108 protein-coding genes and 4 tRNA genes (2 of these 112 running past the window's edge) are annotated in these 111,879 nt (G+C 70.8%); 50 read left to right on the top strand and 62 right to left on the bottom strand.

The features are described from left to right. From STRCI_RS20570 to STRCI_RS20555, 4 genes are all read right to left on the bottom strand, one after another. Positions 1-514, bottom strand: partial view of a LysR family transcriptional regulator gene (locus tag STRCI_RS20570; protein ID WP_269660418.1) — the 5' portion only. Its footprint begins 392 nt before the window's first position; 514 of the gene's 906 nt are visible here — the first part of the coding sequence; the start codon lies at positions 512-514; the stop codon falls past the left edge of the window. Between the two features lie 225 nt (positions 515-739). Further along, positions 740-1,903 (bottom strand): cystathionine gamma-lyase, encoded by a 1,164-nt coding sequence (locus STRCI_RS20565; protein ID WP_269660417.1) that lies wholly within the window; start codon positions 1,901-1,903, stop codon positions 740-742. Beyond that, on the bottom strand, positions 1,900-2,391 hold the full coding sequence (locus STRCI_RS20560) for a low molecular weight protein-tyrosine-phosphatase (RefSeq protein WP_269660416.1): 492 nt from the start codon (positions 2,389-2,391) through the stop codon (positions 1,900-1,902). The genes STRCI_RS20565 and STRCI_RS20560 overlap by 4 nt, the downstream gene beginning before the upstream one ends. Positions 2,392-2,396: 5 nt before the next feature. Further along, the gene (locus STRCI_RS20555) at positions 2,397-2,774 is read right to left on the bottom strand and encodes a phage holin family protein (RefSeq protein ID WP_269660415.1); all 378 of its coding nucleotides are present in this window, start codon (positions 2,772-2,774) and stop codon (positions 2,397-2,399) included. Between the two features lie 60 nt (positions 2,775-2,834). Between STRCI_RS20555 and STRCI_RS20550 the strand changes: the two genes are divergently transcribed. The 4 genes from STRCI_RS20550 to STRCI_RS20535 all read left to right on the top strand — a co-directional run bounded on the left by STRCI_RS20550 (position 2,835) and on the right by STRCI_RS20535 (position 5,190). Next, positions 2,835-3,152: a cupin domain-containing protein gene (locus STRCI_RS20550; RefSeq protein ID WP_269660414.1), complete on the top strand. Its 318-nt coding sequence runs from the start codon at positions 2,835-2,837 to the stop codon at positions 3,150-3,152. Between the two features lie 185 nt (positions 3,153-3,337). Beyond that, on the top strand, positions 3,338-3,550 hold the full coding sequence (locus tag STRCI_RS20545; protein ID WP_269660413.1) for a DUF5326 family protein: 213 nt from the start codon (positions 3,338-3,340) through the stop codon (positions 3,548-3,550). A gap of 211 nt (positions 3,551-3,761) precedes the next feature. Further along, positions 3,762-4,652, top strand: coding sequence for an IclR family transcriptional regulator (locus STRCI_RS20540; RefSeq protein WP_418953364.1), 891 nt, complete (start codon positions 3,762-3,764; stop codon positions 4,650-4,652). 100 nt (positions 4,653-4,752) lie between these two features. Next, positions 4,753-5,190, top strand: a complete 438-nt coding sequence (locus STRCI_RS20535) for an SsgA family sporulation/cell division regulator (RefSeq protein ID WP_269660412.1) — start codon at positions 4,753-4,755, stop codon at positions 5,188-5,190. Between the two features lie 106 nt (positions 5,191-5,296). Here the strand turns inward: STRCI_RS20535 and STRCI_RS20530 are convergent, their stop codons facing one another. After that, positions 5,297-6,655 (bottom strand): YibE/F family protein, encoded by a 1,359-nt coding sequence (locus tag STRCI_RS20530; RefSeq protein WP_269660411.1) that lies wholly within the window; start codon positions 6,653-6,655, stop codon positions 5,297-5,299. A gap of 250 nt (positions 6,656-6,905) precedes the next feature. Here STRCI_RS20530 and thiC point away from each other — a divergent pair, with 250 nt between their 5' ends. Continuing rightward, a complete protein-coding gene (gene thiC / locus STRCI_RS20525; protein WP_269660410.1) occupies positions 6,906-8,693 on the top strand; it encodes a phosphomethylpyrimidine synthase ThiC in 1,788 nt (595 codons plus the stop codon). A 61-nt stretch (positions 8,694-8,754) separates the two neighbouring features. Here the strand turns inward: thiC and STRCI_RS20520 are convergent, their stop codons facing one another. Then, complete coding sequence (locus tag STRCI_RS20520) at positions 8,755-9,177, bottom strand: YybH family protein (protein ID WP_269660409.1); 423 nt, start codon at positions 9,175-9,177, stop codon at positions 8,755-8,757. Between STRCI_RS20520 and STRCI_RS20515 the strand changes: the two genes are divergently transcribed. Then, positions 9,169-9,621, top strand: coding sequence for a winged helix-turn-helix transcriptional regulator (locus STRCI_RS20515; RefSeq protein ID WP_418953363.1), 453 nt, complete (start codon positions 9,169-9,171; stop codon positions 9,619-9,621). The genes STRCI_RS20520 and STRCI_RS20515 overlap by 9 nt on opposite strands. 4 nt (positions 9,622-9,625) lie before the next feature. Beyond that, positions 9,626-11,062 (top strand): VWA domain-containing protein, encoded by a 1,437-nt coding sequence (locus tag STRCI_RS20510; protein ID WP_269660407.1) that lies wholly within the window; start codon positions 9,626-9,628, stop codon positions 11,060-11,062. A gap of 72 nt (positions 11,063-11,134) precedes the next feature. Here the strand turns inward: STRCI_RS20510 and STRCI_RS20505 are convergent, their stop codons facing one another. The 3 genes from STRCI_RS20505 to STRCI_RS20495 form a co-directional block, all read right to left on the bottom strand. Beyond that, the gene (locus STRCI_RS20505) at positions 11,135-12,007 is read right to left on the bottom strand and encodes a hypothetical protein (RefSeq protein WP_269660406.1); all 873 of its coding nucleotides are present in this window, start codon (positions 12,005-12,007) and stop codon (positions 11,135-11,137) included. A 194-nt stretch (positions 12,008-12,201) separates the two neighbouring features. Beyond that, the gene (locus STRCI_RS20500; protein WP_269660405.1) at positions 12,202-13,326 is read right to left on the bottom strand and encodes a metallophosphoesterase; all 1,125 of its coding nucleotides are present in this window, start codon (positions 13,324-13,326) and stop codon (positions 12,202-12,204) included. Between the two features lie 201 nt (positions 13,327-13,527). Beyond that, on the bottom strand, positions 13,528-14,640 hold the full coding sequence (locus STRCI_RS20495; protein WP_269660404.1) for a LacI family DNA-binding transcriptional regulator: 1,113 nt from the start codon (positions 14,638-14,640) through the stop codon (positions 13,528-13,530). Positions 14,641-15,058: 418 nt separating this feature from the next. On the opposite strand from STRCI_RS20495, the gene hisC reads away from it, so the two are divergent. From hisC to STRCI_RS20470, 5 genes are all read left to right on the top strand, one after another. Then, on the top strand, positions 15,059-16,138 hold the full coding sequence (hisC, locus tag STRCI_RS20490) for a histidinol-phosphate transaminase (protein WP_269660403.1): 1,080 nt from the start codon (positions 15,059-15,061) through the stop codon (positions 16,136-16,138). Positions 16,139-16,314: 176 nt separating this feature from the next. Continuing rightward, positions 16,315-17,823 carry a cytochrome ubiquinol oxidase subunit I gene (locus tag STRCI_RS20485; protein ID WP_269660402.1) on the top strand — a complete coding sequence of 503 codons (1,509 nt, stop codon included), beginning with the start codon at positions 16,315-16,317 and terminating at the stop codon, positions 17,821-17,823. Positions 17,824-17,843: 20 nt separating this feature from the next. Next, entirely contained in the window at positions 17,844-18,851 is a 1,008-nt protein-coding gene (gene cydB, locus STRCI_RS20480) for a cytochrome d ubiquinol oxidase subunit II (protein WP_269660401.1), read from the top strand. 12 nt (positions 18,852-18,863) lie between these two features. Continuing rightward, entirely contained in the window at positions 18,864-22,382 is a 3,519-nt protein-coding gene (cydD, locus tag STRCI_RS20475) for a thiol reductant ABC exporter subunit CydD (RefSeq protein WP_269660400.1), read from the top strand. An 89-nt stretch (positions 22,383-22,471) separates the two neighbouring features. Further along, positions 22,472-23,518, top strand: coding sequence for a M23 family metallopeptidase (locus STRCI_RS20470; protein WP_269660399.1), 1,047 nt, complete (start codon positions 22,472-22,474; stop codon positions 23,516-23,518). On the opposite strand, the gene STRCI_RS20465 is transcribed toward STRCI_RS20470, so the two are convergent. The 5 genes from STRCI_RS20465 to STRCI_RS20445 all read right to left on the bottom strand — a co-directional run bounded on the left by STRCI_RS20465 (position 23,519) and on the right by STRCI_RS20445 (position 28,764). Further along, positions 23,519-24,388, bottom strand: a complete 870-nt coding sequence (locus STRCI_RS20465) for a Cof-type HAD-IIB family hydrolase (protein WP_269660398.1) — start codon at positions 24,386-24,388, stop codon at positions 23,519-23,521. It abuts the gene before it with no gap. Positions 24,389-24,471: 83 nt separating this feature from the next. After that, complete coding sequence (locus STRCI_RS20460) at positions 24,472-25,374, bottom strand: LLM class flavin-dependent oxidoreductase (RefSeq protein WP_269660397.1); 903 nt, start codon at positions 25,372-25,374, stop codon at positions 24,472-24,474. A gap of 41 nt (positions 25,375-25,415) precedes the next feature. After that, positions 25,416-25,991 carry an RNA 2'-phosphotransferase gene (locus tag STRCI_RS20455; protein WP_269660396.1) on the bottom strand — a complete coding sequence of 192 codons (576 nt, stop codon included), beginning with the start codon at positions 25,989-25,991 and terminating at the stop codon, positions 25,416-25,418. 176 nt (positions 25,992-26,167) lie between these two features. Next, positions 26,168-27,925 (bottom strand): SDR family oxidoreductase, encoded by a 1,758-nt coding sequence (locus STRCI_RS20450; RefSeq protein WP_269660395.1) that lies wholly within the window; start codon positions 27,923-27,925, stop codon positions 26,168-26,170. After that, the gene (locus STRCI_RS20445) at positions 27,922-28,764 is read right to left on the bottom strand and encodes a M24 family metallopeptidase (RefSeq protein WP_269660394.1); all 843 of its coding nucleotides are present in this window, start codon (positions 28,762-28,764) and stop codon (positions 27,922-27,924) included. The genes STRCI_RS20450 and STRCI_RS20445 overlap by 4 nt, the downstream gene beginning before the upstream one ends. A gap of 226 nt (positions 28,765-28,990) precedes the next feature. Here STRCI_RS20445 and STRCI_RS20440 point away from each other — a divergent pair, with 226 nt between their 5' ends. The 6 genes from STRCI_RS20440 (at position 28,991) to STRCI_RS20415 (ending at position 33,100) form a co-directional block, all read left to right on the top strand. Beyond that, on the top strand, positions 28,991-29,953 hold the full coding sequence (locus STRCI_RS20440; protein WP_269664600.1) for an ABC transporter ATP-binding protein: 963 nt from the start codon (positions 28,991-28,993) through the stop codon (positions 29,951-29,953). Beyond that, positions 29,943-30,842 carry an ABC transporter permease gene (locus STRCI_RS20435; RefSeq protein ID WP_269660393.1) on the top strand — a complete coding sequence of 300 codons (900 nt, stop codon included), beginning with the start codon at positions 29,943-29,945 and terminating at the stop codon, positions 30,840-30,842. Before STRCI_RS20440 ends, STRCI_RS20435 begins: the two co-directional genes overlap by 11 nt. Continuing rightward, positions 30,839-31,750, top strand: coding sequence for an ABC transporter ATP-binding protein (locus STRCI_RS20430; protein ID WP_269660392.1), 912 nt, complete (start codon positions 30,839-30,841; stop codon positions 31,748-31,750). The genes STRCI_RS20435 and STRCI_RS20430 overlap by 4 nt, the downstream gene beginning before the upstream one ends. 10 nt (positions 31,751-31,760) lie before the next feature. Then, positions 31,761-32,480 (top strand): ABC transporter permease subunit, encoded by a 720-nt coding sequence (locus STRCI_RS20425; protein ID WP_269660391.1) that lies wholly within the window; start codon positions 31,761-31,763, stop codon positions 32,478-32,480. A gap of 76 nt (positions 32,481-32,556) precedes the next feature. Next, the gene (locus tag STRCI_RS20420) at positions 32,557-32,757 is read left to right on the top strand and encodes an SGM_3592 family protein (protein ID WP_269660390.1); all 201 of its coding nucleotides are present in this window, start codon (positions 32,557-32,559) and stop codon (positions 32,755-32,757) included. 258 nt (positions 32,758-33,015) lie between these two features. Then, positions 33,016-33,100 (top strand) — tRNA-Ser (locus STRCI_RS20415). A gap of 89 nt (positions 33,101-33,189) precedes the next feature. Here the strand turns inward: STRCI_RS20415 and STRCI_RS20410 are convergent. From STRCI_RS20410 to STRCI_RS20370, 9 genes are all read right to left on the bottom strand, one after another. Continuing rightward, complete coding sequence (locus STRCI_RS20410) at positions 33,190-33,993, bottom strand: HAD family hydrolase (protein ID WP_269660389.1); 804 nt, start codon at positions 33,991-33,993, stop codon at positions 33,190-33,192. Beyond that, on the bottom strand, positions 33,990-35,267 hold the full coding sequence (gene serS / locus STRCI_RS20405; RefSeq protein ID WP_269660388.1) for a serine--tRNA ligase: 1,278 nt from the start codon (positions 35,265-35,267) through the stop codon (positions 33,990-33,992). Before serS ends, STRCI_RS20410 begins: the two co-directional genes overlap by 4 nt. A 530-nt stretch (positions 35,268-35,797) precedes the next feature. Next, positions 35,798-36,730, bottom strand: coding sequence for a prephenate dehydratase (gene pheA, locus STRCI_RS20400; RefSeq protein ID WP_269660387.1), 933 nt, complete (start codon positions 36,728-36,730; stop codon positions 35,798-35,800). 68 nt (positions 36,731-36,798) lie between these two features. Further along, positions 36,799-38,079, bottom strand: a complete 1,281-nt coding sequence (efeB, locus tag STRCI_RS20395) for an iron uptake transporter deferrochelatase/peroxidase subunit (protein ID WP_269660385.1) — start codon at positions 38,077-38,079, stop codon at positions 36,799-36,801. Positions 38,080-38,085: 6 nt separating this feature from the next. After that, positions 38,086-39,981: a copper resistance CopC/CopD family protein gene (locus STRCI_RS20390; protein WP_269660384.1), complete on the bottom strand. Its 1,896-nt coding sequence runs from the start codon at positions 39,979-39,981 to the stop codon at positions 38,086-38,088. Positions 39,982-39,995: 14 nt separating this feature from the next. Then, the gene (locus tag STRCI_RS20385) at positions 39,996-40,445 is read right to left on the bottom strand and encodes a copper chaperone PCu(A)C (RefSeq protein WP_418953362.1); all 450 of its coding nucleotides are present in this window, start codon (positions 40,443-40,445) and stop codon (positions 39,996-39,998) included. Then, positions 40,442-41,092, bottom strand: coding sequence for an SCO family protein (locus STRCI_RS20380; RefSeq protein ID WP_269660383.1), 651 nt, complete (start codon positions 41,090-41,092; stop codon positions 40,442-40,444). The genes STRCI_RS20385 and STRCI_RS20380 overlap by 4 nt, the downstream gene beginning before the upstream one ends. A 78-nt stretch (positions 41,093-41,170) precedes the next feature. Beyond that, entirely contained in the window at positions 41,171-41,911 is a 741-nt protein-coding gene (locus STRCI_RS20375) for a YcnI family copper-binding membrane protein (protein WP_269660382.1), read from the bottom strand. 139 nt (positions 41,912-42,050) lie between these two features. After that, positions 42,051-42,848, bottom strand: a complete 798-nt coding sequence (locus tag STRCI_RS20370; RefSeq protein ID WP_269660381.1) for a hypothetical protein — start codon at positions 42,846-42,848, stop codon at positions 42,051-42,053. Positions 42,849-43,071: 223 nt separating this feature from the next. Here STRCI_RS20370 and STRCI_RS20365 point away from each other — a divergent pair, with 223 nt between their 5' ends. Continuing rightward, positions 43,072-43,524, top strand: a complete 453-nt coding sequence (locus tag STRCI_RS20365; RefSeq protein ID WP_269660380.1) for an ATP-binding protein — start codon at positions 43,072-43,074, stop codon at positions 43,522-43,524. Positions 43,525-43,799: 275 nt separating this feature from the next. Beyond that, a complete protein-coding gene (locus STRCI_RS20360; RefSeq protein ID WP_269660379.1) occupies positions 43,800-44,720 on the top strand; it encodes a helix-turn-helix transcriptional regulator in 921 nt (306 codons plus the stop codon). Here the strand turns inward: STRCI_RS20360 and STRCI_RS20355 are convergent. The 9 genes from STRCI_RS20355 to STRCI_RS20315 all read right to left on the bottom strand — a co-directional run bounded on the left by STRCI_RS20355 (position 44,687) and on the right by STRCI_RS20315 (position 53,748). Next, positions 44,687-45,100, bottom strand: a complete 414-nt coding sequence (locus STRCI_RS20355; RefSeq protein WP_269660378.1) for a nuclear transport factor 2 family protein — start codon at positions 45,098-45,100, stop codon at positions 44,687-44,689. The genes STRCI_RS20360 and STRCI_RS20355 overlap by 34 nt on opposite strands. Beyond that, positions 45,097-46,611: an FAD-dependent monooxygenase gene (locus STRCI_RS20350; protein WP_269660377.1), complete on the bottom strand. Its 1,515-nt coding sequence runs from the start codon at positions 46,609-46,611 to the stop codon at positions 45,097-45,099. Before STRCI_RS20350 ends, STRCI_RS20355 begins: the two co-directional genes overlap by 4 nt. Further along, positions 46,608-48,179 carry an MFS transporter gene (locus tag STRCI_RS20345; RefSeq protein WP_269660376.1) on the bottom strand — a complete coding sequence of 524 codons (1,572 nt, stop codon included), beginning with the start codon at positions 48,177-48,179 and terminating at the stop codon, positions 46,608-46,610. Before STRCI_RS20345 ends, STRCI_RS20350 begins: the two co-directional genes overlap by 4 nt. Before the next feature lie 48 nt (positions 48,180-48,227). Next, positions 48,228-49,487, bottom strand: coding sequence for an MFS transporter (locus STRCI_RS20340; protein ID WP_269660375.1), 1,260 nt, complete (start codon positions 49,485-49,487; stop codon positions 48,228-48,230). A gap of 86 nt (positions 49,488-49,573) precedes the next feature. Further along, entirely contained in the window at positions 49,574-50,539 is a 966-nt protein-coding gene (locus STRCI_RS20335) for an NADP-dependent oxidoreductase (protein WP_269660374.1), read from the bottom strand. Further along, positions 50,536-50,775, bottom strand: coding sequence for an acyl carrier protein (locus STRCI_RS20330; RefSeq protein ID WP_015659336.1), 240 nt, complete (start codon positions 50,773-50,775; stop codon positions 50,536-50,538). The genes STRCI_RS20335 and STRCI_RS20330 overlap by 4 nt, the downstream gene beginning before the upstream one ends. 108 nt (positions 50,776-50,883) lie before the next feature. Continuing rightward, on the bottom strand, positions 50,884-51,948 hold the full coding sequence (locus STRCI_RS20325; protein ID WP_269660373.1) for a beta-ketoacyl-ACP synthase III: 1,065 nt from the start codon (positions 51,946-51,948) through the stop codon (positions 50,884-50,886). After that, positions 51,945-52,658, bottom strand: a complete 714-nt coding sequence (locus STRCI_RS20320; RefSeq protein WP_015659338.1) for an AAA family ATPase — start codon at positions 52,656-52,658, stop codon at positions 51,945-51,947. Before STRCI_RS20320 ends, STRCI_RS20325 begins: the two co-directional genes overlap by 4 nt. A 70-nt stretch (positions 52,659-52,728) precedes the next feature. Continuing rightward, the gene (locus tag STRCI_RS20315) at positions 52,729-53,748 is read right to left on the bottom strand and encodes an AvrD family protein (RefSeq protein WP_269664598.1); all 1,020 of its coding nucleotides are present in this window, start codon (positions 53,746-53,748) and stop codon (positions 52,729-52,731) included. 215 nt (positions 53,749-53,963) lie between these two features. Here STRCI_RS20315 and STRCI_RS20310 point away from each other — a divergent pair, with 215 nt between their 5' ends. The 6 genes from STRCI_RS20310 to STRCI_RS20285 all read left to right on the top strand — a co-directional run bounded on the left by STRCI_RS20310 (position 53,964) and on the right by STRCI_RS20285 (position 58,131). Further along, positions 53,964-54,473, top strand: a complete 510-nt coding sequence (locus tag STRCI_RS20310; protein WP_269660372.1) for a hotdog fold thioesterase — start codon at positions 53,964-53,966, stop codon at positions 54,471-54,473. Next, complete coding sequence (locus STRCI_RS20305) at positions 54,404-55,150, top strand: dienelactone hydrolase family protein (RefSeq protein ID WP_269660371.1); 747 nt, start codon at positions 54,404-54,406, stop codon at positions 55,148-55,150. Before STRCI_RS20310 ends, STRCI_RS20305 begins: the two co-directional genes overlap by 70 nt. Next, the gene (locus STRCI_RS20300) at positions 55,147-55,617 is read left to right on the top strand and encodes a carboxymuconolactone decarboxylase family protein (RefSeq protein ID WP_269660370.1); all 471 of its coding nucleotides are present in this window, start codon (positions 55,147-55,149) and stop codon (positions 55,615-55,617) included. Before STRCI_RS20305 ends, STRCI_RS20300 begins: the two co-directional genes overlap by 4 nt. Positions 55,618-55,697: 80 nt before the next feature. Then, a complete protein-coding gene (locus tag STRCI_RS20295; RefSeq protein WP_269660369.1) occupies positions 55,698-56,408 on the top strand; it encodes an HAD family hydrolase in 711 nt (236 codons plus the stop codon). A gap of 26 nt (positions 56,409-56,434) precedes the next feature. Beyond that, on the top strand, positions 56,435-57,337 hold the full coding sequence (locus STRCI_RS20290; RefSeq protein ID WP_418953361.1) for an intradiol ring-cleavage dioxygenase: 903 nt from the start codon (positions 56,435-56,437) through the stop codon (positions 57,335-57,337). 8 nt (positions 57,338-57,345) lie between these two features. Beyond that, positions 57,346-58,131, top strand: a complete 786-nt coding sequence (locus STRCI_RS20285) for a triphosphoribosyl-dephospho-CoA synthase (RefSeq protein WP_269660367.1) — start codon at positions 57,346-57,348, stop codon at positions 58,129-58,131. Between the two features lie 36 nt (positions 58,132-58,167). Here STRCI_RS20285 and STRCI_RS20280 read toward each other — a convergent pair whose 3' ends face one another. The 4 genes from STRCI_RS20280 to STRCI_RS20265 form a co-directional block, all read right to left on the bottom strand. Then, on the bottom strand, positions 58,168-59,400 hold the full coding sequence (locus tag STRCI_RS20280; protein ID WP_269660366.1) for an MFS transporter: 1,233 nt from the start codon (positions 59,398-59,400) through the stop codon (positions 58,168-58,170). Between the two features lie 68 nt (positions 59,401-59,468). Beyond that, positions 59,469-60,821: a MocR-like pyridoxine biosynthesis transcription factor PdxR gene (gene pdxR, locus STRCI_RS20275; RefSeq protein ID WP_269660365.1), complete on the bottom strand. Its 1,353-nt coding sequence runs from the start codon at positions 60,819-60,821 to the stop codon at positions 59,469-59,471. Positions 60,822-60,884: 63 nt separating this feature from the next. After that, positions 60,885-62,342 carry an aminopeptidase P family protein gene (locus tag STRCI_RS20270; RefSeq protein ID WP_269660364.1) on the bottom strand — a complete coding sequence of 486 codons (1,458 nt, stop codon included), beginning with the start codon at positions 62,340-62,342 and terminating at the stop codon, positions 60,885-60,887. Positions 62,343-62,429: 87 nt separating this feature from the next. Continuing rightward, on the bottom strand, positions 62,430-63,959 hold the full coding sequence (locus STRCI_RS20265) for a PP2C family protein-serine/threonine phosphatase (protein ID WP_269660363.1): 1,530 nt from the start codon (positions 63,957-63,959) through the stop codon (positions 62,430-62,432). A gap of 504 nt (positions 63,960-64,463) precedes the next feature. On the opposite strand from STRCI_RS20265, the gene STRCI_RS20260 reads away from it, so the two are divergent. Next, positions 64,464-65,129, top strand: coding sequence for a bifunctional DNA primase/polymerase (locus tag STRCI_RS20260; protein WP_269660362.1), 666 nt, complete (start codon positions 64,464-64,466; stop codon positions 65,127-65,129). Positions 65,130-65,184: 55 nt separating this feature from the next. Next, positions 65,185-65,778: a hypothetical protein gene (locus STRCI_RS20255; protein ID WP_269660361.1), complete on the top strand. Its 594-nt coding sequence runs from the start codon at positions 65,185-65,187 to the stop codon at positions 65,776-65,778. 244 nt (positions 65,779-66,022) lie between these two features. Here the strand turns inward: STRCI_RS20255 and STRCI_RS20250 are convergent, their stop codons facing one another. The 3 genes from STRCI_RS20250 to STRCI_RS20240 form a co-directional block, all read right to left on the bottom strand. Continuing rightward, entirely contained in the window at positions 66,023-66,988 is a 966-nt protein-coding gene (locus tag STRCI_RS20250) for a DUF5926 family protein (protein ID WP_269660360.1), read from the bottom strand. Between the two features lie 153 nt (positions 66,989-67,141). Next, on the bottom strand, positions 67,142-67,768 hold the full coding sequence (locus STRCI_RS20245) for an ATP-binding protein (RefSeq protein ID WP_269660359.1): 627 nt from the start codon (positions 67,766-67,768) through the stop codon (positions 67,142-67,144). Between the two features lie 170 nt (positions 67,769-67,938). After that, positions 67,939-68,748 (bottom strand): glycerophosphodiester phosphodiesterase, encoded by an 810-nt coding sequence (locus tag STRCI_RS20240; protein ID WP_269660358.1) that lies wholly within the window; start codon positions 68,746-68,748, stop codon positions 67,939-67,941. 257 nt (positions 68,749-69,005) lie between these two features. On the opposite strand from STRCI_RS20240, the gene STRCI_RS20235 reads away from it, so the two are divergent. Further along, positions 69,006-70,469 (top strand): S1C family serine protease, encoded by a 1,464-nt coding sequence (locus STRCI_RS20235; protein ID WP_269660357.1) that lies wholly within the window; start codon positions 69,006-69,008, stop codon positions 70,467-70,469. Positions 70,470-70,518: 49 nt separating this feature from the next. Beyond that, positions 70,519-70,605 (top strand) — tRNA-Ser (locus STRCI_RS20230). Positions 70,606-70,743: 138 nt separating this feature from the next. Here STRCI_RS20230 and STRCI_RS20225 read toward each other — a convergent pair. Beyond that, a complete protein-coding gene (locus STRCI_RS20225; protein ID WP_269664597.1) occupies positions 70,744-71,394 on the bottom strand; it encodes a GntR family transcriptional regulator in 651 nt (216 codons plus the stop codon). A 607-nt stretch (positions 71,395-72,001) separates the two neighbouring features. Here STRCI_RS20225 and STRCI_RS20220 point away from each other — a divergent pair. Continuing rightward, on the top strand, positions 72,002-73,105 hold the full coding sequence (locus tag STRCI_RS20220) for a M23 family metallopeptidase (protein ID WP_269660356.1): 1,104 nt from the start codon (positions 72,002-72,004) through the stop codon (positions 73,103-73,105). Between the two features lie 398 nt (positions 73,106-73,503). On the opposite strand, the gene STRCI_RS20215 is transcribed toward STRCI_RS20220, so the two are convergent. The 4 genes from STRCI_RS20215 to STRCI_RS20200 all read right to left on the bottom strand — a co-directional run bounded on the left by STRCI_RS20215 (position 73,504) and on the right by STRCI_RS20200 (position 75,708). Beyond that, complete coding sequence (locus STRCI_RS20215; RefSeq protein ID WP_269660355.1) at positions 73,504-73,734, bottom strand: hypothetical protein; 231 nt, start codon at positions 73,732-73,734, stop codon at positions 73,504-73,506. Positions 73,735-73,944: 210 nt separating this feature from the next. After that, complete coding sequence (locus STRCI_RS20210; protein ID WP_269660354.1) at positions 73,945-74,433, bottom strand: RICIN domain-containing protein; 489 nt, start codon at positions 74,431-74,433, stop codon at positions 73,945-73,947. A 79-nt stretch (positions 74,434-74,512) separates the two neighbouring features. Next, positions 74,513-74,956 carry a hypothetical protein gene (locus STRCI_RS20205; protein ID WP_269660353.1) on the bottom strand — a complete coding sequence of 148 codons (444 nt, stop codon included), beginning with the start codon at positions 74,954-74,956 and terminating at the stop codon, positions 74,513-74,515. A gap of 80 nt (positions 74,957-75,036) precedes the next feature. Next, positions 75,037-75,708, bottom strand: a complete 672-nt coding sequence (locus STRCI_RS20200) for a DUF6461 domain-containing protein (protein WP_269660352.1) — start codon at positions 75,706-75,708, stop codon at positions 75,037-75,039. 274 nt (positions 75,709-75,982) lie between these two features. Here STRCI_RS20200 and STRCI_RS20195 point away from each other — a divergent pair, with 274 nt between their 5' ends. Further along, on the top strand, positions 75,983-77,344 hold the full coding sequence (locus tag STRCI_RS20195; RefSeq protein ID WP_269660350.1) for a hypothetical protein: 1,362 nt from the start codon (positions 75,983-75,985) through the stop codon (positions 77,342-77,344). Between the two features lie 47 nt (positions 77,345-77,391). On the opposite strand, the gene STRCI_RS20190 is transcribed toward STRCI_RS20195, so the two are convergent. Further along, positions 77,392-77,823, bottom strand: a complete 432-nt coding sequence (locus STRCI_RS20190) for a hypothetical protein (RefSeq protein WP_269660349.1) — start codon at positions 77,821-77,823, stop codon at positions 77,392-77,394. Positions 77,824-77,866: 43 nt separating this feature from the next. Beyond that, entirely contained in the window at positions 77,867-78,766 is a 900-nt protein-coding gene (locus STRCI_RS20185; protein WP_269660348.1) for a bifunctional DNA primase/polymerase, read from the bottom strand. A 367-nt stretch (positions 78,767-79,133) separates the two neighbouring features. Between STRCI_RS20185 and STRCI_RS20180 the strand changes: the two genes are divergently transcribed. From STRCI_RS20180 to STRCI_RS20155, 6 genes are all read left to right on the top strand, one after another. After that, positions 79,134-79,460 carry a hypothetical protein gene (locus STRCI_RS20180; RefSeq protein ID WP_269660347.1) on the top strand — a complete coding sequence of 109 codons (327 nt, stop codon included), beginning with the start codon at positions 79,134-79,136 and terminating at the stop codon, positions 79,458-79,460. A 182-nt stretch (positions 79,461-79,642) separates the two neighbouring features. Then, positions 79,643-80,536: a bifunctional MaoC family dehydratase N-terminal/OB-fold nucleic acid binding domain-containing protein gene (locus tag STRCI_RS20175; protein ID WP_269660346.1), complete on the top strand. Its 894-nt coding sequence runs from the start codon at positions 79,643-79,645 to the stop codon at positions 80,534-80,536. Continuing rightward, positions 80,533-80,922 carry a MaoC family dehydratase gene (locus tag STRCI_RS20170; protein WP_269660345.1) on the top strand — a complete coding sequence of 130 codons (390 nt, stop codon included), beginning with the start codon at positions 80,533-80,535 and terminating at the stop codon, positions 80,920-80,922. Before STRCI_RS20175 ends, STRCI_RS20170 begins: the two co-directional genes overlap by 4 nt. Beyond that, complete coding sequence (locus STRCI_RS20165; protein ID WP_269660344.1) at positions 80,919-82,064, top strand: lipid-transfer protein; 1,146 nt, start codon at positions 80,919-80,921, stop codon at positions 82,062-82,064. Before STRCI_RS20170 ends, STRCI_RS20165 begins: the two co-directional genes overlap by 4 nt. A 170-nt stretch (positions 82,065-82,234) precedes the next feature. Then, entirely contained in the window at positions 82,235-82,825 is a 591-nt protein-coding gene (locus STRCI_RS20160; protein WP_269660343.1) for a SigE family RNA polymerase sigma factor, read from the top strand. 129 nt (positions 82,826-82,954) lie between these two features. Next, positions 82,955-84,610 carry a long-chain fatty acid--CoA ligase gene (locus STRCI_RS20155; protein ID WP_418953360.1) on the top strand — a complete coding sequence of 552 codons (1,656 nt, stop codon included), beginning with the start codon at positions 82,955-82,957 and terminating at the stop codon, positions 84,608-84,610. A 95-nt stretch (positions 84,611-84,705) separates the two neighbouring features. Here the strand turns inward: STRCI_RS20155 and STRCI_RS20150 are convergent, their stop codons facing one another. Both STRCI_RS20150 and STRCI_RS20145 read right to left on the bottom strand, forming a co-directional pair. After that, the gene (locus STRCI_RS20150) at positions 84,706-88,710 is read right to left on the bottom strand and encodes a response regulator (RefSeq protein ID WP_269660342.1); all 4,005 of its coding nucleotides are present in this window, start codon (positions 88,708-88,710) and stop codon (positions 84,706-84,708) included. 221 nt (positions 88,711-88,931) lie between these two features. Then, complete coding sequence (locus STRCI_RS20145) at positions 88,932-89,372, bottom strand: SSI family serine proteinase inhibitor (protein ID WP_269664595.1); 441 nt, start codon at positions 89,370-89,372, stop codon at positions 88,932-88,934. Between the two features lie 205 nt (positions 89,373-89,577). On the opposite strand from STRCI_RS20145, the gene STRCI_RS20140 reads away from it, so the two are divergent. The 3 genes from STRCI_RS20140 (at position 89,578) to STRCI_RS20130 (ending at position 91,201) form a co-directional block, all read left to right on the top strand. Then, positions 89,578-89,671 (top strand) — tRNA-Ser (locus STRCI_RS20140). Positions 89,672-89,828: 157 nt separating this feature from the next. After that, complete coding sequence (locus tag STRCI_RS20135) at positions 89,829-90,995, top strand: RCC1 domain-containing protein (protein WP_269660341.1); 1,167 nt, start codon at positions 89,829-89,831, stop codon at positions 90,993-90,995. Positions 90,996-91,128: 133 nt separating this feature from the next. Beyond that, a tRNA-Arg gene (locus tag STRCI_RS20130) sits at positions 91,129-91,201 on the top strand. Positions 91,202-91,281: 80 nt separating this feature from the next. Here the strand turns inward: STRCI_RS20130 and STRCI_RS20125 are convergent. The 11 genes from STRCI_RS20125 to STRCI_RS20075 form a co-directional block, all read right to left on the bottom strand. Further along, a complete protein-coding gene (locus STRCI_RS20125; protein ID WP_269660340.1) occupies positions 91,282-92,565 on the bottom strand; it encodes a tyrosine-type recombinase/integrase in 1,284 nt (427 codons plus the stop codon). Continuing rightward, the gene (locus tag STRCI_RS20120; protein WP_269660339.1) at positions 92,565-92,762 is read right to left on the bottom strand and encodes a helix-turn-helix domain-containing protein; all 198 of its coding nucleotides are present in this window, start codon (positions 92,760-92,762) and stop codon (positions 92,565-92,567) included. Before STRCI_RS20120 ends, STRCI_RS20125 begins: the two co-directional genes overlap by 1 nt. Positions 92,763-93,245: 483 nt before the next feature. Beyond that, entirely contained in the window at positions 93,246-94,721 is a 1,476-nt protein-coding gene (locus STRCI_RS20115) for an ATP-binding protein (RefSeq protein WP_269664594.1), read from the bottom strand. Between the two features lie 2 nt (positions 94,722-94,723). Beyond that, on the bottom strand, positions 94,724-95,584 hold the full coding sequence (locus STRCI_RS20110) for a bifunctional DNA primase/polymerase (protein WP_269660338.1): 861 nt from the start codon (positions 95,582-95,584) through the stop codon (positions 94,724-94,726). Positions 95,585-95,675: 91 nt separating this feature from the next. Further along, entirely contained in the window at positions 95,676-97,463 is a 1,788-nt protein-coding gene (locus STRCI_RS20105) for a MarR family transcriptional regulator (protein WP_269660337.1), read from the bottom strand. A 296-nt stretch (positions 97,464-97,759) separates the two neighbouring features. Next, positions 97,760-98,071 (bottom strand): hypothetical protein, encoded by a 312-nt coding sequence (locus STRCI_RS20100; protein ID WP_269660336.1) that lies wholly within the window; start codon positions 98,069-98,071, stop codon positions 97,760-97,762. Continuing rightward, positions 98,071-98,427 carry an RRQRL motif-containing zinc-binding protein gene (locus STRCI_RS20095; protein WP_269660335.1) on the bottom strand — a complete coding sequence of 119 codons (357 nt, stop codon included), beginning with the start codon at positions 98,425-98,427 and terminating at the stop codon, positions 98,071-98,073. The genes STRCI_RS20100 and STRCI_RS20095 overlap by 1 nt, the downstream gene beginning before the upstream one ends. Further along, positions 98,424-99,404, bottom strand: a complete 981-nt coding sequence (locus STRCI_RS20090) for a DUF2637 domain-containing protein (protein ID WP_269660334.1) — start codon at positions 99,402-99,404, stop codon at positions 98,424-98,426. Before STRCI_RS20090 ends, STRCI_RS20095 begins: the two co-directional genes overlap by 4 nt. Further along, on the bottom strand, positions 99,401-99,697 hold the full coding sequence (locus STRCI_RS20085; RefSeq protein WP_269660333.1) for a DUF6303 family protein: 297 nt from the start codon (positions 99,695-99,697) through the stop codon (positions 99,401-99,403). Before STRCI_RS20085 ends, STRCI_RS20090 begins: the two co-directional genes overlap by 4 nt. Further along, on the bottom strand, positions 99,694-99,951 hold the full coding sequence (locus STRCI_RS20080; protein ID WP_269660332.1) for a DUF6284 family protein: 258 nt from the start codon (positions 99,949-99,951) through the stop codon (positions 99,694-99,696). The genes STRCI_RS20085 and STRCI_RS20080 overlap by 4 nt, the downstream gene beginning before the upstream one ends. A gap of 185 nt (positions 99,952-100,136) precedes the next feature. Then, positions 100,137-100,331 (bottom strand): hypothetical protein, encoded by a 195-nt coding sequence (locus STRCI_RS20075; RefSeq protein WP_269660331.1) that lies wholly within the window; start codon positions 100,329-100,331, stop codon positions 100,137-100,139. Between the two features lie 421 nt (positions 100,332-100,752). Here STRCI_RS20075 and STRCI_RS20070 point away from each other — a divergent pair, with 421 nt between their 5' ends. Next, positions 100,753-101,511, top strand: coding sequence for a GntR family transcriptional regulator (locus STRCI_RS20070; RefSeq protein ID WP_269660330.1), 759 nt, complete (start codon positions 100,753-100,755; stop codon positions 101,509-101,511). Beyond that, positions 101,492-102,109 carry a GNAT family N-acetyltransferase gene (locus STRCI_RS20065; protein ID WP_336298813.1) on the top strand — a complete coding sequence of 206 codons (618 nt, stop codon included), beginning with the start codon at positions 101,492-101,494 and terminating at the stop codon, positions 102,107-102,109. Before STRCI_RS20070 ends, STRCI_RS20065 begins: the two co-directional genes overlap by 20 nt. A gap of 257 nt (positions 102,110-102,366) precedes the next feature. Here the strand turns inward: STRCI_RS20065 and STRCI_RS20060 are convergent, their stop codons facing one another. Both STRCI_RS20060 and STRCI_RS20055 read right to left on the bottom strand, forming a co-directional pair. After that, positions 102,367-102,840 (bottom strand): GtrA family protein, encoded by a 474-nt coding sequence (locus STRCI_RS20060; protein WP_269660328.1) that lies wholly within the window; start codon positions 102,838-102,840, stop codon positions 102,367-102,369. Between the two features lie 152 nt (positions 102,841-102,992). Next, positions 102,993-103,823: an NAD(P)H-binding protein gene (locus STRCI_RS20055; RefSeq protein ID WP_269660327.1), complete on the bottom strand. Its 831-nt coding sequence runs from the start codon at positions 103,821-103,823 to the stop codon at positions 102,993-102,995. A gap of 114 nt (positions 103,824-103,937) precedes the next feature. On the opposite strand from STRCI_RS20055, the gene STRCI_RS20050 reads away from it, so the two are divergent. Then, complete coding sequence (locus tag STRCI_RS20050) at positions 103,938-104,330, top strand: winged helix-turn-helix transcriptional regulator (RefSeq protein WP_269664593.1); 393 nt, start codon at positions 103,938-103,940, stop codon at positions 104,328-104,330. Between the two features lie 8 nt (positions 104,331-104,338). Here the strand turns inward: STRCI_RS20050 and STRCI_RS20045 are convergent, their stop codons facing one another. Next, positions 104,339-104,818, bottom strand: a complete 480-nt coding sequence (locus STRCI_RS20045) for a MarR family winged helix-turn-helix transcriptional regulator (RefSeq protein ID WP_269660326.1) — start codon at positions 104,816-104,818, stop codon at positions 104,339-104,341. An 88-nt stretch (positions 104,819-104,906) separates the two neighbouring features. On the opposite strand from STRCI_RS20045, the gene STRCI_RS20040 reads away from it, so the two are divergent. The 6 genes from STRCI_RS20040 to STRCI_RS20015 form a co-directional block, all read left to right on the top strand. Continuing rightward, complete coding sequence (locus tag STRCI_RS20040; RefSeq protein ID WP_269660325.1) at positions 104,907-105,305, top strand: HGxxPAAW family protein; 399 nt, start codon at positions 104,907-104,909, stop codon at positions 105,303-105,305. Between the two features lie 58 nt (positions 105,306-105,363). Then, on the top strand, positions 105,364-106,239 hold the full coding sequence (locus STRCI_RS20035; RefSeq protein WP_269660324.1) for a DUF2797 domain-containing protein: 876 nt from the start codon (positions 105,364-105,366) through the stop codon (positions 106,237-106,239). A gap of 110 nt (positions 106,240-106,349) precedes the next feature. Then, complete coding sequence (locus tag STRCI_RS20030; RefSeq protein ID WP_059202906.1) at positions 106,350-107,090, top strand: response regulator transcription factor; 741 nt, start codon at positions 106,350-106,352, stop codon at positions 107,088-107,090. Continuing rightward, positions 107,087-108,694, top strand: a complete 1,608-nt coding sequence (locus STRCI_RS20025; RefSeq protein ID WP_269660323.1) for a sensor histidine kinase — start codon at positions 107,087-107,089, stop codon at positions 108,692-108,694. The genes STRCI_RS20030 and STRCI_RS20025 overlap by 4 nt, the downstream gene beginning before the upstream one ends. A gap of 14 nt (positions 108,695-108,708) precedes the next feature. Further along, on the top strand, positions 108,709-110,073 hold the full coding sequence (locus tag STRCI_RS20020) for a bifunctional glycosyltransferase family 2/GtrA family protein (RefSeq protein ID WP_269660322.1): 1,365 nt from the start codon (positions 108,709-108,711) through the stop codon (positions 110,071-110,073). Beyond that, positions 110,070-111,879, top strand: the 5' portion of a protein-coding gene (locus STRCI_RS20015) for a glycosyltransferase family 39 protein (protein ID WP_269660321.1). The gene runs 320 nt beyond the window's last position; 1,810 of the gene's 2,130 nt are visible here — the first part of the coding sequence; it begins with the start codon at positions 110,070-110,072; the stop codon falls past the right edge of the window. Before STRCI_RS20020 ends, STRCI_RS20015 begins: the two co-directional genes overlap by 4 nt.

The raw sequence follows: 111,879 nt of genomic DNA, 5'->3' as shown, positions 1-111,879 counted from the left end.
GCGGGGCGGCCAGCAGGACGTGCTCCTCGTCGCAGAGCGGAGTCGCGGTGAGCAGGGCACCGCGTGGGCGGGCCGTACAGATGGCCAGATCATGATGTCCGGCGGCCAGCCCCTCCAGCGTCTCCTCGGCATTGCCGAAGGACGCCCGCAGCGCGAAGCCCTGGCCGTCCTCACCGGTCAGCTCGGTGAGCGCGGGCAGCGCGCGCTCGGCGGTGAACTCGGGAGGCCCGGCGAGGTGCAGCGTCCGTAAGGAGGACTCGTCGTCGAGACCGGCCTCCGTGATCTCCACCAGCGCGTCCAGATGGGGCGCCGCCTTGTGCGCGAGTTCGTCGCCGATGGTCGTCGGTGTCACCCCGCGGGCCTGGCGGAGGAAGAGAGGCCGGCCCAGTTGCCGTTCGAGGGTGCGGATCTGGGAGGTCACGGCCGGCTGGGACAGCCCGAGCAGCGCGGCGGCGCGGGTGAAAGAACCGGCCCGGTGCACCGTGATGAAGGTACGCAGCAAGGCCAAGTCCATGGCGCACCCTCCCCTTCTCCGACCTCCCTCAGCCCCCCGGCCGCGCCCAACTATAAATAAGTCGATAGGTCTCTGTCGCTACTGTGATTGGACACTGACACAGAGTCAACTAGCCTTGTTCGCGCGGTTCTTCGCGCGCGGAACCGAGGACGGTCCGAGCCACGAGGGGGGAGGCTCGGACCGTCCGTTGTACGTAGTCGGCCCCTCGTCGAGCCGTAGCCGACCTCATCCGAAGGCGGTCAGCCCCGCCGACTCCTCCAGCGCACGCAGCACATCGGCCACCAGGTCCTCGGGGTCCTCGGCACCCACGGAGAGCCGCACGAAGCCCTCCGGTACCGCGTCCCCGCCCCAGCGTCCGCGCCGCTCCGCCGTGGAGCGCACCCCGCCGAAGCTGGTCGCGTCGTCCACCAGCCGCAGCGCACCGAGAAAGCGCTCGGCCCGCTCGCGGGTGGGGAGGGTGAAGGAGACCACGCACCCGTGGCGGCGCATCTGCCGTGCGGCGGTCGCGTGAGAGGGGTCGGAGGGCAGGCCCGGGTAGCGCACCCCGAGCCCCTCCGGCCAGTCCCGCAGCGCCTCGGCGACCGCGAGAGCGGTGGCGTTCTGCCGGTCCACCCGCAACTGGAGCGTGGCGAGGGAGCGATGCGCGAGCCACGCCTCCATGGGACCGGGAATCGCGCCGACGATCTTGCGCCAGCGGCGTACGGCGGCCATCGGCGCTCCGCCGCGGCCGCAGACGTAGCCGAGCAGGAGGTCGCCGTGCCCGGTGAGCTGCTTGGTGCCGCTCGCCACGGAGAAGTCCGCGCCGAGTTCCAGCGGGCGCTGCCCGAGCGGTGTGGCGAGCGTGTTGTCGACGGCCACGAGGGCGCCCCGCGCGTGCGCCGCCTCGACCAGCCGCCCGATGTCGCAGACGTCCAGACCGGGGTTGGAGGGCGTCTCGATCCACAGCAGCCGGGCGCCGTCGAGGACGTCGAGCTGGGCGTCGCCGCCGGTCGGCGCGGTCCGCACCTGGACGCCGTACGCCTCCAGCTGCTCGCGTACCAGGGGCAGTGCCTGGTAGCCGTCGCTGGGCAGGACGGCCGTGTCCCCGGTGCGCAGTTGGGAGAAGAGGACCGAGGAGATGGCGGCCATGCCCGAGGCGAAGACGAGCGTCTCGACGCCATCCTCGCCCGGGGCCTCCAACTCGCCCACGGCCCGCTCCAGATGGGTCCAGGTCGGGTTCTCGTCGCGGCCGTAGGTGTATGGGCCGACCGGGTCGCCCGGCAGATGGAAGTGAGCCGCGAACATCGGTCCGGGCAGGGTCGGTTCATGCTTGACCGGCTCGGGCAGCCCGGCCCGCACAGCGCGCGTGCCCTCCCCCAGGGCCGCCGGAGGCCGGGCCGCCCCGCTCATGCCGCTCGCCCCTGAGCCGCCTCGCGTACGGCCTCCAGCAGCCCGGTGCTCGCCGCCTCGACCATCTCCAGGCACTCCTCGAAGCCCTCCATGCCCCCGTAGTACGGATCCGGCACGTCGAGGTCGTCGCCGGCGGAGGGGTCGTAGGACCGCAGCAGCCGCACCTTCGCCGCGTCCTGCTCGGTCGGGGCGAGCCGGCGCAGCGCCTTGAGGTGGCCCTCGTCGAGCGCCACGACCAGATCGAGACGGGCGAACCAGGAGGACCGGAACTGGCGCGCGGTGTGGCCGCCGTCGTACCCGTGCTCCTCCAGGACGGAGACGGTGCGCGGGTCGGCCGGGTCGCCCTCGTGCCAGCCGCCGGTGCCGGCGCTGTCGACCTCGACCAGGCCGTCGAGACCGGCCTCGGCCACGCGCTCGCGGAAGACCGACTCGGCCATCGGGGAGCGGCAGATGTTGCCGGTGCAGACGAAGCAGACGCGGTAGGTCATCGGGCTCAGTCCCCGTCGGGCAGGACGACGTTGAGCGCCCAGGAGACGATCGAGATGATCAGGGCGCCGAGCACCGCGGTCCAGAAGCCGTCGACATGGAAGCTCAGGTCGAACTTGTCGGCGAGCCATGAGGTCAGCAACAGCATCAGCGCGTTCACGACCAGGGTGAACAGGCCGAGCGTGAGGATGAGCAGCGGCAGGCTCAGCAGGCTCACGATCGGCTTCACCAGGACATTGACCAGGCCGAAGATCAGCGCGACCAGCAGCAGCGTGCCGACCTTCTTGCCCGTGCTGTCACCGGTCAGGGTGATCTTGTCCAGCAGCCACACGGCGACCGCCAGGGCGCCCGCGTTGGCGATCGTCTTGACTACAAAATTCTTCATGTGTCTGATCGTGGCAGACGAGATCGGATACGAGCAGAGGGATGAGGGCGGACAAGGGCGATGAAGGCTTTCCGGCTGGATGAACTGGAGGCGGAGCGCGCCGCCAACGAGGGCGCCTACCTGCAGTTTCTGCGGGAGCGGAACATGTCGGTCGGTCTCTACGCGCTGAACGCGGGCGAGCACGATCCACAGCGGCCGCACAACCAGGACGAGGTCTACTTCGTGGTGAGCGGCCGCGCCGCGATCACCGTGGGCATGGAGACCACGCAGGTGGCGCGGGGCAGTGTGGTGTACGTGCCGGCCGGGGTGGCCCACAAGTTCCACCACATCAGCGAGGACCTGCGGGTGCTCGTGGTGTTCTCTCCGCCGGAGAGCTGAGGGACCGCCCCCGGATTCCCTAGGGGATCGATCAGGGGAGGACAGGGGGTGCGAGGCCCCCGCCGGACCCCTCCGCGGCCCTAGCATCGAAGGCAGACAAGGTAGATGACGGGATCCGTGGACACGACACGGGCCGTCCGACCGGACCCGGCACTGCGACGGGCGGAGAGGTAAGGACGAGGGCGATGGGTGAGATCTTCGCGGGACTGCCGTGGTGGGTGAAGTGGATCGCGGTGCCGGTCATCGCCCTGGTCGTGTTCGGCGGGCTGATAGCGAGCGTCGTCGGCTTCGTCATCGGGCTGCTGTTCAAGGTGCTGGTCTTCGTGGCCCTGGTCGGCGGACTGATCTATGTCGTACGGAAGTTCACGTCGAGCTCCTCCTCGCGGCACGACTTCTGAGCGCGGCTTCTGAGGTGCGGCTTCCGGGGCGCGTGAGCGGTAACCAGATTCATCGGTTCCCTCGGCCGGGGGAAGTTTTGCGGGCAGGCAGCTTGCGAGCGGTGACGGACGAATAGAGTCCGGAAATCGACGCGGGGACGACCCCGCGAGCGGCGTACACCCCACCCGTGTTCCCCGCACGGGCTGCCCCCTCGCGCTTCGGGAGTGACCCTTGGCCACGGCTGACACCGCCCTCTCCGAAACCCACGCAGCCCGAGCGTCCGCCCGGGCCCCCTACCCCGGTACCGGGACCTGCGTCCGGCCCCCGACACAGCCGACACCGCAGGACCCCGCGCACCCCTCCGGCGGCGCGAACAACGCGACCCTCATCGGATCCGTGCAGCGCGCCATGCGCCTGCTGGAATCCGTCGCCGAGCACGAACACGGCGCCCCCGCCAAGCAACTGGCCCGGGAGAACGGCCTCGCGCTGCCCACCGCGTACCACCTGCTGCGCACCCTCGTCCACGAGGGCTATCTACGGCGCGACAAAGGGCTGTTCTTCCTCGGCGAGGCGGCCGAACGGCTGAGCAGCAGCGGAGCGCAGGAGAAACGTCGCAGCACGGTCGCTGACGCGCTGGCGCACTGGCGGGACGCCATCGGGGTCCCCGTGTACTACGCGGTGTACCGCGAGGGCGAGATCGAGGTCATGTGCGTCTCCGACACCCCCGGCAACCCGGCGGTGGAGGAGTGGGCCGACTTCCGGGAGACCGGGCACGCGCACGCCATCGGGCAGTGTCTGCTGGCTCAGGTGGACGAGGCCACGCGCCGTGACCACCTGGAGCGCTATCCGGTGCAGCCCGTCACCCCGTACACCGTGGGTGACGGCCGCAGCCTGCTCCGGCGGCTGGACCGGATGCAGCGCATGGAGCTGGTGACCGAGCGTCAGGAGTACGCGCTGGGCACGGTGTGCGCGGCCGTCCCCATCACCGTGGGCACCACCGCGGCGACGATGGCCATCTCCCTGCCGTCCCATCAGGCCGACCGGCTGCTGGCCGCGGCACGGCAGTTGGAGACCGAGATCGGGCGACATCTCGGGTCACTGGCGATCTCTATCAGCATCTGAAAACTCACTCCTTGTGATCTCCCGTGCACGTTCAGCAAGATTCCATCAGTGTCAGGAGGATCATTCCTGGCCAATACGACGGCAGATGACGGGGTAGGCGATGCGCGAGTCCGTACAGGCAGAGGTCATGATGAGCTTTCTCGTCTCTGAGGAGCTCTCCTTCCGCATTCCGGTGGAGTTGCGGTACGAGACCTGTGATCCCTATGCCGTGCGGCTGACCTTTCATCTGCCCGGGGACGCGCCGGTGACCTGGGCGTTCGGGCGCGAGCTGCTGATCGACGGGGTGGGGCGGCCGTGCGGTGAGGGCGATGTGCGGGTCTCCCCGGCCGATCCCGAGGCCCTCGGCGATGTGCTGATCCGGCTTCAGGTCGGCGGCGATCACGCGCTGTTCCGGTCCTCCTCGGCGCCGCTGATCGCCTTCCTCGACCGCACCGACAAGCTGGTGCCGTTGGGCCAGGAGGGTGTTCTGTCCGACTTCGACGCCAGCCTCGACGAGGCTCTGGACCGCATCCTGGCGGAGGAGCAGAGCGCGGGCTGAGGCGTTACGGAAGGGTGGGGGCCGTTCTGCCGTAACGCTTCAGCGGGGAGGGGTGCAGGAACGGTTCTCCTCCGGGAGAGGGGCTCGAAGCCCTCCTCCAGGAGCGTCACCGCTTCCTACGGCGCCCCCGCCCCCCACGCCCCGGAGCCGACGGTCCTCCGGCCATGGCGGGCCGACCGCCGGCCTCCGCGAGCTGTCGCTCGGAGCGGTCGGCAGAGACGACCAGTGCGGCGAGGGCCGTGGTGAGCGGGACCGAGGCGACGAGGCCGATCGACCCGACCAGCGTCCGCACGATCTCCTCCGCCACCAGCTCACTGTTGGCGACCGTGCCCACGCTGCTCTCCGCGATCGTGAACAGCAGCAGCAGTGGCAGCGCGGCACCCGCGTAGGCGAGCACCAGGGTGTTGACGACCGAGGCGATGTGGTCGCGGCCGATGCGTATAGCGGCCCGGTAGAGCCCGCGCCAGCCCATCGTGGGGTTGGCCTCGTGCAGCTCCCACACGGCCGAGGTCTGGGTGACCGTCACATCGTCGAGGACACCCAGCGAGCCGATGATGATGCCGGCGAGCAGCAGGCCGCTCATGTCGATCTCCGGGTACAGCCCGTGGATCAGACCGGTGTTGTCGTCCGTGTTGCCGGTGAGCGCGGCCCAGTCGATGAAGACGGAGCCGAGGATGCCGATCAGCAGCAGAGAGATCAGTGTGCCGAGCACCGCCACGGATGTCCGGGCCGACAGGCCATGACACATGTAGAGGGCGATCAGCATGATGGCGCTCGACCCGACCACGGCCACGACCAGCGGGTTCGACCCCTGGAGGATGGCGGGCAGGATGAACAGGGTCAGCACCAGGAAGCTGATGGCCAGCGCGATCAGTGCCATGAGCCCGCGCAGCCGCCCCACCAGCACCACGGCGAGCGCGAAGATACCGGCGAGCACGGCCATCGGGACCCGGCGGTTGACGTCGGTGACCGCGTACTGAAGGTCCTTGGGGGCCGAGGGCTCGTACGCGACGATGACCTCCTGGCCCTCGTGCAGTTGCCGGGACTGGTCCGGCTGCACGATCTCGGTGAAGGTACGGCCCTTGTCCTTGCCGGTGTCGACCCGGATCGTCGCCTTGTCGCAGGTGTCGTCGGCCTGTTGCTTCGCCGAGGAGCCCTCGGCGGTGGAGGTGTCGCCGGTCGGCGGGACCCCGGAGGCGTTGACCGAGGCGCAGCTGACGCTCTCCACCTCGGTGACCGTCGCGTGCTGGGTCTGCCGGTCGAAGCCGACCCCCGTGCGCTCGTGCGAGGGCGCACCGCCCGGCCACAGCACCACGAGCCCGACGACCACCGCCGCGGCGAACGGGATGAGGACAGCGGCGATCACCTTGCGCAGATGCTGGGAGACCGGGGCCGCCGGACCGTGGGCGTGGCTGTGGGAATGGCCGCCGGAGGAATGGCCGGGGGGTTCATGCGTCGAGGTCACCGACCGATCATCGCAAGAACGAAAGGGGCCCCCTGTTCACCGCGCCCGAATTGACGCTAGCGTGGGGGCACCTTTGTACACGCGGGAGCTCGGAGCACCGGGCTGAGAGGGCGCTGACCTCCGTCCCAGCGATGTTTCACGTGGAACGTCACCCGAGAGTGATGTTCCCCACGGGACATCGGCAGACGGATATCGCTGCGTCGACCGCCGAACCTGTTACCGGGTAATGCCGGCGTAGGGAGTAGGTCTCATGACCATCAAGGACGCACGCACGCCTGCCTCCAGCCAGGACGAGCAGTCCCAGGAGGCCGGGAAGTCCATCGGCTGGCACAAGGCGTATGTCGAGGGCTCGCGCCCCGATCTACGGGTGCCGGTCCGTCAGGTGCATCTCACCAACGGGCAGTCAGTCACGCTGTACGACACCTCCGGTCCGTACACCGATCCGCTCGCCGACACCGACGTCCGCCGTGGTCTGGCCCCGCTGCGGGAGAACTGGATCATCTCCCGCGGTGACACCGAGGAGTACGCGGGCCGTCCGGTCCGTCCCGAGGACGACGGGATCAAGCACACCTCGCCGCGCGGTGGCAATCTGCGCAACCTCGACGCCGTCTTCCCCGGCCGGCCTCGCCTGCCGCGCCGCGGCCGGGACGGCCAGGCGGTCACCCAGCTCGCCTACGCCCGCCGCGGCGAGGTGACACCCGAGATGGAGTACGTGGCCATCCGGGAGAACGTCGCGCCCGAGGTGGTCCGTGAGGAGATCGCGGCGGGACGTGCCGTCCTGCCCGCGAACGTCAACCACCCGGAGATCGAGCCGATGATCATCGGCAAGCGGTTCCTGGTGAAGGTCAACGCCAACATCGGCAACTCCGCGGTGACGTCCTCCATCGAGGAGGAGGTGGAGAAGATGACCTGGGCGACCCGTTGGGGCGCCGACACGGTCATGGACCTCTCCACCGGCCGCAACATCCACACCACCCGCGAGTGGGTGCTGCGCAACTCCCCCGTCCCCATCGGCACGGTGCCGCTCTACCAGGCCCTCGAAAAGGTCGACGGCAAGGCCGAGGAACTGACCTGGGAGATCTACAAGGACACGGTCATCGAGCAGGCCGAGCAGGGCGTGGACTACATGACGGTCCACGCGGGCGTCCGCCTGCCGTACGTCCCGCTGACCGCCAACCGCAAGACCGGCATCGTCTCGCGCGGCGGCTCGATCATGGCCGCGTGGTGCCTCGCGCACCACAAGGAGAGCTTCCTGTACGAGCACTTCGAGGAGCTCTGCGAGATCCTCGCCGCCTATGACGTGACGTACTCGCTCGGCGACGGCCTGCGGCCCGGCTCGATCGCGGACGCCAACGACGAGGCGCAGTTCGCCGAGCTGAGGACGCTCGGCGAACTGAACGCCATCGCCAAGCGGCACAACGTGCAGACGATGATCGAGGGCCCGGGCCATGTGCCCATGCACAAGATCAAGGAGAACATCGACCTTCAGCAGGAGATCTGCGAGGAGGCGCCGTTCTACACGCTCGGCCCGCTGACGACGGATGTGGCCCCGGCCTACGACCACATCACCTCCGGCATCGGCGCCGCGATGATCGCCTGGTGGGGCACGGCCATGCTCTGCTACGTCACACCCAAGGAGCACCTGGGCCTGCCCAACCGCGACGACGTCAAGACCGGCGTCATCACCTACAAGATCGCCGCCCATGCGGCCGACCTGGCCAAGGGCCACCCCGGCGCACAGGACTGGGACGACGCGCTGTCCGACGCCCGCTTCGAGTTCCGCTGGGAGGACCAGTTCAACCTGGCCCTCGACCCGGACACGGCCCGCGAGTTCCACGACGAGACCCTCCCGGCGGAGCCCGCCAAGACCGCCCACTTCTGCTCCATGTGCGGTCCGAAGTTCTGTTCGATGAAGATCTCCCAGGACATCCGCCGTCAGCACGGTGGGACCAAGGGGGAGATCGAGGACGGGATGGCGCAGAAGTCGAAGGAGTTCGCGGCCGCGGGTAATCGCGTGTACCTGCCGATCGCGGACTGAGGCTCGGCTGCCCCTGCCCCTGCCCCTGCCCGAGGTCGATGTTTCACGTGAAACAGAGGCCTCAGGCGGGGGCGGCGGGGGTGGTCGGCTCTTCGGTCACGCCGAAGGGGTTGTCGATCGCGTAGCGCCAGTAGCCGTCCCGGCCGCGGCGGGCCACATCCGTGGCGGTGCCGGTGAGGTGGACCGGGCTGCCGTCCGGGGCGGTGCCCGCGATCACGAAGTCCACGATCAGCAGCGCGAGATCGCCTACGACGTACGTATGACGCGGGGCGACGCGGATCGGGCAGCGCAGGGCGAGGAACTCACCATTGGCGTGGAGCCGTTCCGTGCCGGTGGTCAGTCGGCCGGGGTGGGGGACGAAGCCGGCGTCGGGCTCGTAGACCTGGTCCAGGACCTCGGGGTCGAAGGTGTTGAAGGCGCGCTCGAAGACGTGCGGATGGTCCGCGGCCTCGGTCGCCAACGGCAGACTGGGGGAATGGGTCATGTGGCCAGCGAACACACCGGCGATGTAGGTCACCAAACGGAAAGCCACGCGTCCTGGGACCCCGAGCTGGTTCCCGGTCCGTGTGGCCGTACTCGGCGTCCCGAGCCCGGCTGTCCCGTCGAGGTCGCGCTCGCGGCGGTCTCGGGCCGCTGGGCGACTCTGGTGCTGCGTGAGCTGATGGGCGGCCCGCGGGGCTTCACGGAACTGCGGGGCCTGCTCCCGGAGGTGTCCGCCAAGGTGCTCAGCGAGCGCCTGCGGGCGCTGGAGGAGCGCGGGCTGGTGGCCGTGGAGCGCCGCCGGGGATTCCCCGTACGGACGGAATACACGCTGACCGGGGCGGGGCTCGCGCTGCGACCGCTGCTCGTGCAGCTCTACGCCACGGGGGAGGCGCTCCAGCGACTCACCGGAGCCCTTCCGGCGGAACGGGATCAGTCGGCACACTGATCCCATGACAGCACTGAGCAAGGGCGCCAACCTTCCCGTGGACGCGACGGCTGTGCGTGTGGAGCTGACCTGGTCCGACGGTCCGGGCGTGCCCGACGTGGACGCCTCGGCGCTGCTGCTCACGGCGGCGGGACGGGTACGGGACGACGGCGACTTCGTCTTCTACAACCAGCCGCACCACGCCTCCAAGGCCGTGAGCCACCTCGGCAAGCAGCGGGACGCGGGCACCACCACCGACACCGTCACGGTGGAGTTCGGGTCGCTGGAACCGGCCGTCGAGCGGATCGTGCTGTGCGCCTCTGCCGACGGCGGCACGTTCGGTCAGGTGCCGGGGCTGAAGCTGCGGCTGGTCGACGAGCGGACCCGGGCCGAGCTCGCGCACTTCGTCATGGAGGCCGGGACCGAGACCGCGTTCATCGGCGGGGAGCTGTATCTGCGCCAGGGCAAGTGGAAGTTCCGGGCGGTGGGGCAGGGGTACGCGTCCGGGCTTGCCGGGCTGGCGACGGACTTCGGCATCACGGTGGACGAGGAGGAGCCCGCGGCCCCGACCCCGCCGCAGGCCGCGCCCGTACAACCGGCCCCCGCCGCGCCTGTCGCACCCCCGGCGCCGATGGCACCGCCCGCCGCACCCCCCGCGCCGACGGCGCGGCCCAGCACGCCTCCGGCGGCCTCCCCCAGCCTCACCAAGGGTGAAGAGCGTCTGCCGGTGGACATGCGCAAGCGGCTCGACCTCCGTAAGAAGCAGGTCGCGGTCAGTCTCAGCAAGCACGGCGCGACCGGGATCACGGCTCGCGTCATCCTCGTCCTGGACGCCTCCGGGTCCATGTCGTTCCTGTACTCCCGGGGCGTCGTCGCGGACGTCGTGGAGCGGATGGCCGCCGTGGCCGCGCAGCTGGACGACGACGGCGAGATGCAGGCGTGGACCTTCGCCTCCAACCCGGCCCGGCTGCCCGACTTCAGCATCGGCGAGCTGCCGGAGTGGACGCGGCTGCATGTGCGCTGCGGTGAGCTGAGCCTGTTCGGCGGCAAGAAGCGGAAGAAGGGCCTGGAGGACAGCCAGGTCGACATGCGTTCGGTCGGTATCCAGAACGAGGAACAGAAGGTGATCGCCGAGGTCCGCGACTACGTCCGCCGGACGCCCGCCGCCGCGCCCACCCTCGTGCTGTTCTTCTCCGACGGCGGCATCTACCGCAACGCCCAGATCGAGAAGGAGCTCCGGGCCGCCGTCGAGGAGCCGATCTTCTGGCAGTTCGTGGGCCTCGGCAAGTCCGACTACGGCGTCCTGGAACGCTTCGACACCATGCGCGGCCGACGCGTCGACAACGTGGGCTTCTTCGCGGTGGACGACATCAGCACCGTCCCCGACCAGGAGCTGTACGACCGGCTGCTCTCGGAGTTCCCGCGGTGGACCGTCGCCGCACGCGACGCCGGGATCTTCTGAGGGATCACCGGAGGCATGCCGGACATTCGGCTTGCGCTCCCCGCTGTGGGGGCGCAAGCCGAGGGACCAGGGTCACTCCGGCTGGTGCTCCGGGCCCCCGAAATCCGGGCTGGTGTAGTCCGGACTGCTGAAGCTCGGGCGCGGACCCGTGCCGGGACCCTCGCCGGGGCTGCTGAAGCCCGGACGGTCGTAGCCGAGGTTGGGGATACGGCTGGTCGGCGCCGTGGGCGCGGTGCGGTGCAGGGCGGCGGCGGTACCGGGGTCGGCCAGCGCGTCCCGCAGGAACGGCAGTACGCCGCGCTCCAGCAGGGCTTCACGCCAGGCCTCCCTGGCCCGGGCCACCTCACCGCTCAGCTCCCCGTAAGGGCCGGAGTCGAGCGCCGGCCGGTTGCGCAGCGCGGTGAGCAGCAGTCCGACGGCGGCGACTAGGATCGCGGCCGCCGTCACGGCGCCGAACACCCAACCGGTGGTGAGCATGGTCTGGGCGAACGCCGGCTCGGGAGTCAGCATCTTCAGGATGTAACCCACGAGCAGGAAGATCGCCGCGGCGATCCCGGCGAGGACGGGAGTGAGGACGGCCGCGACGGCGACGACACCCGCGCCGGCGGTCTCGGCGGTGGCCTCTCCCATGGTGGCGGCGAGCCCCATCGCGCCGCTGCCCGACTCGCTGGAGCCGGACTCGCGGACGGACGACGGGGTGGACGGCGCCGGATGACGCAGTTCCTCGCGGACCTTCACGTAGTGCTGGTACTCGGTCGCCGCGGCCGCCGTGATGATCGCGGTGGCGTTGAGCGCCATGGTGCGCAGCTGTTCGGGGTTGAGCCGCTGTCCGACAGCGGCCAGTTCCGGGCGGGTTGGCGCGGAGCGCAGCGCCTCATCGAGGATCCGCTCGTACTCTTGGCGGTCCTCACTGTGCAGGTGCTGCGGAACGCTGTTCATGTGCATCCCCCGATGCTCCGTAGGGCTTGGGGCTCGCATGGCAACGAGCCGTCGGGCAGAAACGGAGGGGAGCCTGCTACGGATAAAGCCGATGGTAGAGCGGTGACGGCACACGGTGACAGGGGGTTTCCAGAAATTGGGCCCTGGCCTGCGCCATCTCCGGTCGTTCCGGCCCGGGGGGACGTCTGCCCAGTGAACGTTCAGTTATCCAGTGGAAGTTGCTGGACCAGCAGCTTTCCGGCCATGGTCACTCCGCCGTCCATCGCGATGGCCAGACCGTCGGCGTAGACATGCGGTCCCTCGACGACCGGGCCGCCGCTGTCCTCGCCCTCCTCGGAGCCGACCTCGCCCAGCAGATAGGGAATCGGGCTGTGGCCGTGAACGATGCGGGTGCCGCCGTACGTATCGAGCAGGGAGCGTACGGCGTCGGAGCCGCCCTCGTCGCGGAAGGAGAAGCGCTTGGTGAACTTGCGGAACAGGTCCCAGCACTCGTCCGCGTCATTGCGGATGAGGGTCTCGCGGACGGTGTCGTTGACCTGGTCGATGGAGCGGCCGTAGTCGAGGTAGGCGGTGGTGTCGGAGTGGACGAGCAGATGCCCCTCGACCTCCTCCATGGCGTCCAGCCGGGCCATCCACTGGAGGTGGTGGTCCTGGAGGCGGTCCATGTCGGTCTTCTGGCCGCCGTTGAGCAGCCAGGCCGCCTGGAAGGTGGCGGTGCCCGCGCCGGAGTTGACGGGGGTGTCGGAGAACCGCTTGGCGCCGATCAGCAGCAGCTCGTGATTGCCCATCAGGGCCTTGCAGTAGCCGCCGGCCGCGGCGGCCTCGGCGGACAGCCGCATCACGAGATCGATGACGCCGATGCCGTCGGGGCCGCGGTCGGTGAAGTCGCCGAGGAACCACAGCCGGGCGGTGCCCGCACACCAGTTGCCCGCGGCGTCGATCAGGCCCTTCTCCCGCAGCGCGGCCATCAGTTCGTCGAGGTAGCCGTGGACGTCGCCGACGACGAACAGCGGTCCCGGACCGCCGTTCTGCGGCGCGGTCGGCGCGGGCATCGGCGCGAGGGGTACCTGGAGCGTGTCACCGCGGCGGTTGATGACGGGCAGATCGCGCCGGGTGGGGGTGTACCCCTCCGGGTAGCTCTCCTCCGCCGGCGGCGCGACATCGCCCGGGTGGGCGCCGTGAGCCCGCGGGGGCGTGCCGCCGCCGGCGTCCGGATGCGAGCGCTGGGCGTACGGACCGGTCTCGTGGACATACGCGGGTACCCGGAAGTCGCGCAACGTCGCCGTCCGCTCCACCTCGGGTCCCTGACCGGCCCCCTGAGTCATCAGACCCCTCCACCATCGCGCCGCATCTGCACCGCGTCGGACTGCCTGGTCGCAGCGGCCCGCGGTGTCGTGGGCCCATCATAGGAATGCCGATCGCGCCGTGTGATGACCCAGGGGTGGTGAATCAGAGCGGCGCTCCGGTTCACCGCGGCTTTCGCCCCGGTTGGGCAGGGCTTCTGCCGCCTGCCTTCCGGTCGGGTTCTACTGCTCCTCGGGCGACCGCGGCGGGCTGACGGTCGTCCGCGGAGAACGTCGCTGGGACGAGGTACGCACGATCAACTCGGTCGGTATCACCTGCTCGACCGGTTGGTCCGATTCGACCCCCTCGATCGCGTCGATGAGGAGCTGCACCACCGCCGTGCCGATCCGGCGCGGCTTGAGCGAGAGCGTGGTGATGGGCGGCTCGGTGTTGGCGTAGACGGTGGACTCGCTGCAGCAGACCAGCAGCAGGTCGTCCGGGACCCGGAGCCCGTAGCGCCGGGCGGCGGCGAGCAGATCGGTGCCGTTGGGGTCGAACAGGCCGTAGACGGCGTCCGGTCGGTCGGGGCGGGCCAGCAGCCGGTCGGCGGCCACCGCGCCGGCGCACGGGTCGTGCGCCGGGTACGCCTCGTACACCGGGTCCTGTCCGACCCGCTCGCACCAGCGGAGGTAGGCGGTGGTGGACAGATGGGTGTACGTGTCCGTCGTCGTTCCGGTCAGCAGGCCGATCCGGCGGGCGCCGGCGTCGGCGAGGTGGTCGAGGATGCCGAGGACGGCGGCCTCGTGGTCGTTGTCGACCCAGGCCGTGACCGGCAGCGAGCCGACCGGGCGGCCGTCGGAGACGACCGGTAAACCCTGCCGGACCAATTCGCTGACGACCGGGTCCTGGTCGGACGGATCGATCACCACGGTGCCGTCCAGGGCGACGTTCGACCACACGTCGTGGCGGGAGGTCGCCGGCAGGATGACCAGGGCGTAGCCGCGGGCGAGTGCCGCGGAGGTGGCGGCACGGGCCATCTCGGCGAAGTACGCGAACTCGGTGAAGGTGAAAGGTTCATCCCCGTACGTCGTCACGGTCAGGCCGATGAGTCCTGACTTGCCGGTACGGAGGGTTCGGGCCGCTGCCGACGGGCGATAACCCAGTCGGTCGGCGACCTCGCGGACGTGGCGTCGGGTGGCGTCGGGGAGCCGGCCCTTGCCGTTGAGGGCGTCGGAGACGGTCGTGATGGAGACTCCGGCGGCGGCGGCGACGTCTCTGATGCCTGCCCGGCCCGGCCGGTTGCCCCGGCGGGCGGTTTCCGCGCGGCTCACCTGGTGCTTCCCTGCTGCTGTCATGGCGAGCCGATAGTAGGGCTCATGCGGTGGGGTAGTGCGGACGCATATGCAGCGGTTGACAGGCACGTTTCTGCATGGTCATACACCGTCAAGAGCATTGGATTACAAGGGAGTTGAGCCCTTCGATGGCGATGTGTGACTTGTCGGAGTGCGCACACCTGCCAAGCTCTCGATGTTTCGAAGAGGTCTCAACTCACCTTCACGGGTGATGCGCGCCACGGCGTGAGCCACCGGCGCGTAGATATATGTGTGACGCGCCCCCCGATTCGTACGGTTCGCGGTGTGATGCCCCTGATGCCGGTGTGACGGAGGAGGTCGGGTCCGACCTGTACGCAGCGGGGCCGAATCCTCATAAGGTGAGAAGCATTGGAAAGCCGGTGGTGACGACGGACCGCCGGTGGTCGCGAGGAGGACTGCGGTGAGCGAGACGAGCCCCAAGCTGCGCGCCGAGCTGGAGGGTATCCCCACCTACAAGCCGGGCAAGCCCGCCGCGGCCGGCGGCCCGGTCGCCTACAAGCTGTCCTCCAACGAGAACCCCTATCCGCCGCTGCCCGGGGTGATGGAGAGCGTGACGGCCGCGGCGGCCGGCTTCAACCGCTACCCGGACATGGCGTGCACGGGCCTGATGAACGAGCTCTCCGACCGCTTCGGCGTCCCGCTCTCCCATCTGGCCACCGGCACCGGCTCGGTCGGCGTCGCCCAGCAGCTGCTCCAGGCCACCTCGGGCCCCGGCGACGAGGTCATCTACGCCTGGCGGTCGTTCGAGGCGTACCCGATCATCACGCAGATCAGCGGCGCGACCTCGGTACGGGTGCCGCTGACCTCCGGTGATGTGCACGACCTGGACGCCATGGCCGACGCCATCACCGACCGGACCCGGCTGATCTTCGTCTGCAACCCCAACAACCCCACCGGTACGGTCGTGAAGCGGCCCGAGCTGGAGCGGTTCCTGGACCGGGTGCCCGGGGATGTGCTGGTGGTGCTGGACGAGGCTTACCGCGAGTTCATCCGCGACCCCGAGGTGCCGGACGGCGTGGAGATCTACCGGGACCGGCCGAACGTCTGCGTGCTGCGCACCTTCTCCAAGGCGTACGGCCTCGCCGGGCTGCGGGTCGGCTTCGCCATCGCCCATGAGCCGGTCGCGGCGGCGCTGCGCAAGACCGCGGTGCCCTTCGGCGTGAGCCAGCTCGCGCAGGACGCGGCCGTGGCCTCGCTGCGGGCGGAGGACGAACTGCTGGGCCGGGTCGGCTCGCTGGTCGGGGAGCGCCGGCGCGTGGTCGACACGCTGCGGGCCCAGGGCTGGACGGTGCCCGAGACCCAGGCCAACTTCGTGTGGCTGCGGCTGGGGGAGCGTACGGTCGACTTCGCGGCCGCCTGTGAGCAGCACGGCGTGGTGGTCCGACCGTTCGCGGGCGAGGGTGTGCGGGTGACGATCGGGGAGACCGAGGCGAACGACATCCTCCTGAAGGTGACGGAGGGGTTCCGCAAGGAGCTGTAGTGACCGCTGTCGCGTTTGCGCCGTTCAGCGGCGACTCAGGGGGGTTCCTGGAGGTAATGGGGACCCCCCTTCGCCTGTCGAAAACAGGTGCGGCATACTAGCTTGTGAATGTGAACGCTTTCACAAGCGCTCTCTGAATGTGTGTTCCACAAGCCTGTGAGGTAAGGAGCGGCGACGTGGATCTTGCTCTGGCGCCGGAGACTCTGGCGCGATGGCAGTTCGGCATCACCACCGTCTACCACTTCCTGTTCGTCCCCCTGACGATCTCGCTCGCCGCCCTCACGGCGGGGCTGCAGACCGCCTGGGTGCGCACGGAGAAGGAGAAGTACCTCAGGGCCACCAAGTTCTGGGGCAAGCTCTTCCTGATCAACATCGCGATGGGCGTGGTCACCGGGATCGTGCAGGAGTTCCAGTTCGGCATGAACTGGTCCGACTACTCGCGCTTCGTCGGTGACGTCTTCGGCGCACCGCTCGCCTTCGAGGCCCTGATCGCGTTCTTCTTCGAGTCCACCTTCATCGGTCTGTGGATCTTCGGCTGGGACAAGCTGCCGAAGAAGATCCACCTCGCCTGTATGTGGCTGGTGTCGATCGGCACGATCCTGTCGGCCTACTTCATCCTCGCGGCCAACTCATGGATGCAGCACCCGGTCGGCTACAAGATCAACGAGGCGAAGGGCCGGGCCGAACTCACCGACTTCTGGCTGGTCCTGACCCAGAACACCGCGCTGGCCCAGGCCTTCCACACGCTCTCCGCCGCCTTCCTCACCGGTGGCGCCTTCATGGTCGGCATCTCCGCCTTCCATCTGCTGCGCAAGAAGCACATCCGCGAGATGAAGACCTCGCTCCGGCTCGGCCTGGTCACGGTCGCCGTCGGCGGTCTGCTCACCGCGGTCAGCGGTGACGTCCTCGGCAAGATCATGTACGAGCAGCAGCCGATGAAGATGGCCGCCGCCGAGGCCCTGTGGGACGGCGAGGCGCCCGCGCCCTTCTCGATCTTCGCCTATGGCGACGTCGACGAGGGCCACAACAAGGTCGCCATAGAGATCCCCGGCCTGCTGTCCTTCCTGGCCAAGGACGACTTCAGCTCGTACGTCCCCGGCATCAACGACGTCCAGAAGGCTGAGGAGGAGCGGTTCGGGCCCGGCGACTACCGGCCCAACATCCCGGTCGCCTACTGGGGTTTCCGCTGGATGATCGGCTTCGGCATGACGTCCTTCGCCATCGGCCTGGCCGGACTCTGGATGACCCGCAAGAAGTTCCTGCTGCCGCAACACCTGCGGGTCGGTGACGACGAGGTGCCGCATCTGGCGCTGCTCCCGCGGAAGGCGCTCGGCCCGAAGCTCACCAAGTGGTACTGGCGCATCGCGATCTGGACCCTGGCCTTCCCGCTGCTCGCCAACTCCTGGGGCTGGATCTTCACCGAGATGGGCCGCCAGCCCTGGGTCGTCTACGGCGTGCTCAAGACCCGCGACGCGGTCTCCCCCGGTGTCTCCACGGGCGAGGTCCTCACCTCGATGATCGTCTTCACCGCGCTCTACGCCATCCTCGCCGTGATCGAGGTCAAGCTGCTCGTGAAGTACATCAAGGCCGGCCCGCCCGAGCTCACCGAGGCCGACCTCAACCCGCCCACGAAGATCGGCGGCGACTCCCGTGACGCCGACAAGCCGATGGCCTTCTCCTACTAGGCCGAGGGAGCTGCACAGTCATGGAACTGCACGACGTCTGGTTCGTCCTGATCGCCGTCCTGTGGACCGGCTACTTCTTCCTGGAGGGCTTCGACTTCGGGGTCGGCATCCTCACCCGGCTGCTGGCCCGGGACCGCACCGAGAAGCGGGTGCTGATCAACACCATCGGCCCCGTCTGGGACGGCAACGAGGTGTGGCTGCTCACCGCGGGCGGCGCGACCTTCGCCGCCTTCCCCGAGTGGTACGCCACCCTCTTCTCCGGGTTCTATCTGCCCCTGCTGGTCATCCTGGTCTCCCTGATCGTCCGGGGCGTGGCCTTCGAGTACCGGGCCAAGCGGCCGGAGGAGAAGTGGCAGCGCAACTGGGAGACCGCGATCTTCTGGTCCTCGCTGATCCCGGCGTTCCTGTGGGGCGTGGCCTTCGGCAACATCGTGCGCGGCGTGAAGATCGACCAGGACTTCGAGTACGTCGGCAACGTCTGGGATCTGCTCAACCCGTACGCCCTGCTCGGCGGTCTTGTGACGCTGACGCTGTTCACCTTCCACGGTGCGGTGTTCGTGGCGCTCAAGACCGTCGGGGACATCCGGGAGCGGGCGCGGAAGCGGGCGCTTCAGGTCGGTCTGGCCGCGGCCGTGCTCGCCCTGGTCTTCCTGCTGTGGACGCAGATCGAGAACGGCGACGGTGGAAGCCTGGTCGCGCTGGTGGTGGCCGTGGCCGCGCTGGTGGCGGCGCTGGTGGCCAATCAGGCCGGGCGTGAGGGCTGGTCGTTCGCGCTGTCCGGCGTCACCATCGTGGCCGCCGTGGCGATGCTGTTCCTGACGCTCTTCCCGAACGTCATGCCGTCCTCGCTGAACGACGAGTGGAGCCTGACGGTCACCAACGCCTCGTCCAGCCCGTACACCCTGAAGATCATGACCTGGTGCGCGGGGATCGCCACGCCGATCGTCCTGCTGTACCAGAGCTGGACCTACTGGGTGTTCCGCAAGCGCATCGGTACCCAGCACATCGCCGCCGATATCGCTCACTGAGGTGTGTTTCACGTGAAACCAATCGATCCACGGCTGCTGCGCTACGCCCGGGCCACCCGGATGTTCCTGGTGGCCGTGGTCGGCCTGGGCGTGGTGGGGGCGCTGCTGGTCGTCGCCCAGGCGATGCTCATCGCCGAGGTGGTCGTCGGCGCCTTCCAGCACGGGCTGTCGGTGGGCGGACTCACCACTCCCCTGCTGCTGTTGGCGGCGGTCGCGGTCGGCCGGGCGGTGGTGGCCTGGCTCACCGAGCTGGCCGCCCACCGGGCGAGCGCGGCGGTCAAGTCGGAGCTGCGGGGGCGGTTGCTGGAGCGTGCCGCCGCGCTGGGACCGGGGTGGCTAGGCGGACAGCGGACGGGGTCGCTGGTGGCGCTGGCGACCCGCGGGGTCGATGCCCTGGACGACTACTTCTCGCGCTATCTGCCGCAGCTCGGGCTCGCCGTGGTGGTGCCGGTGGCGGTGCTCGCGCGGATCGTCACCGAGGACTGGGTCTCGGCGGCCATCATCCTCGGGACGCTCCCCCTGATCCCGGTCTTCATGATGCTGATCGGCTGGGCCACGCAGTCCCGGATGGACCGTCAGTGGCGGCTGCTGTCCCGGCTGTCCGGGCACTTCCTGGACGTCGTGGCGGGCCTGCCGACGCTGAAGGTGTTCGGCCGGGCCAAGGCACAGGCCGAGTCGATCCGGCGGATCACCGGTGAGTACCGGCAGGCGACGATGCGGACGCTGCGCATCGCCTTCCTGTCCTCCTTCGCGCTGGAGCTGCTGGCCACGATCTCCGTCGCCCTGGTCGCCGTGACGATCGGCATGCGGCTCGTGCACGGCGAGATGGACCTGTACGTCGGTCTGGTCATCCTGGTGCTGGCGCCCGAGGCGTATCTGCCGCTGCGGCAGGTGGGTGCCCAGTACCACGCGGCGGCGGAGGGCCTGGCGGCGGCCGAGGAGATCTTCGCGGTGCTGGAGACGCCGGTACCGGCCTCCGGGAGCGCGGAGGTCCCTGAGGCCGGTTCCCTGGCCTTCGAAGGCGTCACCGTCCGCTACCCCGGCCGGTCCGGGGACGCCGTTTCCGACGTGTCCTTCGTCGTCGAGGCCGGGGAGACCGTGGCGCTCGTCGGTCCGAGCGGGGCGGGCAAGTCGACGCTGCTGAACGTGTTGCTGGGATTTGTGCGGCCGGTCGAGGGGCGGGTGCGGATCGGCGGCGCCGACCTCACCGAACTGGACCTGGAGAAGTGGCGGTCGCGCATCGCGTGGGTGCCGCAGCGGCCGCATCTGTTCGCGGGGACGATCACCGAGAACGTCCGCCTGGCCCGCCCCGACGCCGACGACAGTGCCGTGGCGCGGGCGTTGGAGGACGCCGGGGCGCTGGAGTTCGTGGCCGCGCTGCCGCAGGGTGCCGACACGGCGCTCGGCGAGGACGGTGCCGGGCTCTCCGCCGGGCAGCGGCAACGGCTGGCCCTCGCCCGGGCGTTCCTCGCCGACCGGCCGGTGCTGCTGCTCGACGAGCCGACGGCCGCGCTGGACGGGGAGACCGAGGCGGAGGTCGTGGCGGCGGTGCGGCGGCTGGCGGTCGGGCGGACGGTCCTGCTGGTGGTACACCGGCCGGCGCTGCTGGGGGTGGCCGACCGTGTGGTCCGGCTGACCGAGCCGGTTCTCCCTACCTACCCGCTCCTTCCAAGGGAGGAGTCCCTTGAACCTTCGGGGCGTGAGGCGGTGCCGGTTGAGGGGGATGCGCAGGGGTTTGCTGCCGGGGATCTCGTAGAGCGGGCAGGGAGGGGCCGCGGCGCCCTCGCCCGGGTTCGGGCCATGTCCGGTGCCCGTCGTGGCAGGCTCGCCCTTGCGTTGCTGCTCGCCAGTCTCGCTCTCGGCAGTGCCGTCGGGCTGATGGCCACCTCCGGGTGGCTCATCTCGCGGGCCTCGCAACAGCCGCCCGTGCTCTACCTGATGGTGGCTGTGACGGCGACGCGGGCCTTCGGTATCGGGCGGGCCGTCTTCCGGTACGGCGAGCGGCTGGTCTCGCACGACGCCGTGCTGCGGATGCTCGCCGACACCCGGGTCGCCGTCTACCGGCGGCTGGAGCGGCTGGCGCCCGCCGGGCTGCGTACCGCCCGCCGCGGCGACCTGCTCTCGCGGCTCGTCGCCGATGTGGACGCCCTCCAGGACTACTGGCTGCGCTGGCTGCTGCCCGCCGGAGCAGCGGCCGCCGTGTCCGCGGTGTCCGTCGGTTTCACGGCCTGGCTGCTGCCCGAGGCGGGCGCGGTGCTCGCCGTCGGACTGCTGGCGGCCGGTGCCGGAGTCCCGCTCGTCACCGGTGCCGTGGCCCGCCGTGCCGAGCGCCGGCTGGCCCCCGCCCGGGGCGTACTGGCGACCCGCGTGACCGATCTGCTCACCGGAACCGCCGAACTGACCGTCGCGGGCGCCCTGCCCGCCCGTACCGCCGAGGCGCGGCGGGCCGACGGGACGCTCACCCGGATCGCCTCGCGCGCCGCCACCGCCACCGCGCTCGGCGACGGACTCACCGCGCTGCTGTCCGGCCTGACCGTCACCGCCACCGCCCTGGTGGGCGCCCAGGGCGTCGCCGACGGGCGGTTGAGCGGGGTCGCCATGGCCGTCGTCGTCCTCACCCCGCTGGCCGCCTTCGAGGCGGTCCTCGGGCTGCCGCTCGCCGTGCAGTACCGCCAGCGGGTGCGCAGAAGCGCCGAGCGGGTGTACGAGGTGCTGGACGCCCCCGAGCCCGTGCGCGAGCCGGAGCGGCCCCGGCAGGCGCCCGCCTCGCCCTTCCCGGTCGTCCTCAAGGACCTCACGGCCCGGCACGCCGGTCAGGACCGGGACGCGCTCGCCGGGCTCGATCTGACCCTGCGGGAGGGCCGCCGGATCGCCGTGGTCGGGCCGTCCGGCTCGGGCAAGACGACCCTGGCCCAGGTGCTGCTGCGGTTCCTGGACGCACGGGCGGGCGCGTACACGCTCGGCGGTGTCGACGCCCACGCTGTGGACGGGGACGACGTACGGCGGCTGGTGGGGCTGTGCGCACAGGACGCGCACCTCTTCGACAGCTCGGTGCGCGAGAACCTGCTGCTCGCGAAGAAGGACGCCACCGAGGACGAGCTGCGGGACGCACTGCGGCGGGCGCGGCTGCTGGAGTGGGCCGACGGGCTGCCCGAGGGTCTGGACACCCTGGTCGGCGAGCACGGGGCCCGGCTCTCCGGTGGCCAGCGGCAACGGCTGGCGCTGGCGCGGGCCCTGCTCGCCGACTTCCCCGTGCTGGTGCTCGACGAGCCCGCCGAGCATCTCGACCTGCCCACCGCCGACGCGCTCACCGCCGATCTGCTGGCGGCCACCGAGGGCCGTACGACCCTGCTCATCACCCACCGGCTGGCCGGTCTCGACGCCGTGGACGAGGTCGTCGTCCTCGACCGGGGCCGGGTGGCGCAGCGCGGCTCCTACGCGGAATTGGCGGCGGTGGAGGGGCCGTTGCGGGCGATGGTGGCACGGGAGGAGCAGGCGGACCTGTTGGTGTCGGCGCAGGCGCCGAGCTGACGGCCCAGCCCCCCGTCCGGCTCAACCGTTCCCCCAGCCGTACGACTTGAACAGGACCCCGAACCCCCGCGCGGGCCAGGATCGCTGACATGCGCTCATCTCGCCGTCATCCGCTGCTCGTCCCGGCGCTGCTGTGCGCGTTCGCCGTGCTCGCCGCCCGCCCCACCGAAGCCTCCGACACGGGCGGCGACTCCGGGCTCGGCGCCGAGGTGGCGCGGCTGTACGCGGACGCGGCCGTCGCGACCCGGCAGTACGAGGCCGGACGCCGGGAGGCGGACGCCCAGCGGGCGCGGGCCCAGCGGTTCGAGGCGCTGCTGGACCAACGCCGGGCGGAGATCGCCGTACTGCACGAGGACCTCGGCCGGATCGCGCGCGCCCAGTACCGTGACGGCGGCGGGATGCCGGTCACCGCGCAGATCATCCTCGCTCGCAGCCCCGATGAGCTGATGCGTGGTCAGCATGTCTTCTCCCGCACCAACCTGGCCGTCAACAACGCCATCGACAAGAGCCGCCGGGCCGAGGCGCGGCTCGCCGCCGACCAGGAGAAGGCCTCGACGGCCTGGCGGGACCTGGACCGGCGGAACACCGAACTCGCCGTGCTGAAAAAGGACATCGAGGAGAAGCTGGAGGAGGCCCGCGCGCGGCTCCAGGGCCGCGCGGACGCCTCGGTGGCGGCCGGCTCGTGCCGGGGCGCGGTACGTCTCGACCAGCCGGAGACCCACTTCGCCACCCGCTGGGTCGCACCGGTGGAGACGTACGAACTGTCCGCGTCCTACGGCAGCGGCGGGGAGCGCTGGGCGCGCCGGCACACCGGGCAGGACTTCGCGGTGCCGATCGGCACGCCGGTGCGCGCGGTCGGCGAGGGCCGGGTGGTGCGGGTGTCCTGCGGTGGCCCCTTCGGCATCGAGATCGTGCTGGAGCACGCGGGCGGCTACTACACGCAGTACGCCCATCTCGCCGCCGTCGCCGTCGACCAGGGGGAGCGGGTGAGCACCGGGCAGTGGGTCGGGCAGTCCGGGACCACCGGCAACTCCACCGGCCCGCATCTGCACTTCGAGGTCCGGGTCACCCCGGAGTCCGGCTCGGCGGTGGACCCGTCGTCCTGGCTCGCGGCGCGTGAGGTGAACCTGGGCTAGCTAGCCCCGCCCCGCCAGCAGTTGCTCGATCACGACCGCCACCCCGTCCTCGTTGTTGGCTACCGTCCGCCCCGAGGCCGCGGCGATCACGTCCGGGTGGGCGTTGCCCATCGCGTACGACTGTCCGGCCCAGGTGAGCATCTCGACGTCGTTCGGCATGTCGCCGAAGGCCACGACCTCCTCGTGCGAGATCCCGCGCTCGGCACAGCACAGCGCGAGCGTGCTGGCCTTGGAGACACCGGGGCCGCTGATCTCCAGCAGGGCGCTGGGGCTGGACCGGGTGACGTTGGCGCGGTCGCCGATGGCCAGCCGGGCCAGGGTGAGGAAGGCGTCCGGGTCGAGGTCGGGGTGGTAGGCGAGGATCTTGAGCACCGGCTCGTCGGCGTGCGGGGCGTCCTCGGCGAGCAGCCGCTCGGCGGGGGCCAGGCTGTCCGGGATCTCCATGTGCAGCTTCGGATACTCCGGCTCCTGGTGGAAGCCGTAGGTCTGCTCGATCGCGTAGACCGTGCCGGGCGCCGCGTCCCGCAGGTGCCGTACGGCGTCCAGGGCGTTCGCGCGGGCCAGCTCGCGCACCATCACGAACCGGTGGGCGCCGGGGCCGCCGTGCAGGTCGACCACGGCGGCGCCGTTTCCGCAGATCGCCAGGCCGTGGCCGTGGACATGGTCGCTGACGACGTCCATCCAGCGGGCGGGCCGGCCGGTCACGAAGAAGACCTCGATGCCCGCCTCCTCGGCGGCGGCGAGGGCCGCGACCGTGCGGGGGGAGACCGACTTGTCGTCCCGCAGCAGCGTGCCGTCGAGATCGGTGGCGATCAGCCGGGGCGGGAGGGCGGCGGCCGGGGTCTCGTGCTGTCGAGTCGCTGAGGTCACCGCGCCATTGTCCCGCATATGCCCGCACGCCCGTGCGGGAGTGTGCACATCTGAGGACCTAGGGTCCTCACCTGCGTCTCGGCTCACTTGAGCTGCGCCGATGCCTCCATGGCGATCTGCTCGAAGATCTTCTCGTCCGTGGCGAAGTCGGAGTCCGGGATCGGCCAGTGGATCACGATCTCGGTGAAGCCCAGCTCGCGGTGGCGGCCCGCGAAGTCCACGAACGCGTCGAGGGACCGCAGCGGACGGGCCCGGTCGGGGGTGAATCCGGTGAGCAGGATCTTGTCCATCGCGGTCATGTCCCGGCCGATCGCGGCGCAGGCGTCGGCCAGCTTCTCGATCTGTCCGCGAATGGCTTGAACCGACTGTTCAGGAGTGCCGTTCTCGTACAGCTTGGGGTCGCCGGTGGTCACCCAGGCCTGTCCGTGACGGGCGGCGAGCCGCAGTCCGCGCGTGCCGGTCGCGGCGACCGCGAAGGGCAGCCGGGGCCGCTGGACGCAGCCGGGGATGTTGCGGGCCTCGTGGGCGGAGTAGAAGTCGCCCTCGTAGGAGACGGCGTCCTCGGTGAGGAGGCGGTCCAGGAGCGGGACGAACTCGGCGAGCCGGTCGGCGCGCTCACGCGGGGTCCAGGGCTCCTGGCCGAGGGCGGTGGCGTCGAAGCCGGTGCCGCCGGCGCCGATGCCGAGGGTGATCCGGCCGCCGGAGACGTCGTCCAGGGAGATCAGTTCCTTGGCGAGGGTCACCGGGTGCCGGAAGTTGGGCGAGGTCACCAGGGTGCCGAGCCGGAGGTGGTCGGTGACGGCCGCGGCGGCGGTCAGGGTGGGCACGGCGCCGAACCACGGGCCGTCCCGGAAGCTGCGCCAGGACAGGTGGTCGTAGGTGTAGGCGGTGTGGAACCCGAGCTGCTCCGCCCGCTGCCAGGCCTCACGGCTCCCCTCGTGCCAGCGGCGGTACGGGAGGATCACGGTGCTCAGACGCAGACTCATGATTCGAGCGTATGCGGCCGAATGGGTTTCACGTGAAACGGTCACTGTGTGCCGTGGCGTGGCTCCGGAAAGCGCAGGTACTCGGGTGGCACGGCCTGGGTCAGCCAGACGCCGTTCGCGCTGACGTGGAAGACATGCCCGTCGCGGTGCATCGCTGCGGCGTCGACGGAGAGGACGACCGGGCGGCCCCGGCGGGCGCCCACCCGGGTGGCGGTCTCCCGGTCGGCCGACAGATGGACGTCATGGCGGTTCATCGGCCGCAGGCCCTCCGCGCGGATCGCGTCCAGGTAGCGGGCCACCGTGCCGTGGTAGAGGTACGGCGGCGGGGTCGCCGGGGGAAGTCCCAGCTCGACCTCGATGCTGTGGCCCTGGCTGGCCCGGATGCGGGTGCCGTCGATGGCGAAGCGGCGCTTGTCGTTGGTGGCGACCACGTGGTCCAGTTCTTGCCTGGTGAACCGGAAGCCGTGGGCCGCCGCCGCGGCGATGAGGGTGTCGATCTCCACCCAGCCGCCCTCGTCGAGGGTGAGCCCGATGCGCTCGGGCTGGTGCCGGAGGTGTTTGGAGAGGTACTTCGACACCCTCACCGTGCGGCGTTCGTCGATGGGTCTCTCGTTCATCCGCTCAGGGTGGCGGGAGAGACCCGAATCACGCGAATGATTTTGCCGACGATGTTTGGTCCACAGCCAAGTGCGGTTATCCACAGGAGAATTGGCGGTTCTGTGGACAACGAGCCGCCACTGCAAGGGGTTTCGTCAAGATCCGTTGACGCATGCGAAGTTAGCGAACTCCCTTGTCACATGGGCGGCTTGACGCGCGCGAGCCTGCGCAGCATCCCCGGCGCGAACCGCGAGAGCAGATGCGCCCCACGCGCCTCGGGAGTCACCGGAACAACCGCCTCGTTGTTGACGATTCCGCGCAGAATCGCCTCCGCGACCTTCTCCGGCGGGTAGTTGCGCATGCCGTACAGCCGGGCTGACTTCTTCTGCCGACGGGCCTCCTCCGCCGCGTCAACTCCGGCGTGACGAGCCGTCGATGTGATGTTGGTGTTCACCAGCCCGGGGCAGATCGCGGTGACTCCGATGCCCTGCTCGGCCAGTTCGGCGCGCAGGCACTCGCTCAGCATCAGCACCGCCGCCTTGCTGGTGCTGTAGGCGGGCAGCGCCCGGGTCGGCTGGAAGGCCGCCGCCGAGGCGGTGTTGACGATGTGGCCGCCCTGGCCGCGCTCGGCCATCTGCTTGCCGAACAGTCGGCACCCGTGGATCACGCCCCACAGATTGACGTCCAGGACCTTGCGCCAGTCGTCGGACGTCGTGTCCAGGAAGGAGCCCGCGAGGCCGATCCCGGCGTTGTTCACCAGGACGTCCACCACGCCGTACTCCGTGGCGACCTTGGCGGCGAGCTTCTCCATCGCCTGCTCGTCGGAGACGTCAACGGTCTCCGCCCAGGCGTCCGTTGCGCCGACCAGGCGGCTCATCTCCGCCGTACGGGCCGCCGCCTCGCCGTCCCGGTCGACGGCCACGACGCGAGCGCCCGCCTCGGCGAACGCGTACGCTGTCGCGCGGCCGATCCCGCTGCCCGCGCCGGTGATCAGGACCAACTGGCCCCCGAAACGGTCGGCATGGGGGCCGGTCGCGGACACGGGCTCCTGGCGTCCGCCCTCCACTGACGTCACGAACTCGCCGACCCAGGAGGCCAGCTGGTCCGGACGCGTCCGCGGCACCCAGTGCTTCGCCGGCAGCGTCCGCCGCGTCAACTGCGGAGCCCACAGCTCCAGTTCGTCGTAGAGCCGCTCGGAGAGGAACGCGTCGCCGAGCGGGGTGATCAGCTGCACCGGGGCGTGGGCGTAGGCGTCCGCGCGGGGACGGCGCAGCCGCGGCCGTACGTTGTCGCGGTACAGCCATGCTCCGTGCGCCGCGTCCGAAGTGAGGGACGACGTCGGGTAGTTGCCCGCCGGGACCTTCTCGAACCGGGACAGGATCCGCGGCCAGGTCCTGCCCAGCGGCCCCCGCCACGCCAGCTCCGGCAGGACCGGGGTGTGCAGCAGGTAGACGTACCAGGACTTGGCGCCCTGGCCGAGGAGTTGGCCCACCCGGCGCGGGGTCGGGCGCTTCATCCGGCGCTGGATCCAGTGGCCGAAGTGGTCCAGGGACGGCCCGGACATGGAGGTGAAGGACGCGATACGGCCCTCCGCGCGCTTGACCGTCACGAACTCCCAGGACTGCACCGAGCCCCAGTCGTGGCCCACCAGATGCACCGGACGGTCCGGGCTCACCGCGTCCGCGACGGCCAGGAAGTCGTCCGTCAGCTTCTCCAGCGTGAACCCGCCCCGCAGCGGCTGTGGTGCCGTGGACCGGCCATGGCCGCGGACGTCGTACAGCACGACATGGAAGCGGTCGGCGAGCCGGACGGCCACCTCCGACCAGACCTCCTTGCTGTCCGGGTAGCCGTGCACGAGCAGCACGGTCGGCCGGTCCGGGTCGCCCAGCTCCGCCACGCACAGCTCGACCCCACCGGTCCGCACCCAGCGCTCACGCGCGCCCCGAAGCGTCATTTCTCCTCCGCCCAGCGCCGCACGTGCGGCAGATCGTCGTCCAGCCAGAAGGCGCTCTCCGCCGGGTCCGCGGAGTCCGTGACCACCAGGATCTCCTCGAACTTCGCGCCCGTACCCCGGAATCCGAGATGCGGTTCGACCGCCCACAGCCCCGGCCGCGGCGGATGGTCGGAGAAGCGGTACGGCGACCACAGCGGGGACCAGCCCTCGCGGTGACCGTGCAGCGCGTCCGCCGCCAGGCCCTTCAGGGACTGGGTGCCGAACCCGAACAGCCGTGGCGACCAGCGGCGTTCGCGCACCCGGTCGACCTTGTGGGCGATCACGCCGAAGGGGTAGGCGCGATGCCGGTTGGCGTAGCCCTGGCGGACCATGAGCCGGTCCACGTCCTCGTAGATCTCCCGCAGCGACCGGCGCTCGCGCACCTCGGCGAGGATCAGCTCGCGGTGCGCCCGGAGGTCGTCCATCAGCTTGTCCTGGACCCGGTTCACGCCCAGCGAGCCGGAATAGCCGATGTCGGCGGTGAAGCCCTCGTACACCGGGGCCATGTCGAGGATGAACGGCATCCCCGGCTCCAGCCTGCGGTTGGTCGGGAAGAACTGGAGCGGGATCCGGAAGTCCACGAACGCCGTGCGGTCGCCGAACCAGGCGAAGGGCATGTGGAACCAGTCCCGCACCCCGCGTTCCGCCAGCCACTCGCGCTGCATCCGCGCGGCCTCACGCTCGGTGACACCCGGCTCCAGCCGCGCCGCCACCGCCTCCGCGCACTCGTAGGCGAGGCGCTGCACTCTTCGGAAACCTTGCAGCTCCGTCGAGCGTTCACTGGTCACTGCCGTAGCCATGGCACCCCGTCCCACCGGTTGCGGTACGCGCTCGTAACTTGACACCCGAAATCTGGCACTTGTTAGACCCGGCGTCAATAGAGGGGAGCGGACGGCCGTCCCACCGCTCCCGTTGTTCGACCTCAGGGTGACCCCTAAGGACCCGTACGACTCCAGAGGGACCCCAAGACGGCTCCACGGTCTGACGACCGACGTGTTCCGCGTCACTACCGTCTATTCCGTGAATGTGATCGCGACCGAAAGCCTGAGCAAGCGGTTCCCCCGGGTGACCGCGCTTGACCGGCTGACCATGGACATCGGGCCCGGGGTGACCGGACTCGTCGGAGCCAATGGAGCCGGCAAGTCCACCATGATCAAGATCCTGCTGGGTCTGTCCCCCGCCACCGAGGGCCGCGCCGAAGTGCTCGGCCTGGACGTCGCCACCAAGGGCGCCGCCATCCGTGAGCGGGTCGGGTACATGCCGGAGCACGACTGTCTGCCGCCGGACGTCTCGGCCACCGAGTTCGTCGTCCACATGGCGCGCATGTCCGGCCTGCCGCCCACCGCCGCGCGCGAGCGCACGGCGGACACCCTGCGCCATGTCGGCCTGTACGAGGAGCGCTACCGCCCCATCGGCGGCTACTCCACCGGCATGAAGCAGCGCGTGAAGCTGGCGCAGGCCCTCGTCCACGACCCCCAGCTGGTCTTCCTGGACGAGCCGACCAACGGCCTCGACCCGGTCGGCCGGGACGAGATGCTCGGCCTGATCCGCCGTATCCACACCGACTTCGGCATCTCGGTCCTGGTCACCTCCCACCTGCTGGGCGAACTGGAGCGCACCTGCGACCACGTCGTGGTCATCGACGGCGGCAAGCTCCTGCGCTCCAGTTCCACCACCGACTTCACCCAGACCACGACCACCCTCGCGATCGAGGTCACCGACACCGACGAGCACCCCGACGGCACCAAAGCGGTGCGCGAGGCGCTCGACGCGCGCGGGATCAGCGTCGAGTCCGGCAGCGGACTGCCCGGCGCCGGTCACATCCTGCTGCTCACCGCACAGGGCGAGGAGACCTACGACCTGGTCCGGGACGTGATCGCGGACCTCGGCCTCGGCCTGGTGCGCATGGAACAGCGCCGCCACCACATCGCCGAGGTCTTCACCGACAGCGACGAGCAGCGGAAGGAGGCGGCCGTCCATGGCTCTTGACCACTCCACCGCAGGCGACCAGACCCGCATCCATGACATCGGCTACCGCAACTACGACGGCCCCCGCCTCGGCCGCGCCTACGCCACCCGCTCGCTCTACTCGCAGTCCCTGCGCGGCGCCTACGGCCTCGGCCGCTCGGTGAAGTCCAAGGTGCTGCCGATGCTGCTGTTCGTGGTGATGTGCGTGCCCGCGGCCATCATGGTCGCCGTGGCGGTCGCCACCAAGGCCAACGACCTGCCCGTCGACTACACGCGCTACGCGATCGTCATGCAGGCCGTCATCAGCCTCTACGTCGCCTCCCAGGCGCCCCAGTCCGTCTCCCGCGACCTGCGCTTCAAGACCGTGCCGCTGTACTTCTCGCGGCCGATCGAGACCGCCGACTACGTCCGGGCGAAGTTCGCGGCGCTGGCCTCGGCGATGTTCGTCCTCACCGCCGCCCCGCTGCTCGTCCTCTATGTGGGCGCGCTGCTGGCCAAGCTGGACTTCGCCGACCAGACCAAGGGATTCGCACAGGGACTGGTCTCCGTGGCACTGCTCTCGCTGCTCTTCGCCGGCCTCGGCCTGGTCATCGCCTCGGTCACCCCGCGCCGCGGCTTCGGCATCGCCGCCGTGATCGCCGTACTGACCATCTCCTACGGCGCCGTCTCCACCCTCCAGGCCATCGCCGACGCCCAGGGCAGCTTCGACGCCATCGCGTGGATGGGCCTGTTCTCGCCGATCACGCTGATCGACGGGGTGCAGTCCGCCTTCCTCGGCGCCTCTTCCGCCTTCCCCGGCGGCGTCGGCCCGTCGAACGGCGAGGGCGCGGTGTACGTCCTCGTCACGCTCGGCCTGATCGCCGCCACCTACGGCCTGCTGCTGCGCCGCTACCGAAAGGCCGGACTGTGACCACGCTCTCCATCGACCATGTCTCCCGCTGGTTCGGCAACGTGGTCGCCGTCAACGACATCACCATGACCATCGGCCCCGGCGTCACCGGCCTGCTCGGCCCCAACGGTGCCGGAAAGTCCACCCTCATCAACATGATGGGCGGCTTCCTGGCCCCCTCCACCGGCACCGTCACCCTCGACGGCCAGCCGGTGTGGCGCAACGAGTCCATCTACCAGCACATCGGCATCGTCCCCGAGCGCGAGGCGATGTACGACTTCCTCACCGGCCGCGAATTCGTCGTCGCCAACGCCGAGTTGCACGGCCTGGGCGCCAAGGCGGCGCAGCAGGCGCTGGCCACGGTCGAGATGGAGTACGCCCAGGACCGCAAGATCCAGACGTACTCCAAGGGCATGCGCCAGCGCGTGAAGATGGCGTCCGCCCTGGTCCACAACCCCTCGCTGCTCCTGCTGGACGAGCCTTTCAACGGCATGGACCCGCGCCAGCGCATGCAGCTGATGGACCTGCTGCGCAGGATGGGCGACGAGGGCCGCACCGTGCTGTTCTCCTCGCACATCCTCGAAGAGGTCGAGCAACTCGCCTGGCACATCGAGGTCGTGGTCGCCGGCCGGCACGCGGCCAGCGGTGACTTCCGCAAGATCCGCCGCCTGATGACCGACCGGCCGCACCGCTACCTGGTGCGCTCCAGCGACGACCGCGCCCTCGCGGCCGCGCTGATCGCCGACCCGTCGACCTCCGGCATCGAAGTCGATCTGGCGGAGGGCGCGTTGCGCATCCAGGCCGTCGACTTCGCCCGCTTCACGGCCTTGCTGCCTCGTGTGGCGAGGGACCACGGCATCCGCCTGCACACGGTCTCGCCGTCCGACGAGTCCCTCGAGTCCGTCTTCTCGTATCTCGTCGCGGCGTAGGAGGCCGAAGATGTACGACCCCACAGTCGCCCGGCTCACCTATCGAGCCCTGCTCGGCCGTCGCCGGGCCCTCATCCTGGGCGCCCTGCCGCTGCTGCTCATCGTGATCTCGGTGATCGTGCGCGGCCTCGCGGGCGCCGACGACCAGACCGCCTCCGACCTGCTCGGCGGACTCGCCCTGGCCACCATGGTGCCGATCATCGGTGTCATCGCCGGCACCGGGGCGATCGGCCCGGAGATCGACGACGGCTCGGTGGTGTATCTGCTCTCCAAGCCGATCAAGCGCCCGACGATCATCTTCACCAAGCTGATCGTGGCCGTCGCGGTGACCATGGTGTTCTCCGCGGTGCCGACGCTGATCTCCGGCTTCATCCTCAACGGCAACGGCCAGCAGATCGCCGTGGCCTACACGGTGGCCGCACTGGTCGCCTCCATCGCGTACGCGGCCCTCTTCCTGCTGCTCGGCACGGTGTCCCGGCACGCGGTCGTCTTCGGCCTGGTCTACGCCCTGGTCTGGGAGGCCCTGTTCGGCTCCCTGGTGGCGGGCGCCCGCACCCTGAGCGTCCAGCAGTGGTCCCTGGCCGTCGCCCACGAGGTGACCGGCGGAGACCTCGTCACCTCGGACGTGGGCATCACCACGGCGACGGTGCTGCTGGTCGCGGTGACGGTCCTCGCCACCTGGTACGCGGGCCAGAAGCTGCGCACGCTGACGCTGGCGGGCGAGGAGTAGACGGCCCGCTCATTGACGGGGGCTTCACCTCTGCCCGGGCACACTGGGCGGAACGGGGACGATCCGGGAGGACGGTATGGCAGACGACTGGGACGACCTCGTCCTGGACGAGGACTTCATACGGTCCGCCGGGACCTCCGAACCGTCCGCCCGGGCCCGCATGCTGGCGGCCCGCTGGCGCGAGGAGCAGCCCGAACCCCAGCCGTGGCGCTCCGAGGAGCCCCCGGCCGGCTGGTTCTTCGGCAGGGGGCGCCGTCGCAGGTGGCGGCGGCGCTAGGCCGATTTATTCGGTGGCGCCCAACTCCAGTGGCGGGCAGGATGGTTGATGTCCAGGACGCCGGGGATCACTTCGGCGCCACCGACTGGGGAGGAGCGCGACGATGTCCATGCACGACAGTCCGTCGAGTTCCCCACAGGGCAGCCCGCGGCGGGCTCCGGAGTAGTTACCCCTCCGTCGAGCCCGCACCGCATCGGGGAGCTGCCCGGGCGGCCGCTTCGAGCACGCGAATCCCAGTTCGCGTGAGGCCGCCCTCCCGGAGGATTGGCCGAGTGGTAAGGCACCGGCTTGCTAAGCCGTGGTCGGGGGAAACCCCGCGCACGTTCGATCCGTGCATCCTCCGCAACAGAAAAACCAAGGCTGACTGCACCCACCTAGGGGCGCGGGGAACTGCGCGACCAGCCCCCACCGGCCCGCAGTCCCACACAAACCTCAGCCGAGCAGACGCTCCAGGACCACAGCAATCCCGTCCTCGTCATGAGAAGCCGTCACCTCATCGGCCACAGCCTTCAACTCCGCATGCGCATTGGCCATGGCCACACCACGCGCAGCCCACGCGAACATAGGCAGGTCATTAGGCATATCGCCGAAGGCAATCGTGTCCTTGGCCTTCAGGCCCAGTCGTCGCGCCGCGATCGACAACCCCGTCGCCTTGGACAGTCCCAGGGGCAGCAACTCGACGATGCCCGCGCCCGCCATGGCCACGGAAACGAACCCGCCCGCCGCGTGCCGCGCGACATCCGCCAGCTCGTCGTCCGACAGCGAAGGATGCTGTATGTAGATCTTGTTCAGCGGCGACGACCAGAGATCCGCCACATCGGTGAACGGCGTGGACGGGAGCTTGCCCGTGACCGCGTAACCGGGGCCGACCAGCACCTCCCCTTCCAGCCCGTCCCGGCTCGCCGCCAGGAACAGGGGACCGACCTCCGCCTCGATCTTCGCCAGCGCCACCCCGGCCAGCTGCCGGTCGAGCGTGACGGAGGTCAGCAGACGGTGCTCACCGGCGTCGTAGACCTGCGCGCCCTGTGCGCACACCGCGAGTCCCCGGTAGCCCAGGTCATCCAGGATGTGCCGGGTCCAGGGCGCCGCCCGCCCGGTCACGACGATGTGCTTGGCGCCCGCCGCGGTGGCCGCGGAGAGCGCTTCACGGGTGCGCGGGGAGACCGAGTCGTCGGACCGCAGCAGCGTGCCGTCGAGGTCGGTCGCGATCAGCCCGTAGGGGAAGGAGCCGCTCACTTGGCGATCGGCTCCAGAACCTCCCGGCCGCCCAGATACGGGCGCAGCACCTCGGGCACCCGCACCGAACCGTCGGCCAGCTGGTGGTTCTCCAGGATGGCGACGATCGTGCGCGGCACCGCGCACAGCGTGCCGTTGAGCGTCGCCAGCGGCTGCACCTTCTTGCCGTCGCGCATCCGCACCGACAGCCGCCGGGCCTGGAAGCCGTCGCAGTTGGAGGCCGAGGTCAGCTCGCGGTACTTGCCCTGGGTCGGGATCCACGCCTCGCAGTCGTACTTGCGGGAGGCGGACGAGCCCAGGTCGCCCGAGGCGACGTCGATGACCTGGAACGGCAGCTCAAGACCGGTGAGCCACTGCTTCTCCCACTCCAGGAGCCGCTTGTGCTCGTTCTCCGCGTCCTCGGGGGCGACGTAGGAGAACATCTCGACCTTGTCGAACTGGTGCACCCGGAAGATGCCGCGGGTGTCCTTGCCGTAGGTGCCGGCCTCGCGGCGGAAGCACGGCGAGAAGCCGGCGTAGCGCAGCGGCAGCTTGTCGGCGTCGAGGATCTCGTCCATGTGGTACGCGGCGAGCGGGACCTCGGAGGTGCCGACCAGGTAGTAGTCGTCCTTCTCCAGGTGGTACACGTTCTCCGCGGCCTGGCCGAGGAAGCCGGTGCCCTCCATGGCGCGCGGGCGGACCAGCGCGGGGGTGAGCATCGGGGTGAACCCGGCCTCGGTGGCCTGCGCGATCGCGGCGTTGACCAGGGCCAGCTCCAGCAGGGCGCCGACACCGGTGAGGTAGTAGAAGCGCGAGCCGGAGACCTTGGCGCCGCGCTCGACGTCGATGGCGCCCAGCGCCTCGCCGAGCTCCAGGTGGTCCTTGGGCTCGAAGCCCTCGGCGCCGAAGTCGCGGATGGTGCCGTGCGTCTCCAGGACGACGAAGTCCTCCTCGCCGCCGACGGGGACGTCGGGGTGGACGAGGTTGCCGAGCTGGAGGACGAGGCGCTTGGTCTCGTCGTCGGCCTCGTTCTGCGCGGCCTCGGCGGCCTTGACGTCCGTCTTGAGCTGCTCCGCCTTCTGGAGAAGCTCGGCGCGCTCCTCCGGAGTGGCCTTGGGGATGAGCTTGCCGAGCGACTTCTGCTCGGAGCGCAGCTCGTCGAAGCGGACGCCGGACGACCTGCGCCGCTCGTCGGCAGACAGGAGAGCGTCGACGAGCGCGACGTCCTCTCCACGGGCGCGCTGGGACGCGCGCACACGGTCGGGGTCCTCACGGAGCAGGCGAAGGTCAATCACGCGGTCAAGGCTACCGGGGCCCGGTCCCTGCTCACGACTCGCTTTTCCGGGCCACCCCGAACTGCGGCTTACGTTCCGTTATGAGCGAATTGCACCCCGTGTCAATAAAAGGTGTCTCACTCCCTGGGACGGGGCAAGCGGCGGGCGCGGTGTTGACCGGATTTCCTTGTGGAGAACGGGACTTGGGGTCTCGTCATCCACAGCCGTCCACAGTCCTGCAAGAGTTATCCACAGGGTGTGTGGAAGATCTGTGGACATCGGAATTGATCACTCCGAATAGCCGGGCCGGTTCCGAGGATTCCCAGGGCAAACCTCCTTTACGCCCACGTTCGAGTGGAAATGCGTCGCCCCAAAGGATTGCTCGAAGGAAACGAGTGGACGAAGGGTGAACCGCGCGCCGGTGGACGGAGTGGGGTGCTGTAGGGCGATTTGTCGACTGAGTCGTGTGCCAGTGTCGACTTGTCCCCAGGTCGAGAGGCCGACCTGTGGATAACTTCTGTGGATAACGACAATACGCTGGTGGTACTGGCTCAGAATCGCCCGTCCTGGCACCGGGCCACCCAGTCCGACGCCGACACGAACTCCTCGTCCGAGGTCCCGGGCCGCGGCGCGCTCACGCCCTCCACGCCCACGTCCGCGCGCGGGTAGGAGCCGAGGAACCGCACCTCCAGGCAGATCCGCTTCAGCCCCATCAGGGTTTCCGCCACCCGCCGGTCGGAGATATGGCCCTCCGCGTCGATGCAGAAGCAGTAGTTGCCGATTCCCTCGCCGGTGGGCCGGGACTGCAGCAGCATCAGGTTGATGCCCCGGGTCGCGAACTCGCCGAGCAGATCGCGCAGCCCTCCAGGGTGGTCGTCGCGCTGCCACAGCACGACGGAGGTCTTGTCCGCGCCCGTCGGCGCCGCAGGCCGGGCCGGGCGGCCCACCAGCACGAACCGGGTCTGGGCGTTCTCCGCGTCGTGGATCCCGCTCTCCAGGACGTCGAGGCCGTACAGGGCGGCGGCGAACTCGCCCGCGAAGGCGGCGTCGTACTGGCCCTCCTGGACCAGCCGGGCGGCGTCCGCGTTGGAGGCGGCCGATTCCCAGTGGGCGTCCGGGAGGTTCTTCTTCAGCCAGTTGCGCACCTGCGGCTGGGCTGCCGGGTGGGCGGAGACCGTCTTGATGTCGGAGAGCTGGGTGCCGGGCCGGACCAGCAGCGCGAAGGTGATCGACAGCAGCACCTCGCGGTAGATCATCAGTGGCGCGCCCGCGACCAGTTCGTCGAGGGTGGTGGTGATCCCGCCCTCGACGGAGTTCTCGATCGGGACGAACGCGGCCTCGGCCTCGCCCACGCGCACCGCGTCCAGCGCGGACTGCACGGAGACATAGGGGACCAGCTCCCGGGTGGCCGCCTCGGGAAGCGTGCGCAGGGCGGCTTCGGTGAAGGTGCCTTCGGGACCGAGATACGCATAGCTCGCTGGCATGACCTCACCCTAATGGCCTCGCGGGACGCCGGTGGACGCGTCTCACGACCGGGTGATCCCGGCCCGCTTCACGCCTCCAGCAGCCGCTGTCCGACGTACTCTCCCTCGGCCGCCCCGCCCGGCACCGCGAACAGGCCGCTCGACTCGTGGCGGACGAACTTCGACAGCGCGTCGCCCCGGTCGAGCTTGCGCTGCACGGTCACGAAGCCGCGCAGCGGATCCGCCTGCCAGCACACGAAGAGCAGGCCCGCGTCCGGGGTCCCGTCCGCCGCGATGCCGTCGTGAAAGGAGAACGGCCGCCGCAGCATCGCCGCCCCGCCGTTCTGGTCGGGCCGGGAGATCCGCGCGTGGGCGTTGATCGGAACGACCAGGCTGCCCTGCGCGTCCGTCTTCTCCAGGTCCATCTCGGCCGTCTCGGTGCCCCCCGACAGCGGCGCCCCGTCCGCCTTGCGGCGCCCGATGACGTCCTCCTGCTCCTTGCCGGAGAGCTGCTCCCAGTCGTCGAGGAGCATGCGGATCCGGCGTACGACGGCGTAGGAGCCGTTCGCCATCCAGTCCGGCTCGCCCGAGGAAGGCACGAAGATCCGCTTCTCGAAGTCGGACTCGGCCGGCTTGGGGTTGCGGGTGCCGTCGATCTGGCCCATCAGATTGCGGGCCGTCATGGGGTGGGCGGTGGCGCCCGGTGAGCGGTTGAAGCCGTTCATCTGCCAGCGCACCCGGGCCGCTTGCCCCGCGTCCTGCTGGAGCGCGCGCAGGGCGTGGAAGGCGACCAGTGCGTCGTCGGCGCCGATCTGCACCCACAGGTCGCCGTTGCTGCGGGCCTTGTCGAGCCGGTCGGAGGAGAAGTCGGGCAGCGGGTCCAGGGCGACAGGGCGCCGGCCGGCCAGGCCGGTGCGGGCGAAGAAGCTGTGGCCGAAGCCGAAGGTGACGGTCAGCGCGGAGGGCCCGGCGTCCCGCGCCACATCGGTGTCGCCGCTGCCTGTCGGCTCGCCCGCCATCAGCCGTCGTGCCGTCTCCGACCAGCGGCGCAGCAGTGCGGCGGCCTCCTTGCGGCCCGCCCCCGCCGTCAGGTCGAAGGCGATGAGATGGCCACGGGCCTGGAGGCCCTGGAGGATGCCGGGCTGATGTTTCCCGTGAAACATCGCCTGCTCGGCGCCCACCGAGGTGAGCGGGGTCGCCGGGGCGGGCGCGGCGGCATAGCCCACGGCGCCGCCGGTCGCGCCGAGTACGAGCCCGGTGGCACCGGCGGTGCCGAGGAGGGCGCGGCGCGTCACGCCCTGCGGGGCGTCTGCGGGGCCGCTCTCCTCGGTGACGGGGGTGCGGGCCTCCGGGATGGACTGGTCAGCCATGGTCGTTCAGCCGATCTGCGCGTTCTTGGAGACGGTCGTCTGGTCGATGTCGGAGGTCCGGACGGTCACGGCGATCTTCCAGTCGCCGGCCATCGGGAGCTGGACGCCGTTCGCCGACCAGTGTCCGGTGGTGATGTGGTCCGGGACGACGGGCAGCGGCCCGATGTCCTGGGCTTCGAGAGTGAAGGCGACCTTCACCTCGGGGACGTCGAAGGCCCGTCCGTTGGGGCGGGTGGCGTAGACGTGCATCTCGTTGTCGCCGACCCGCGCGGGGTCGAGTTCGAGCCGTACGACGCCCTTGCCGTCCTCGCCGCCGGTGTCGAAGGCCATGTCCAGGGTCAGCGCCCCGGAGGATCCGGTGGACGAGGACGACGAGGCGGCGGTGGCCTTGGCGGCGTCCTGCTCGGTGCGGCCGGGTTCGGTGGAGGTCAGCGCGGTGGTGACCGCCAGCAGCACGATGGCGACGCCCGCCTCGGCGAGCACGGATCGGCGCAGCCCGAACCGGTTCGGGTCGGCGTCCCGCTGCCGCTTCTGCCGGGCGGTGTCGATGGCGGCCCGCTGGCGGGCGAGTTGAGCGGCCCGCTCGGGATCAGCGGACCCGCTCGCTCCCTCGGCGTCTCCGGTGTCCCCGGCCCCGCTTGCCGCGACCTTCTGCTTCCGCGGCGCCGCGGCCACCGTCTCCGCCAGCCGGGCCGTCCACCGCCGGGAGATCCACGCGACCCCGACGAGCAGCGCCACCAGGCCGATCTTGACCATCAGCAGCTGTCCGTAGCGGGTCTCGGTGAACGCCGACCAGGAGCCGAGCTGACGCCACGACTGGTAGACGCCGGTGACGACGAGGGCGACCACACTGCCGAACGCGAGCGCCGAGAACCGTCGTACGGCCGTGCCGTCCAGGGGCGTCTCGGGCGAGCGGTACAGGGCGGTGAGCAGGGCGGTGAGGCCGCCGAGCCAGGTGGCGACGGCGAGCAGGTGGACGACGTCGACCGGCATCGCGATCCCCGGCTGGAGGCCGCTGGAGGCGTGCTCGGACATCGCCCAGCTCGCCGCGAGCCCGGCCGCCACGACCGTGCCGCCGATGGCGAGCCCGAAGGTCAGGTCCCGCTTCTCCTCGTCCTCCCGCTTGTCGTAGGCGCCGAACAGCACCGCGATGAACAGGGCCGCGGCGGCGAGCAGCAGGAGCCGGGAGACCAGGGCCGCGCCGGTCTTGGTCTGCAGGACGTCGCCGAGCAGGGTCACGTCGAAGAAGTCGCTGATGCGGCCGGAGGAGGTGTAGGAGCCGCGCATGAGGAGCAGCGCGAGGGTGGCCGAGGTGAGCGCCAGCCAGCCGGCGACCACCACCCGCTGCACCGCCCGCACGCCCGCCCCGCGCTGCCAGCAGGCGAGCACGAAGGCGGCGCCGCCGACCAGGACGACGAAGCCCGCGTAGGACACATAGCGGCCCAGGCCGTAGAGCACGCCGACGGCCCCGCCGCCCGCCGTCTGGTCCGAGACGGAGACGGTGGTCGCCGAGGGGGCGCCGACGGAGAAGGTGTAGGCGCCGGCGACGGGGTGGCTGTCGGCCGAGACGACCTGGTAGGAGACGGTGTAGGTGCCGTCCGTCAGACCGCTCTTCAGGTTCACCGCGTAGGTCGTGCCGCTGACGCCCGAGGGCTTGCCGGTGTCGACGCGCTCGCCGTCGGGGGCGAGGACGCGCAGCGAGTCGTCGGAGAGCGCGATCTCCTCGGAGAAGGTGAGCGAGATCCGGTCCGGGGCCTGGTCGACCACCGCCCCCTGCTGGGGGTCGCTGCCGGTCAGCGCGGCATGCGCGGAGACCGGCCCGGCACCGGCGAGGAGCAGTCCGGCGGTGGCCAGGAGCAGCAGCACCAGGGTCCGGACGCGGGGAGCGATGGTCGCGGTCAACAAGGGTTCCTCCCTCAGTGTCCGGTCATGGGGGTGTACGTGGCCGGCTTCACCGGCATGTCGACCGTGACGGGGTCGGAGTCGGCGAAGTGCAGGACCACGGACACCGTGTCGCCCTCCTTCGGCTTCCGCTTCAGCTTCTCGAACATCAGGTGGGTGCCGCCGCTCTTGAACACGACTTGACCGTCGGCGGGCACCGGGAGCTCGGTGACCTCCCGCATCGCGGAGTCGACCGTCTCGTGCAGGGTGACGGCGCCCGCGATGTCGCTGGTGACGGAGGTCAGTTCGTCCTGGGTGCCGCCGTCGTTGGCGAGGGTCAGGAAGCCCGCCGCCATGGAGTCGGAGACCGGCTGGGGCATGTAGGCGCCGCTGACGGAGAGTTCGGGCCCGGAGTCGTCGGAACCGCAGCCGGCCAGCAGAAGAGCGGAGGCTGTGACCGCGGCCGCCATCCCGAGCCGCCTCACGGGTTCTCCCCCTTGATGATCTTGGGGAGGTCCTTGGTGTAGTCCTCGACGGTGGCGTCCTCGCCGTAGAGCACATAACCGCCGTCGGTCTTCGGGGAGAACGCGATGACCTGGGTGCCGTGCGTGGAGACCATCTTGCCCTTCTCCTTGTGCGGCGGCTCGATGCTGATGCCGAGAGTGCGGGCGCCGGCCTGGATGGTGGCGAAGTCGCCGGTCAGACCGACGACCTGGGGGTCGATGCCCTTGAGCCACTTGCCGAGTTCCGGGGCGGTGTCGCGCTCGGGGTCGGTGGTGACGAACACGACGCGCAGCTCGTCCTGTTCGGCCCTGGGCAGCTGCTTCTTGGCGACGGCGATGTTGTTCATCGTCAGCGGGCAGATGTCGGGGCAGTTGGTGTAGCCGAAGTAGATCAGCGTCGGCTTGCCCGCGGTCTCCTCGCGGAAGTCGTAGGACTTGCCGTCGGTGTCGGTGAGGACCAGGTCCGGCTTCTCGAACGGCTTGTCGAGGACGGTCGCGGCCTGGTCGGAGCCGGGCTCCTCGGAGACCACGGTGACGGGCGCGGCGTCGTCGTCACCGCTGCCGCAGGCGGACAGGGTCAGGGCGGCGGCGGCGAGCAGGGCGGCCGCCGCGAACTTCTTGGTGCGCATGGCAGGAATTTCCCGGAGGTGAAGGGCCCGGACACGCGCCCCAGCACTACGACTGGGGCGCGCGCCGAGGGGATGGACTCAGGCGTTGGTACGCCGACGGCCGGCGAGCACGCCGTAGGCCACGCCGAGGGCGCCGACGACGATGCCCACCACGCCCAGGACGCGGGCGGTGGTGTCGGTGCCGTCGGAGCCGGACTCGTCGGCGGTGGTGGTCGCGGCCGCCGGGGAGGCGTCGTCGGAGGGCTCCTCGCTCGCCCCCGAGCCGTGGTGGCCGTCCTCGGAGGCGGCGGACAGGGTCAGCACCGGAGCGGGCTTCTCCGGCTCCTCCTCGCCCTCCTGCGGGACCTCGATCCAGCGCGCGACCTCGTCGTCGTCGTACGTCTGGACGGCCTTGAAGACCAGCTCGTCGGTGTCCTCGGGCAGGGCGCCCATGGAGACCGCGAACTTCTGGAAGAAGCCGGGCTCGATGCCCTTGCCGGTGGCGGTCCAGGTGATCTTGCTGACGGCCTCGTCGATCTTCTGGCCGTGCAGCTCGATCGGCTCGTCCAGCTCGGCCTTGGTGATCTTCGCGGTCCAACCGGCGATGGGCTCGGGCCGGGCGGAGGCGAGCGGGTGGTCGGCCGGGAAGCTGACCTCCAGCTTCACGGTGCTCGCCGTGTCGCTCTCGTTCGGGACCCGGAAGTCGACGACGGCGTAACCGCCCTTGGCGGCCTCGCCCTCGGGCTGCACGGTGACATGCGCGAGGGCAGGGGCGGACAGGGCGAGCACGGCGGTACCGGCGAGGGCACCGACGGCGGCGATACGGGAAGAGATCTTCATACGGGAGCACTCCACGGGTGGGATTCGGTTGTTCCGGTGGTGTAGAGGGGCGCATGCGGTGCGACGTGGCATGCGCGGGCCGCACGACGGCGGCCCCTACCGGAATCCGAACGGATCTCCCAGCGGTGGACGCGTCGCGTCAGGCGGCGAGCACGAGTGCGGGGACGGCGGCGGGCGGCCCGCGCCGGATCACCGTGTGCTGGAGCGCGGCGGTGCGCGGCTCGGGGGTGGCGAGCGGGGCGGTGCGCGGCAGGCGCGGGCCGGTGCCGGGCAGGTCCGGGAGCCCGGCCCGCAGGGTGCGGACCAGGGCGAGGGCCGCGCGCAGGGACCGTACGGCCGCGCCCTCGGCGAGGGAGTGGGCCGAGAGGTCGATCAGCCGGCGCAGGGCCAGGTCGCCGCGGCGCAGCAGCCAGCCGGCGGCCAGGGCCGCGAGCAGATGGCCGAGCAGCATCGGCAGGGACGGCAGCAGCGACGCGGAGTCGGTGACGGCCTCGGCCGGGTGGTGCGGCTCGGCGGAGGCCGGCCGGAGCCGGGCCTCGGTGAGGATCCTGTGCGCCTGGGCGGGGCTGATGGCCGCCGCCGTGGTGCCGCAGACCAGCCGCGCGGCCTGCGCGACGAGCGCGGCGTCCGAGGCGGTGGCGGCCGAGGTGGCGTCCGCCCCGTGCTGGCCGAGCCCGAACAGCGTGTGCAGGACGGTCTGTCCGAGCGCGAGCAGCGCCGCGATGCCGGGCATCGAGCGCTCACGGCCGGCGAGCGGTACGGCGACCGCGAGCACCGCGAGGAATCCGGCGCCCAGGGTCCACAGCGGGATCGAGACGCAGGAGCCGAGTGCGTGTCCGCCCGCGGCCAGCACGACGCAGACCGCGGCGAACACCGCGGCCCGCAGGATCCGGACGTCACGTCCGGGGCGCGCCGTGCGCTGGTGGGGGGCACTCATGGCGGCCCCATCATCGCACCGGCCTTACGGCCCCCATACGGCAGGTCCGCAAGGTGACCTACGAGTGGAAGATCCCCCTCTGGGGTGAACCAGTCCCTCATACACCGTTGACGACTTCGCGCGCATCGCCCATATGGGCGGTATCACGTCAACGATGTGCTTACACCCGGGCGTGGGCGGCAATACGTAACGGTATGTCGAGCCGTGGCCGGGAGGCTGGAGCATGAGCATCTGGTGGTCACTCCATTTGCGGCGTGAGGCTGCGAGCGTTCCGCTCGCCCGGCGGCTTCTGCTCGGCACCATGGAGAGCGCCGGCGTGGACCCGGACGTGTCGTACGACCTTTCCGTCGCGCTCAGCGAGGCGTGCGCGAATGCCGTGGAGCACGGCGGGGGCACCGCGCTCGACGGCGGTTCGCAGGCCTACCGGGTCACGGCCTATCTGGACGGTGAGACCTGCCGGATCGAGGTCGCCGACTCCGGTCCCGGCTTCGGTGGCGCGAGCCGCGGCACCCGCCCGATGTCCATGGAGGCCGAGGACGGCCGGGGGCTCCATCTGATCCAGGAGCTCGCGGACCACGTCCACATCGGCACCGAGCCGGGGCTGGGCGGCGCGGTGGTGAGCTTCGACAAGATCCTGAAGTGGCGGAAGGACGCGGCGCCTTTGATGGCCGTCTAGGGAGAGCCGTCCTGGTGTTTTGCGTCACCCTTTCGGGAAAGCGGCAGTACGGTATGTGAACCGCGAATCAGAAAGCGCCGATGGCCTGAAGTGGAAGTCCGAAATCCGCCTTTATCAAGGGCTGGATTTAGTCACTCGGAGCACTCGAAGATCCGTCGAGGACGGCTCAAGACCTGCCCTTCTGTGGTTCGGTGACGCTGGGCTGGTGATTTCCGGCCACCCTTGACGAAGCTTTTGCTTGACTGGTTATTGCCCTTCGTACAGCCTCATGATTCATGACGATAGGTCGCCGAAAGCGTCAACTTGAAGAGTTGTCTCACTTTCTACGGACCCGGCGAATGCGGCTGTCCCCGGCGGAAGTCGGGCTCAGTGCCTCGGGTCGCCGACGTACACCCGGACTGCGCAGGGAGGAAGTCGCCGTCCTCGCCGGCGTCGGCACGTCCTGGTACACCTGGCTGGAACAGGGCCGGGACATCAACGTCTCCGAATCGGTCCTCGGCGCGATCAGCGGAGCGCTGCGCCTCAACCCCGCCGAGGAGATCTACCTCTACCGGCTCGCCGGGCTGAAGACACCGGACGTCGACCAGCGGGCGGACAGCGGTCCCGCCGACCCCGAGCGGCTGGCCGAGATCGTGAACCACTGGTTCCCCAACCCGGCGCTGGTCCGGGACCGCAGCTGGAACATCCTGGCCGCCAACTCGGCCGTCCCCGAGTTCCTGGGCTTCGGGGGACCCGGCGGGAACATCCTGGTGGAGTTCTTCACCGACCCCACCTGCCGCCGCCGTTACGCCCACCCGGACGCCCTCGCCCGCAGCACGGTCGCCCGCTTTCGCGCGGACGTGGCCGACTGCTTCGGCCGCCCGGAGGTCGAGCGCGTCCTCGACGAGCTCAGCGACCGGAGCCCGGAGTTCGCCGAACTGTGGGGCGGCCACGAAGTGCTGGAACCGGCCACCAGCCGGACCAAGGAGATCAGCCATGACAGCGTCGGAGTGCTCAGCTTCGACGTGCACGAATGGGAACTCGCCGCCGACCACGAGGTCCAGCTGGTCCTGCACATGCCGACGGTGCAGGAGACCCGCGACAAGCTGGACGCCTTCTTCGCCGCGGCCGGTCCGGACGATCCGGACCGGCCGGGCGAGGACGGCGCGGGGGACGACGACGATCAGCTGCCGTCGAACGCCGTCGCGGCCGCGTAGGAGTCCTCGAAGGTCTGATACCGCTGGATGAGGCCGTCGCGGACCGTGATCCGGATCGCGAAGGGGCCCGAGAACGACTTGCCGGTCGAGATCACCTTGTGGCTGAACTCCCCGAGGACGAAGGCGTCCTCCCCGTCCACGGCGATGCGCTCGACGTCGAAGCGCTGGGTGTCCACCGCGGCCACGAACCGCTGGAAGTACCCCTCCACCTCATGACGGCCGACCAGGTGCCCCGTCCACGGGACGACGGGGGCGCCCGCCACCACCAGCTCCGCCCGCTCGGCGAACAGCTCCGGCAGCCCGGGCAGATCGCCCACCCCGAAACGGTTGAAGAACTCCTGGACGGTGTCCGCGGTGGAGCGGACCGAATGCTGCGTCATGCGCTGTGTCCTTCCTTGGTGAGGCTGCCGGCCGGGGCCAGCGTGGCCAGATGGCCGTGGATCCGGGTCAGTTCCGGGGTGGTGTCCTGGGCGGCGACATAGTGGTCGGGGCGGACCAGGACGGCGGAGAAGCGCCGCCCCGGCGCCGAGCGCACCGTCAGCAGATCGCCGTACGTCCCGGTCAGCTCGGTCAGCCGGGGCGGGCGGCTGCCGGTGGGCGGGAGGGTGACGAGCAGCGTGTAGCGGTCGACCGGCAGGGACTCGCGCAGGGCGTCGTCGACGAGGAGATGGCCGTTGCGGTGGCTCGGGCGGCGCAGCCGTCCGGACCGGTCCTCGTCGACGGCGGGTCCTGCCGGGTAGTGGTTGGTCAGACCCGCCAGCCACGGCGAGTAGAACCGATCGAAGACGCCGGAGCGCTCGGCGAACCGGGCGGAGACGTCGCGCAGCACGATCTGCCAGCGCTTGGCGAGCATCCACGCCTTCGTCTGCACCTCGGCCTGCTTCACCACACCCTGGGCGACCGCGGCGCGCTCCACGCCGTAGCTGTCCAGCAGCCCCGGCGCGGCCGCGCCGCGGTGCACCAGGGCCAGCTTCCAGGCGAGGTTGTGGGCGTCGGTCACCCCGGTGTTCAGGCCCTGGCCGCCCGCGGGGCTGTGGATGTGCGCCGCGTCGCCTGCGAGGAAGACCCGTCCGGCGCGGAACCGCTCGGCGTGCCGGGCGTGGATGCTGAACGTGGTCTGCCAGGAGACGTCGTACAGCTTCAGGCCGCCGGGCCCCCGCTTGTCGACGAAGTCCTGGAGGACCTCCTCGGTGAGGTCCTCGGGGCGCATGCCGGGCGGGCCGGCCGTGAACACGCGGAAGCGGCCGTTGTAGAGCGGGACCAGGACCATGATCCCGTTCTCGGTGCAGTAGTAGTGCACGGCGTCCCGCTGGAGGTCCCCGTCGATCGCGGTGTCGGCGAGGATGAACACGTTGGGATAGGTGGCGCCCTTGAACTCCACGCCCAGCGACTTGCGGACGGTGCTGCCCGCGCCGTCGCCGCCGATGACGTAGGCGAACTCCTCGGTGGACTCGGTGCCGTCCGGGGCGCGCAGGGTCGCCAGCACGCCGTCCGGGTCCTGGCTCAGCCGGGTCAGCTCGGTGCGCCACTCGATCTTCCCGCCGAAGTCGGTGAACGCCTCGCGCAGCAGCTCCTCGACGTCCGGCTGGACGATCACCATCGGGCGGGTGCGGTCGCCGAAGACGATGTCGCAGATCGGGTCGGTGCCGGAGTTGTAGCGGAAGGAGTGCACGGGCAGACCGTGCTTGTCGATGTAGGTGGTGGCGCCGAGGCCGCGGAACACCTCCAGGGTGCGGGGCCACACCATCAGCGCCTTGGTCAGCGGGCTGGGCGCGTCGGTCTTGTCCACCAGGCGTACCGGGGTGCCCCGGCGGGCCAGTTCGGCCGCGGCGGTCAGACCGACCGGGCCCGCGCCGACGACCAGCACCGGCCTTTCATCGGGTGTGCTCATGAGGTCTCTCCCATCGTGATCGGTTCCCGGGTGTCGTGTTCGGCGGCGGGCGTGGGCTTCCCGGCCGGGGCGGGGCGCAGCATCCGCATGATCAGCGGGGCGCCCAGCGCGCACACCGCGGCGAGCAGCCACAGCACGGTGTGCAGGGCGGAGGTGTAGGCGTCCGAGACGTAGGCGATGAAGTCGGCCTGCTGGGCGGCGGGCACCTCGTCGGCGGCCGCGCTGATCTCGCCCTGCACGACCCGGTTGGCGAGGTCGCCGACGCCGCCCTCCCAGCCCTCGGGGTTCTTGAGGTTGCCCTGGACGATGCTGACCAGTACCGAGCCCATCCCGGCGATGGCGACGGCCTCGCCGGTCAGCCGCATGGTGTTGAACAGTCCGGCCGCCATGCCCGCCCGGCTCGCGTCCACGGCGCCGATCGCGGCGCCGTCGAGCAGACCGAAGGAGATGCCGACGCCGGTGCCGATGACCAGCAGCGGACCGGCGAGCGCGGCGGTCGTGGAGTCCTGGTCGAGGACGGTGAGCCAGGCCGCGCCGCCCGCCACCAGCAGCAGGCTCACCCCGAGCAGCACCGAGGTGGAGACCTTGCGGGCGAGCACGCCGCTGATCACGGGCAGCGCCAGCACCGGGCCGCTCAGCAGCAGCATGGTCAGACCGGCGCGCTGCGAGCTCATGCCGTTGACCCCGATGAAGAAGGACGGCAGGAACACCAGCAGACACACGAAGCCGAAGGCCAGCAGCACCGGCATCAGGCTGACCGCGGCGAACTTCGGCTCCCGCAGCAGCGACAGCTCCAGCATCGGCCGCGCCCGCCGCTTCTCGATCCGCACGAACGCCGTCATCAGCACGACGGACAGCACCGCGAGCGCCAGCACGACCGGGTGTGCCCAGCCGAGCTGCGGGCCCTCCACCAGGGCGAGGGTGAAGGCGAACAGGGCGCCGCTGAAGGTGGTCGCGCCGGCGTAGTCCACGCCGGAGGCCTCCGGGTCGCGGGACTCGGCCAGCGCCGGGCGCAGCAGCAGGACGGCCGCGGCGACGGCGGCGTGGGCCACGAACACCGAGCGCCAGCCCCAGGCCCCGACCAGCAGCCCGGACAGGGAGGGACCGAGGGCGAGCCCGAGCCCGAAGGAGGAACCGAGGAAGCCGAACGCCCGTGCCCGGGCGGTGCCTTCGTAGGCCTGGGCGAGCAGCGCGGTCGCCGCGGTGAGCACCATCGCCGCGCCGACGCCGGCCGCGCCGCGCAGCACGTCGATCAGCACGACCTCGGAGACGAGGGCGCAGCCGGCCGTGCACAGCACGAAGACGATCAGGCCGAGCGTGAACATCCGGCGGCGGCCGACCAGATCGGCGAGCGATCCGGCGACCAGCATCACGCTGGCGAAGGTGAGGTTGTAGGCGTTGACGACCCACTGCACGGTCACCAGCGAGGCGTTCAGATCGCTGCCGAGATCCGGCAGCGCGACGGAGGTTCCGGTGAGGGAGGCGGGCAGCAGCCCGCAGGAGACACAGACCGCGATGAGGGTGAGGACGGGACGGGAGCGCAGGGCACCCGTCGACGGAGTGGACACAAGAACTCCAGATGTAGAGGTGTGGAGGGACTCGCAGAAGCCGAAGCGCTACGGCCGTGGGGTGCGCGCTCGCGCCTGCTCGACGCCCCACAGCAGCAGCACGAGCGCGGCCAGGCCGCCCCCGGCCGCGCACACTCCGGCCCATCCGGCGGCGGAGTGCACCACGCCCGAGAGGGCCGAACCCGCCGCGCCGCCCAGGAAATAGGCGGTCATGTACGCCATCGTGATCCGGCTGCGGGCCTCGGGGCGCAGCCGGTACAGGACGCCGAGGTTGGTCACCTGGGCGCCCTGCACCCCGAAGTCGAGCAGCAGCACCCCGAGCACCAGGCACACCAGCAGCCGCCCGCCGTCCAGGGCGAGCAGCCCCCAGGCGGCCAGGTTCGCGACGTACAGCAGGGTCGAGGCGAGCCGGTCCCGGCCCCGGTCCACCAGTGGCCCCATGGCCCGCGCGGCCAGCGCCCCGGCCGCCCCCAGCAGCCCGAACGCGCCGATCAGGGCCTCGCCGTAGGCGTACGGCGGCTCGGCCAGCAGGAACGCCGCCGAGGTCCAGAAGACGCTGAAGGAGGCGAAGGTGAGGAAGCCGTACAGGCAGCGCAGCCTGAGCAGCGGCTCCTGGCCGACCACCGAGGCCACCGAGCGCAGCAGGGTGAAGTAGCCGAGCCGCTCGGCCGGTTCGAGGTCGGGCAGCAGCCGCCACAGCAGCGCCGCGAGCACCAGCATCCCCACCGCGGCGACCGCGAACACCGAGCGCCAGGTGCCGGTCCACTCGGCCAGCAGGCCCGCGCCGGTGCGCGCGAGCAGGACGCCGAGGAGGACCCCGCTGAGCATCCGGCCGGTGACCCGGCCGCGCTGCTCGGGCCTCGCGAGCGCGGCGGCGAGCGCCACCAGCAGCGGGGCGCCCACCGCCGACACCGCCATCAGACCGGACAGCACGACCAGCGCGGCGACCGAGGGCGCGGCGGCCGAGGCGGCCTGCCCCAGCGCGGTCACCAGCAGCATGGCCACCAGCAGCCGGCGCCGGTTCACCGTGTCGCCGAGCGGCACCAGCAGGGCGAGGCCCACGGTGTACCCGGCGGTGGACGCCGTGACCACCAGGGACGCGGCGGTGCTGCCGACGCCGAACGCCGAGGCGATCGAGGTGAGCAGCGGATGTGCGTAGTAGATGTTGGCCACCGCCAGACCGGCGGCCACGGCGAACACCGTGACCAGCCGGTCCGGCAGACCGCCGGCCGGGCGCAGCGCCCCCGGGCCGGCGGGCCCTGCCTCGGCCGGGGCGGCCCCATCGCCGCCGCTCGACACGGCTGCCATGTGCCGTTCCTTCCGGCGGACCTGAACTGCCGGACGGAGCCTGGCGATACGGCCTCCGGCCGAGCGGATCGCGGCGATGGGCGACGTCATGGAACCAGCACGATCTTTCCGGTGGTGCGGTCGGACTCGCCGTACTCGTGCGCCTTCGCGGCCTCGGCGAGCTTGAACACCTGGTCCACGCGCACCTTCAGCCGTCCCGCCTCGACCAGCGTGGCGAGCGCTTCGAGTCCGGCGTGGTCGGGCTCGACCAGGAAGCCGGTCACCCGGACGCCCAAGGCCGCGGCGAGGGTGGTCAGTTCGGGGCTGACGTGTCCGATCACGGTGATCAGCAGACCGCCCGGGCGCAGGGTGCGCAGCAGTTCGAAGCTGTGCTCCCCGCCGAGCAGATCGAGGACGACGTCCTGTCCGGTGACCGTGTGGTGCACCGGGCCCGTCCTGTAGTCGACCGGGTGGTCCACGCCGACCTCGCGCAGGAAGTCGTGCTTCTCCGCGCGGGCCGTGCCGGTCACCTCGGCGCCGTGGGACCGGGCGATCTGGGCGGCCAGATGACCGACGCCGCCCGCCGCCGCGGTGACCAGCACCTTGTCGCCGAGGCCGATCCGCGCGGTCTCCACCAGCGTCTGCCAGGCGGTGAGCCCCGCCAGCGGCAGCGCGGCCGCCTCCTCGAAGCTCAGCCCCGCCGGCTTGCGGGCGAACTGCCGTGCGGGCGCGGTCACATACTCGGCGTACGCCCCGCCCGGCCGGGGGAAGCCGATGAGGCCGAACACCTCGTCGCCGGGCTCGAACCGGGTCACCCGGGGCCCGGACTCCACGACCCCCGCGACATCCCAGCCCTGCACGAACGGCGGGGCGCCCAGGGCACCGGACGGGAACACCCCGGCGCGGATCTTCCAGTCGACGGGGTTCACCCCCGCCGCCCCGACCCGCACCAGCACCTCGGTGGGCAGCGGCTGCGGGCGCTCGACCTCGGTCAGGCGCAGCACGTCCGGGGCGCCGACCCCGGTGGTGACGGCGGCCTTCATCGGCACGGCCTTCATCGGCGCGGAGGTCATCGGCCGCTCCGCTCGTCGAGGTAGGCGGCCCACTCGGACAGCTTCTGGCCGAGGACGAGATCGCCCTCCGGCACTTCGATGCCGTACGCGCGCTGGATGTACAGGGCGATCTCGATCAGTGTGAGCGAGTCCAGCGAGAGGTCCTCCAGAGTGCGCTCCGGGTCGACCTCCTCGATGGGGATCTCGGCCTTGTCGGCGATGAACGCGACCAGTCCGGGATAAGCCGTGACAGGCATCTCGTACTCCCTCCTCGGAGCCGTGCTCCGGGGCGTGCGTGGATCGGTTGAGGCGGGGGTGAACGGTGTGCGGGCGTCGCCGGGCTGAGTGCGGGGCGGCGAAGAGGGTCAGGCGGCGGCTGAGTCAGCGGCGCCGCGGTACTGAAGGCCGTCGGGCCAGGTCAGGGTGATCGCGCCCCAGGTCGTGCCGGCGCCGAAGGCGGTCAGCAGCACCTTGTCCCCGGCGCGCAGCCGCCCCTCGCCGTGGGCGTCGTCCAGGGCCAGCGGGATGGAGGCGGCGGCCGTGTTGCCGGTGTGACCGATGTTGACGTACGCCCGCTCCTGGCCGATGCCGAGCTGATCGGCGACGGCGTGCAGGATGCGCACGTTGGCCTGGTGGCCGACGAGGAGGTCCACCTCGGCGACGGACCAGCCGGTGCGGTCCAGGACGGTCCGGGACGCCTCCGTCATCCGCAGCACCGCGTTCTTGAACACCTCGCCGCCGCGCATGGTGAGGTACTGGTCCTCGCGCAGCGCCGCGTGGTGATGGCTGCGCTGCCTCGAACCCCCGGCCGCCACCCGGATCAGATCGGCCTGCATCCCGTCACTGGCGAGTTCGGTACGGCGCAGCGCGCCCGGCTCGTCGGCCCGCCCCGCGCGCAGCACCACCGCGCCGGCGCCGTCGGCGAAGATCGGCGCGGTGTTGCGGTCGTAGGGGTCGACGATGGTGGTGAAGGCGTCGGCGCCGACCACCAGCACACTGTCCGCCACCGAGGCGGCGATCAGCCCGGCGCCGGTGGCCAGGGCGTACAGGAAGCCCGAGCAGACGGCCCCCACGTCGAAGGCGGGTACGGTGCCGAGCCCGAGCCCCGCGGCGACGGTCGGACCGGTCGCCGGGCACGGGTGGTCCGGAGTGGCGGTGGCCAGCACCACCGCCCCGACGTCCGGGCCGCCCGCCGAGTCCAGGGCCCGCCGTCCGGCCTCGATGGCGAGGTCGCTGGTGGCGCCGCCGGGCTCGACGATCCGCCGCTCGGTGATACCGGTCCGGGTGCGGATCCACTCGTCGGACGTGTCCATCCGGGCGGTCAGGTCGTGGTTGGTGACGACCCGGGGCGGCAGGGCGGAGCCGAGGCCGGCGAGAACGGCGGTACGTGGTGCCGCGCCGGGAGCGGCAAAGCCCGTGGGGGCTGTCATCGCACGATCACCGACGCCCGGTCGGACTCGGTGCGCATGTCGAGCGCCTCGTACTCGGCCTGCGCCTTGGCGATGGCCTCCTCGGGCGACATCAGCGCGGGCAGGTCGAACAGCCGGGCGATCTCGACGAGTCGCTCCTCGACGGTGCCGCCCACCACGTGGGCGGGGATACCGAGTTCGGCGGCGACCTCCAGCAGCCGCTCGTCGGCCATGGAACGGAACCGCTCGTTGACCGGACGGTGCCCGTCGGCGGCCAGCGCCAGCTCGTTGGGCAGATGCACGAAGACGTCGTACGTCTGCTTCACATGCTGCTTGAAGGCGACGCCCAGTTGCTCCATGACCGCGTCGAACACCCGGATGTCCGCGGTGCGTTCGACGCTCTCCAGCTCGCTGAGGTGCACGGAGTCATTGGGGTTGATGCCGACGACGACGCGCACGGCGCCGTAGATCCACTCCTGGAGGGAGGAGCCGTCGGAGATGAACGAGCCCTCGAAGCGGCTCTCGTGGACGGCGCGGTCCACATGGCGGCGGACGATCAGCTGGACCAGCTCGGCCGCGGTGCACTGCTCCAGGGTCTTGCCGGGCACGGCCTCGGGCAGCAGCTCCCGCATGGTGCGGGCCCGGGTGCGCGGAATTCCCACGTAATGCGCGAGGGCGTACGAGGTGAGGGTCTTTCCGGAGGAATAGGTGCCGGATATGGCGATACGCATGACAGGCTCCAGTTCTGAAATGGTGGCCGGGTACGGAGAGGTGGCCAATTTATGAGACGTGGCCGGTGAATCAGTCGGTCAGCCGGTGCGCGACAGAACAGCGCACGGTGTTTCCGGCGAGTCGGCCGACAATGTCGGCGGCCCGCCAGGTCTCTTCGTCCCGCCGTAGCAACGTGCTGTTCTCCAGCCGTACATCGAGCGGGCTCTCGTAGCGGATGGGTTCGGGTTCCGCGCTCGCCTGGAAGACGGTCGTGCGCATCCACAGCGTGTTGCTGGCGCCGCGGGAGATGCCGTCGGTCTCGTAGAGCAGGATCTGGCCGAGCTGAAGGCTCGTCACGAAGGTGTCGATCAGCCCGACGAACGGCTGGTAGAGCCCCTCGGTGCCCTCGGTCGCCAGTACGCTGCCGGGCTCCTGGGCCACGTCCACGACGGCGGTGGCGTGCGCCTCGGCGACCCGTACCGCGACCTTGCGCACGCTCTGCGTCCGGGCCGTGAACCCGGTGCCGTAGTACTGCCGTTCCGCCGGCCCGAGCAGCTCCGCCGGGCAGCCGTAGGCGGCCGTGGCGACCGGGCCCCGGGAGGTGTCCGCGGGGCGCGGATGGCGCACGTCGGTGCGGACCCGCATCGCTCCGACCATGGTCTGGAGCCGGGACACCGCCTCGTCCTCGCCGTCCGGAACCGGCACGCCCAGCACGGTGGTGCGCACCGGAAGTCCGGTCAGCTCCTCGTCGGGCTGGGTGCCCGCCTTGATCCGCACCGACAGCACCCGGCCCGCGCGCCGGCTCTCCGGGCCCAGGCCCAGCGCGTGGGTGAGGGCCGCCTCGCTCAGGTGCACGGCGATGATCAGGCCGTCGACGGTGCTCAGATGCGGACGAAGATCGCCGCGGGTCTTCGCCTTTCGCGACCAGTCGGCCGGGTAGACCACGTCCAGCCGGCCGTCCAGCTCGGTGGGCGCGTCCCGGCCGCCGGTCAGCTCGACCTTGTCGTAGCGGTATTGCACGCGCCGGAATCCGGAACCGAAGAATCTCTTTTCGCCGGGCCCCAGATAGTCGTCGACCGAGTCGAGGAGTAATTCCTTGGCGGGCAGCATTCCAGTCAACGCGCACTCCCTTTTTCTCGGTCCGCTTCTTGGTGGGTTCGAAGCTAGCCGAAAACTTTCGCCGCAACGTGAGTCGGCTCATGCGGTTACTGCCAACACCACCCTGGACACCACCAGTTGCCGCCCTTTTCCGGGCCGGGCGGAATTGACTAGCGTCGGGGGTGTTCGCGGTCACGGATTCCCGTGCCGCACAGGGGGAGGCAGCCATGTCCGTCAGCACGCTCGGCCCCTGGGCCGTGACGCCGGAGTTCAGCCATCAGCAGCTCGTCTCCAAGATGGGGATCGAGCTGGTGCGCTGCGAGCCGGGACTGGTCATCGGCACCATGCCCGTGGACGGCAACCGGCAGCCCGTCGGCATCATGCACGGCGGCGCCAACGCCGTACTGGCCGAGACCCTGGGATCCGTCGCCGCGTTCCTGTACTCCGGACCCGGCGGCCACGCGGTCGGCCTGGACCTCTCCTGCACCCACCACCGCTGGGTGGCCGGCGGCACGGTGACCGGCGAGGCCCGTCCCCTGCACGAGGGCCGGACCACCGCCACCTACGAGATCGTCATCACCGACAGCTCCGGCCGACGCACCTGCACCGCCCGGCTGACCTGCGCCGTGAGCGTCCGCCATCACCATCGAAGAGAGGCCAACACCCCATGTGCCACAGCACCGACAGCAGGCCCCCCGCCGTCGAGAACCCCGGCAGCGTGGCCGAGGAGGGGCTGATCGAACTGACCTCCCAGGACGGGACGGCGTTCACCGCCTTCCAAGCGCGGCCGGGTGAGCCCAACGGACGCGGCGTGGTGATCCTTCCGGACATCCGCGGCGTCCACGCCTACTACCAGGAGCTGGCGCGCCGGTTCGCCGAGGCCGGGTTCGCCGCCGTCGTGCTCGACTACTACGGGCGTACGGCCGGACTCGGGCCGCGCGACGACGAGTTCGAGTGGCAGCCGCACTTCAAGCAGCTGGTCCCGGACAGCGTGGCCGAGGACGCCGCGGCCGCGGTCGCCCACCTCACCGGGCAGAACCCCGGCGTCACCGTCTTCTCGGTCGGCTTCTGCCTCGGCGGCGGCCACTCCTGGCGGCTCGCGGGCACCGAACTCGAACTGGCGGGCTCCATCGGCTTCTACGGCCTTCCCGGCCTCGCCGAGGACCGGCTGCCGGACATCTCCGCCCCGCTGCTGCTCCTCCTCGCCGGCGACGACGTCGCCACCACCCAGGAGGACTTCACGGCCTTCCGCGGCAAGCTGGACGACGCGGGCAAGGCCTACGAGTACAAGATCTACGACGGTGCCCCGCACTCCTTCTTCGACGGCGGCTCCCCGGAGTGGAAGGACATCAGCGCCGACGCCTGGCAGCGGCTGCTGGACTTCACCGCGCGCCACGCGGAGCCGGCCGTATGACCACCGAGGTCCGCGACATCCGTGAAGAGCAGCGCGGCAACCCCCGCTTCGAGCGCGGTCACGCCAAGCTGCTCGAACTCGGCGACTCGGGTGACGCGATCTTCACCGCGCTGGCCGACGTGGCCCCCGACATGGGCCGCTATGTCGCCGAGTTCGTCTTCGGCGACCTCTACGGCCGGGGCGGACTGGACGACCGGCAGCGGCAGTTGGTGACGCTGGCACTGCTGACGGCACTCGGCGACACGGAGCGCCAGTTCGCCTTCCACCTCAACCTCGCCCTGAACGCGGGCGTCGAGCCGCAGGAGGTGGTGGACGCCCTCGTGCACGGCCTGGCCTTCGTCGGTTTCCCGCGCACCTTCAACGGCCTGAGCACGGCCAAGCGCGTGTTCGCCGAGCGGGGACTGCTCCCGGTGGCCGAACCGGCCGCGGCGGAAACGGCCGTGGCCGAGGGCGCGGCGGCCGGCTGACAGCTCCCGCCCCGCGCGTGCCGTCACCCCCCGTCGGCCCCGCGCGGGGCGGGTGCCTTCCAGATCTCACGGAGGATGTTTTGCGCCGACGCACAGCCGCCTTCTTCGACGTCGACGGCACCGTCATCAACGTCACCAGCATGTTCCGGTTCCTGGAGTTCCGGCTCGCCGCCGAGGGGCATCCGCCGTCGGCGTACCGCTACGAACGGCAGCGGCTGAAGGCCATGACGGCCGCCGGAGTGCCCCGCGCGGAGACCAACCGCGCCTACTTCGCCTCGTACGCGGGAGCCGATGTCCGCGCGATCGCGGCGCTGGCCGAGGAGTGGTTCCGCGCCGAACTGGACCGGGGCGACTTCTTCAACGAACAAGTGGTGGAGACGCTGCGCGCGCACCAGCGAGCGGGCGACCTGATCGTGCTGGTCTCGGGCTCGTTCCGCGGCTGCCTGGCCCCAATAGCCCGCTACTTGGACGCCGACATCGTGGTGTGCTCGGACCCGGCGACGGCGCACGGCAGATACACCGGCCGGGTGGAGCGCCCGATGATCGGCGAGGCGAAGGCGGAAGCGGTCCGCACCCTGACGACAACCGCCCGCCTGGACCTGACCGCCTCCACGTCCTACGGCGACCACAGCTCCGACCTGCCGCTGCTACGCCTGACAGGCAGGGCGGTGGTGGTGGGCGAGGACCCGGAGATGAGAGAACAGGCCCGCCGCTACGGCTGGACGGTATGGCCTCGTCTTCACCCGGCTCAGGACTCTCAGCTGGCCCACAGCCGCCGCCCAAGGTCCTGACGGCCACCGTCCCTACGTTCATGTCCATGACGGGAAACCACAAGGACACCTCGATCACCCGGCGTCGCGCCCTCGCGGTGACCGGCGGCACGGTGGCGGCGGGCGGCCTGGCCTTCGCGGGCTACCAGGCGGCGTTCGCGGACGGGGCGACGGCGGAAGCGGCGGCTACGACCACGAGCTCGGCCACCAGCACCTGCATGACGCTGATGTCGAGCGTCACCGAGGGCCCGTACTACCTGGACGGCGCGCTGGTGCGGAAGGACATCACCGAGGGCAAGAGCGGCGTCCCCCTGACCCTGCGTCTGACGGTGGTGGACGCGACGGACGGCTGCACCCCGGTGCCCGGGGCCGCCGTGGAGATCTGGCACTGCGACGCCTGGGGCTACTACTCCGGCTACACCACGGCCAACCCCGGTGGCTCGGCCCCCGCGGAGAGCGAGGACGGCTCGACGGCGAACGACGCCACGTATCTGCGCGGCTACCAGCTAGCCAACGCCAACGGAGTGGTCAAGTTCGAGACGATCTTCCCCGGCTGGTACACCCCGCGCACCTGCCACATCCACCTCAAGGTGCACACCGGCGGCGAGAAGGAGGACGGCACCTACGAGGGCGGCAAGGTCAACTTCACGGGCCAGCTGTTCTTCGACGACGAGGTGGCCCAGGAGATCTTCACGCTGGAGCCGTATGCGCAGCACTCGGGCAGCTACACCACGCTGGACGACGACATGGTTTATGACGGCGGCGGCGCGTCAAGCGGCCTTCTGACTCTGAAGCTGGTGAAGAAGACAGACCCGTCGAGGGGTTACAAGGGCTCCCTGACCCTGGGCATAGACCCGGACGCGGAGAACACGGGCGCGGGCGGCGGAGGCGAGGGCGGCACACCCCCCGACGGCACCCCGCCGAGCGACGCCCCGTCGGCGTCGTCGTAGGTACGGCGATGACGAGCCGAGAGGACGAGGCGCTGGCGCGGGCAGCGGTGACGGCACTGACGGACCAACTGGCCCTGACCCCGAAACCTGGCCTCCCGGACCGCTCCCACCCAACCCACCACACCCTGCGCTGGTCGGCGAAGGCCCTCGCCCCCGGCCTCGCGGCGATGGCGGCGGCGGCCCGCAGAACCGGCGAGCCGACTCCCGGGCTGCGCGCGGAACTCGGCGCGATCGGCCGCTGCACCGAACACTCCGTGGCCCTGGCGGGCGGCGGCCACCGGGGTGCCCTGTGGACGCTGGGCCTGCTGGTGGCGGCGGCTGCGATGGACCCCGGGGAGGCCACGGCAACGGCGAAGCGCATCGTCGCGCATCCCGACAAGGGGGCCCCGCGCAGACCGTCCCGGGGCTCCTCGGTGTCCGCGAAGTACGGCGCGGCCGGAGCGAGGGGAGAGGCCCGCGCGGGCTTCCCGCACATCCGGAGAGCACGGGCCGTCCTCACCGACGCGCACACCCACTCCCGCCTGAACGCCCTGCTCACCATCATGTCCACCCTCCAGGACACGGAACTCCTGTACACAGCTGGCCCGACAGGCCTTCGGCACGTACAGGCGGGCGCGAGAGGAGTGCTGGAGGCAGGCGGAACGGCAACAGCCACCGGTTCAAAGGCCCTGACAGCCCTGACCACAGACCTGCACAACCGAGGCTGGAGCCCCCGGGGGAGCGCGGGCCTGCTGGCTGGGGCACTGTTTCTGGAGGCACTGCCGGCCACACCGGCACCCGGCAAGCGCCGGTGAGCGCAAGCCTCGTCAAGCCCCTGCCCCGACAACAGTTCAGACAGCGGGCACAAGAGCCACCGTACGACGCCCCGCCGCAGCCCTCCGAGCCACCGGCCCCATCGCACAGGACGCCACCACAGTCACGCCACCCAACAGCAACCACCCAGGCGTTCCCCACTCCACCAGCAGCGCGGTCAGCACCAGTGGCCCAGCGGTCCGCGCCACCGTGACCCCCGTACCGAAGAACCCCTGGTACTCCCCGACCCGATCACCCGGCGCGAGATCGAAGGACAGCTGCCAGGCCCCCGCCGACTGCCCCATCTCCGCGACGACCAGCAGCACCGCCCCGACCACCAGCACCCCCACCGCCATCCAGGCCGACACCCCCGCCGACAGCGGGAACACCCCGCACGCCGCGAGCATCACCCACCCGGACCGCCGCACCGCCCCCACGGCCGTGCCGAGCCCGGTCACCCCACGAGCCATCCGCACTTGGAACAGCATCACCGCCCCGGTGTTGAGCACGAACAGCACCGACACCAGCCACGTGGGCGCGGCGGTCCGCTCGGCGATCCACAGCGGCAACCCGAGACTCAGCAACGGCATCCGCAGCAGCAACACGGTGTTGAGCGCGGTGAGCAGGACATACGGCCGGTCCCGCAGCACCCCGAGCCCAGCTCCCGCCCCGGCCCCCTTCACCACCGCGACCGGCGCCACCACCGGCAGCCGCAGCAGCACCCCCGCACAGAGCAGAAAGCTCACCGCGTCCAGCGCGAACACCCCGAGATACGCCTCCCGCGTCCCCAGGTGCAGCGCCAGCCCGCCCAGTCCCGCGCCCACGGCCAGCCCGGCGTTGAGCGTGGACTGAAGATGCGCCAGGAGCCCGGTCCGCTCCCCGGTGGACACCAGCCCTGCCAGCAGCGCCTGCCGGGCCGCCGCGAGCCCGGACTGCGCGGTCGCGTACCCGACGGCCGCCCCGACGAAGGGCCAGAACCCCCGTACGACCAGGAAGGACGCCACCGCGAGCCCGGTCGCGAGCGCCAGCAGCACGGCCGTGCCCCGCGCCCCGCGCCGGTCCGCGAGCCGCCCGAGCGGCACCCCCGCCAGCGACCCGACCGCCCAGGCCAGCGTCAGCCCGAGCCCCACGCGCGCGGGGTCGAGCCCGACGACGTGGGTGAAATAGAGCGCCGAGGTGACATAGAAGGCGCCGTCCCCGACCGAGTTGGCCAACTGGGCCAGAGCCAGGACGCGTTGCGGACCCGCGGGCGGAACCAGGGAGTTCGTCATGGCTACGACGTTAGGAGCGAACTGGACCCATGGACAGAGCCACCGAAGGCCCGGAAGCTTGGCCCAATTCAAGGACCGTCGAGCACCTTGCCGAGCACCTCCAAGGCCTCCGGATACGCCCGCTCCCGAGGCGTCCCGTACCCCACGACCAACCCCTGCGGCCGCTCTTCGCCCGCCGCCGAGTGCCAGTGCTCGCCGAGCGCCCCGACCGCGAGCCCTTCCGCTTCGGCCCGCGCCAGCACCGCGGCCTCGTTGTCGACCTCCACCAGCGCGTGCAGCCCCGCGGCGATGCCCCGTACACCGCGCACACCCCGCCGCGCCCCGAGCCGTTCGACGAGCTGGTCCCTACGCCTCCGGTACCGCAGCCGACTGGCGCGCACATGGCGGTCGTAGGCATGGCTGTCGATCAGCTCGGCGAGCGCCAACTGCCCGAGCGACTCGGTGTGATGGTCGCTGTGCAGCTTGGCGTCGGCGACCGCGTCGACGAGGTGCGGGGGCAGCACCATCCAGCCGAGCCGCAGCGCCGGCCCGAGCGTTTTGGAGGCGGTCCCCAGGTACCCGACCTGCCCTGGCGCCATCCCCTGCAACGCCCCGACGGGCTGCCGGTCGTAACGGAACTCTCCGTCGTAGTCGTCCTCGACGATCAGTGCGCCACGCGCGCGTGCCCAGTCGGTGAGCGCCCGCCGCCGCTCCGGATTGAGCGTGACCCCGGTCGGATACTGATGAGCGGGCGTGACGACGACAGCCGCGGGCTCCCCGAGACCGTCCACCCGGACCCCGCGCTCATCGACCGGCACCGGCACCACGGATCCGCCGTTGCGCCGTACGACATCCCGGTGGAAGGGCAGCCCAGGATCCTCCATGGCGATCTCGCCGCCGTCCAGCACGCGCGTGAGCAGTGCGAGCCCCTGCACATACCCCGAGGTGACGACGATCCGTTCGGGCGGCGCGAGCACTCCACGGGCCCGCCCCAGATACCCCGACAAGGCGGTCCGCAGCTCGATCCGTCCCCGGGGATCGCCGTAGTCGTAGGCCAGGGACGGCGCTGTGGCGACCGCTCGCCGCCACGCCCGCGACCACGCCGCCGCGGGAAACGCCCCCACGTCAGGACTCCCCGGCCGCAGATCGAACCGCGGCGCACGCGCGCGTACGGAAGCCTCCGGCGCCGCGCCTACCGGAGAGGCGAGCGGAGCGACCTGTGTCCCCGAACCCTGCCGAGCGGTGAAGTACCCCTCGGCGACGAGCTGGTCGTAGGCCGCTTTGACGGTATTCCGAGAAACCCCCAACTCCTCGGCAAGCCGCCGGGTAGCGGGCAACCGCTCCCCGGCCGCCAACCGCCCGTCCCGCACAGCCGCCCGAAGAGCCCGCTCAAGACCGGCACGGCGCCCGTCAGCGGCGGAGAGCTCCAAGTGCAGGTCCACACAGGCTCCTTAAGGGGCGCGGGGAACTGCGCGACCAGCCCCCACGCACCCGCACCCGAGAACTCAGCCCGTCAGCGCAGCCATCCAGGCCTCGACCTCGTCCGACCGTCGAGGAAGCCCCGCAGACAGATTCCGGTTCCCGTCCTCCGTCACCAGGATGTCGTCCTCGATCCGCACCCCGATGCCCCGGTACTCCTCGGGCACCGTCAGATCGTCGGCCTGGAAGTACAACCCGGGCTCGACCGTCAGACACATCCCCGGCTCGAGCACCCCGTCGACGTATGTCTCCACCCGGGCCGCCGCACAGTCATGGACGTCCATCCCGAGCATGTGTCCCGTCCCGTGCAGCGTCCACCGCCGCTGCAGCCCCAGCTCCAGCACCCGCTCCACGGGCCCCTCGACCAGCCCCCACTCCACGAGCCGCTCGGCCAGCACCCGCTGCGAGGCGTCGTGGAAGTCCCGGTACTTCGCCCCCGGCCGCACCGCCGCGATCCCGGCCTCCTGGGCCTCGTACACGGCGTCGTAGATCTTCTTCTGGATCGCGCTGTACGTGCCGTTGATCGGCAGCGTCCGCGTGACATCGGCGGTGTAGTACGTGTGCGTCTCCACGCCCGCGTCCAGCAGCAGCAGGTCCCCGGACCGCACGGGCCCGTCGTTGCGCACCCAGTGCAGCGTGCAGGCGTGCGGCCCGGCCGCGCAGATGGAGCCGTAGCCCACGTCATTGCCCTCGACGCGCGCCCGGAGGAAGAACGTGCCCTCGATGTAGCGCTCGGAGGTGGCCTCGGCCTTGTCGAGGACCTTCACCACGTCCTCGAAGCCGCGCACCGTCGAGTCGACGGCCTTCTGGAGCTCGCCGATCTCGAAGGCATCCTTGACCATCCGCGCCTCGGACAGGAAGACCCGCAGCTCCTCGTCCCGCTCGGCGGTCACCTTGTCGGTCAGCGCGGCCTCGATCCCGGCGTCGTAGCCGCGGACGACCCGGACCGGTCCGGTGGCCTCGCGCAACGCGTCGGCCAGCTCGCGGACGTCGGAGGCGGGGATGCCGTACAGCGTCCCGGCCTCGGTGAGGGAGTGCCGGCGGCCGACCCACAGCTCGCCCTGGCCGGAGAGCCAGAACTCGCCGTTCTCGCGGTCGGAGCGGGGCAGCAGGTAGATCGTCGCCTTGTGACCGTCGGTGACGGGCTCCAGGACCAGAACGCCGTCCTCGGTCTGGTTGCCGGTGAGGTAGGCGTACTCGACCGAGGCCCGGAAGGGATACTCCGTGTCGTTCGAGCGGGTCTTCAGATGGCCCGCGGGGATCACCAGACGCTCACCCGGGAACCGCGCCGACAGCGCGGCGCGCCGCGCGGCGGTCTCGGCGGCCTGAGGGATCGCCTTCAGATCGTGCAGCTCCGTGTCGGCCCAGCCGGACTTCATGCTCTCGGCCAGCTCGTCGGACACGCCCGGGTACAGGCCGTTCTTGCGCTGCTTGATGGGCTCTTCCTCGGCAGTCTCCGGGGTCTCCGGGAGCTCCTCCGCCACGGTCATCCTCCTTGATACGGCACTGGACCCCCTCCATCGTACGGTTGCCCGGAAGGGGGCCCAGGGCCCGAGGACCTGTTACCGCCCTCACTCGAAGCGGGCCGCCAGCAGCACCACGTCCTCGGCGCTGTCCGCCGCGTCGAGACCGTCGGGCAGGACCGTGCGCAGGACGTGCTCGGCGACGGCGTCCGGGTCGTGCCGGATCGCCCGGGGCACGCTCGCCGCCGCGGTGTGCAGCCGCGCGAAGGCCCGGTCCGTGGCGTCGCCGGTACGGTGCAGCAGCCCGTCGGTGTAGAGCAGAACCGTCTCTCCGGGTTCCGCCTGGAGCTCCACGCTCGGCGCCTCCCAGCAGGCCAGCATGCCGAGCGGGGCGGAGACGGAGGTCTCCACGAACTCGGTGCGGCGCTCGCCGATCAGCAGCGGCGGGCAGTGCCCGGCCCCGGCGAGGGTGAGCTTGCGCAGCGCGGGTTCGCAGTAGGCGAACAGGGCGGTCGCCGAGCGGGCGGGCTCGGTCAGCCGCAGCAGCAGCTCCAGATCGGACAGGACCGCCACCGGGTCCTCGCCCTCCATCACGGCGTACGCCCGCAGCGAGGCCCGCAGCCGGCCCATCGCGGCGACCGCGCTCGGCCCGGACCCGGTGACCGAGCCGACCGCGAGACCGAGCGCCGCGTCCGGCAGCGGCAGCGCGTCGTACCAGTCGCCGCCGCCCAGCGGCCCGGTGCGGTGCCGGGCGGCGAGCTGGACCCCGGGCACCCGGGGCAGCCGGGAGGGGAGCAGTTCCTCGGACATCGTCGCCATGCTCGCGCGCGTGCGCTCGACCTCCAGCAGCCGGGCGAGGTGCTCGGTGGCGTAGCGCGTGTACAGACCGACCAGGTGCCGCTGCCGCTCGGACGGCTCGGCGGGCTCGTCGTACAGCCATACGGCGGCCCCGAGCCGGCCCGCGGCCTCGGTGTGCAGGGGGAGTGCGTAGCTCGCCGCGTAGCCGAGGCGCGCGGCCACCTCGCGATGGCGCGGGTCGAGCCCGTCCTCGGCGAACAGGTCGGGCTGCGTGATCTCCCCGTCCCCGCCGGGCAGTCCGTCGAGGATCCTGCCGTACGACATGGAGCCGCGCGGCACGGTCTCGATGTGCCCGAGGTCCGCGTGGGCCAGGCCCAGGCCGACGGTGGTGTCCGGGCCCCGTCCGTCGGCGGGCTCCAGCACCACGAGTCCGCGCCGGGCGCCGACGAGGGCGGATCCGGCGCGCAGCAGCTCCTGGAGGGCGTCGGACAGGGAGTCCGTACGGGTCAGCCGCTCGGTGAGCTCATGGAGCGTGGTGAGGTCGGAGACCCAGCCGGCGAGACGGTCCTGCAGGAGCAGTCCGGGGGCACCCGGGGCGGCCGCGACGGTGACGGGAGTGGCGACTGTGGTCTCCGAGGCCACGGGCGCGGGCGCGACAGTGTGTGCGGGCGAGGGAACCGTTGAATCGATTCCGGCCACTTTCGGAGGGTGAGGGGCGTTCATGTCGTCCGGCTTTCCGACCGGTGCGTTTTGCTCAAAAGCATCGCAAACCCCCATGTCATTCTGCGCCGCTAGCAGTGTCTCCACATGTACACGCACTCGTGAGGGGATGTCCAGCATTGTCCTGCCGGGATTCCTGGTGTCCGTGGGTAACGAGTGCACATCTCCCCGCCCTCTTGCAAAAAGGCAAAGTTGGCTTAAAACTGCCTCAGGGAACGCCTTATTGCGGTCGACTGGCCTTGCTCCACGGAGCGTCACAGCGGTCGTGATGGGTACGTACTCGGAGAAGGCCAGGGGTGGTTGACAGCCACCCGGAACCTGGTGGCGGACCCGGGCGTCTTAGCCACCGACGACCGTGCCCCATCCTCCCGTGGCGGAGGCGAAGAGAAATACGCGGGACGGCAAAACGCCAGACTTCGCCACCCCACGCCACGCCCATGCTTTTGATAGACGCAGGTATGGACGAGGCTGCCGCGGACGCAGCCAACGCTCGGCCCATAGGGGTTCCCCTTGCTCGTAGCAGGGGTGTGATGCGCCAACAGGTACGCACAGTGAAGTGATCGACACATGGTGTGATGTGGACCACGGTGTTGCCAGCGGTGCAACGGAAAGGAACGAGCGCTCATGCGCGAGATCCTCGGAAGGCGACGCAGGCTCCTGTCCCAGCGCAGCGACGGGAGGCCTGAGTTGCTCAGCGCGGCCCTGACCTTCGCGACTCAATGGCAGTGGCCCGTACTCCCGGGTGTGACGGCGGACCCGCAAGGGCGGTCCCGCTGCGGCTGCCCCGACCCGGAGTGCACGGTGCCCGGTGCGCACCCGTTCGACCCCGGCCTCCTCGCGGCCACCACCGACGAGCGCATGGTGCGCTGGTGGTGGACCAACCGCCCGGCGGCACCCATTGTGCTGGCCACCGGCGGCACCGCGCCCTGCGCGGTCAGCCTGCCCGCCCTGCCGGCCGCCCAGGCCCTGGCCGCACTCGACCGCAACGGCATGCGGCTCGGCCCGGTCATCGCCTCGCCCACCCGCTGGGCGCTGCTCGTCAAGCCGTACTCCATGGAGCAGTTGGGCGAACTGCTCTACGCCAAGGACTTCGTCCCGGGCTCCCTGCGCTTCCACGGCACGGGCGGCTATCTCGCCCTGCCTCCCTCCGAGACCGGCCAGGGCGCCATCGGCTGGGAGCGCGCGCCGCTGCCCGGCTCGGCCTCCCCGTGGGTGCCGGACGTGGAGGCCGTGGTGGACGCCGTGGTGGAGGCCCTCACTCGTACGGGTGTGAGCGCACCCGAGTTGTAGGGGTGTCGGGCGCGCGCCGGACGGGGCGCGCGCCTCACGTCGTTATCTTCCGTCCATGAACCTGCGTCTTCTTGCCCTTGCGGGCGTCGTGGTGTGCGCGGTGGCGCTGCCGCTGGCCGTGGCGTCCGCGGGGCAGGTAGGCGAAGAGAACGGCGGCCGGGCTGCCGGGCCCGCATCCTCCGTACCCCCCTCGGGGCCGGCCTCGGCCGCGCCTTCAACCGGGTCATTCTCCGGGGCCTTCTCCGGCCCCGACGACGCGAAGGCGTCCTCCTCCTCCGCGCTGAATCTCGGCCTGGGCCTGGCCACCGCCGCCCGCTGCGGACCCGAACTGACCTCCCCCGAAGGCATCGAGGCGCAGACCTGTGTGCTCACCCAGGGAGCGGAGACCTGGGCGCGCACCTATTACCGCAACACCACCGGCGGGGCGCTGGAATCGGTGCTGAGCCTGATGGGTCCCGCCGGGCGCACCGTGCAGATGCGCTGCGCGGTGGACGCCGAGGACGAGCCGGGCACCTGCGAGACGCCTCGCGAGCGGACCCGGGGCGATCTGGAGGGCTACACGGCGGTCGCGGAGTTCGCGGCCCACGCCGGACAGGGCCCGCTGCTGCTGCGGTCCGGGAGCAATTCGGGTGCGGCCATCGGACGTTGACGGACGGCGGCGTTGTGTAAAGCGCCGAGGGCATGGAAAGACCCGGTTGCTGGCGACGGGGGATGCACCAGCAACCGGGCTACTGGAACGGTAACAAGAGATCGGCCGTTCGCAAATTCGATCCGGGCTTTCCGGTCACCGATTTCCCTGTGCCGACGGGGAGTTGTGATCGGATTCACCAGTTTCGAGCGCCCCCTCGCAGCTGACCGGTCGGTCAGCCGCGGGGGGATCCTCTCCCTGTGTGTCAGCTGAGCGTGACCTGGCGGTTGGTCAGCCCGCCGCGCGCGCGGCGCTCGTCCGCGGTGAGCGGGGCGTCGGCCGCGAGGGCGGCGGTGAGCCGCTCGGCGAACTCGGCGGCCGGCTTCTCCACGTCCTGGGCGCCGATCTCGCTCGGCAGGTCCCAGACCGGCACCGTGAGCCCGTGAGCGCGGAAGGAGCCCACGAGCCGAGTGCCCTCGCCGAGGTTGGACTTCCCGGCCGCGTGCAGCCGCGCCAGCGCGTCCAGAAGCTGCTCCTCGGGGTACGGCATGACCCAGCGCAGGTGGTTCTTGTCCGGCGTCTCGCACCAGTACGCGGCGTCCACACCAATCAGCCGCACGGTCGGGATGGCGGCGGCGTTGGCCCGCTCCAGGGAGGCGGTGACCTCCGGGGTGGCGTTCTCCGCGTCCGGGACCCAGAACTCGAAGCCCGCGTGCACAACTGGCTCGAACGCGCCTTCGGCGTCGAGTAGATCCTGCAGTCGCGGGCCGTCGGCCGGGGCGCGCCGGGCCTGGACCGGGGAGCCGGGCTGGGCCTGAAGCGCGCGCTGGAGGGTGTCGGCGAGATCGCGGCTGATGTCGCCGGACGCCGTGTCGTTCTGGAGGCCCAGCAGGACCGAGCCGTCGTCGCGGCGCAGCGCGGGCCAGGCCATCGGCAGCACGGTCGCGAGCGTGACGGCGGGAACGCCCTCGGGCAGACCGCCCTTCAGGGGCAGCGTGACGGTGGCGGCGGGCACCAGCTCGCGCAGGGCGACCCAGTCGCACTCGCCGGGCAGCCCCTCGAAGGGGCGCTGCACCAGCTCGGTCACGGCCTCGGCGGCGGCCTTGCCGTGACAGGCCTTGTAACGGCGGCCACTGCCGCACGGGCAGGGCTCGCGGGCGCCGACGACCGGGATCTCACCGTCCGTGAGCTGGGGGCGCGTGGCCTTCGTCTGGGGGCGCTTCTTGGCCATGAGGGGTCTCCCGGAAACGGCTCGTCTCGTACGGCGGGAGCCTAGCTGTTCACGCCATGGCCGACGTGAACCTGTGGACAACGCGCCCGGGTCGGCTCCGGTGCCGCGTCGGTCCGGGCCCGGGTGCGGTCCGGGTCGGCTCCCGCCCCGGGTTCAGTCCAGGTCGTCGAAGGCGTCCGCGAAGTCCAGTTCGGGGATCGAGGCGACCGCGGGGGCGGCGACGCGCGTAGCGAAATCGTGGCGGAGGTGACCCGCGGCGGAGCCGTGGACCACGACCCATACGGTGACCTCGCCCCGGGCATCGTCCCGGACACCCCAGTCGTCCGCGAGGGCGGTGATGATGTTGAGCCCGCGGCCGCCGTGCGCGGTGACCGAGGGCGTGGCCGGAGCCGGGCGGGTGGGCCCGCCGCCGTCCGTCACCTCCACCGTGAGCCGCCCGGCGGCGTCCACCCGCCACGCGGCCCTGACGTCACCGTCCCCGGCCAGGGCGTCGCCCAGTGGCCGGCCGTGTTTGCACGCGTTGCTCAAGAGCTCGGAAAGGATCAGTACGGCGTCGTCGATGACCGAGTCCGCCACACCACCCATGCGCAGTTGTTCGCGCATCCGGTGTCTCGCTTTCCCCACGCCCGCAGGGCCATGGGGTACGGCCATGCTCGACGACGTGGGCACCTCCTGTGCCACCACCAACGCCACCCCCGAGACCTCCTTCGCCCCACGCCACGGTGTGGATGCCCCAATGGCCTGTACCGGAAACCGGCCAATCCATGTCCGGTGACGCATTCGAAACGATCGAATACGGAACGAACGCGCCGGAGCACTCCCTGTAATTGCCTGGCTGGAAATCGACGGTGTGGCCGAGATGTGGAGGATGGGGCCAGTGGGACCACCGGGTCAAGAGGTCGTACAGAGGTTGTAGTGAGGTCGTACCGGGACAGATGGGTTCTCGCAGCTCAGCGGCCGAGCTGGCGCAATACCGCGCGGGGGCGGTTGGTGATGATGGCGTCGACGCCCAGCTCCACGCAGAGGTCGACGTCCTCCGGCTCGTTCACGGTCCAGACGTGCACCTGGTGACCGGCCCGCTTCAACCGCTCGACATAGGCGGGGTGACTGCGCACGATCCGGATCGACGGTCCCGCGATCCGTACGCCCGCGGGCAGCCGTCCGTCGCGCAGCCGGGGCGAGACGAACTGCATCAGATAGACCGTCGGCAGCATCGGCGAGGCGGCATGCACGCGGTGCAGCGAACGCGCCGAGAAGCTCATCACGCGGACCGGCGACTCCTCCGCTGCGGCCGGGGAGTCCAGGCCGAACCGCTTCAGCAGGTGCAGCAGCCGCTCCTCGACCTGGCCCGCCCAGCGGGTGGGGTGCTTGGTCTCGACGGCCAGTTCGACCCGGCGCCCGGAGTCGGCGATCAGCTCCAGCAGGTGTTCCAGGGTGAGGACAGAGGTGGCCTCGCGGTCCTCGGGGCGGTGCTCCCAGTCGGGCTCCTCGTCCCGGTTCTTCCAGGAGCCGAAGTCGAGCGCGGCGAGTTCGGCCAGCTCCAGGGCGGAGACTGCGCCGCGGCCGTTGGAGGTGCGGTTGACGCGACGGTCGTGGACACAGACGAGATGGCCGTCCGCGGTGAGGCGGACATCGCACTCCAGGGCGTCCGCGCCGTCCTCGATCGCCTTCCGGTAGGCGGCCAGGGTGTGCTCGGGGGCGTCCTCGGAGGCTCCGCGGTGGGCGACGACTTGTGGCGAGTGCTGCCGTGCGTGGGTCACCGCGTCATGGTGCCACCGAGTGGGGGTAGGCGTGTCGGCGGAGGTGATGGCATTGTTCCCTTTTAGTCAGTAATAGCCGATATAAGGAATGTCCTCCGACCCACAGGCACCGCTTATGGTGCTCTGACGGCCCGTGGGAAAAGCTGGCGGCATACAAAAAGACATGCACAGCTGAAACGCACCGGACCGTCGACACACGTGAACGGGCGTGACCGAGTGCGACCGAAAACTACAGCCGTGGATCGAGGAGAAAAGCTGTGAGCACCGAGAACGAGGGCGCCGCGGTACCCCCGGCCCCGTCCGCACCCCCCGTGCCGGTGGACGCTCCCGCTGCTCCGGAGCCGGCCGCCGACGGCGCCCCGACCGCCCAGCTCCCGCCGGTACCCCCGGCGACACCGCAGGGCGGGACGGCGGAGCAGGAACCGACCGCGGCCCCGCAGCCGTACCCCGCCCCCCAGCCCCCGTCGGCCCCGGACGCCTCCTGGCCGCCCCCCGCGCCGGCCAGCCCCGCGTACGCCGGGGCGGGTGGGGGTGTGAACGGCGGCGCCGGTTCGGGCACGGTCTGGGGCGCGGCGTACCAGCAGCCGACGCCCGCACCCCCGCCCAACGGCCGCAAGCGCGGCGGCCTGCTCGCCGCGGTCCTGATCGCCGCGCTGCTCGCGGGCGGCATCGGCGGCGGCATCGGCTACACCCTGGCCAAGGACGACGAGAGCTCCTCCACCACCGTCTCCGCCTCCGACACCGGAGGCGACGTCAAGCGCGACGCGGGCACCATCGCGGGCGTCGCCCAGCAGGCGCTGCCCAGCACCGTCACCATCGAGGCGGAGAGCAGCAGCGGCGAGGGCGGCACCGGTACCGGGTTCGTCTTCGACACCGAGGGCCACATCGTCACCAACAACCACGTGGTGGCCGAGGCCGTCGAGGGCGGCAAGGTGAGCGCGACCTTCCCGAACGGCAAGAAGTACGACGCCGAGGTGGTGGGCCATGCTCAGGGCTACGACGTGGCGGTCATCAAGCTCAAGAACGCCCCCTCGGGCCTGAAGCCGCTCACCCTCGGCAACTCCGACAAGGTGGCGGTGGGCGACTCGACGATCGCCATCGGCGCCCCCTTCGGTCTGTCGAACACCGTGACGACGGGCATCATCAGCGCGAAGAACCGCCCGGTGGCGTCGAGCGACGGCACGGGGTCGAACGCCTCCTACATGAGCGCCCTGCAGACGGACGCCTCGATCAACCCGGGCAACTCGGGCGGCCCGCTCCTGGACGCCCAGGGCAATGTGATCGGCATCAACTCCGCGATCCAGTCCGCCGGGAACGGCCTGGGCGGCACCAGCCAGTCCGGCTCCATCGGCCTGGGCTTCGCCATCCCGATCAACCAGGCCAAGTACGTCGCCCAGCAGCTGATCAAGACCGGCAAGCCGGTGTACGCCAAGATCGGCGCCTCCGTCTCCCTGGAGGAGGGCACCGGCGGCGCGAAGATCACCGAGCAGGGCGCGAGCGGCTCGGACCCGGTGGAGGCGGGCGGCCCGGCGGCCGACGCGGGCCTGAAGCCGGGTGACGTCATCACCAAGCTCGACGACCGAGTGATCGACTCCGGCCCCACCCTGATCGGCGAGATCTGGACCCATCAGCCCGGCGACAAGGTGGAGATCACCTACGAGCGCGACGGCCAGACCCGCACAGTCCAGCTGACCCTCGGCTCACGCGTGGGCGACAGCTGACCCCACCCACCCGTTACTCTTGTCCCCGCGCCGCCGATCAGCGACGCGGGGTGGGTTGCCCGAGCGGCCTAAGGGAACGGTCTTGAAAACCGTCGTGGCAGCGATGTCACCGTGGGTTCAAATCCCACACCCACCGCAGTAGAACGGCCCCTGACCTGGTATTTGGTCAGGGGCCGTTTGTATGCGTGCGCACCGTCGCTGCCCGCCGTTCTCCGCGGTTCCCCGCCCGATCGGGCACGGAAGGGGCACGAACAGGGCACGCACGGACGACTACTCAGCGGCTGATCGGAATCTCGTAGACGATCTCGCAGAGGGCGGCGGGCACGATGGTGTCCGCGGTCTCCACGGGCCGCCCCTGGTCGCTGTAGTACGTCCGCCGGATGTGCGTGACGAGTGCGCCCTTCTGGATGCCCAGGAGCGAGGCCTCTTCGGCGGTGGCCTGCCGGGGCTCTGGATGCTCCACGGCGTGGCTGACGGTGATGCCGATCTCCGCCAGCTCCCAACTCGTCGACAACTGCACAGGCTTGCCGTCGGCGAGGTACTCGTAGGCGGTGCGGACACACAACTCACCCTCGGCGATGCCGAGTCGCGTGGCGATGTCCGCCGGCGCCGGGACCCTGGCCTCGGTCCGGCTCTCCCAATCGCCTTGCCTGCCCACGGCCTTCATGTCCGCACGGAACGGGGACCCGCTGGGCTGCTCGCGCACCGACGACCGCACGACCCGCACCCGCTGCCGGGGCTCGGCGACGTAGGTGCCGGATCCGGCGCGGCCTTCGAGCGCCCCTTGGGAGATCAGCAACTCCTGCGCGCGGCGCACTACGTTGTCGCCCACGCCGTATTCCTGGCCGATCTGGGCGCGGGAGGGAAGTCGGTCCCCTGGCTCCCACTCGTGCTCCGCGATCCGCCGCCGTAGTTCGTCGGCGATGGGGAAACGTCGTCTGACCTGCGGGAATGGCCGTAATGGGGAGGCGCACCGATGCCTGGCCGGACCCCCTGTCGACCGCTGTTCACCGGTCCTACTGGCACGTTGTGGCACGCGCCTGCGCAAGGCTTCAAGGCTGTCGCCCGCCTCCTGGGTGCGTCTACCGGGGCCGACGCTCTGAGGCTGAGGGCGGCGAAAAGCCCGTTCGCATCCCCGGAGGCGTCCTGTCGGCCCGAAGCGGTCGTTCTGATTCGTTCTGGGCAGCTCACCCTGTGCCCCGGGCTCGCTGGTCGATGCGGCTGGACGGGTGTAGTTCGGACGTGGCTCCGGTGCCCTCGGCTCGGAGCGGCGCGTCGCCGAGTTACACAGGGGCATGCGCCTCGGCGCGGGGCGTGCCGGTGCCCTTCACGGACCGGGACCCGACGACTGGAAGAGCACCATGGCAGAGCGTGACCCTCGCAACCGCACCGGCCGGAGCCCGCTACGTCGCGGGCTCGTGACCGCCGTGCTCGCAGCCGGCATGCTGACGGCTTCAACGGCACCCGGATACGGGACCGACACGGCCGGTCCAGCATCCGGCCCACAGTTCACGCCGTTGACGGCGGCGGTGATGACCGAACCGACGCCGTTCCATGCCACGGACGGCAGGACGCACCTCTCGTACGAACTGCTCACCACGAACGCACTGCCCAGCAGCACGCAGGTGCGCCTCGACCGTGTCGAGGTCCGGGACGCCCGCACACACCGGGTAGTGGGCTCGCTGAGTGGCCAGGAGCTGGCCGATGCCGCCAATCCCGTGGGTGATCCCCTGCCGGGTGCGGACGGGTCCACCCCGGCGCCCCCGGGGCCGACGCCGACCGTCATCCCAGGCTCCCAGCAGTGGGTCATCTGGCTCGACCTGGCCCTTGACCGCGGTAAGCATGTGCCCAAGGTCCTCGAACACCATCTCTCGGGTGCCGTCGTCACCGCCTCCGGTTCCTCCCCGTTCGAGGAGACGGTTCAGGTCACCCCGACCGGCCGCACCGCGCCGATGAACCTGAACGCGCCGGTCCGCCCCGGCACTTGGTACTCCAGCGAGTCGTGCTGCGGCAACACCCACCACCGGCGCGGCCTCGGCCCGATCAACGGCCGCTTCTACGTGCCGCAGCGCTTCGCGATCGACTGGTACCGGGTCGGCGAGCAAGGACAGACCTGGGAAGGCGACCCCGCGCGGCTCACCAGCTACCTGAGCTACCGGCAGCCGGTCGTCGCCGCGGCCGGCGGCAGAGTGGTGGAGGTCCAGGACGGGATCCCGGACAACACGCCGCCCGTCACGCCGCCGGTCCCGCCCATCGAGGAGACCGTCGGCAACCACGTCACCCTGGAGGTCGCGCCGGGCCGCTATCTGCTCTACGCCCACCTGAAGCCCGGCTCGCTCAAGGTCCGGGAAGGCGACCGCGTCGAACCCGGCCGGGTTCTCGGGCTGATCGGCAACAGCGGCAACTCGACCACGCCGCACCTGCACTTCCAGGTGATGACCACAGCCGAGTTCTTCCCGACCGACAGCCCGCCCTTCACCTTCCGCCAGTTCCGCGTCGTCGGACAGGTCGAACCCCGCATCTGGGACGACAACCTGGGCCTGCAGCCGACCGGCGTCCTGCCGATCACGCCCTCGCCGTACGAGGGCCCTCACCGTGCGCGGTATCCGCTCGACCGCGAGGTGCTGGAGTTCTGACCGGATTCCGGTCGTGCCGACGGTCGAGACAACGACGAAGGCCCAGGTCGCTGACCTGGGCCTTCTCTCAAGAGCGGATGACGGGAATCGAACCCGCGCTGAAAGCTTGGGAAGCAAAGGTGATCAGGCGGTCGATCGGTCTCCTGATCTGCTGATACTCCGGGATCGTAGCGGGCGCTGGTGCTCCTGGTCCTGGTGCCACTGCTCCGCGTCGGTCACCGTGGCGTCCGTGGTTCGTGCTGCCCTGGGGCATCAAGACGGCGGCACCGACTCACGGACTCCAGCCGACGACAACTTCGGCTGTGGCCGGTCCCCGACCGACCACCGCACCAAACCGCAACAACCCTCGCCTGGTCCCGCACCCCAGGCACGGTCACGGGCCGACCGCCCCAGCCACATCACAGCTGCTCTAACCCCAGCTTGCCGAGCCGGGAGCGGATGGCACCGGGCTGACGTCCGAACTCCGTGCCGAGCACGTCGAGATCGCGCTCCCCTTCCCGGTACCAGGTGAGCAGCTTCGCTTCGTCTTCCGCGGTCCAGGCGTGACCGAAGTTTGGGTAGCGGGCGCGGAGCTCCTCCGGGTCCTCCCGGCGGCCGTTTCCCGGGGCGCGCTCTACGCGGACGGCCACGACGACGATGACGACGGCTCCGCCGGGGTGCCGGTACCTGTCTGACCTGCGGGGGAGGCCCAACAGCCCGCAGCCCCCGAAAGGTCTTGAAAACCGTCGTGGCAGCGATGTCACCGTGGGTTCAAATCCCACACCCACCGCAGTAGAACGGCCCCTGACCTGGTAGTTGGTCAGGGGCCGTTCGCATTCACCGCAGGGTTTCCAGCAGGGCTAGAACCAGGACTGGTAGAGGCTCGGGTTGGTGTGTGTGCCGCAGGGGAACGTGCGTAGGCCGTGTTCGCTGTCGTCGAGACATCGGCCGGTCTTCTGGTTCTTCAGCTCGACATCCCCGTTCGGAAACCGATGGACGATCCAGCTTTCGTCCTTGCCCTGGTCGCAGGGCTGGGTGGACGCGTCGCCGTCCGGATAGTCGGCCAGGCACAGGCCAGTGGCGTGGTTCCGCATCCGGCGGGTGCCGTCGGCCCAGACATGTACGGTCCACTTCTGGTGGCTGTTGTTGTGGCAGATGGTGGTTCTCAGTCCGTGCTCGGAGCTGTCGTCGAGGCAGGCGAACGTGGCCCGACTGCGGAAGGACTGGACCGTGTCCGCGGCTTCGCGTGCCGCTGCGGTACCGGGCGCCGGCAGCAGCACGGACGTGAGCGCGGCGGTCAGTACAAGGGCAGTCGTAGTGATGCGGCGGCACCGTACGTCTTGGATCACTCCCACATCTCTATCGCCGGTCCACCTCCGCTTATGTGCCCAGAACGCCAGTTCACCCGTGAGGAGCACAGGTTCCTGGCTAGAGGGCGTCGATCTGCCAAGCGATCACGCCGGTTGATCCCTTGGCTCCGGCCACGTTGATCCGGACGAGTTCGTCCCCGGTGATCCGCTGTTGCACCACTGATTCATCGCAAGGCACTGATGTCTCTGCGCCTGCCTGCGCGGGCACGAACTGGAGTCGCGCGCTGCCGTTGCCGGCGCAGACCAGGTTGAGCTGGTAGGTCCTGCCCTTGCTCAGGCCGGGTTCGGTGTGGATGCCGTCGCTCACACGCTCCACGCCGGCTTCGACCAACGTCCCGCTGTGGACTGCGGCAATGGCCGCTTGAGCCCGCTCGGTGAGGTCCTTCTCCGGTGGCCCGGACGTCGTTCCGGTCGGGCTCGGTGCGGGCGATGTCGGTCGGGGCGCAGAGGTGTTCTCGGCATCGTCGGATGATGTGCACGACGCGAGCAGGAACGCCGACATCACCACAGCGCATCCGGCGAGCCGGGGCGCTCTCGGGAGGGAACGGATCATGACTTGGTTTCCCAACGGTAGCCGTGTTGTCAGCCCATGCCGCGTTCATGGGAGCCATGCCGCTCCGACTGGCCGAAGAGCTCAGCGGGGGAGGCGAGCAGTACGGTGCGAAGTGCTGTGTCCAGCCATCCGGGATCGATGGTCACGCCCATGGTGCGTTCCATGAGTGCGAAGGACTCGGAGCACAGGGTCCCCATGTGGAAGGCGACTCCTTGTGCCCAGGTGGGGACCTCCGGTTCCGGGTCCATCCAGGCCGCGTCCTCCATCTCGAATGGGTCGAACATGCCGTCCACGTGGCCATCGAAGGCGTGCATGACCTGGTACCTGGCATTCACGCTCTGGTGGACACTGAAGAACTCGCCTCCGTCAGCGGACGTTCGTCTGGCGATCTCCGGAATGCTGCCGTGGTAGCCCCATTCCATGGTGATGACGTGTCGGCCGACGGTGAGGACACGAAGCAGTTCGTAGTCCTTGTAGATGTGGGCTGCCTGCTCTTCGGAGGCCTCGGCAAACGTCATCAGCCGCGACGCTTCTGGATCGCCGCCGAAAGCCCGGATCACCTCGTTCTCCGTCTTCCCCGCGCTCACGGAGAAGGTGTATGCGTCGAGCTCGTCGGCATCGGCCCACGCATATCGGGCGACGAGGTCCTCCCAGCTCGCAGTGCCGCCACACTTCGGGCCCCGAGGCAGGTCAGGAGTCATGGTGCCGCACCCTAGCGGCGGGCGGCGACGTAGTGCAGATCCGGCGGGAGTTCGCGTAGCCGCGTCCATGACCAGTGAGGTTCCCAATGGAGCGGCCCCCGGCCCGGACCCGGCCCGGCTGTAACGGCGGCCCTCGTCCGGGCGGTTGGCGCCGACCGACGGCGCCCGCGCCCGTAATCATTCGCGTGGCAAAACAGGCGACGATTGATCAGCCAGGGATCAGGAAGCCTCTTTCCCGGTCAAGGTCGCGCGCTCCGGTGCCGATTCACCGTGCATGGCCAATCAACGCCAGGCTGTCGTGATCGTGCACGGGATGGGCGAGCAGCGGCCCTTGGATGCCCTCACGATGTTCATCCGCGCGGGACTGCCGCCGGTGAGTCCGGGGACCTGGAAGTTCTACTCGCTGCGGGACATCGCGTCCGAGTCGTTCGAATCCCGTCGGTTCCTCGCGCCCGCCGACGGTGACCGTCCGCAGACGGAGTTCTTCGAGCACCACTGGGCGCATCTGATGCAGGGGAACCGGATGTCGGACATGCTGCCGACGTTCCTCAAGCTGATCCGCCGCCTGCCGCCGAAGGGGATCGGGTTCGCGTGGCTGGCCAGCTGGGCGCTCCTGCTGCTGGCGGGCTGGGGGATCCTCGTCCTCGACATTCCCTTCGAGGGGGAGAAGTCGGCCGTCGAGAACCTTCTCAACATCGCGTTCACCGTGCTGGGGACGGGCACGGTCGGGGTCGTTCTGCTCTTCCTCGCCACCAGGTTCGGGCCTTCGTTCATCACGAACAGCTTCGTCGACGTGGTGCGCTATCTCGACACCTCGCCCCGTTCGTACGCGGTACGGCGGGACATCCGCGAGGGGATGGTGGAGTTGCTGCAGCGGCTGCACCAGGCGGAGATCGGCGGTGGCCGCCCCCGCTATCAGCGGGTCATCGTCGTCGCGCACAGCCTGGGCGCCTATATCGCCTACGACGGAATCACCACGCTCTGGGGCATGACGAGGAATGCCCTCGCCCCGGGTTCCCCGTCACTGCTGACGCTCGAAGCGACGGCGGCCGCGATGCCGGGGCGGGACGAGAAGCGGACCCCCACCCCGGGTGAGACGACCCGGTACCGCGAGGCGCAGTGGGGGCTGTGGACCGATCTCCGCGCACAGGGAAACCACTGGCGGATCACCGACTTCATCAGCTGCGGCACGCCCATGTGCTTCGCCGAGAGGCTCTACACGAAGAAAAAGGGCGACTTCGAGGCGCGAGTCGCCCGCCACGAGATCGTCACCTGCCCGCCGCTGCCGCAGGCGGAGCTCGGTCCCGGGGACACACCGCTCTCCTTCACCTGGAAGGGCAAGGCCGTGCTCAACGACTGGTCGCCCTTCGCGGTCGTGCGCTGGACGAATCTGTGGTTCCCGTTCAGCCCCTCGTTCTGCGGATTCCTGGGTGACTGGTTCGGCGGGCCGCTCGGGCGTCTGTTCGGCAGCGGAGTCCACGACGTCCCGGTGCGGGGGAACAAACCCTGGCGGCTCATCCCCGGCTGGGCGCACACCCGCTACTTCAGCTTCCCGAACGCCCGCGGCGACGACTCCGTCACCCGGCACCTCGCCGACGCCCTCGACCTCACCGCGCCGCTGCCGGAGGAGCCGTAGACCTCACCGAGCCATGGACCTCACCGAGCCATGGACCCCACCGAGCCCTAGAGCTCGTGGTCCTCGGCCAGTTCCTCCCACGCCAGTTCCCGCAGCGGGTGGTCGTCGACCGAGCCCGACGGGGTCTGCGGGGTCGGCTGGAACCAGGCGACCGTGAGGTGGGAGCGATGCAGGACCGGGTCCAGGGACGGGTCCACGGCGGTGGAGCGGAAGGAGCCGAGGCAGGCCACCTTCGGGATCACCTCGACCGGACCGAACGCGCCGGAGTAGTCGTCGGGATATTCGCGCACGGGCGGGATCAGATGCACCGGCGAGGAGGGGAAGGCGCGTTCGGCTGAGCGCAGCAGGCCCGTGATCTTCATCTTGTTCACGATCGCGCAGGGGTAGCCCTCCAGCATTCCGCCGTACGTGGAGGAGAGCTGGAGCTCCATGAGGTCTACCGGGCGGCCGGAGGGCAGGACTATGCGGCTCAGGGACATGATCGGCAGATTAGGGCGCTTCCCCGGGCAGGGCATGTGAATTTCAGGGGCGGTGCCCGGTCATGCGTGCCGCCGAGGCGATCGTCGCCCGTGCCTCCCGCTCGCTCAGGCCCGTGTCGATCGCCGCCTCGACCAGGGGGTCCACCAGCGCGGGACCGATTCCGTCCTCGTAGGCCCGGCAGGCCGCCCAGAACAGGCGGGTGTTGCGCTGGCCCTCGTGCGCGGCGAGGACGAACTGGACCAGGCCCCGGCCGTGATCGCCCGCCGACGGCGGCACCGGGCTCTGCGGTACGACCCGGGGCGGCACGGCGCGCGGCGGTGGGAGCAACAGGCGGAGCAGGGAGGGCGGGCAGGCCGCGGGGGCCAGGTGCGCGGTGCCCGGGGCCGTGCCGTACACGCCGTGGTCCGTGCGGGAGCCGGGGCCGACCAGGTAGCCGCCGGCGCCCCGGATGTCGATGCCGGGGGCGAGGCGGCTCGCCGAGTTGGGGACGACGACGTCCGGCGGGCCGCTGAGCCAGAGGTGGCGTCCGCCGCTCGGGGTCAGGACGACCACGGTGTCGGGGATCGTGAACAGATGGCGCAGCGCCAGTTCGCGCAGGGCCGCCGAGGAGTCCGTACCGGATTTGGTGTCGAGGTCGATGCCGATGAGGTGGTGGGGCGGGAGGCCGCACGCGATTCCGTAGCCCGTGGCCCAGGGGGCCGCCGCGAAGAGGTCCCGGATGCGGGCGGGGTCCGTCGAGGCGTCGTACACGCCGTGGCCGTAGCGGCCGCACTCGCCGCGGCAGGGGATCAGGTCCGCGGGGGTGTCTCGGTGAGGTGAGCGCAGGGCCGGGAGTTTGGTCCGGGACAGGGGGATGACGGCCAGTCCGCGTTCGGCGGCTGACAGGGCGTGCGCGAGGGCCAGCGTCGTGGCCTGCCGGTCGTGCCGGTCGGTGGTGGCCATGCCTCCATGTTCGTACGTACGTTCGAGAAAGGGAAGAGGGGGCCGGTGCGACTCGCCCGGCGGCGACGGGTTGGCCGGAAATTCACCGGAACGCTTCCCCTCTTGCGGCGCTTGGGCCGCGCTGTCCCTGCCGCCCCGACCTGGGCGTTCCGGTCAAGCAAAGGGGTTTATCGACTTGTCCTCACGCTTGAGGACGAATCGCGGCTTCCGGGGTGGTTCGCCGGGGATTCGGTGGGCAACTCTGGATTCGCGACGTCGTGCACAGCGCCGGGGCGGTCGGCCAACTGCCCTGGTGGAAGCCGTAGTTCATGGGCTTGGGGAGCCGTGCTTCACGGGCTTCACGTACTTCACGTTCTGGAGGAACAACATGGCAAGCATCCGTACCGCCCGAGTCATCGCCGCCGTCTCCGCTCTTCCGCTCGCCGCCGCTCTCTTCAGCGGTGTCGCGGCGGCGGACAACGGCGCCATCGCGGACGACGGATCGAGCGCGGCCGTCACGAATGCCTGGCAGGGCATCATCGGCAGCGGCGTGGGCGGCGACAACTTCGGCAACTCGTCCACGACCCAGCAGCAGGCGATCGGCTCCGGCGCCTCGAACCAGAGCAATACCGCCCAGGTCAACGGCTCCGCGTTCACAGCCGTCAATCAGGGGAACGACAACGTGGCCGTCAGCTTCACCCCACTGTGGTGGTGAGCTGAGGGCCGGTGTCCGGCACCGGTCCTGATCGGTCTCTCGTGTGGTGTGCTCTGTGGGGTGTTCACGTCTGCGCGGCGGTGCCACGGCATCGCCGCGCAGACGTTTTCCCGACTCCGAGGCAGTCTTGACTCTCCATCACATCTGACGGACAGTCAGAAACTCTGAGAGGGGAGGGAGTCGTGCACCGCGACGAAGACCTGACCGAGCAGCTCAAGGCTTTCGAAGGCCGCGCCGCCGCCACCGAGGGCACCGCCAAGGACCCCGTCAACCTGCCCATGATCCGGCACTGGTGCGAGGCCCTCGGCGACACCAGCCCCGCGTACACCGGCCCCGACGCCATCGCCCCGCCCACCATGCTCCAGGCGTGGACGATGGGCGGCCTGTCCGGGCACACGGGCCGTTCCGCCGCGTACGACGAACTGCTCGGTCTCCTCGACGCGGCGGGCTGCACCTCCGTCGTCGCCACCGACTGCGAGCAGGAGTACGTCCGCCCCCTGCGCCCCGGCGACGAGATCACCTTCGACACCGTCATCGAGTCGGTCTCCGGCCGCAAGACCACCAAGCTCGGCACCGGCCACTTCGTCACCACCCGCACCGACCTCCGGGTCGGCCCCGACCTCGTCGGCACCCACCGCTTCCGCATTCTCAAGTACGCCCCCGCGGGCCGACCGGAGCGGCCCAAGCGCCCCCGCCCCGTCGTCAACCGCGACAACGCCGGCTTCTGGGAGGGCGTCCGCCGCCATGAACTCCTCATCCAGCGCTGCACCGGCTGCGCCGCCCTCCGGCACCCCTGGCTGCCCGGCTGCAACGCCTGCGGCGGCCTGGACTGGGACACCGTCCCGGCCAGCGGCGAGGGGACGGTGCACTCGTACGTCGTCATGCACCACCCGCCCTTCCCGGCCTTCGATCCCCCCTACGCCGTAGCCCTGATCGAGCTGGCCGAGGGCGTGCGGATGCTCGGGAACGTGGTCGGGACGCCGCACGACAAGGTGCGGATCGGGCTGCCGGTGCGGGTCGGGTTCCACGCGTACGACGATGAGTTGACGCTTCCCGTGTGGAGGGCGGAGGCATGAGGCCCGGAGACGAGCTCGCCCCGCTCACCATCCCGGTCACCCGCACCCTGATCGTCGCCGGGGCCGTCGCCTCGCGCGACTACCAGGACGTCCATCACGACCCGGAACTCGCCCGCGAGAAGGGCTCCCCGGACATCTTCATGAACATCCTCACCACCAACGGCCTCGTCGGCCGCTACCTCACCGACCGTCTCGGGCCCACGGCCGTGCTCCGCAAGCTCTCCATCCGGCTCGGCGCCCCCAACTACCCCGGCGACACCCTGGTGCTGACCGGCCGGATCGAGGCGCTCGACGGCGATGCGGTGACCGTGCGGATCGTCGGCAGCAACGGCCTCGGCGCGCATGTGACCGGCACCGCGACCGTCACCCTGGGAGGCGGGCGATGAACCGCCGTACGGCGATCGCCGGGATCGGGGCCACCGAGTTCTCCAAGGACTCCGGGCGCAGCGAGCTCCGGCTGGCCGTGGAGGCGGTGCGGGCGGCGCTGGACGACGCAGGGCTGACGCCTGGCGACGTGGACGGCATGGTCACCTTCACCATGGACACCAGCCCGGAGATCACCGTCGCCCAGGCGGCCGGGATCGGCGAGCTGTCCTTCTTCTCCCGCGTCCACTACGGCGGCGGCGCCGCCTGCGCGACCGTCCAGCAGGCCGCGCTCGCCGTCGCGGCGGGGATCGCCGAGGTCGTGGTCTGCTACCGCGCCTTCAACGAGCGCTCGGGCCGCCGCTTCGGCTCGGGGGTGCAGCAGCGGGAGCCGTCGGCGGAGGGCGCCGCGCTCGGCTGGGTGCTGCCGTTCGGCCTGCTCACCCCGGCGTCCTGGGTGGCGATGGCGGCCCAGCGCTACCTCCACACCTACGGCCTGACCCCGGAGGCGGCCTTCGGGCCCGTCGCCGTCACGGCCCGTCGGCACGCGGCGACCAACCCGGCCGCCTGGTTCCACGGCCGCCCCATCACCCTCGCCGACCACGCCGCCTCCCGCTGGATCGCCGAACCGCTGCGGCTGCTGGACTGCTGCCAGGAGACGGACGGCGGCCAGGCGATCGTCGTCACGTCCCTGGACCGGGCCCGCGATCTGCCCCGCCCGCCCGCGGTGATCGCGGCGGCCGCGCAGGGCGCCGGACGCGGTCAGGAGCAGATGACCGGCTTCCACACCGGCGACCTCACCGGCCTGCCCGAGTCGGCGGTCGTGGCCCGGCAGCTGTGGCGGACCAGCGGACTGGGGCCGGCCGGCATCGACGTGGGCATCCTCTACGACCACTTCACCCCGTTCGTGCTGATGCAACTGGAGGAGTACGGCTTCTGCGGGAAGGGCGAGGCGGCGGAGTTCGTGGCGGCGGACCGGCTGCCGCTGAACACCCACGGCGGTCAGCTCGGCGAGGCGTACCTCCATGGGATGAACGGCATCGCCGAGGGTGTACGCCAGATCCGCGGGACCGCGGTCAACCAGGTGCCCGGGGCGGCGAGCGCGCTGGTCACGGCGGGGACGGGGGTGCCGACGTCGGGGCTGGTGCTGACCACGGACGGATGACCCGCGGGGCTGCGGACGTATGACCCGCAGGGGTAAACCCGCAGTACCCCCCGGCCGCTCGTCCACCCTCAGGAGGTGGAGCCACCCCCACCCCTACAACCTGAGGCGGACTCGGCTTCGGGACCTCCGGCCGATGAGTGACAGTGGTGCCCGCTCCTAGCGTTGGAGCCATGACCACACCCGTCTGCACCAGCGCTTCGAAGGCCGCGGCACCCAGGGCGCACGCACCGCACGCATCGCACGCTTCCCGGGCGCAGACCCTTCCGTACCCGTCGTTCTCGTCGTACGTGAGGGCCCGCCAGCCGGTGCTGCTGCGTACCGCCAGGTCGCTGACCTCGAACCCGTGCGACGCGGAGGATCTGCTCCAGACCGCGCTCACCAAGACCTATGTGGCCTGGGAGCGCATCGAGGACCATCGCGCGCTCGACGGATATGTGCGCCGGGCGCTGGTGAACACCCGCACCTCGCAGTGGCGCAAGCGCAGGGTCGACGAGTTCGCGACCGACGAACTGCCCGAGCCCGAGCCCTGCCCGAGCGGATCCGACCCGGCCGAGCAGCAGGCGCTGCACGACGCGATGTGGCGGGCGATCATGAAGCTGCCGGCCCGACAGCGGGCGATGGTCGTCCTCAGGTACTACGAGGACCTCAGCGAGGTACAGACGGCCGAGGTGCTCGGCGTCTCCGTCGGCACCGTGAAGTCGGCGGTGTCCCGGGCGCTCGGAAAGCTGCGGGAGGACCCGGAACTGGCTCCGGCCCGGTAGCGTCTGCCGCGGTTCAGCACAACGTGACCTGATCGATCGCCCTCCCCTAGTGACATACCGCGCGGTATGCGCGCAGAATCTGCGCAACCGTTACCACCGCGTAGGCAATGCCGCCCCGGGAGGACCGCCGTGCTGAGCACCATGCAGGACGTACCGCTGTTGATCTCCAGGATCCTGAGCCACGGATCCACCATCCACGGCACCTCACAGGTGACCACCTGGACCGGCGAGCCCGAACCCCACCGCCGCTCCTTCGCCGAGATCGGCGCCCGCGCGGCCCAGCTGGCGCACGCGCTGCGGGACGACCTGGACGTGGCCGCCGACGAGCGGGTCGCGACCCTGATGTGGAACAACGCCGAGCACGTCGAGGCCTACTTCGCGATCCCCTCCATGGGCGCGGTCCTGCACACCCTCAACCTCCGGCTGCCCCCCGAGCAGCTGGCCTGGATCGTCAACCACGCCGCCGACCGGGTCGTCATCGCCAACGGCTCCCTGCTGCCGCTGCTGGCCCCGCTGCTCCCGCATCTGAAGACGGTCGAACACGTGGTCGTCACCGGCCCCGGCGACCGCGGCCTGCTGGCCGCCGCGGACGTGCGGGTGCACGAGTACGAGGACCTGATCGACGGCAAGCCGATCGCGTACGACTGGCCCGAGCTGGACGAGCGCTCCGCCGCCGCCATGTGCTACACCTCCGGCACCACCGGCGACCCCAAGGGCGTCGTCTACAGCCACCGCTCCATCTACCTGCACTCCATGCAGGTCAACATGACCCAGTCGATGGGCCTGACCGACCAGGACACCTCCCTGGTCGTGGTCCCGCAGTTCCACGTCAACGCCTGGGGCCTGCCGCACGCCACCTTCATGACCGGCGTCAACATGCTGATGCCGGACCGTTTCCTCCAGCCCGCGCCGCTGGCCGAGATGATCGAGCGCGAGAAGCCGACCCACGCCGCCGCGGTCCCGACCATCTGGCAGGGCCTGCTCGGCGAGCTGACCGCCAACCCCCGCGAGGTCTCCTCGCTCGGCCAGGTCACCATCGGCGGCTCGGCCTGTCCGCCCTCCCTCATGCAGGCCTTCGACCGGCTCGGCATGCGGGTCTGTCACGCCTGGGGCATGACGGAGACCTCCCCGCTCGGCACGATCGCCCGTCCCCCGGCCCACGCGGTCGGCACCGACGCGGAGTTCGGCTACCGCCTGACCCAGGGCCGCTTCCCCACCTCGGTGGAGGCCCGCCTCACGGGCCCCGGCGGCGAGCGCCTGCCCTGGGACGGCGAGTCGGCGGGCGAGCTGGAGGTCCGCGGCCCGTGGATCGCCGGCGCCTACTACAACGGCCCCGACGCCGAACCCCTGCGCCCCGACGACAAGTTCAGCGAGGACGGCTGGCTGAAGACCGGTGACGTCGGCACCATCAGCGCGGACGGCTTCCTGACCCTCACCGACCGGGCCAAGGACGTCATCAAGTCCGGCGGCGAGTGGATCTCGTCCGTCGAGCTGGAGAACGCCCTGATGTCCCACCCGGAGGTCGCCGAGGCCGCCGTCGTCGCCGTCCCGGACGACAAGTGGGGCGAGCGCCCGCTGGCCACGGTGGTCCTGAAGGAGGGCTCCACCGCCGACTTCGCCACCCTGCGCACCTTCCTCGCCGACCAGGCGGGCATCGCCAAGTGGCAGCTCCCGGAGCGCTGGACGGTCATCGAGTCGGTCCCGAAGACCAGCGTCGGCAAGTTCGACAAGAAGGTGCTGCGCAGGCAGTACGCGGAGGGCACGCTGGATGTGACCCAGATCTGACCCAGATCTGACCCAGATCTGACCCAGATCTGACCCGGATCTGACCCAATTGGAGAGCCCCCGGCGCCGGCCGGGGGCTCTTCCGCTTGCTCGGGCTAGTTGGTGCCGATCCGCGCCAGCAGATCCACGATCCGGCTCTGCACCTCGCCGCTCGTCGAGCGCTCCGCGAGGAACAGGACCGTCTCGCCCGACGCGAGGCGCGGCAGGTCGGCCTGGTCGACGGCGGCCGTGTAGACGACCAACGGGGTCCGGTTGAGCTGGCCGTTCGCGCGCAGCCAGTCGATGATCCCGGCCTGTCGGCGGTGCACCTGCATCAGGTCCATCACCACCAGGTTGGGCCGGAACTGCCCCGCCAGCGTCACCGCGTCGGTGTCGCTCGCGGCCCGCGCCACCTGCATCCCGCGCCGCTCCAGCGTCGCGGTCAGCGCCAGCGCGATCTCCGCGTGCTCCTCGATCAGCAGCACCCGCGGCGGATGCTGCTCACTGTCCCGGGGCGCCAGCGCCTTCAGCAGTACGGCAGGATCGGCGCCGTAGGCCGCCTCCCGCGAGGCCTGTCCGAGCCCCGCCGTCACCATCACCGGGACCTCGGCGGCCACCGCGGCCTGCCGCAGCGACTGGAGCGCGGTACGGGTGATCGGGCCGGTCAGCGGGTCCACGAACAGCGCCGCCGGGAACGCGGCGATCTGCGCGTCGACCTCCTCGCGCGAGTGCACGATGACCGGCCGATAGCCGCGGTCGCTGAGCGCCTGCTGGGTGGTGACGTCCGGCGCGGGCCACACCAGCAGCCGCCGCGGGTTGTCCAGCGGCTCCGGCGGCAGCTCGTCGTCCATCGGCTGCGGGCGCGGGGTGTCCGAGACCTCCACCGCCCCGCCCGGACCGTCCAGCGGCTCCGGACCCTCGGCGGCGTTCTCGTCCGGCGCGCCTATGGCGTACGACCGTCCGGTGCCCTCGGTGGCCTGCGCCAGCCGGGGCTGCCCGGCGAGGGACGGCTGCGGCTGGGGCTGCTCGGCCTGCGGATGGGGCCGCGCCAACTGCTCCGGCTGCGCGGCGCCCGCCGGGTCCGGCCGCGTGCCCAGCTTGCGGCGCTTGCCGCCGCCGGTCGACTGATGCGGGGGCGGCGTCGCCGACGCCTGCTGCACCTGCACCGCCTGCCGGGTGAACGGCACGCCCTGGCCGAGCGTCCGCACACTGATCGCCCGCCCCTGCGTGGAGTTCGGGTCCACGGGCACGGCGGCCTCGGCGGGCAACGGCTGCGCGGCCCGGGGCGCGGCGGCCTCGGGGGGCAGCGGCGTACCCGGAGCGGGGGTGCCCTGCGTGGGCACGGCCGTACCGGCGCCGGGGGTGTCGCCGTCCGCGGCCGGCCATGGCTGGGGAGCGGCGGCCTCGGCGGGGAGGGGAGCGGCCACGGGGGCCTGCGCCTGCTGGGCCGCCACCGCTTCCTGCTCCGGCTGCCCCTGCGCGGGCGCGGCGACGGCCCGCCGCCGACGCCCGGTCGGCGCGCTCGTCGGATGCGGCTGCGGCGGCGTGTGGTCCTCGGAGTGGTCGTGCGGTACGGCGTCGTGCCGCCCGTCGTCGGCGACGGGACCGTCCGCGGCGGGGGCCGGAAGCTGGGCGGGCACCTGTGCGGGCACCGCGCTCATCGCCACCGGAGCCTGCACGTCCGCCCGGTCCGCCTTGGCCGGCGGCAGCGCGAACACCGTACGCGGACCCGCCTCCTGCGCGGCCGCCCGCTCATTGGCGGCCGCCAGCGCGCGGCGCCGCCGCCCGGTCGGCTGACCGTCCTCGTCCTGGCCCGAGCCCGTGCCCGGCGTCGGCTGAGCCGGAACCGGCCCGGACGCCCCGGCCGCGGGCAGCGCCGGAGGCAGCGCGTGCTGCTCGCCGGAGTCCCGTCGGGCCCGCCGCCCGCCCGGCCCCGGGACGCCCTGCGGCGGCACGGTGCCGCCCAGACCGGTCCCCACGGCCGCGGTGCCCGCGGCATGCTCGGCGGCCATGACGACGGCACCCTCGGCCACCCCGTCACCGGCGTTCGCCAGCGCGATCTCGGCCCCCGGGTTCGCCACGGCGACCTCCGCGCCGGCGACCTCCGCGCCGGCGACCTCCGCGCCGGCGACCTCCGCCGGACGCCCGCGCCGCCGCCCGGTCCCGCTCGGCAGCTCGGCCGGAGCCGAGGCCGGAGCCGAGGACGGAGCCTGGGCCTGGGCCGGAACCGGTGCGGCGGTCTCCTTGGTCTCCGCGGTCTCCGCCGCGCGCCGCCTGCGCCGCCCGGTGGGCGCGGACTCGCTCTCGCCGTCGCCGGACTGCCCGGCGACCTCGCTCTCCAGGAAGGCGTCCACGGAGGACCGCCGGGCCCGCCGCCGCCCGCCGCCACCGGTGGCCGGCTGTTCGGCGGCCGGTGCCTCGTCCGCGAGCACGGCGATCTCGGCGGCCGGAACCGTCCCGGCGCCACCGCCGATCGGCACCTCCAGCACGAACGCGCTGCCGCTCATCCCCGGCACCTCGTGCGTCTGGAGCACACCGCCGTGGGCGCGCACGATCCCGCGCACGATCGGCTCGTGCACCGGGTCTCCCCCGGCGTACGGCCCGCGCACCTCGATGCGCACGACCTCGCCGCGCTGCGCCGCCGCCACGACGACCGTGTTGTCCAGGTAGCCGCCCGCCGAGACGGGCGTGTTGCCGGTGGCGTCGACGCCCGCGACATCGGCGACCAGATGCGCCAGCGCGGTCGCCAGCAGCCGGGTGTCGACCTCGGCCTCGATGGGCGGCGCGTGCACGGCGAACTGCACCCGGCCGGGGCCGATCAGCTCGACGGCCCCGTCGACACCGGCCGCGACGACCGCGTCCAGCATCACCTTGGTCCGGGTGATCTGCTCGCCGCCCGTGTCCAGCCGCTGGTAGCCGAGGACGTTGTCGATGAGGGTGGTGATCCGGGAGTAGCCGGCCGAGAGGTGGTGCAGCACCTGGTTGGCCTCGGGCCACAGCTGGCCGGCGTCGTCCGCGGCCAGCGCGGCGAGCTCACGGCGCAGTTCGTCCAGGGGCCCGCGCAGGGACGTCCCGAGCAGGGTGAGGAGCTGCTCATGGCGCCCGGCGAGGGCCTCGAACCGGTCCTTCTCCCGCTCGCCGAGCGCGGCGTACCGCTCCTCGTTCGCGGCGAGTTCCTCCGCGTGCCGCTCCTGGAGCTCCTCGACCTCGCCCACATGCTTCTGGCGCAGCGCGGTCAGCTCGGAGGCGTGCTCCTCGGAGAGCCGCTCCAGATCGTCCTCGTGCCGCTTGTCGGAGGAGGCCTTCTCCTCGACGAGGGAGTCGTAGGGCCGCCGGTCGGTGAAGGTCATCACGGCGCCGACGAGCTGGTCGCCGTCGCGCACCGGCGCGGTGGTCAGGTCGACCGGCACCTGCTCGCCGCTCTTGGCGAACAGCACCTGCCCGCGCACCCGGTGCTTGCGCCCGGAGCGCAGGGTGTCGGCGAGCGGGGACTCCTCGTACGGGAAAGGCGTCCCGTCGGGTCGGGAGTGCAGGACGAGGTCGTGCAGCTCGCGCCCGCCGAGATCGCTGGCCCGGTAGCCCAGTATCTGAGCGGCGGCCGGGTTGACGAGGACGATCCTGCCGTCCGTGTCCGTGCCCACGACGCCCTCGGAGGCGGCCCGCAGGATCATCTCGGTCTGCCGCTGCGAACGGGCCAGCTCGGCCTCGGTGTCGATGGTCCCGGAGAGGTCGCGCACGACGAGCATCAGCAGCTCGTCGCTGGTGTAGCCGTAACCGTCGTAGGCCTGCTGGCCGTTCTCCAGATTCGCGGAGGTGACCTCGACCGGGAACTCGCTGCCGTCGGTCCGCCGCGCCATCATCCGGGTCGGCTTGGTCCGCCCGGCCGGGTCCATGTGGTCGGGACGCCGCATGGATCCCGGGATCAGCTTGGAGTCGAACTGCGGCAGCAGATCGAGCAGCCCGCGCCCCACCAGGGCGGTCCCGGGTGCCTCGAAGGCCTCCAGCGCGATGGTGTTGGCGTTGACGACGGTCCCATTGGCGTTGACCAGCACCAACGCATCGGGGAGCGCGTCCAGTATGGCTGCGAGGCGAGCAGCGCCTCGGGATGGCCTGCTGCTCACGAGACGCTTCCCTCCTGTTACCGCACCTTGCCGACCGCTCGGGCCATCTTGCCAACCGGCCCGCGACGTGTCACGCGAGGGAGTCTAAGGGCTGGGGTTGTGACGGCGACGCCGGATGAGAGGGAGGTCGCACGACGAAGTGACCCAGAACGTATGACCGTGTCCGTCCACCGTCGGTTCGCTTCGCCATACCTTCGCGGGACTTTTACGGAGCCGTCGACTCAGCTCCGGCCCTCGGGCCGCAGATCGGGCAGTACGGGCACGAGCCGGTCCCACCGGGCGATCTCGCACCCGTCACCCCGGTCGAACCGCGCGTCCACGGGCCGCCCGGCCCAGGTCCCGGTGACATACGCGGTGGCGGGACCGCCGTACTGCATGGTGCAGACACTGCCGTCCGGTACGGGCGCGAAGGCGTCCTTGCCCCAGCGGGCCCCGCGGTCCAGGGCGGCGCAGGCCCCGGCGGCATCGGGGTGGTCGCCGCCGCCGGGGTGGCAGTACAGCTCGTACCGCCCGTCCATCCCGCCCCCGGCGCCGCGGACGGTGACGGTGAGGTGGTCGCCACCCCGGGCGGCGCCGGGAAGGACGGCGGCGACCGATCCGGCCGTAACACCGACGACGAGGAGGAGACGGCGCAGGGGGCGGGTGCGGGGGCCCCGCGACATGACGTTCGACATGACGTCCGAGATGACCTTCGACATGACCTGACTAACGCCCCGCGTACGGGGACGTTGCGGGCCCGCCCCACCAGCGGCAAGGGCTTTGCCCCGCACCCCGGCTGCCTAGTACCGTAGGGGGCGATTGGTGACACCGCGCTCGACTGTGTCATCATCGGCACGCACCACTCGCGCTCGCGCGAGCGGCTGTGCTGGAGGCGTCGCCTAGTCCGGTCTATGGCGCCGCACTGCTAATGCGGTTTGGGCCTTAAAGCCCATCGAGGGTTCAAATCCCTCCGCCTCCGCCATCCGATCAGGGAGTTCAGCTGATGTCAGCTGGGCTCCCTGAGTCGTTTCCGGAGCACCTGAGCACACGTACTCAGCGGCTCTGAGCAGACCCCCTCTTCCCGGTCGGACGCGGCGACGCCAAGGTGTACGACGGGTTCTCTTCGACGGGGGTGTCGTATGACTGCGAAGTCCTGGCTGCGCGTGCTGGTCGCCGGTGCCGCAGCGCTCACGCTGGCCGGGTGCAGCAAGGCGGACCGCGCGGTGATGGCCGCGCCGGGGTGCCCCGAGGGACCCTCCGCGCGGCCGACGCAGCGGGAGCTGCCGGCGGGCACCGCATGGGCGTGGGACGCGCCCGCCGACGCTCCGGCCGGCTTCCGGGAAGGCCCGGTACCCGGCCTGACCGATGTCGTCTCGATCGCGGACAGCGGCCACACCACCGTGGCCGTACGCGCCGACGGCACCGTGTGGTCCTACGGCACCAATGTCGGCGGCTCCCTCGGCCACGGCTCCCAGGAGCGGGTCCACGAGGCCGAGCCGAGGCAGGTCACGGGGATCGGTCCGGCGCACGCGGTGTACAGCAGCGGACCGACGTTCTACGTCGTCCTGCGGGACGGCACCGTGTCGGCCTGGGGTTCGGACAGGTTCCTGGTCAAGGGAGGGAAGCGGGAGGGGTACGACGGGGTGGCCGTCCCCGAGCGGGTGTCCGGCGCCGAGGACGTGGTCGCGATGGGACCGAACCTCCTCAACGCCTTCGCGCTGCGCTCGGACGGACGGGTCCTCGGCTGGGGGATCAACCTCACCGACGTACTGGGCGACCGGGACGGCACCCGGATCGGGGCGGTCCCCGACGTCGGGGGCGTCGTCGACGTGGCCGCGGCGGGCGAGGCCGTGGTGACGGTGAAGGCGGACGGGAAGGTGTGCGCGTGGGGGAACAACGTGCACGGCCTGCTGGCGGTCGAGCCGACGGGCGGACAGTCCGCACGCCCGGTGCACGTAGCTGCCTTGAAGAACATCGTGCAGGTGGCGGGCGGCTCGGACGTGGCGTACGCCCTGGACCGGGGCGGCGCGGTCTGGGCGTGGGGCCGGGGTGCGAGCGGTGCGTTGGGCGACGGCGACACCTCGGACCACGCGTCCGCGACGCCGGTCCGGGTCACCGGGCTGCCCGAGATCCGCCGCGTCTCCGCCTCCGGGCTCACGGGGTACGCCATCGACACCGAGGGCGGGTTGTGGGCCTGGGGCTCCGGCACGACCCTCGGCAAGCACGCCGCCCGGCCGATACGGATCCCGCTTCCCGCCCCGGCCCTGGACGTCTCGGGCCACCACGCGATCGTGCTCCCGAAGTAGCCCTTCTCGCACGTTTCCGCAGCTCACAAGGGGTGCGCTTAACGGATTTCACATGGCGGCGGCAGTCATGTAATGTTCTTCCTGTCGCCGCGAGCGGGCCGAAAGGACCGGGACCGGCGGGAAAACAGAACAAGCACTCGTAGCTTAACGGATAGAGCATCTGACTACGGATCAGAAGGTTGCAGGTTCGAATCCTGCCGAGTGCACACAGGTCAAAGGCCCCCCGGGATCATCCCAGGGGGCCTTTGACATCAACGGCTGACATCAACGCGGTTGGAAACGGCGCCTACTCGTCGGCAGTCGGTTCCTCCTTACCCTCCGATTTCTCCTCCGGCTCGTCGAGGTTGAGCGCGTTGTCCATCTGCTCTGCGGCGGCACGCAGCGTCGTATCCATCACATGCGCGTAGGTGTCCAGCGTCATCGTGATTGTGCTGTGCCCGAGCGTCTCCATGATCGTGCGAGCGTCGACGCCCTGAGCGAGCAGAAGTGAGGCGCAGGTGTGCCGGAGGTCGTGGACGCGGACACGCGGCACGTGTGCGTTCTTGCAGAGGATGGTCAGCACGCGGTTGAGGCTGCGGGGGTCGGTGACGCGACCGGTCACCGTGGTGAAGATCAGGCCGTCCGGATGACCGGGGGTCGGTTGCCATTTCTTCCCCGCCACCTTGCGTTCCCGCTCCTGCTGGGCACGGTGCTCTGTGAGCGCTCGTACGCAGTGCCTCGGCAGAGGCACCGTGCGAACGGACCGCATGGTCTTCGGAGTACCGAAGATCAGCTCTCGCCGGATGCGCTGCACGTTCCGGCGAACGCGGAGCTGACCGTTCCTGAGATCAACGTCCGACCACGTGAGCGCGAGAGCCTCGCCCCGGCGTAGGCCGGTGGACACGAGCAGCAGCCACAGGGCGTAGAGGCGGTGGGATCTGGCGGTCTTCAGCAGTAGGCGGGCTTCCGTGGCGTCCAGCGGACGCACCTCCTTGGGGGCGACGGTGGGGGTTTCTACGATCCGGGCGACGTTGCGTGCGATCAGTTCCTCTCGCATCGCCTGCTGGAGAGCGGACCGCAGAACGGCGTGGATGTACTGAACGGTGCGGGCCGACGGACGACGCTCGCAGCACTGGCCGATGGCGCAGCAGGAACGCTTGCCCTCCGGTCGATCCTTGTCTGCGCCACGGAGACAGCACAGGCAGGAGGTCTTGAACTCGGCGAGGAAGCGGCGCACATCCGCTGGCGTCAGCCGATTCAGCTTCTTCTTGCCGAGCGCGGGCCGGATGTAGAGGCGGGTCAGTCCCTCGTAGCTGTTGAGTGTGGAGGGCTTGAGCCGCTCCGGCGCGATGGCGGCGAGCCAGTACGTGAGGTAGTCGCCGAACGCCATCGTCGACGATGCGGCGGGGATGCCCTGTCGGGTCTTCTCCTGCATCTCCGTGAGCTTGTCGGCGACCTCATCGCGGGTCTTGCCGTAGGCGAACTTCCGCGTGCGGGTGCCGTCGGGGCGGTAGACGTACGCGGCGGCCTGGTAGCGGCCGTCTGCGCGCTTGGTGATCGTTCCTTCGCCGTTGGCGCGGCGCTTCGCCATCAGTCGCTCTCCTCAATGCGGTTGCGCATGTACTGGCGTACGGCGTCGACCGGGATGCGGCGAGCGCGACCGGACGTGAAGCTTTCGATCTGTTTCGAACGGATGAGGTCGTAGACCTTGCTGCGACTCAGGCGCAGGGCAGTCATGACCTCGGGGACCATGAGCGCTTCGTGGCTCGGAGGCATGGCGGGGGTCATGGGGCGACTCCTCTGGGGGCAGTCCGTCGGGGACCTGTCCGAGGTGTGGATTTCTGCGTCATTGCGTCATCAGCGTCATTCGTGCTTCTGACCTGGGGTTTTGTGTGACGCAGTGGTTTGGGGGTGCGTCATCGGTGCGTCATCGCATGACGCAGATGACGCAGGATGACGCAGAGGCGGCCGTCTGCGTCATGGCTGTAGCCGCAGGCCAGGGGCTGTTTTTCGGTCCGCATGACGCAGATGACGCAGCGTCTTCCCTCTTAGGACAAAAGAGGGGGTGTCTGTTGTAGTCCGGTGGCGCCTCAGAGCGTGAAGAAGGAGCCGCTGCGCGGCGCGACTTGGGGCGGCGGCGGTGCCGCCGGAGCAAGCAAGAGGAGCACCCCGGGCCAGGCGTGCTCTTCTTGCTGTTCGGCGGAACGCCGCTCAAAGGACGTGCCGCGAAGCGGCCCCTTACTGCCTGTCCGGTCTGACGCGAGCATGCGGTCAGACCATCCGCTGTTGCTCGTGTGGGGGCGGGGTGGCCAGGCGGGTCATTTCGAGGTAGCGGCCCTCACTGGTGCGGCCGCTGTCGATGAGCACACCGCGGGCGGCAAGGGTCGGCTGGAGGCGCTTAAGGCGGTCGGAGAGGACCTTGCCGGTGGTCGGCCAGCCCTTGGGCAGAGGACGCATGTCCTCGCCGCTGTAGAGGCGGCTAAGGCAGTGCAGCCACTCGGTGGACGTCATCCGCTGCGCCGCCCCCGGCTCGATGGTGTCGGCGTGCCGGAGGACGGTCTGTGCCAAGAGGTCGCCTTCGATGACGTCGTCGTTGAGGTCATCGAGGCTGGCCCGGTAGGCGGTGAGAGCTCCGAGGCCGGTTGCCGCGTCGAGCTGGGCGCACAGGTGCGCGAAGTCGGCCATCCGCAGATCGGTCGGTGTTTCCGCCTCGGCTGCGCGGACCTTGACGGTGAGGTCCAGGAGCGAGCCGAGGACGACGGGCAGCACTTCCGCGTACTCCGCCCACAGTTCCGCCTCGGTACGCCTCACGCGTGGCCGCTCCAAGCGCAGCGGCAGGAGCCGTTCGGCGAGGTCGGGCCGGATGACGCCGACGTCGATGCCTGTCAGGAGCAGGGGGCGGCGGTAGCCGACGCGGAAGACGTCGCCGTCGGTGAACAGGGCGCGCTTGACGCTCTCGGCGCCGGTGACGATGCAGCACATCGCGTCGGACAAGTCCGGCGTCATGTGGGAGAGGTTGTCCAGGGCGGTGACCCATCCGGCCGCGACCGCTGCGATCAGGTTCTCTTCGTCCTTGGGTGCGCGGCGCAGGTCGCCGCTCATGCCCTCGATGATCCGCACGAGCATGCGGCCCCCGGTGGACTTGCCCGCGCCCTGCGGGCCGGTGAGGAAGGGTGCGGGGACGGGTACGGACGGGCCGAGGCAGCCAATCAGCCAGGCGATGGCCAGGCACTCGGTCTCCGCGGTGGCGAAGCTGCACAGCCGCGTCAGCGCGTCGATGCCCTTGCCGTTGGTGTCCTTGGCCGGCAGGGGCAGTTCCCCGGTGAGCTGGGTCCGACGCCAGCACACCTCACGCGGGTCCGGGATGGCGACGTCCCAGCCGGTGGGGTGGATACGGACGGACATGCCGTCACCGCGGCCGAGGTCCAGCCACGTCGCCCCGTCGAATCCGGGGGCCACGCGGATGTTCACGGCGTGCGTGTCCTCGTACAGCGCGAGCGCTTCGATCAAGTCCAACGCCTCCTTGAGCGCGGTCCCGTTGAACACGCCGACCCCGTCGCGAAAGAGGCCGACCATGAGTTCCTGGCGGTGGCTGCCCGTGGTGCCCTGGGAGCGCATCGGCCGGGCCACGGGGTGGCCCTTGCGCTGCGCATACACGGTGCCGTCGGCGGTGCGGAAGTACCTAAAGTGGGCCTGCGCGTAGTCGGCGATGACCTTGCGAGCGGGGTTCTTCTCGTCCTCGGACATGGTCACAGTCCCAACCTGGTGCGGGCGTTGGTCCATGCGTCGGTGCAGTGCCGCGGGGATTCGCCTTTGGCCTGCGCGGCGGTGAACAGCCGCGCGATGTGCGCCTCAGTGAGACACCCGCACCAACCATGGGCGGACAACACGGCGAGGAACGTCCGGTAGACCGTGGTGTGCACCGCGCTGCGGGCCTCGGTGATCCGCTGCTCGGCCATGGCGATGCCACGCTCCAGGTAAACGGGCGTGCGGTGCGGGCACGTCCCGCCACCCGCCAGCGCGGACCCGGTGAGGGCCTGCGCCACCGGCCGGACGACCGAGGGCTCCTTCACGGCCAGCTCACGCACGATCTCCGGCAGCGCCGTGATGGTGCCGGTGCCGTGGCCGAGCCAACGGGCATACGCCATCGTGGACTTGATGTCGACGCCGGAGCGGACCGCGTTCGCGGAGCGCATGGCGCCCTGGTAGAGCCAGTGTTCGCCGCGCGTCGTGGCGACGGTGCGGGTGGCGGGCAGCGTCTCGCGGGCCCACGCGATCGCCGCGGTGTTGTCCAGGTCGACCACGGTCAATCCGGCACCGCCGGGGTGGTAGGCCACTGCTGCCGTCCCGCGCCATGCCGTTGCCCACGCGCGCGAGGTGAGGACCTGCGGGTCGGTGGTGGCGGCGGCCCATCCGTGGCAGGGGGCGAGGCACTGGCAGGCCCCGGGGTTCTTCATGTTCGGCCGACCACCGCAGGCGTTCTTGGCGCATGCTGGGCAGTTCCCGAAGGGCACCTTCCCAGCTCGTAATGGCATCGCGGGCACGCCGGAGGCTGCCAGGGAGAGAGCGGTGGGCAGGTGCTCTGCCCGAATGTCGGTCGGTTGGGTCATGCTGGAGGTCTCCAGTTCGATGTATGCGTGCTGGATTGGCAGCGGCCCCGGTTCTTGGCGGAAGGGGGCCGCCTCCGTTTTCGGTGGTGGTTCAGGCGGCGGCGGACTCGTTGCCGCGCGTGGCGGTGAGGTGGCCGTCGGCGGTGCGGGTGACCATGCCGCTGGTGGTGAGGGTCTTGATGGCCTTGGACACGGCGCCCTTGGACAGGCCCGTGATGGTGGCCAAGTCCTTCTGCCGGACGGGTTCGTCGGCGGTCTCGATGGCCTTCAGCACGCGGGCGACGGCACTGTCCGCGGCCGGTGCGGCGTCGGTCCTGGTGTCCTTGACGAGGGTGAGTACCGCGGCGCCTGCGGCTTCCATCGTGGGAGCTGCCGTGCGGGACCAGGGAGTGCGGTCCGGGAGGGCGATGACGACTGTCTTGTCCATGTAGCGGACCTTGACGGGGTCGGGCTTGCGCTTGCCGTCGCGGATCAGCGCCACACCGGGGACGGGGAGTTCGTCGGCGTTCCAGCCCTTGGCCTGTGCGTCCTCCCCGAGCACGACGCGGGCTTCGGCGGGGGTGCGTACCGAGAGGCAGATGGCAATGCCGATCTGCGGGGCGATCTGCTTGGGGATGCCGTCGCCGATGGTGGGCTTCTGGGTCATCCACCACAGGTCGATGCACGCGGCGCGGCCCATGCGGGCGATGGACTCCAAACCGGGCAGTGCGGAGCGGTTGGCGGTGCGGGTCTTGCCGTCGCCGGTCTCGGTCTCGTACGGGACCTTGTCAGCGGCCGTCATGACCTCCGCCCCCTCGTCGACCACGACCGTGATGCGCGGCCGGTCCGGGGTGGGGGTCCAGGTGTCCTGTCCCTTGGGCAGGATGGCCAGCCGCTCCAGCATCTCCGTCTCCAGCTCGCCGACCACGTCGACGACTTCGCGCGGGGTTGAGGCGACGCGGGCCCGGTGGTCCCACAGACGGCCTTCCACGCGCTTGAGGTCGATGATGACCAGCGCGTTCGACTCTCCCTCGGACGCGTCGTACAGCAGCGGCCGGGAGGCGACCGACTTACCGGCGCCGGAGCGTCCGGCGATCAGGAGCCGTTCCCCGAGCGGCACGGTGACCTGTTCGCCGGTGACGGTGTCGACCCCGAGGGAGCGCCGCTCGGGCGTCCACGTCAGGTCATCGCCATCGGCCGCGCTGCGGGTGCGCAGGATGAGTTCGGCCCAGCCGCCTTGCCTGCCTGCCTTGATCTGCATGCGCAGGCTGGTGCGGGCCCCGAGCAGCGCGCGCACGTGATCCTCGGCAGCGCGCAGCTTGCCCGGCGTCCACGTCCCGTCGAGGCGGACGGCGCACACGATGCCCGCCTCGGTCAGCTTCGGCTTACCGGTCAACGTGCCCGCGAGGCCGCGCTGTTCGGCGTGGTCCTTCCAGTGCTGCGGCTGAAGGCGCTTCAGCAGCGCCGACTCTTCAGCGGTGGGCTTCAGGCCGGTCGTGTCGCGCTCGCGCACGGCCACCCACACGAACAGCGCGGTCACGGCCGCAACCACGGCGACCGCGGACCACACCCACGCGCGTACGGAGACCTGCGGCAGCCACACGTAGGCGGCGGCACCGAGGGCGGCGGCGGTCTTGGTGGCGAACAGCCACATCGGGTCGGGTACGCGCCGCTTGGCGGTGCGCAGTTCGCGTTCGGCGCGGTGGCGCAGGGAGGTGACGCCCTCGGGGTCGATGGCGCGGGCCGTGGAGAGCGCGCGGCGAGCATCGCGCACGAGGGGCTTGCGTTCGGCGCGCAGTGCGCGGCGGCGGTCGGCTTCCTTGCGCCACACGTCGGCGGTCCAGCGGGCGGCGGTGGCGGCGTACTGGCGGTGGGTGCGCCAGACTTGTCCGTGACTCACGGGTGTCCTCATTTCCGGGATCGGTGGGTTGGTGGTGACGGGCCCTGCGACGGCCCGTCACCACACGCGTGTGTTACGCGGAGTGAGCGTGTTTCCGGTTTCCTGGTTTCCGACAGGGCCCCTACGCGTGTGCGCGCGAGGACGGAAACTTCCGTCACCCTGCGTTGCCACGGGGCCTCTCGCGGCCGAACAGCCTTCCGGGGGTCAAACCCCACCCAGAAGGGGGCTCAGGCGCCCTGCGGGCCGCCGACGGCTCCCGCCCCGCTCGGGTGCGGGCGGAAGCCGTCGGCGGATGCTCAATTGCCCTTGGAGCGGGTGAGCTTGAGGGTGATGCCGCCGATGCCGATGGGCCCGGCGGTCTGGGCGATGACGGTGACCGCATGCGCGGCGGCATCCAGCAGCGCGCACAGAGCGACCACCAGTCCCCAGCAGCCCATGGCGGCCGCCCCGGCGACGACGACCGGGAACAGGTAGCGGCGCAGCGGGCGTCCGGCCGGGTCGGTGGTGTGGACGACGATGACGACGGGCTGCCCGGTGGCCTGCGCGCGGCGGTAGTCGTCGGCGGGAATGTGCGGGGCGTGGATCCCCGGCGGGTCACGGTGGGCCATCAGAGCTCCTTGGGGCTGACGGGGAACGCGCAGGGCGAGCACATGCCGAGCGAGGTGGGGATGACGTATCCCGCATCCCGCCGGCACGCGGGGCAGGTGCGGCGGGCGGCGTTGGCCTTGGCCAGAGCCGCCCACCGGGCCGGGGTCATCGGACGAACCGGCTTCGCGCGGTCGATGCGGTAGAGGTAGGCGACCAGCGGGCCCCGCCGTCGACGGGGCCGCTCCACCTGAGCCGCCACCCCTTGGCCACCGGGACGGAGCCCGAGAGCGCGGAGCTGGCGGTAGGTGGCGTAGCCGTCCGGGGCGAGCCGCCACCGGTAGACGGGCAGAGTCCCGCTGGCGGGCGAGGTGGTCATGAGCGGCCCGTACCGGCGAGATCAACCGGCACGCCATTGACGGGGCCGCGCAGTTCGGCGTACCGGGTCGAGACCCAGCCCACTGACCAGCCGCACAGCTCCGCAGCGGTCCGCACCGACATGCCCTCGGCATGAGCGGCGGCCACGATGGCGCGCGCGTCGTCCTCGGGCAGCTTGTCCGTGGCCGGGCCAGCCGACAGCAGCGCGGCCCGTTCACGGCGCTCCCGCTCGGCACGCTCCCGCCGATCTCGTTCCGCGTGTTCGGCGGCCTCGCGCTCACGGCGTTCACGGTCCCGCTCACGCTGTTCACGCTCCCGCTCAAGGCGTTCACGCTCGGCCTGCTCGGCACGCTCGCGAGCCTGCTCGCGCTCGCGTTCCTCACGCCGGGCAGCGGCCTCCCGCTCGGCCTGTTCACGGGCCATGCGGGCTTCGTTCTCACGCTGCTCACGCGCCAGCGCCGCGAAATGCTCGCGTTCCTCGCGGGCCCGCCGCGCGGCCTCGTCACGCCGTTCGACGGCGGCTCGTTCGTGGGCTTCCCGCTCGGCTTGCTGCTTTGCCTCCAGCGCCAGCACGGCGGCGGTGATCGCGCGCCGGTAGGCCAGCCCAGTCTCTGCTGTGACGATCAGCAGCAGCGGCGCGACTGCATGCACGGCCACGCCTACCAGGTCGTTCTTCAGCGCGGAGTCGGCGACGTTGAGGGCGAGGGTCATGCAGCCGGTCATCCACCGCAGCGCGATTGGCCACCGCCCTCCTTCGCCCCCGAGACGGGCGAGCACCGCGTCCAGGCGGACCACGATGACCACGGCGGCATCGACAACGAGGGGCAGGATGGGTGCGGTCCAGTCCCACCGATCGGGGGTGTGTGCGGCGGCGAGCGGGGTGACGGTGAGGATCGAATAGAGCATCGCGCCCGCCACGATCAGCCACGTCCCAGCCGATAGGGCGCGCTCGGCTGAACGGATCTGAACGGCGTTCACGCGCTCACCTCCGCCCGTGAACGGACCCGGATCGCGGCGATCAGCACGACCGGGGAAGCCGGGTCGTCGGGGGTCTCGCTGTCCTCGGTCCACGTCCACTCAGCGCCCGGTACCGGCTCGAACCCGAGCGCGCTGAGCGCGTCCGTACGGTCCGTGAACGTCGGCACCGAACGCCCGAACCGGTACTCCGGCCACACCTCGGTGGTGTTCATCAGGGCGACGTACAGACGCCAGCGACCCGCCCGGACGGACATCTGCGCGGTGAACTCCCGCGCACTCTCCTGTCCGCTCACGCCGCACCGCCCCGGTGCGCCTCCATGGCCTGGTGCGCGAGCGCGGCGAGCAGCCGACGACGGGCCCGGCGGATGCGCCGGGAGTCCAGCTCCGTAGGCGTGCGGTCGAGCGTGACGATCTGCGCGTCGAGCAGGTCGACGTTCGCGAGGATCACGGGCATCTCGCGCTCGATGGCGTCCAGCTCCGCGTCCGTGGGTTCCATCCACGGCTCGAACGCGGTAACAGCGTCCTGAACAGTCACGATGTGGTTCATGGGTCGTGGTCTCCCTAGTAGGTGAACGGCCCGAACAGCACCCCCGGAGTTGCCGCTCCGGGGGTGCGCGCCGTTGATGGGGTGATCAGCCGCGAACGTCCTGCGGCACGGCCGCCAGCAGCGGCCGGAGTGCCCCGGGCGGGATTCGATCCCGCGCCCTCACGGCTCGATGCCGGGGCTGTCAGTCAGCAGTTGCAGGTGCCGTTGACGCAGGGCACGTTGCAGTGCCCGCAGACCTCGGAACAGCGCTCGAACGAACGGCCCAGCAGCGGGCCAGTGACCTTGCTGACCGCCTCGACGCCCTTCCCGCCAGCGACCTTCTGGCCTGCGCGGGCAACGGTGGAAGCGGCAGAATCGGCAGCCTTGCTGAACAGACCCATGAGGTCTCCTCTGGTCGTTTGGGGTTGGAAGCGCTCACGCGGCTCCCCTCAGCGCCGCTCGTACGAGACGAGCGACGGAGGCAACCGGCCGCAACGCAGGTATGGCGCTGCGAATAGGTCAAAGTGCGCGGGTCGTGCTCCGCGCGGTCCGCCTTCTTGTCCTGAGGACAGGCGGTAGATCCTCGGTCCACTGTTGAGTTCTCAAGTAACTGACGCTTCCTTCGTACTCACCCCCGCCTGAGCTGGGGCTTTCCTCCGGGCGCACCTGTACGGCGGAACCGTACGTGACACCCCGTCTGGCTTGTCTGGAGGAGTGCCGCAACAAGAGATTGCACGAGCCGCGCTTGGAGAGTCAAGCCCCCTGGTCTAACTTGTACGGAGGAGTCGGAGTAGAGGGGAACCAGTGCCAGTGCGACGCGGTATGACGAAGGCTCAGGAAATCGCCTATGACCTGCGCGAACAGATCGTGTCCGGGCAACTGGCGGGGGGTGAGGCCCTTCCCAGCGAATCGAAGATGATGAGTCAGTACGGCTACAGCCGCGAGACCATCCGGGCTGGCGTTCGCCTCTTGATTGAGGAGGGCCTGGTCGTAACGGGCCAGGGCCAAGGGAAGTACGTCCGCGAGGACTATCCGCCCGTGGTGTGGAACTGGACGACACTAGAGAGCCGGAGTCGCCACGCCAACGCGGTTGAAGGGCGCACCGCTGGTGACCAGTGGGCAAGCGTGATCTCGGAGAACGGGAATGCCCCCCGCCAGGACATCACGGTGTCGATCGTGGAACCCCCGCCGCACGTTCGCGAGTGCCTCGAACTGCCCGCAGACGGTTTGGCCGTGGCACGCAAGCGCATCCGGTACATAGACAACCGGCCTTACGCTCTGGCCGACTCGTATTTCCCTCAAGAGCTCGTAAGCGGCACGCCGTTGATGGAGCCCCGAGACGTATCCGCCCCCGGCGGCATCCTGGCGTCGGTGGGGCTTGTGCAAGCCAAGTACCGGGACGAAATCTCCGTCCGCATGCCAACTCGACAGGAGGCTGAGCTACTTGCCCTTCCTGCGGCGACACCCATCGCCGAACACACCCGTACTGGCTATGACGCGGACGGTCGCCCCCTCCGCTGCATGGTCACCATCCTCCCCGGAGACAGGCACAAGATCCTCTATGAAGTCAGCACCGACTGAGTACCTCCGCCCTGCGGCGGCGGAGGATGTACCTGCCCTTTTGGCTCTGAGAGCAGAGGCGGAAGGGTGGTTGCGTACCAAGGGCACGGACCAGTGGAGCGACCCGGAGACCGGTGATCGGGCCATCGCGAAATGGCGCGCCAGCATAGATGAGGGGCGTGCATGGGTCGTGGTCGGCGAAGATGACAGGGTGCTCGCGACGGTCAGTCGCGGCCCCGTCGACCGGGATTTCTGGACGGACGCCGACCGCCCCGAATCAGCGCTGTACCTGTACAAACTGATCGTCGCGCGGGAAGCGTCCGGCAGGAATCTGGGCACCCGAGTGATCGACTGGATGTCCCGCCTCGCGGCGCTTGAAGGGCGATCCTGGGTGCGCATCGACACGTGGCGCACGAACACCGAACTGCACGACTACTACGAACGGTTGGGCTTCAGGCACGTGCGGACCGAGGCGCCGACGCACAGGCGGTCGGGATGGCTGGCCCAGCGTCCAGCGGGTGAACTGGCCATGCCGCACCACCTCTTGCCTGTCGGTCTGAGTGATGCGTGGCAGGGTGACGCAACCACCCGCGTCGAAGTTCCGCTTCAGAAGGGCTGACACGCTAGCGACGGTGGTTTGACCAGCGAAAAGGGAACGACCCCCTGACATCAGCGGCTGACATCAACAGCCACGCACACCAGCGCACGGCGACGGATCAATGCGGTGCCGCCATCGTGGATCACGGGCGCTCAGCGGCTGGTAGTGGGAACGCGCATTCGAGGTAAACGCGCCTACGGATCAGAAGGTTGCAGGTTCGAATCCTGCCGAGTGCACATCACACAAAGCCCCTCCGGGATTATCCCGGAGGGGCTTTGTCATGTGGTGAGGAGAAGCCCGTCGCCGACCCGGACGGGGGTGCGTGTGCCGCGGAGGCGGACGGCGCGGCCTTCGTGAGCGGGGCCGGGCGGGAACACGAAGAGTCGCAGCACCAGGAAGCGGCCCACCCCGGCGAGGCCGGAGGCGGAGAGGTAGACCGTCTGTTCCCACAGGAGTGTGGGGGACGGGTTCAGCAGGTGCAGGATCAGGATGGCCGCTGACGTCACGGCGTAGGCCACCGCCGCCGAACCCGCCGACTGGAGATGGCGGCGCAGTCCGGGGCGGTTGCCGGTGCCGAAGGTGAACAGGGCGTGCAGCTCGGTGCAGAGGAGGGTGGAGGCCACGGTGATCAGCGCGTTGGCCAGCGCCCAGGGCATCGAGTGGGCCAGGAGGGGCACCGTGGCGCCGGAGACCAGTCCTACGCCGCCCCCGCACACCACGAACCGGGCGAAGGACGCGAGCGGCGACGACATGGAACTTCCTTCCGGGCGGGGGACGTTGGGGGGCGGGACCGAGGGTCTCGATCAGCCGCGTACTACGATCCCGTCCCCCGCCCTTCCGGACGAGGAGGCCTGCTCCCGAATCGGGGGTGGGGCCAGCACCACCAAGAGGGCGCGGGCCACGCCTACTTGAACAGCTGCGCGTGCCGTGCCGCCCAGTCCGCGAAGTCGTACGGGCGGCGGCCGAGGAGGCGTTCGGTGTCGGGGCTCACCCGCTGGAGCGCCTCGGGCGGACTGCCCAGCATGTCGAGCGTGGCCTCGACGACCGGCTCGGGCATGAACCCCACCATGTGCGCCCGCGCCTCGGCCCGGGTCAGCTCCACGAACCGCACCGGCTCACCCAACGCAGCCTGGATGGCGGTGGTTTGGTCCCGGGGGGAGATGGGGGCAGGGCCGGTGATGTCGTAGGTCCTGCCGCCGTGGCCCGCCTCGCGCAGGGTCACCGCGGCGGCTCCGGCGATGTCGGCCGGGTCGACGGTCGGCAGGGCCACACCCCCGAACGGTGCCGCGACCTCGCGTCGGGTGCGGACGGACTCGGCCCACTGGAGGGCGTTGGAGTGGAAGCCGCTGGGGCGCAGGATCGTCCACTCCACGCCCGATTCCCGTACGGCGTCCTCGAGTGTCGGGGCATGGTGCCCGGTGCCCACGCCCTGCGAGGACAGCAGGACCACGCGGCCCACCCCGGCGGCCTTCACCACCTCCAGCACCGCGCCGAGGTCGCCACCCCTGCCGATGAACTCCCCCGAGGTCAGGAGGAAGAGGGCGGAGGCCCCGTCGAGGGCGGGTTTCAGGGCTGGGAGGTCGGCGAGGTCGGCCGCGTGATGGCGGACCCCCGCCGGTATCTCCTCGGCGGCCGGCGCCCGTCGCGAGACCGCTGTCACCCGCTCCCCCGCCTCGACCAGCGCCCGCACCAGCGGCCGCCCGACATTGCCCGTCGCTCCGGTCACCACGATCATCGTCGTACTCCGTTCCGAGTCGTCAACTCCCTGCTCTGGAACGTTACTTTTGTGGGGTAAGCAGGTACCTAGAGGAAAGTATTGGGACAGGGAGTGGATGTGACCGAGAGCACAATGGGCAGGGTGGCCGATGTCGCCCCCGAGAACGCGTGCCCCGTCGCGCCCGTCGTCGACATCGTCTTCAGCCGCTGGACGACCCCGATCCTGTGGGCCCTGCACGAGCACGGCAGACAGCGCTTCGTGGAACTGGAGCGCCGGATCGCCACGATTACCCCGAAGGTACTGACCCAGCGGCTACGGCAGTTGGAGCGCGACGGGCTGGTCGTCCGCACCTACTACCCCGAGGTTCCCCCGCGCGTGGAGTACGAGATCAGCGAACTGGGCCGCAGTCTGGCCCCGCTCTTCGCCGCCCTCTCCGAGTGGTCGGTCAACCTGCCCCAGGTGGAGCGGGCTCGCCTATCCTACGACGCCCTTGAGGAGGAGAGGATCCGCGGGCGCCGCCGCTGAGGCGACGCTCAGGCGTCCTTCGCGCGGAGTTCGTCGATGTACTCCTGCGCCATCCCGCCCGCCCGGGTGAACCAGTCGGTCAGTACGGCGATCTCGTCGGGGGAGTAGTCGGCGAACAGCTGTGTCAGCCGGCCGTAGTAGGGCCCGTACAGGTCCACCACGCGCGTGATCGCGTCCGGGACCGCGGCGACGCGGACGCGGCGGCGGTCGGCCGGGTCGGGGACGCGGGTGATGTATCCGCCGCGTTCCAGCCGGTTGAGGACGCCGGTCATCGCGCCGGAGGTGACATGGGCGTGCTCGGCGAGATCGCCCGCGGTGAGCAGCTTGTCGCCGGCCTTCAGGACGCAGGCGAAGCAGAGCAGGTCGGTGATGTTCAGGCCCAGACGCTGGGCCATCTCCTGCTGGCCGAGCAGATGGGCCGCGATGAGGGAGTCCATCGCCTCCAGCGCCTGGGCGGAGGTGGCGGTGGGGCGCGGCTTGGCTGCCATGTTTCGTGATTACCTTAGCTCGTGAGAGATTTCTGCGCTAAATTTCTTAGGAGGTAAGAGATTCTCGTCCGGACGGGGAGGCATGCTCGTGAGCGCACACCAGTATGACGAGGGGCACACGGTCGCGGGGTGGACCGGTTTCGGCATGGCGGCGATCGGGACGACCGCGCTGGGACTGGGGGTGTGCCTGGTCTCCGCACCGCTCATCGCGGGCGGCCTCGCGATCTGCGCGCTGGCCCTGCTGACCACCTGGACCCTGCACCTCCGCGGCTGGGGCAAGCCCCCTGGCCGCCGTCCCCGGGAGGAGTGGCCAATGCGGGCCCGCGATTCACTGGCCCGCGCGGGGCACCCGGACTGCCTGGGCTGCCGGCTGGCCGGGCGGGGGCGGCGGGCGGTGACCCCCGAGGTCGCGGCCGGGGTCGAGGTCGAGACCGGGGCCGCGGCCGTGTCCGGCGGCGAGTCGGTACGGCTGTCACCCGTCGAGTGAGCCCGAAGCGCGCCGTCTCCCGGGGGCGTTGTCAGTGCCTCCCCCTACCCTCGACGTGATGGCACAGGCATGGGTGTGTTCGGGGTTGCGGTGGGCGGCGACTGGTCCCGTGTTGGGGTGGGACGGTGGGCGGCGTACTGAGCTGACCTGGGGGAAGCGGGTGGCCTTCAGGGTCGTGGACGGGGGTGTGCGGACTTGTGTGGGGGCCCGGGGGCATGCCTGTCCGGTGCGGGCCGTTGTGGCGGGGCGCAGTTCCGGGGCGCGGTGTGAGGAGTGTGGCCGGCTGGATCGGGCGCACTCCGTTGCCGCGGATACTCTCGCCGACGATCCACGGCCGTACCGCGTCTATCTGGCCTGGTTCGGGCCCGGGATGCTCAAGGTCGGGATCACCGCCGAGGAGCGGGGGTCCGCGCGGCTGCTGGAGCAGGGCGCCGTCTGTTTCAGCTGGCTCGGCACCGGGCCCCTCATGGCGGCCCGGCGCACCGAGGAACTGCTCCGTGCCGCGCTCCGGGTGCCGGACCGGATCCCGTACGCCGACAAGCGGGCCGTCCGTTCGGCGCTCCCCGGGACCGGGGCCGAGCGGGCCGAAGAGGTCGAGCGGCTGCATGCCCGGGCTCGGGCGCTCACCGGCTGGCCCGAGTCGCTGACCCCCGCCCCCTGCCGCCCCGTCGATCACGTCCACGCCTTCGGGCTCGCCGAACTCCCGCCCGCCGTCGGTGAGGTGACCGAGCTGGTCCCGGGCGGCGCCATCGCGGGGAGCCTCGTCGCCGCCGCCGGACCGGATCTGCATCTGGCGACCACCACCGGAGTCCTCGTCCTCGACACCCGGCTGATGAGGGGGTGGGAGCTGACGGCTGCGGACGAGGGCATGGAACCGACCCTGCCGGTACGGCCGTTCAAGTCCGTGGCGGCCAATCAGGACGGACTGTTCTGACCGCGCGCACCCCGGACCCAGGTATTCCCTGAGAGCCTCCTGTGCGTTTCTCAGGAAAATCACAGGTTGTAGAAAGCGTGTTCTCAGAGGGCGCCGACAGGGTGTCCATCATGACCACGACCTCGCCCCAGGGGCGCACCGAACTGCTGAGGCCGGACGGGAGCCCCGTCCGAGTGCTTGTGGTGGACGACGAGCTGTCGATCACCGAGCTGCTGTCCATGGCTCTGCGATACGAGGGCTGGCAGATCCGCAGCGCGGGGGACGGCACGGGCGCCATCCAGACCGCGCGCGAGTTCCGGCCCGACGCCGTCGTCCTGGACATGATGCTCCCGGACATGGACGGCCTGACCGTCCTCGGGCGGCTGCGGCGCGAGCTGCCGGACGTTCCGGTGCTGTTCCTCACCGCCAAGGACGCCGTCGAGGACCGTATCGCCGGGCTCACCGCGGGTGGCGACGACTACGTCACCAAGCCGTTCAGCCTTGAGGAGGTCGTCGCTCGGCTGCGCGGACTCATCCGCCGCTCCGGTGCCGCCGACCGCCGCTCCGACTCCGTGCTCGTCGTCGGCGATCTCACCCTCGACGAGGACAGCCACGAGGTCAGCCGGGCCGGTGACAACATCCACCTCACCGCCACCGAGTTCGAGCTGCTGCGCTTCCTCATGCGCAACCCGCGGCGCGTGCTCAGCAAGGCGCAGATCCTCGACCGGGTCTGGTCCTACGACTTCGGCGGCCAGGCCAACGTCGTCGAGCTGTACATCTCCTACCTGCGGCGGAAGATCGACGCCGGGCGGGAGCCGATGATCCACACCCGGCGCGGCGCCGGGTATCTCATCAAGCCCGCGGCCTCATGACCGGGCGACGACGGACGCGTCCGCAGAAGAAGCGAGCGGGACAGCCGCGCACCCTGCGGACGCGGCTCGTCGTCGCCTCCGTGCTGCTGATCGCGGTGGTCTGCGCGGTGATCGGCACGGTGACCACGCTGGCGCTGCGCTCCCACCTCTACGACCAGCTCGACGAACGGCTCACCGAGATCGTCGGGCGAGCGACCGGCTTCGGCGGGCCGCCCGGCGGCGACCCCGGCAAGGACAACGCGGTCGACAAGGTCAGCGGCTTCACCATCGACCGGCTGGTCACCAGTGGGCCCCAGCCGGAGGGCACGGTCGTCGCCGAGGTGCGGAACGGCTCCATCACGGCCGCCAAGGTCGGTGAGAAGGACGAGAACACCACCGACATCAGCGGGATGGAGGCCAAGGACCTCACCGAGGACCAGATCCAGGCCCTCAACTCCGTCGCCCAGGACGGCGAGAAGCACACCGTCGACCTCGGCGGCCTCGGCGAGTACCGGGTCGAGTACAAGACCGGCGCCAACGGCAGCTACTACGTCGCCATCCCCACCGAGGAAGTCAACAGCACCCTCAACACCCTGATCCTGATCGAGATCAGCGTCACCGCCGCCGGCCTGATCGCCGCCTCCCTCGCCGGTACGGTCATCGTCGGCGTCGCCACCCGACCGCTGCGCAAGGTCGCCGCGACCGCCACCCGCGTCTCCGAACTCCCGCTCCACACCGGCGAGGTCAACCTCAACGAGCGCGTCCCCGAGTCCGAGTGCGACCCGCACACCGAGGTCGGCCGGGTCGGCGCCGCCCTCAACCGGATGCTGGACCACGTCCACAGCGCCCTGCACTCCCGCCAGCAGAGCGAGACGCGGGTACGGCAGTTCGTCGCCGACGCCAGCCATGAGCTGAGAACCCCGCTGGCCTCCATCCGCGGCTACGCCGAACTGACCCGGCGCGGCCGGGAGGACGTCGGCCCCGACACCCGGCACGCCCTCGGGCGGATCGAGTCCGAGGCGGGCCGGATGACCCTGCTGGTCGAAGACCTCCTGCTGCTCGCCAGGCTCGACGCCGGGCGCCCGCTCCAGTTCGAGCAGACCGACCTCGTCCCGCTCGTCGTGGACACCATCAGCGACGCCCGTGCGGCCGGCCGGGACCACAACTGGCGCCTCGACCTGCCCGACGAACCGGCGCTGATCAGCGCGGACGCGGCCCGGCTGCAACAGGTTCTGGTCAATCTGCTGGCCAACGCCCGCACCCACACCCCGCCCGGTACGACGGTCACCGCGCGCGTGCAGCGGCGCGGTCCGTGGCTGTGCGTGGACGTCGAGGACGACGGTCAGGGCATCCCCGCCGATTTGCTGCCGCATGTCTTCGAACGGTTCGCGCGCGGCGACTCCTCGCGCTCCCGCGCCTCCGGCTCGACCGGCCTCGGCCTCGCCATCGTGCAGGCCGTCGCGACCGCGCACGGCGGCGCCGTGACCGTGGACAGCGTGCCCGGCCGGACCGTCTTCACGGTCCATCTGCCCGCGCTCGCCCCCGCGCCCGCGCCGGAAACGAATTGGCAATCGCACTCACAGGCACAGCACAGCGCCACCACACGGGTGCAACAGGGCACTTGAGAAGAGTCGGTTCCATGCGAACCGACTCTTCTCCCGGCACTCTGCCGGCGCGGGAGCACCTCCCGGCCACAGACGCCGGTACGCCTGTCCTGGACGTAGTGATCCCCGTCTACAACGAGGAGAAGGACCTCCAGCCGTGTGTGCTGAGACTGCACGAGCACCTCAGGCGCACCTTCCCGTACGCGTTCCGCATCACGATCGCGGACAACGCCTCCACGGACACCACCCCAGGGGTGGCGGCACGGCTGGCGGCGGAGCTCGCCGAGGTCCGTAGCGTCCGGCTGGAGCAGAAGGGCCGCGGACGCGCCCTGCGCACGGTGTGGTCCGCCTCCGACGCCCCGGTCCTCGCCTACATGGACGTCGACCTGTCCACCGACCTCAACGCCCTGCTGCCGCTGGTGGCGCCGCTGATCTCGGGCCACTCCGACCTGGCGATCGGCTCCCGGCTCGCCCGCTCCTCCCGGGTCGTGCGCGGCCCCAAGCGGGAGTTCATCAGCCGCTCGTACAACCTCATCCTGCGCGGTTCGCTCCAGGCCCGCTTCACCGACGCCCAGTGCGGCTTCAAGGCGATCCGCCGGGATGTGGCCCAGGTGCTGCTGCCGCTGGTGGAGGACACCGGCTGGTTCTTCGACACCGAGATGCTGGTGGTCGCCGAGCGTGCGGGACTGCGGATCCACGAGGTGCCGGTCGACTGGGTCGACGACCCGGACTCCACCGTGCACATCCTGAGGACGGCGACCGACGACCTCAGGGGCGTCTGGCGGGTCGGCAGGGCCCTGGCCACCGGTTCGCTGCCGCTGGACCGCCTGGCCCGTCCCTTCGGGGACGACCCGCGCGACCGCGAGATCAAGGACGTACCGACGGGCCTGGCCCGCCAGCTCGTCGGCTTCTGTGTGGTCGGCGCCCTGTCGACCCTGTTCTATCTGCTGCTCTACAGCGGCTTCCGCCAGTTCACCGGCTCGCAGGTGGCCAACGCGCTCGCCCTGCTGGTCTCGGCGGTCGCCAACACCGCCGCCAACCGGCGCCTCACCTTCGGGGTGCGGGGCCGCGGCGGGGCGGTCCGCCATCAGGCGCAGGGCCTGGTCGTGTTCGGCATCGGCCTCGCCCTGACCAGCGGCTCCCTGGCCGCCCTCAACGCGGCCACCGCCGAGCCCGCGCACTCCACCGAACTGGCGGTCCTGATCGCCGCCAACCTCGCCGCGACCGTGCTGCGCTTCCTGCTCTTCCGGGTGTGGGTCTTCCCGGACCGCCGCGAGGACCGTGTGGAGGCTGCCGTCCCGGCACCCATACCTACGTACACCGACCACTCCTGGAGGGACGCCACCATGCGGCTTCAGCCGGTGCGCACCTCCGACACCGACCGGGGGGACTACCGATGACCATCACCAGTACGGCCGTGCAGGAGCCGATCACGCCCGCTCCTGACGCCGGACAGCCGAAGCAGCCGGTGCCGCGCAGACTGTGGCGCGGACGGCCCGAGGACCCGAGCTGGGCGCGCCCGGCCTTCCTCGGCCTGCTGCTCGTCACCACCGTCCTCTACCTCTACAACCTCAGCGCCTCCGGCTACGCCAACTCCTTCTACTCCGCGGCCGTCCAGGCCGGCAGCGAGTCCTGGAAGGCCTTCTTCTTCGGCTCGCTGGACGCGGCGAACGCCATCACCGTCGACAAGCCCCCGGCCTCGCTGTGGCCGATGGCCCTGTCCGTGAAGATCTTCGGCCTGAGCTCCTGGGCGATCCTCGTCCCCGAGGTCCTCATGGGCGTCGGCACGGTCGCCGTCGTGTACGCGGCCGTTCGCCGCCGGTTCGGCCCGGCCGCCGGTCTGATCTCGGGCGGGGTGCTCGCGCTCACCCCGGTCGCGGCGCTGATGTTCCGGTTCAACAACCCGGACGCGATGCTGGCCCTGCTGATGGCGGTGACCTGCTACTTCGTCATCCGGGCCGTGGAGGACGGCCGCACCAAGTGGCTGCTGTGGGCGGGTGCGGCCATCGGCTTCGCCTTCCTCGCCAAGACCCTCCAGGCCTTCCTGATCCTCCCGCCGCTCGCCCTGGTCTACGGCGCCTGCGCCCCGGTCGCGGTGAAGAAGCGGATCGGACAGCTGGCCGCGGGCCTCGCGGCGATCGTCGTCTCCGGCGGCTGGTGGGTCGCGATCGTCGAGCTGTGGCCCGCCTCGTCCCGCCCGTACATCGGCGGCTCGCAGAACAACTCCTTCCTTGAACTGACCTTCGGCTACAACGGCCTCGGCCGGCTGAACGGCGAGGAGACCGGCAGCGTCGGCGGCGGTGGTGGCGGGGCCGGCACCGGACAGTGGGGCGAGACCGGCTGGGACCGGCTCTTCTCCTCCAGCATCGGCGGCCAGATCTCCTGGCTGATCCCGGCCGCGCTGATCCTGCTGATCGCGGGCCTGGTGGCCACCCGCAAGGCCGAGCGCACGTCCGTGACCCGCGGTTCGTTCCTGGTCTGGGGCGGCGCGCTGCTGACCACGATGCTGGTCTTCAGCTACATGCAGGGCATCTTCCACGAGTACTACACCGTCGCCCTCGCCCCCTACATCGCCCCGCTGATCGGCATGGGCGCGGTGGTGCTGTGGGAGCAGCGGGAGAAGGCGTGGGCGTCGCTGACCCTGGCGGGCGCGATGACGGCCACCGCGGGCTGGGGCTACGTCCTGCTCAACCGGTCCTCCGACTACCTGCCCTGGCTGAAGTGGCTGGTGCTGGTGGGCGGTCTGGTGGCGGCCCTCGGACTGATCTTCGTGAGCAGGCTCGGGCGTCGACTGGCCCTGGGTGTCGTCGGCTTGGGGCTGGTGGCAGCGCTGGCCGGGCCTACGGCGTACACGCTGACGACGGTGAGCGAGGGGCACAGCGGGTCGATCGTGACGGCCGGGCCGTCGGTGCAGGGCGGCCGGGGCGGCGGTCCTGGCGGTGGCGGTGGCTTCCCCGGTGGGGGTGGCGGGATGCCTGGTCAGCAGAACGGCCAGCAGGGCGGTGGCATGGGCCAGCCCCCGACCGGTGGCTTCGGTGGCGGTATGCCGGGCCGGCAGAACCAGGGTCAGGGGCAGGGCCAGGGCCAGAACCAGGTCCCGGGTCAGCAGAACGGTGAAGGCGGCATGCCCGGTGGCGGCGGTGGCGGCATGGGCGGTCTGCTCAACGGCGCCTCGGTGTCCGACGAGGCCAAGTCGCTCCTGACGG

The organism is Streptomyces cinnabarinus (assembly GCF_027270315.1).
GTDB lineage: Bacteria > Actinomycetota > Actinomycetes > Streptomycetales > Streptomycetaceae > Streptomyces > Streptomyces cinnabarinus.
The sequence above is the reverse complement of the archived record's forward strand: the minus strand, read 5'-3'. Positions and strand labels throughout refer to the sequence as shown.

Bases quoted from the DNA above. Each gene is read 5' to 3' on its own strand.
- STRCI_RS20265 (WP_269660363.1), bottom strand. From the start codon at position 63,959: ATGCTGGACATCCCCTCACGAGTGCGTGTACATGTGGAGACACTGCTA.
- STRCI_RS20310 (WP_269660372.1), top strand. From the start codon at position 53,964: ATGTCCGTCAGCACGCTCGGCCCCTGGGCCGTGACGCCGGAGTTCAGC.
- STRCI_RS20100 (WP_269660336.1), bottom strand. From the start codon at position 98,071: ATGGCCCACCGTGACCCGCCGGGGATCCACGCCCCGCACATTCCCGCC.
- STRCI_RS20435 (WP_269660393.1), top strand. From the start codon at position 29,943: ATGGCTCTTGACCACTCCACCGCAGGCGACCAGACCCGCATCCATGAC.
- STRCI_RS20495 (WP_269660404.1), bottom strand. From the start codon at position 14,640: ATGACAGCAGCAGGGAAGCACCAGGTGAGCCGCGCGGAAACCGCCCGC.
- STRCI_RS20355 (WP_269660378.1), bottom strand. From the start codon at position 45,100: ATGACGCAGCATTCGGTCCGCTCCACCGCGGACACCGTCCAGGAGTTC.
- STRCI_RS20160 (WP_269660343.1), top strand. From the start codon at position 82,235: ATGACCACACCCGTCTGCACCAGCGCTTCGAAGGCCGCGGCACCCAGG.
- STRCI_RS20115 (WP_269664594.1), bottom strand. From the start codon at position 94,721: ATGTCCGAGGACGAGAAGAACCCCGCTCGCAAGGTCATCGCCGACTAC.
- STRCI_RS20380 (WP_269660383.1), bottom strand. From the start codon at position 41,092: ATGCGCACCAAGAAGTTCGCGGCGGCCGCCCTGCTCGCCGCCGCCGCC.
- STRCI_RS20360 (WP_269660379.1), top strand. From the start codon at position 43,800: ATGACGATAGGTCGCCGAAAGCGTCAACTTGAAGAGTTGTCTCACTTT.
- STRCI_RS20515 (WP_418953363.1), top strand. From the start codon at position 9,169: ATGGGTCATGTGGCCAGCGAACACACCGGCGATGTAGGTCACCAAACG.
- STRCI_RS20445 (WP_269660394.1), bottom strand. From the start codon at position 28,764: ATGGCTACGGCAGTGACCAGTGAACGCTCGACGGAGCTGCAAGGTTTC.
- STRCI_RS20255 (WP_269660361.1), top strand. From the start codon at position 65,185: ATGAACCTGCGTCTTCTTGCCCTTGCGGGCGTCGTGGTGTGCGCGGTG.
- STRCI_RS20535 (WP_269660412.1), top strand. From the start codon at position 4,753: ATGCGCGAGTCCGTACAGGCAGAGGTCATGATGAGCTTTCTCGTCTCT.
- STRCI_RS20330 (WP_015659336.1), bottom strand. From the start codon at position 50,775: ATGCCTGTCACGGCTTATCCCGGACTGGTCGCGTTCATCGCCGACAAG.
- STRCI_RS20455 (WP_269660396.1), bottom strand. From the start codon at position 25,991: ATGAACGAGAGACCCATCGACGAACGCCGCACGGTGAGGGTGTCGAAG.
- STRCI_RS20035 (WP_269660324.1), top strand. From the start codon at position 105,364: ATGGCACAGGCATGGGTGTGTTCGGGGTTGCGGTGGGCGGCGACTGGT.
- STRCI_RS20260 (WP_269660362.1), top strand. From the start codon at position 64,464: ATGCGCGAGATCCTCGGAAGGCGACGCAGGCTCCTGTCCCAGCGCAGC.
- STRCI_RS20505 (WP_269660406.1), bottom strand. From the start codon at position 12,007: ATGCACATGAACAGCGTTCCGCAGCACCTGCACAGTGAGGACCGCCAA.
- STRCI_RS20305 (WP_269660371.1), top strand. From the start codon at position 54,404: ATGTGCCACAGCACCGACAGCAGGCCCCCCGCCGTCGAGAACCCCGGC.
- STRCI_RS20420 (WP_269660390.1), top strand. From the start codon at position 32,557: ATGGCAGACGACTGGGACGACCTCGTCCTGGACGAGGACTTCATACGG.
- STRCI_RS20180 (WP_269660347.1), top strand. From the start codon at position 79,134: ATGGCAAGCATCCGTACCGCCCGAGTCATCGCCGCCGTCTCCGCTCTT.
- STRCI_RS20200 (WP_269660352.1), bottom strand. From the start codon at position 75,708: ATGACTCCTGACCTGCCTCGGGGCCCGAAGTGTGGCGGCACTGCGAGC.
- STRCI_RS20520 (WP_269660409.1), bottom strand. From the start codon at position 9,177: ATGACCCATTCCCCCAGTCTGCCGTTGGCGACCGAGGCCGCGGACCAT.
- STRCI_RS20055 (WP_269660327.1), bottom strand. From the start codon at position 103,823: ATGATCGTGGTGACCGGAGCGACGGGCAATGTCGGGCGGCCGCTGGTG.
- STRCI_RS20070 (WP_269660330.1), top strand. From the start codon at position 100,753: ATGACGAAGGCTCAGGAAATCGCCTATGACCTGCGCGAACAGATCGTG.
- STRCI_RS20510 (WP_269660407.1), top strand. From the start codon at position 9,626: ATGACAGCACTGAGCAAGGGCGCCAACCTTCCCGTGGACGCGACGGCT.
- STRCI_RS20555 (WP_269660415.1), bottom strand. From the start codon at position 2,774: ATGAAGAATTTTGTAGTCAAGACGATCGCCAACGCGGGCGCCCTGGCG.
- STRCI_RS20285 (WP_269660367.1), top strand. From the start codon at position 57,346: ATGACGAGCCGAGAGGACGAGGCGCTGGCGCGGGCAGCGGTGACGGCA.
- STRCI_RS20375 (WP_269660382.1), bottom strand. From the start codon at position 41,911: ATGAAGATCTCTTCCCGTATCGCCGCCGTCGGTGCCCTCGCCGGTACC.
- STRCI_RS20195 (WP_269660350.1), top strand. From the start codon at position 75,983: ATGGCCAATCAACGCCAGGCTGTCGTGATCGTGCACGGGATGGGCGAG.
- STRCI_RS20300 (WP_269660370.1), top strand. From the start codon at position 55,147: ATGACCACCGAGGTCCGCGACATCCGTGAAGAGCAGCGCGGCAACCCC.
- STRCI_RS20565 (WP_269660417.1), bottom strand. From the start codon at position 1,903: ATGAGCGGGGCGGCCCGGCCTCCGGCGGCCCTGGGGGAGGGCACGCGC.
- STRCI_RS20350 (WP_269660377.1), bottom strand. From the start codon at position 46,611: ATGAGCACACCCGATGAAAGGCCGGTGCTGGTCGTCGGCGCGGGCCCG.
- thiC (WP_269660410.1), top strand. From the start codon at position 6,906: ATGACCATCAAGGACGCACGCACGCCTGCCTCCAGCCAGGACGAGCAG.
- STRCI_RS20050 (WP_269664593.1), top strand. From the start codon at position 103,938: ATGGGCAGGGTGGCCGATGTCGCCCCCGAGAACGCGTGCCCCGTCGCG.
- STRCI_RS20205 (WP_269660353.1), bottom strand. From the start codon at position 74,956: ATGTCGGCGTTCCTGCTCGCGTCGTGCACATCATCCGACGATGCCGAG.
- STRCI_RS20250 (WP_269660360.1), bottom strand. From the start codon at position 66,988: ATGGCCAAGAAGCGCCCCCAGACGAAGGCCACGCGCCCCCAGCTCACG.
- STRCI_RS20025 (WP_269660323.1), top strand. From the start codon at position 107,087: ATGACCGGGCGACGACGGACGCGTCCGCAGAAGAAGCGAGCGGGACAG.
- STRCI_RS20560 (WP_269660416.1), bottom strand. From the start codon at position 2,391: ATGACCTACCGCGTCTGCTTCGTCTGCACCGGCAACATCTGCCGCTCC.
- STRCI_RS20145 (WP_269664595.1), bottom strand. From the start codon at position 89,372: ATGTCGCGGGGCCCCCGCACCCGCCCCCTGCGCCGTCTCCTCCTCGTC.
- STRCI_RS20545 (WP_269660413.1), top strand. From the start codon at position 3,338: ATGGGTGAGATCTTCGCGGGACTGCCGTGGTGGGTGAAGTGGATCGCG.
- STRCI_RS20340 (WP_269660375.1), bottom strand. From the start codon at position 49,487: ATGGCAGCCGTGTCGAGCGGCGGCGATGGGGCCGCCCCGGCCGAGGCA.
- STRCI_RS20135 (WP_269660341.1), top strand. From the start codon at position 89,829: ATGACTGCGAAGTCCTGGCTGCGCGTGCTGGTCGCCGGTGCCGCAGCG.
- STRCI_RS20020 (WP_269660322.1), top strand. From the start codon at position 108,709: ATGCGAACCGACTCTTCTCCCGGCACTCTGCCGGCGCGGGAGCACCTC.
- STRCI_RS20125 (WP_269660340.1), bottom strand. From the start codon at position 92,565: ATGGCGAAGCGCCGCGCCAACGGCGAAGGAACGATCACCAAGCGCGCA.
- STRCI_RS20280 (WP_269660366.1), bottom strand. From the start codon at position 59,400: ATGACGAACTCCCTGGTTCCGCCCGCGGGTCCGCAACGCGTCCTGGCT.
- STRCI_RS20550 (WP_269660414.1), top strand. From the start codon at position 2,835: ATGAAGGCTTTCCGGCTGGATGAACTGGAGGCGGAGCGCGCCGCCAAC.
- STRCI_RS20470 (WP_269660399.1), top strand. From the start codon at position 22,472: ATGCGCTCATCTCGCCGTCATCCGCTGCTCGTCCCGGCGCTGCTGTGC.
- STRCI_RS20315 (WP_269664598.1), bottom strand. From the start codon at position 53,748: ATGCTGCCCGCCAAGGAATTACTCCTCGACTCGGTCGACGACTATCTG.
- STRCI_RS20220 (WP_269660356.1), top strand. From the start codon at position 72,002: ATGACCGAACCGACGCCGTTCCATGCCACGGACGGCAGGACGCACCTC.
- STRCI_RS20500 (WP_269660405.1), bottom strand. From the start codon at position 13,326: ATGACTCAGGGGGCCGGTCAGGGACCCGAGGTGGAGCGGACGGCGACG.
- STRCI_RS20320 (WP_015659338.1), bottom strand. From the start codon at position 52,658: ATGCGTATCGCCATATCCGGCACCTATTCCTCCGGAAAGACCCTCACC.
- STRCI_RS20120 (WP_269660339.1), bottom strand. From the start codon at position 92,762: ATGACCCCCGCCATGCCTCCGAGCCACGAAGCGCTCATGGTCCCCGAG.
- STRCI_RS20425 (WP_269660391.1), top strand. From the start codon at position 31,761: ATGTACGACCCCACAGTCGCCCGGCTCACCTATCGAGCCCTGCTCGGC.
- STRCI_RS20045 (WP_269660326.1), bottom strand. From the start codon at position 104,818: ATGGCAGCCAAGCCGCGCCCCACCGCCACCTCCGCCCAGGCGCTGGAG.
- STRCI_RS20170 (WP_269660345.1), top strand. From the start codon at position 80,533: ATGAGGCCCGGAGACGAGCTCGCCCCGCTCACCATCCCGGTCACCCGC.
- STRCI_RS20165 (WP_269660344.1), top strand. From the start codon at position 80,919: ATGAACCGCCGTACGGCGATCGCCGGGATCGGGGCCACCGAGTTCTCC.
- STRCI_RS20245 (WP_269660359.1), bottom strand. From the start codon at position 67,768: ATGCGTCACCGGACATGGATTGGCCGGTTTCCGGTACAGGCCATTGGG.
- STRCI_RS20065 (WP_336298813.1), top strand. From the start codon at position 101,492: ATGAAGTCAGCACCGACTGAGTACCTCCGCCCTGCGGCGGCGGAGGAT.
- STRCI_RS20460 (WP_269660397.1), bottom strand. From the start codon at position 25,374: ATGAGTCTGCGTCTGAGCACCGTGATCCTCCCGTACCGCCGCTGGCAC.
- STRCI_RS20030 (WP_059202906.1), top strand. From the start codon at position 106,350: ATGACCACGACCTCGCCCCAGGGGCGCACCGAACTGCTGAGGCCGGAC.
- efeB (WP_269660385.1), bottom strand. From the start codon at position 38,079: ATGGCTGACCAGTCCATCCCGGAGGCCCGCACCCCCGTCACCGAGGAG.
- STRCI_RS20370 (WP_269660381.1), bottom strand. From the start codon at position 42,848: ATGAGTGCCCCCCACCAGCGCACGGCGCGCCCCGGACGTGACGTCCGG.
- STRCI_RS20290 (WP_418953361.1), top strand. From the start codon at position 56,435: ATGACGGGAAACCACAAGGACACCTCGATCACCCGGCGTCGCGCCCTC.
- STRCI_RS20185 (WP_269660348.1), bottom strand. From the start codon at position 78,766: ATGGCCACCACCGACCGGCACGACCGGCAGGCCACGACGCTGGCCCTC.
- pheA (WP_269660387.1), bottom strand. From the start codon at position 36,730: ATGCCAGCGAGCTATGCGTATCTCGGTCCCGAAGGCACCTTCACCGAA.
- STRCI_RS20365 (WP_269660380.1), top strand. From the start codon at position 43,072: ATGAGCATCTGGTGGTCACTCCATTTGCGGCGTGAGGCTGCGAGCGTT.
- STRCI_RS20335 (WP_269660374.1), bottom strand. From the start codon at position 50,539: ATGACCTCCGCGCCGATGAAGGCCGTGCCGATGAAGGCCGCCGTCACC.
- STRCI_RS20450 (WP_269660395.1), bottom strand. From the start codon at position 27,925: ATGACGCTTCGGGGCGCGCGTGAGCGCTGGGTGCGGACCGGTGGGGTC.
- STRCI_RS20075 (WP_269660331.1), bottom strand. From the start codon at position 100,331: ATGGGTCTGTTCAGCAAGGCTGCCGATTCTGCCGCTTCCACCGTTGCC.
- cydB (WP_269660401.1), top strand. From the start codon at position 17,844: ATGGAACTGCACGACGTCTGGTTCGTCCTGATCGCCGTCCTGTGGACC.
- STRCI_RS20110 (WP_269660338.1), bottom strand. From the start codon at position 95,584: ATGACCCAACCGACCGACATTCGGGCAGAGCACCTGCCCACCGCTCTC.
- STRCI_RS20190 (WP_269660349.1), bottom strand. From the start codon at position 77,823: ATGTCCCTGAGCCGCATAGTCCTGCCCTCCGGCCGCCCGGTAGACCTC.
- STRCI_RS20325 (WP_269660373.1), bottom strand. From the start codon at position 51,948: ATGACAGCCCCCACGGGCTTTGCCGCTCCCGGCGCGGCACCACGTACC.
- STRCI_RS20080 (WP_269660332.1), bottom strand. From the start codon at position 99,951: ATGAACCACATCGTGACTGTTCAGGACGCTGTTACCGCGTTCGAGCCG.
- STRCI_RS20060 (WP_269660328.1), bottom strand. From the start codon at position 102,840: ATGTCGTCGCCGCTCGCGTCCTTCGCCCGGTTCGTGGTGTGCGGGGGC.
- STRCI_RS20095 (WP_269660335.1), bottom strand. From the start codon at position 98,427: ATGACCACCTCGCCCGCCAGCGGGACTCTGCCCGTCTACCGGTGGCGG.